The organism is Roseobacter cerasinus (assembly GCF_009811755.1).
GTDB lineage: Bacteria > Pseudomonadota > Alphaproteobacteria > Rhodobacterales > Rhodobacteraceae > Roseobacter > Roseobacter cerasinus.
The window spans coordinates 1-112448 of sequence record NZ_BLIV01000007.1 but is presented as its reverse complement, the minus strand read 5'-3'; the positions used below and the strand labels follow the sequence as shown (position 1 = coordinate 112448).

113 protein-coding genes, 1 tRNA gene and 3 pseudogenes (1 of these 117 running past the window's edge) are annotated in these 112448 nt (G+C 62.2%); 56 read left to right on the top strand and 61 right to left on the bottom strand.

The genetic code is table 11. From position 1 onward, the window contains the following. The 3 genes from So717_RS17375 to pdxH all read right to left on the bottom strand — a co-directional run. On the bottom strand, positions 1 to 329 hold the 5' portion of the coding sequence (locus So717_RS17375) for a DUF192 domain-containing protein (RefSeq protein WP_159979674.1). Its footprint begins 139 nt before the window's first position; 329 of the gene's 468 nt are visible here — the first part of the coding sequence; it begins with the start codon at positions 327 to 329; its stop codon lies beyond the left edge, outside the window. Then, positions 326 to 898 carry a cold-shock protein gene (locus tag So717_RS17370; protein WP_174239064.1) on the bottom strand — a complete coding sequence of 191 codons (573 nt, stop codon included), beginning with the start codon at positions 896 to 898 and terminating at the stop codon, positions 326 to 328. Before So717_RS17370 ends, So717_RS17375 begins: the two co-directional genes overlap by 4 nt. Positions 899 to 1141: 243 nt before the next feature. Next, positions 1142 to 1765 (bottom strand): pyridoxamine 5'-phosphate oxidase, encoded by a 624-nt coding sequence (pdxH, locus tag So717_RS17365; protein ID WP_159979672.1) that lies wholly within the window; start codon positions 1763 to 1765, stop codon positions 1142 to 1144. 138 nt (positions 1766 to 1903) lie between these two features. On the opposite strand from pdxH, the gene fabI reads away from it, so the two are divergent. From fabI to So717_RS17320, 9 genes are all read left to right on the top strand, one after another. After that, positions 1904 to 2710, top strand: a complete 807-nt coding sequence (gene fabI / locus So717_RS17360; RefSeq protein ID WP_159979670.1) for an enoyl-ACP reductase FabI — start codon at positions 1904 to 1906, stop codon at positions 2708 to 2710. Next, a complete protein-coding gene (locus tag So717_RS17355) occupies positions 2707 to 3318 on the top strand; it encodes a LysE family translocator (protein ID WP_159979668.1) in 612 nt (203 codons plus the stop codon). Before fabI ends, So717_RS17355 begins: the two co-directional genes overlap by 4 nt. A gap of 3 nt (positions 3319 to 3321) precedes the next feature. Then, entirely contained in the window at positions 3322 to 3924 is a 603-nt protein-coding gene (locus So717_RS17350) for a LysE family translocator (RefSeq protein WP_159979666.1), read from the top strand. A 4-nt stretch (positions 3925 to 3928) separates the two neighbouring features. After that, positions 3929 to 4441 (top strand): xanthine phosphoribosyltransferase, encoded by a 513-nt coding sequence (gene gpt, locus So717_RS17345; RefSeq protein WP_159979664.1) that lies wholly within the window; start codon positions 3929 to 3931, stop codon positions 4439 to 4441. Positions 4442 to 4567: 126 nt separating this feature from the next. Next, on the top strand, positions 4568 to 5749 hold the full coding sequence (locus So717_RS17340; protein ID WP_159979662.1) for an aminotransferase: 1182 nt from the start codon (positions 4568 to 4570) through the stop codon (positions 5747 to 5749). 76 nt (positions 5750 to 5825) lie between these two features. Further along, a complete protein-coding gene (locus So717_RS17335; RefSeq protein WP_159979660.1) occupies positions 5826 to 7667 on the top strand; it encodes a peptidyl-prolyl cis-trans isomerase in 1842 nt (613 codons plus the stop codon). 2 nt (positions 7668 to 7669) lie between these two features. Then, the gene (gene trpE, locus So717_RS17330) at positions 7670 to 9181 is read left to right on the top strand and encodes an anthranilate synthase component I (RefSeq protein ID WP_159979658.1); all 1512 of its coding nucleotides are present in this window, start codon (positions 7670 to 7672) and stop codon (positions 9179 to 9181) included. 3 nt (positions 9182 to 9184) lie between these two features. Then, positions 9185 to 10222: a succinylglutamate desuccinylase/aspartoacylase family protein gene (locus tag So717_RS17325; protein WP_159979656.1), complete on the top strand. Its 1038-nt coding sequence runs from the start codon at positions 9185 to 9187 to the stop codon at positions 10220 to 10222. A gap of 197 nt (positions 10223 to 10419) precedes the next feature. Further along, positions 10420 to 12486 carry a putative bifunctional diguanylate cyclase/phosphodiesterase gene (locus So717_RS17320; RefSeq protein WP_238841039.1) on the top strand — a complete coding sequence of 689 codons (2067 nt, stop codon included), beginning with the start codon at positions 10420 to 10422 and terminating at the stop codon, positions 12484 to 12486. A gap of 7 nt (positions 12487 to 12493) precedes the next feature. Here So717_RS17320 and So717_RS17315 read toward each other — a convergent pair whose 3' ends face one another. Continuing rightward, positions 12494 to 14149, bottom strand: a complete 1656-nt coding sequence (locus tag So717_RS17315) for a divergent polysaccharide deacetylase family protein (protein WP_159979654.1) — start codon at positions 14147 to 14149, stop codon at positions 12494 to 12496. Between the two features lie 184 nt (positions 14150 to 14333). Between So717_RS17315 and So717_RS17310 the strand changes: the two genes are divergently transcribed. The 7 genes from So717_RS17310 (at position 14334) to lexA (ending at position 19810) form a co-directional block, all read left to right on the top strand. Further along, entirely contained in the window at positions 14334 to 14915 is a 582-nt protein-coding gene (locus So717_RS17310; RefSeq protein WP_159979952.1) for an anthranilate synthase component II, read from the top strand. Continuing rightward, entirely contained in the window at positions 14912 to 15931 is a 1020-nt protein-coding gene (gene trpD / locus So717_RS17305; RefSeq protein ID WP_159979652.1) for an anthranilate phosphoribosyltransferase, read from the top strand. Before So717_RS17310 ends, trpD begins: the two co-directional genes overlap by 4 nt. After that, complete coding sequence (locus So717_RS17300; protein WP_159979650.1) at positions 15928 to 16584, top strand: uracil-DNA glycosylase; 657 nt, start codon at positions 15928 to 15930, stop codon at positions 16582 to 16584. Before trpD ends, So717_RS17300 begins: the two co-directional genes overlap by 4 nt. Further along, a complete protein-coding gene (gene trpC, locus So717_RS17295; RefSeq protein ID WP_159979648.1) occupies positions 16581 to 17393 on the top strand; it encodes an indole-3-glycerol phosphate synthase TrpC in 813 nt (270 codons plus the stop codon). Before So717_RS17300 ends, trpC begins: the two co-directional genes overlap by 4 nt. Further along, positions 17394 to 17873: a cyclic pyranopterin monophosphate synthase MoaC gene (moaC, locus tag So717_RS17290; RefSeq protein ID WP_159979646.1), complete on the top strand. Its 480-nt coding sequence runs from the start codon at positions 17394 to 17396 to the stop codon at positions 17871 to 17873. Then, complete coding sequence (locus tag So717_RS17285; protein WP_159979644.1) at positions 17870 to 19042, top strand: molybdopterin molybdotransferase MoeA; 1173 nt, start codon at positions 17870 to 17872, stop codon at positions 19040 to 19042. The genes moaC and So717_RS17285 overlap by 4 nt, the downstream gene beginning before the upstream one ends. Positions 19043 to 19108: 66 nt before the next feature. Then, positions 19109 to 19810 carry a transcriptional repressor LexA gene (gene lexA / locus So717_RS17280; protein WP_159979642.1) on the top strand — a complete coding sequence of 234 codons (702 nt, stop codon included), beginning with the start codon at positions 19109 to 19111 and terminating at the stop codon, positions 19808 to 19810. Here the strand turns inward: lexA and So717_RS17275 are convergent. Beyond that, positions 19804 to 21849, bottom strand: a complete 2046-nt coding sequence (locus tag So717_RS17275; protein ID WP_238841037.1) for a ComEC/Rec2 family competence protein — start codon at positions 21847 to 21849, stop codon at positions 19804 to 19806. The genes lexA and So717_RS17275 overlap by 7 nt on opposite strands. Before the next feature lie 91 nt (positions 21850 to 21940). Here So717_RS17275 and gltX point away from each other — a divergent pair, with 91 nt between their 5' ends. The 3 genes from gltX (at position 21941) to So717_RS17260 (ending at position 25326) form a co-directional block, all read left to right on the top strand. Further along, a complete protein-coding gene (gene gltX / locus So717_RS17270; protein WP_159979638.1) occupies positions 21941 to 23350 on the top strand; it encodes a glutamate--tRNA ligase in 1410 nt (469 codons plus the stop codon). 87 nt (positions 23351 to 23437) lie between these two features. Further along, positions 23438 to 24733: a citrate synthase gene (gene gltA / locus So717_RS17265; protein ID WP_159979636.1), complete on the top strand. Its 1296-nt coding sequence runs from the start codon at positions 23438 to 23440 to the stop codon at positions 24731 to 24733. Positions 24734 to 25041: 308 nt separating this feature from the next. Further along, a complete protein-coding gene (locus So717_RS17260; protein ID WP_159979634.1) occupies positions 25042 to 25326 on the top strand; it encodes a hypothetical protein in 285 nt (94 codons plus the stop codon). Positions 25327 to 25439: 113 nt separating this feature from the next. Here the strand turns inward: So717_RS17260 and So717_RS17255 are convergent, their stop codons facing one another. The 10 genes from So717_RS17255 to So717_RS17210 form a co-directional block, all read right to left on the bottom strand. Continuing rightward, positions 25440 to 26216, bottom strand: coding sequence for an enoyl-CoA hydratase-related protein (locus So717_RS17255; RefSeq protein WP_159979632.1), 777 nt, complete (start codon positions 26214 to 26216; stop codon positions 25440 to 25442). Positions 26217 to 26285: 69 nt separating this feature from the next. Next, a complete protein-coding gene (locus tag So717_RS17250) occupies positions 26286 to 26738 on the bottom strand; it encodes a cytochrome c-type biogenesis protein (RefSeq protein WP_159979630.1) in 453 nt (150 codons plus the stop codon). Then, positions 26735 to 28699, bottom strand: coding sequence for a heme lyase CcmF/NrfE family subunit (locus tag So717_RS17245; RefSeq protein WP_159979628.1), 1965 nt, complete (start codon positions 28697 to 28699; stop codon positions 26735 to 26737). Before So717_RS17245 ends, So717_RS17250 begins: the two co-directional genes overlap by 4 nt. 59 nt (positions 28700 to 28758) lie before the next feature. Further along, positions 28759 to 29349, bottom strand: coding sequence for a holin family protein (locus So717_RS17240; RefSeq protein WP_159979626.1), 591 nt, complete (start codon positions 29347 to 29349; stop codon positions 28759 to 28761). Next, positions 29340 to 29951 carry a holin-associated N-acetylmuramidase gene (locus tag So717_RS17235; RefSeq protein ID WP_159979624.1) on the bottom strand — a complete coding sequence of 204 codons (612 nt, stop codon included), beginning with the start codon at positions 29949 to 29951 and terminating at the stop codon, positions 29340 to 29342. The genes So717_RS17240 and So717_RS17235 overlap by 10 nt, the downstream gene beginning before the upstream one ends. Before the next feature lie 76 nt (positions 29952 to 30027). After that, positions 30028 to 30471: a cytochrome c maturation protein CcmE gene (ccmE, locus tag So717_RS17230; RefSeq protein ID WP_159979622.1), complete on the bottom strand. Its 444-nt coding sequence runs from the start codon at positions 30469 to 30471 to the stop codon at positions 30028 to 30030. A gap of 6 nt (positions 30472 to 30477) precedes the next feature. Further along, a complete protein-coding gene (gene argC / locus So717_RS17225) occupies positions 30478 to 31506 on the bottom strand; it encodes an N-acetyl-gamma-glutamyl-phosphate reductase (RefSeq protein ID WP_159979620.1) in 1029 nt (342 codons plus the stop codon). A gap of 33 nt (positions 31507 to 31539) precedes the next feature. Continuing rightward, a complete protein-coding gene (locus tag So717_RS17220; protein ID WP_159979618.1) occupies positions 31540 to 32349 on the bottom strand; it encodes a glutamate racemase in 810 nt (269 codons plus the stop codon). Positions 32350 to 32376: 27 nt separating this feature from the next. Next, positions 32377 to 33252: a lysophospholipid acyltransferase family protein gene (locus tag So717_RS17215; RefSeq protein ID WP_159979616.1), complete on the bottom strand. Its 876-nt coding sequence runs from the start codon at positions 33250 to 33252 to the stop codon at positions 32377 to 32379. Between the two features lie 82 nt (positions 33253 to 33334). Then, positions 33335 to 36754: an indolepyruvate ferredoxin oxidoreductase family protein gene (locus tag So717_RS17210; RefSeq protein WP_159979614.1), complete on the bottom strand. Its 3420-nt coding sequence runs from the start codon at positions 36752 to 36754 to the stop codon at positions 33335 to 33337. 170 nt (positions 36755 to 36924) lie between these two features. Here So717_RS17210 and So717_RS17205 point away from each other — a divergent pair, with 170 nt between their 5' ends. Both So717_RS17205 and purL read left to right on the top strand, forming a co-directional pair. Then, on the top strand, positions 36925 to 37830 hold the full coding sequence (locus tag So717_RS17205; protein ID WP_159979612.1) for a LysR family transcriptional regulator: 906 nt from the start codon (positions 36925 to 36927) through the stop codon (positions 37828 to 37830). Between the two features lie 275 nt (positions 37831 to 38105). Next, the gene (gene purL, locus So717_RS17200; protein WP_159979610.1) at positions 38106 to 40265 is read left to right on the top strand and encodes a phosphoribosylformylglycinamidine synthase subunit PurL; all 2160 of its coding nucleotides are present in this window, start codon (positions 38106 to 38108) and stop codon (positions 40263 to 40265) included. Positions 40266 to 40499: 234 nt separating this feature from the next. Here purL and So717_RS17195 read toward each other — a convergent pair whose 3' ends face one another. Together So717_RS17195 and So717_RS17190 are read right to left on the bottom strand one after the other, a co-directional pair. Continuing rightward, positions 40500 to 41762: a vWA domain-containing protein gene (locus So717_RS17195; RefSeq protein WP_159979608.1), complete on the bottom strand. Its 1263-nt coding sequence runs from the start codon at positions 41760 to 41762 to the stop codon at positions 40500 to 40502. A gap of 66 nt (positions 41763 to 41828) precedes the next feature. Beyond that, positions 41829 to 42737, bottom strand: coding sequence for an AAA family ATPase (locus So717_RS17190; protein WP_159979606.1), 909 nt, complete (start codon positions 42735 to 42737; stop codon positions 41829 to 41831). Between the two features lie 171 nt (positions 42738 to 42908). On the opposite strand from So717_RS17190, the gene So717_RS17185 reads away from it, so the two are divergent. The 4 genes from So717_RS17185 (at position 42909) to So717_RS17170 (ending at position 47454) form a co-directional block, all read left to right on the top strand. Beyond that, positions 42909 to 43973 (top strand): glycosyltransferase family 2 protein, encoded by a 1065-nt coding sequence (locus So717_RS17185; RefSeq protein WP_159979604.1) that lies wholly within the window; start codon positions 42909 to 42911, stop codon positions 43971 to 43973. A 59-nt stretch (positions 43974 to 44032) separates the two neighbouring features. After that, positions 44033 to 45067, top strand: a complete 1035-nt coding sequence (pyrC, locus tag So717_RS17180) for a dihydroorotase (protein WP_159979602.1) — start codon at positions 44033 to 44035, stop codon at positions 45065 to 45067. Between the two features lie 63 nt (positions 45068 to 45130). Next, positions 45131 to 45811 (top strand): orotate phosphoribosyltransferase, encoded by a 681-nt coding sequence (locus tag So717_RS17175; protein ID WP_159979600.1) that lies wholly within the window; start codon positions 45131 to 45133, stop codon positions 45809 to 45811. Positions 45812 to 45966: 155 nt separating this feature from the next. Beyond that, positions 45967 to 47454: a replicative DNA helicase gene (locus tag So717_RS17170; protein WP_159979598.1), complete on the top strand. Its 1488-nt coding sequence runs from the start codon at positions 45967 to 45969 to the stop codon at positions 47452 to 47454. 135 nt (positions 47455 to 47589) lie between these two features. Here the strand turns inward: So717_RS17170 and So717_RS17165 are convergent, their stop codons facing one another. Further along, positions 47590 to 48186 carry a TetR/AcrR family transcriptional regulator gene (locus So717_RS17165; protein ID WP_159979596.1) on the bottom strand — a complete coding sequence of 199 codons (597 nt, stop codon included), beginning with the start codon at positions 48184 to 48186 and terminating at the stop codon, positions 47590 to 47592. A gap of 106 nt (positions 48187 to 48292) precedes the next feature. On the opposite strand from So717_RS17165, the gene So717_RS17160 reads away from it, so the two are divergent. The 7 genes from So717_RS17160 to So717_RS17130 all read left to right on the top strand — a co-directional run bounded on the left by So717_RS17160 (position 48293) and on the right by So717_RS17130 (position 52566). After that, on the top strand, positions 48293 to 48610 hold the full coding sequence (locus So717_RS17160) for a YciI family protein (RefSeq protein ID WP_159979594.1): 318 nt from the start codon (positions 48293 to 48295) through the stop codon (positions 48608 to 48610). Between the two features lie 10 nt (positions 48611 to 48620). Beyond that, on the top strand, positions 48621 to 49073 hold the full coding sequence (locus So717_RS17155) for an MAPEG family protein (RefSeq protein ID WP_159979592.1): 453 nt from the start codon (positions 48621 to 48623) through the stop codon (positions 49071 to 49073). A gap of 4 nt (positions 49074 to 49077) precedes the next feature. Then, positions 49078 to 50115 (top strand): SDR family NAD(P)-dependent oxidoreductase, encoded by a 1038-nt coding sequence (locus So717_RS17150; RefSeq protein WP_238841035.1) that lies wholly within the window; start codon positions 49078 to 49080, stop codon positions 50113 to 50115. Positions 50116 to 50216: 101 nt separating this feature from the next. Beyond that, positions 50217 to 50585, top strand: a complete 369-nt coding sequence (locus So717_RS17145) for a MerR family transcriptional regulator (protein WP_159979588.1) — start codon at positions 50217 to 50219, stop codon at positions 50583 to 50585. A gap of 141 nt (positions 50586 to 50726) precedes the next feature. Beyond that, positions 50727 to 51701 (top strand): OmpA family protein, encoded by a 975-nt coding sequence (locus tag So717_RS17140; protein WP_159979586.1) that lies wholly within the window; start codon positions 50727 to 50729, stop codon positions 51699 to 51701. A 147-nt stretch (positions 51702 to 51848) separates the two neighbouring features. Beyond that, a complete protein-coding gene (locus tag So717_RS17135) occupies positions 51849 to 52289 on the top strand; it encodes a hypothetical protein (RefSeq protein WP_159979584.1) in 441 nt (146 codons plus the stop codon). 61 nt (positions 52290 to 52350) lie between these two features. Further along, positions 52351 to 52566 (top strand): hypothetical protein, encoded by a 216-nt coding sequence (locus tag So717_RS17130; protein WP_159979582.1) that lies wholly within the window; start codon positions 52351 to 52353, stop codon positions 52564 to 52566. Positions 52567 to 52573: 7 nt separating this feature from the next. On the opposite strand, the gene So717_RS17125 is transcribed toward So717_RS17130, so the two are convergent. The 4 genes from So717_RS17125 to pufB all read right to left on the bottom strand — a co-directional run bounded on the left by So717_RS17125 (position 52574) and on the right by pufB (position 55314). Further along, positions 52574 to 53266 (bottom strand): hypothetical protein, encoded by a 693-nt coding sequence (locus So717_RS17125; protein WP_159979580.1) that lies wholly within the window; start codon positions 53264 to 53266, stop codon positions 52574 to 52576. Continuing rightward, on the bottom strand, positions 53263 to 54699 hold the full coding sequence (locus So717_RS17120; RefSeq protein ID WP_159979578.1) for a PucC family protein: 1437 nt from the start codon (positions 54697 to 54699) through the stop codon (positions 53263 to 53265). The genes So717_RS17125 and So717_RS17120 overlap by 4 nt, the downstream gene beginning before the upstream one ends. 96 nt (positions 54700 to 54795) lie before the next feature. After that, positions 54796 to 55146, bottom strand: coding sequence for a light-harvesting protein (locus tag So717_RS17115; protein ID WP_159979576.1), 351 nt, complete (start codon positions 55144 to 55146; stop codon positions 54796 to 54798). 12 nt (positions 55147 to 55158) lie between these two features. Beyond that, entirely contained in the window at positions 55159 to 55314 is a 156-nt protein-coding gene (gene pufB, locus So717_RS17110) for a light-harvesting antenna LH1, beta subunit (protein ID WP_159979574.1), read from the bottom strand. A gap of 304 nt (positions 55315 to 55618) precedes the next feature. Here pufB and So717_RS17105 point away from each other — a divergent pair, with 304 nt between their 5' ends. The 4 genes from So717_RS17105 to So717_RS17090 all read left to right on the top strand — a co-directional run bounded on the left by So717_RS17105 (position 55619) and on the right by So717_RS17090 (position 59026). Beyond that, a complete protein-coding gene (locus tag So717_RS17105; protein WP_159979572.1) occupies positions 55619 to 56407 on the top strand; it encodes a DUF1194 domain-containing protein in 789 nt (262 codons plus the stop codon). Between the two features lie 71 nt (positions 56408 to 56478). Beyond that, positions 56479 to 57510 (top strand): alanine racemase, encoded by a 1032-nt coding sequence (gene alr, locus So717_RS17100; protein WP_159979570.1) that lies wholly within the window; start codon positions 56479 to 56481, stop codon positions 57508 to 57510. Beyond that, positions 57510 to 58283 (top strand): MlaE family ABC transporter permease, encoded by a 774-nt coding sequence (locus tag So717_RS17095; RefSeq protein WP_159979568.1) that lies wholly within the window; start codon positions 57510 to 57512, stop codon positions 58281 to 58283. The genes alr and So717_RS17095 overlap by 1 nt, the downstream gene beginning before the upstream one ends. Beyond that, on the top strand, positions 58280 to 59026 hold the full coding sequence (locus tag So717_RS17090) for an ABC transporter ATP-binding protein (RefSeq protein WP_159979566.1): 747 nt from the start codon (positions 58280 to 58282) through the stop codon (positions 59024 to 59026). Before So717_RS17095 ends, So717_RS17090 begins: the two co-directional genes overlap by 4 nt. Positions 59027 to 59041: 15 nt before the next feature. On the opposite strand, the gene So717_RS17085 is transcribed toward So717_RS17090, so the two are convergent. After that, a complete protein-coding gene (locus So717_RS17085) occupies positions 59042 to 59575 on the bottom strand; it encodes a thioredoxin family protein (RefSeq protein ID WP_159979564.1) in 534 nt (177 codons plus the stop codon). A 215-nt stretch (positions 59576 to 59790) separates the two neighbouring features. On the opposite strand from So717_RS17085, the gene So717_RS17080 reads away from it, so the two are divergent. Beyond that, positions 59791 to 60426 carry a PAS domain-containing protein gene (locus tag So717_RS17080; protein ID WP_159979562.1) on the top strand — a complete coding sequence of 212 codons (636 nt, stop codon included), beginning with the start codon at positions 59791 to 59793 and terminating at the stop codon, positions 60424 to 60426. A gap of 57 nt (positions 60427 to 60483) precedes the next feature. Here So717_RS17080 and So717_RS17075 read toward each other — a convergent pair whose 3' ends face one another. The 7 genes and pseudogenes from So717_RS17075 to So717_RS22760 all read right to left on the bottom strand — a co-directional run bounded on the left by So717_RS17075 (position 60484) and on the right by So717_RS22760 (position 67424). Next, positions 60484 to 62379 (bottom strand): acyl-CoA synthetase, encoded by a 1896-nt coding sequence (locus tag So717_RS17075; protein ID WP_159979560.1) that lies wholly within the window; start codon positions 62377 to 62379, stop codon positions 60484 to 60486. Between the two features lie 164 nt (positions 62380 to 62543). Further along, positions 62544 to 64346 carry an ABC transporter transmembrane domain-containing protein gene (locus So717_RS17070; RefSeq protein ID WP_159979558.1) on the bottom strand — a complete coding sequence of 601 codons (1803 nt, stop codon included), beginning with the start codon at positions 64344 to 64346 and terminating at the stop codon, positions 62544 to 62546. Positions 64347 to 64474: 128 nt separating this feature from the next. After that, positions 64475 to 64549: transfer RNA gene (locus tag So717_RS17065), tRNA-Gly, on the bottom strand. Positions 64550 to 64674: 125 nt separating this feature from the next. After that, positions 64675 to 65169 (bottom strand): metal-independent carbonic anhydrase family protein, encoded by a 495-nt coding sequence (locus So717_RS17060; RefSeq protein WP_498049706.1) that lies wholly within the window; start codon positions 65167 to 65169, stop codon positions 64675 to 64677. Positions 65170 to 65544: 375 nt separating this feature from the next. Then, a complete protein-coding gene (locus So717_RS17055) occupies positions 65545 to 66834 on the bottom strand; it encodes a PQQ-dependent sugar dehydrogenase (RefSeq protein WP_159979554.1) in 1290 nt (429 codons plus the stop codon). Positions 66835 to 67078: 244 nt separating this feature from the next. Then, positions 67079 to 67276: pseudogene (locus So717_RS22765) on the bottom strand (IS5/IS1182 family transposase); the annotation flags it as partial. Beyond that, positions 67254 to 67424, bottom strand: coding sequence for a transposase (locus So717_RS22760; RefSeq protein ID WP_438810669.1), 171 nt, complete (start codon positions 67422 to 67424; stop codon positions 67254 to 67256). The gene So717_RS22760 and the pseudogene So717_RS22765, both read right to left, overlap by 23 nt. A 66-nt stretch (positions 67425 to 67490) precedes the next feature. On the opposite strand from So717_RS22760, the pseudogene So717_RS17045 reads away from it, so the two are divergent. Continuing rightward, positions 67491 to 67718: pseudogene (locus So717_RS17045) on the top strand (IS30 family transposase); the annotation flags it as partial. Positions 67719 to 67829: 111 nt separating this feature from the next. On the opposite strand, the gene So717_RS17040 reads toward So717_RS17045, so the two are convergent. From So717_RS17040 to So717_RS16975, 14 genes are read right to left on the bottom strand one after another with little or no spacing between them, the layout of a single operon-like run. Next, positions 67830 to 69464 (bottom strand): phytoene desaturase family protein, encoded by a 1635-nt coding sequence (locus So717_RS17040; protein ID WP_159979552.1) that lies wholly within the window; start codon positions 69462 to 69464, stop codon positions 67830 to 67832. Then, positions 69461 to 70726, bottom strand: coding sequence for an AMP-binding protein (locus So717_RS17035; RefSeq protein ID WP_159979550.1), 1266 nt, complete (start codon positions 70724 to 70726; stop codon positions 69461 to 69463). The genes So717_RS17040 and So717_RS17035 overlap by 4 nt, the downstream gene beginning before the upstream one ends. Further along, complete coding sequence (locus tag So717_RS17030) at positions 70723 to 72063, bottom strand: ATP-grasp domain-containing protein (protein WP_159979548.1); 1341 nt, start codon at positions 72061 to 72063, stop codon at positions 70723 to 70725. Before So717_RS17030 ends, So717_RS17035 begins: the two co-directional genes overlap by 4 nt. Beyond that, the gene (locus tag So717_RS17025) at positions 72063 to 72950 is read right to left on the bottom strand and encodes an arylamine N-acetyltransferase family protein (protein WP_159979546.1); all 888 of its coding nucleotides are present in this window, start codon (positions 72948 to 72950) and stop codon (positions 72063 to 72065) included. Before So717_RS17025 ends, So717_RS17030 begins: the two co-directional genes overlap by 1 nt. A gap of 18 nt (positions 72951 to 72968) precedes the next feature. Next, a complete protein-coding gene (locus So717_RS17020; protein ID WP_159979544.1) occupies positions 72969 to 73688 on the bottom strand; it encodes an SDR family NAD(P)-dependent oxidoreductase in 720 nt (239 codons plus the stop codon). Continuing rightward, on the bottom strand, positions 73681 to 74007 hold the full coding sequence (locus So717_RS17015) for an ApeI family dehydratase (RefSeq protein ID WP_159979542.1): 327 nt from the start codon (positions 74005 to 74007) through the stop codon (positions 73681 to 73683). Before So717_RS17015 ends, So717_RS17020 begins: the two co-directional genes overlap by 8 nt. Positions 74008 to 74011: 4 nt before the next feature. Next, positions 74012 to 74569 (bottom strand): hypothetical protein, encoded by a 558-nt coding sequence (locus tag So717_RS17010; RefSeq protein WP_159979540.1) that lies wholly within the window; start codon positions 74567 to 74569, stop codon positions 74012 to 74014. Beyond that, positions 74569 to 74958 carry a hypothetical protein gene (locus So717_RS17005; protein WP_159979538.1) on the bottom strand — a complete coding sequence of 130 codons (390 nt, stop codon included), beginning with the start codon at positions 74956 to 74958 and terminating at the stop codon, positions 74569 to 74571. The genes So717_RS17010 and So717_RS17005 overlap by 1 nt, the downstream gene beginning before the upstream one ends. A 32-nt stretch (positions 74959 to 74990) precedes the next feature. Beyond that, positions 74991 to 75518: a DUF6622 family protein gene (locus So717_RS17000; RefSeq protein ID WP_159979536.1), complete on the bottom strand. Its 528-nt coding sequence runs from the start codon at positions 75516 to 75518 to the stop codon at positions 74991 to 74993. Continuing rightward, positions 75511 to 76320 (bottom strand): nicotianamine synthase family protein, encoded by an 810-nt coding sequence (locus So717_RS16995; protein WP_159979534.1) that lies wholly within the window; start codon positions 76318 to 76320, stop codon positions 75511 to 75513. The genes So717_RS17000 and So717_RS16995 overlap by 8 nt, the downstream gene beginning before the upstream one ends. Further along, positions 76317 to 77555: an AMP-binding protein gene (locus tag So717_RS16990; RefSeq protein ID WP_159979532.1), complete on the bottom strand. Its 1239-nt coding sequence runs from the start codon at positions 77553 to 77555 to the stop codon at positions 76317 to 76319. The genes So717_RS16995 and So717_RS16990 overlap by 4 nt, the downstream gene beginning before the upstream one ends. A 17-nt stretch (positions 77556 to 77572) precedes the next feature. After that, the gene (locus So717_RS16985; RefSeq protein WP_159979530.1) at positions 77573 to 78838 is read right to left on the bottom strand and encodes a beta-ketoacyl-[acyl-carrier-protein] synthase family protein; all 1266 of its coding nucleotides are present in this window, start codon (positions 78836 to 78838) and stop codon (positions 77573 to 77575) included. Continuing rightward, positions 78835 to 79971 (bottom strand): hypothetical protein, encoded by a 1137-nt coding sequence (locus tag So717_RS16980; RefSeq protein ID WP_159979528.1) that lies wholly within the window; start codon positions 79969 to 79971, stop codon positions 78835 to 78837. The genes So717_RS16985 and So717_RS16980 overlap by 4 nt, the downstream gene beginning before the upstream one ends. After that, a complete protein-coding gene (locus So717_RS16975; protein WP_159979526.1) occupies positions 79964 to 80341 on the bottom strand; it encodes an acyl carrier protein in 378 nt (125 codons plus the stop codon). Before So717_RS16975 ends, So717_RS16980 begins: the two co-directional genes overlap by 8 nt. A gap of 399 nt (positions 80342 to 80740) precedes the next feature. Between So717_RS16975 and So717_RS16970 the strand changes: the two genes are divergently transcribed. Both So717_RS16970 and So717_RS16965 read left to right on the top strand, forming a co-directional pair. Further along, on the top strand, positions 80741 to 81580 hold the full coding sequence (locus So717_RS16970; RefSeq protein WP_159979524.1) for a LytTR family DNA-binding domain-containing protein: 840 nt from the start codon (positions 80741 to 80743) through the stop codon (positions 81578 to 81580). 209 nt (positions 81581 to 81789) lie between these two features. Continuing rightward, a complete protein-coding gene (locus tag So717_RS16965) occupies positions 81790 to 82245 on the top strand; it encodes a 4'-phosphopantetheinyl transferase family protein (RefSeq protein ID WP_238841033.1) in 456 nt (151 codons plus the stop codon). Between the two features lie 22 nt (positions 82246 to 82267). Here So717_RS16965 and So717_RS16960 read toward each other — a convergent pair whose 3' ends face one another. The 11 genes from So717_RS16960 to So717_RS16910 form a co-directional block, all read right to left on the bottom strand. Next, entirely contained in the window at positions 82268 to 83023 is a 756-nt protein-coding gene (locus tag So717_RS16960) for a hydroxymethylpyrimidine/phosphomethylpyrimidine kinase (protein ID WP_159979520.1), read from the bottom strand. Then, positions 83023 to 83988, bottom strand: a complete 966-nt coding sequence (locus So717_RS16955) for a HesA/MoeB/ThiF family protein (RefSeq protein WP_159979518.1) — start codon at positions 83986 to 83988, stop codon at positions 83023 to 83025. Before So717_RS16955 ends, So717_RS16960 begins: the two co-directional genes overlap by 1 nt. Further along, entirely contained in the window at positions 83985 to 84578 is a 594-nt protein-coding gene (locus So717_RS16950; RefSeq protein ID WP_159979516.1) for a thiamine phosphate synthase, read from the bottom strand. Before So717_RS16950 ends, So717_RS16955 begins: the two co-directional genes overlap by 4 nt. Continuing rightward, the gene (locus So717_RS16945) at positions 84578 to 85345 is read right to left on the bottom strand and encodes a thiazole synthase (RefSeq protein WP_159979514.1); all 768 of its coding nucleotides are present in this window, start codon (positions 85343 to 85345) and stop codon (positions 84578 to 84580) included. Before So717_RS16945 ends, So717_RS16950 begins: the two co-directional genes overlap by 1 nt. A 3-nt stretch (positions 85346 to 85348) precedes the next feature. Next, positions 85349 to 85546 carry a sulfur carrier protein ThiS gene (gene thiS, locus So717_RS16940; protein ID WP_159979512.1) on the bottom strand — a complete coding sequence of 66 codons (198 nt, stop codon included), beginning with the start codon at positions 85544 to 85546 and terminating at the stop codon, positions 85349 to 85351. After that, positions 85515 to 86480 carry an FAD-dependent oxidoreductase gene (locus tag So717_RS16935; RefSeq protein ID WP_159979510.1) on the bottom strand — a complete coding sequence of 322 codons (966 nt, stop codon included), beginning with the start codon at positions 86478 to 86480 and terminating at the stop codon, positions 85515 to 85517. Before So717_RS16935 ends, thiS begins: the two co-directional genes overlap by 32 nt. Continuing rightward, complete coding sequence (gene thiC / locus So717_RS16930) at positions 86477 to 88276, bottom strand: phosphomethylpyrimidine synthase ThiC (RefSeq protein ID WP_159979508.1); 1800 nt, start codon at positions 88274 to 88276, stop codon at positions 86477 to 86479. The genes So717_RS16935 and thiC overlap by 4 nt, the downstream gene beginning before the upstream one ends. A 277-nt stretch (positions 88277 to 88553) precedes the next feature. Beyond that, positions 88554 to 89675: an aminodeoxychorismate synthase component I gene (locus So717_RS16925; RefSeq protein WP_238841031.1), complete on the bottom strand. Its 1122-nt coding sequence runs from the start codon at positions 89673 to 89675 to the stop codon at positions 88554 to 88556. 4 nt (positions 89676 to 89679) lie between these two features. Then, complete coding sequence (locus tag So717_RS16920; protein WP_238841029.1) at positions 89680 to 89973, bottom strand: Dabb family protein; 294 nt, start codon at positions 89971 to 89973, stop codon at positions 89680 to 89682. Between the two features lie 140 nt (positions 89974 to 90113). Continuing rightward, positions 90114 to 90278, bottom strand: coding sequence for a hypothetical protein (locus So717_RS16915; RefSeq protein WP_238841027.1), 165 nt, complete (start codon positions 90276 to 90278; stop codon positions 90114 to 90116). A gap of 28 nt (positions 90279 to 90306) precedes the next feature. Further along, positions 90307 to 90795, bottom strand: coding sequence for a fasciclin domain-containing protein (locus tag So717_RS16910; protein ID WP_159979503.1), 489 nt, complete (start codon positions 90793 to 90795; stop codon positions 90307 to 90309). 87 nt (positions 90796 to 90882) lie between these two features. On the opposite strand from So717_RS16910, the gene So717_RS16905 reads away from it, so the two are divergent. The 3 genes from So717_RS16905 (at position 90883) to So717_RS16895 (ending at position 96256) form a co-directional block, all read left to right on the top strand. Then, on the top strand, positions 90883 to 91761 hold the full coding sequence (locus tag So717_RS16905; protein ID WP_159979501.1) for a DUF6502 family protein: 879 nt from the start codon (positions 90883 to 90885) through the stop codon (positions 91759 to 91761). Beyond that, positions 91748 to 92671, top strand: coding sequence for a DUF5666 domain-containing protein (locus So717_RS16900; protein ID WP_159979499.1), 924 nt, complete (start codon positions 91748 to 91750; stop codon positions 92669 to 92671). Before So717_RS16905 ends, So717_RS16900 begins: the two co-directional genes overlap by 14 nt. Positions 92672 to 92923: 252 nt before the next feature. Further along, entirely contained in the window at positions 92924 to 96256 is a 3333-nt protein-coding gene (locus So717_RS16895; RefSeq protein ID WP_159979497.1) for an EAL domain-containing protein, read from the top strand. 101 nt (positions 96257 to 96357) lie between these two features. Here So717_RS16895 and So717_RS16890 read toward each other — a convergent pair whose 3' ends face one another. The 3 genes from So717_RS16890 to So717_RS16880 form a co-directional block, all read right to left on the bottom strand. Then, the gene (locus So717_RS16890; RefSeq protein WP_159979495.1) at positions 96358 to 99153 is read right to left on the bottom strand and encodes a bifunctional diguanylate cyclase/phosphodiesterase; all 2796 of its coding nucleotides are present in this window, start codon (positions 99151 to 99153) and stop codon (positions 96358 to 96360) included. A 278-nt stretch (positions 99154 to 99431) separates the two neighbouring features. Then, positions 99432 to 100055, bottom strand: coding sequence for a CoA transferase subunit B (locus So717_RS16885; RefSeq protein WP_159979493.1), 624 nt, complete (start codon positions 100053 to 100055; stop codon positions 99432 to 99434). Then, positions 100055 to 100759 carry a CoA transferase subunit A gene (locus So717_RS16880; RefSeq protein ID WP_159979491.1) on the bottom strand — a complete coding sequence of 235 codons (705 nt, stop codon included), beginning with the start codon at positions 100757 to 100759 and terminating at the stop codon, positions 100055 to 100057. The genes So717_RS16885 and So717_RS16880 overlap by 1 nt, the downstream gene beginning before the upstream one ends. Before the next feature lie 316 nt (positions 100760 to 101075). On the opposite strand from So717_RS16880, the gene So717_RS16875 reads away from it, so the two are divergent. After that, complete coding sequence (locus So717_RS16875) at positions 101076 to 101885, top strand: aspartate dehydrogenase (RefSeq protein WP_159979489.1); 810 nt, start codon at positions 101076 to 101078, stop codon at positions 101883 to 101885. A 10-nt stretch (positions 101886 to 101895) separates the two neighbouring features. On the opposite strand, the gene So717_RS16870 is transcribed toward So717_RS16875, so the two are convergent. Both So717_RS16870 and So717_RS16865 read right to left on the bottom strand, forming a co-directional pair. Beyond that, positions 101896 to 102924, bottom strand: coding sequence for a Gfo/Idh/MocA family protein (locus So717_RS16870; protein ID WP_159979487.1), 1029 nt, complete (start codon positions 102922 to 102924; stop codon positions 101896 to 101898). Then, a complete protein-coding gene (locus So717_RS16865; RefSeq protein WP_159979485.1) occupies positions 102924 to 104012 on the bottom strand; it encodes an isocitrate/isopropylmalate dehydrogenase family protein in 1089 nt (362 codons plus the stop codon). Before So717_RS16865 ends, So717_RS16870 begins: the two co-directional genes overlap by 1 nt. A 131-nt stretch (positions 104013 to 104143) precedes the next feature. On the opposite strand from So717_RS16865, the gene So717_RS16860 reads away from it, so the two are divergent. The 12 genes from So717_RS16860 (at position 104144) to ureG (ending at position 112189) form a co-directional block, all read left to right on the top strand. Next, positions 104144 to 104434: a putative quinol monooxygenase gene (locus So717_RS16860; RefSeq protein ID WP_159979483.1), complete on the top strand. Its 291-nt coding sequence runs from the start codon at positions 104144 to 104146 to the stop codon at positions 104432 to 104434. Then, a complete protein-coding gene (locus tag So717_RS16855; RefSeq protein WP_159979481.1) occupies positions 104431 to 105234 on the top strand; it encodes an N-acyl homoserine lactonase family protein in 804 nt (267 codons plus the stop codon). Before So717_RS16860 ends, So717_RS16855 begins: the two co-directional genes overlap by 4 nt. 134 nt (positions 105235 to 105368) lie before the next feature. Next, positions 105369 to 106184 carry an urease accessory protein UreD gene (locus So717_RS16850; protein ID WP_159979479.1) on the top strand — a complete coding sequence of 272 codons (816 nt, stop codon included), beginning with the start codon at positions 105369 to 105371 and terminating at the stop codon, positions 106182 to 106184. 3 nt (positions 106185 to 106187) lie between these two features. After that, positions 106188 to 106490, top strand: a complete 303-nt coding sequence (locus So717_RS16845) for an urease subunit gamma (protein WP_159979477.1) — start codon at positions 106188 to 106190, stop codon at positions 106488 to 106490. A gap of 41 nt (positions 106491 to 106531) precedes the next feature. After that, positions 106532 to 106837: an urease subunit beta gene (locus tag So717_RS16840; protein WP_159979475.1), complete on the top strand. Its 306-nt coding sequence runs from the start codon at positions 106532 to 106534 to the stop codon at positions 106835 to 106837. A 27-nt stretch (positions 106838 to 106864) separates the two neighbouring features. Beyond that, positions 106865 to 107686, top strand: a complete 822-nt coding sequence (locus So717_RS16835) for a cyclase family protein (protein WP_159979473.1) — start codon at positions 106865 to 106867, stop codon at positions 107684 to 107686. Next, entirely contained in the window at positions 107686 to 108105 is a 420-nt protein-coding gene (locus tag So717_RS16830) for a lysozyme inhibitor LprI family protein (protein WP_159979471.1), read from the top strand. The genes So717_RS16835 and So717_RS16830 overlap by 1 nt, the downstream gene beginning before the upstream one ends. Before the next feature lie 14 nt (positions 108106 to 108119). Beyond that, a complete protein-coding gene (ureC, locus tag So717_RS16825; protein WP_159979469.1) occupies positions 108120 to 109829 on the top strand; it encodes an urease subunit alpha in 1710 nt (569 codons plus the stop codon). 2 nt (positions 109830 to 109831) lie between these two features. Continuing rightward, entirely contained in the window at positions 109832 to 110356 is a 525-nt protein-coding gene (locus So717_RS16820) for a DUF6680 family protein (protein WP_159979467.1), read from the top strand. 108 nt (positions 110357 to 110464) lie between these two features. Continuing rightward, on the top strand, positions 110465 to 110938 hold the full coding sequence (locus So717_RS16815) for an urease accessory protein UreE (RefSeq protein ID WP_159979464.1): 474 nt from the start codon (positions 110465 to 110467) through the stop codon (positions 110936 to 110938). Beyond that, positions 110928 to 111569 carry an urease accessory protein UreF gene (locus tag So717_RS16810; protein ID WP_159979948.1) on the top strand — a complete coding sequence of 214 codons (642 nt, stop codon included), beginning with the start codon at positions 110928 to 110930 and terminating at the stop codon, positions 111567 to 111569. The genes So717_RS16815 and So717_RS16810 overlap by 11 nt, the downstream gene beginning before the upstream one ends. Beyond that, the gene (gene ureG / locus So717_RS16805) at positions 111566 to 112189 is read left to right on the top strand and encodes an urease accessory protein UreG (protein WP_159979462.1); all 624 of its coding nucleotides are present in this window, start codon (positions 111566 to 111568) and stop codon (positions 112187 to 112189) included. Before So717_RS16810 ends, ureG begins: the two co-directional genes overlap by 4 nt. 56 nt (positions 112190 to 112245) lie before the next feature. Here ureG and So717_RS16800 read toward each other — a convergent pair. Next, positions 112246 to 112448: pseudogene (locus So717_RS16800) on the bottom strand (S-(hydroxymethyl)glutathione dehydrogenase); the annotation flags it as partial.

Sequence of the window (112448 nt, the reverse complement as noted above, 5' to 3'; positions counted from 1 at the left end):
GTTTCATCAAGCGGCTGAGCAGAGTGATGCACCGTCTTCACCACACCCGTCTGATCGATGAAGATCAGGTCCAGCGGGATCAGCGTGTTGCGCATCCAGAACGACAGGCGCTGCGGTGTGTCATAGACAAAAAGCATGCCGGAGGATGAAGGCAGGTGCTCGCGGTGCATTAACCCTTGCGCGCGCTCCGCATCGTCATCAGCAATCTCTATGGCAAAGCGCGCCTCGCCCCAGGCCCCTTTCAGATAGACAGCATCCTCGCGGCAGGCTTGCGCCAGTGCGCCCTGAGCCAGAAAAACAGCCAGCAGCGCCGCCAGCGCGGCCTTCATGCCTGACCGGTATCGAGTGCGGCTTCCCAGGCAAAGACCTCAGCGGCCATCCGCCCGCGCTTGCCATCAATCACGCGCAGGGCCAGGGCCTCACCGGGGGCCAGATCAGACAGGCCCGACCGGCGCAGCACTTCCATGTGCAAAAAAATATCTTCGCGGCGCCCAAACACATTTGCAAAGCCAAAGCCCTTGCCCTTGTCAAACCACTTCACTCGGGCCGGTTCCAGCGGTGCAGCAGCAACCACCGCCGGATCAAGCGCCGAGATGTCTGACAACCCGACGGCCTCGCCGGCCTGCGGCGGCATCAGTGCGATGACCTGCGTGGCCTGCACCCCGCGCTCCGTACGCTGAACCTGCAGTTCCACGCGGGCGCCGTCTGCCACCGAGCTTTGCCCGAAGTTGCGCAGCACATTGACATGCAAAAGGATGTCCGGGCCACCCGCATCTGACACGACGAAGCCAAAGCCTTTGACCGGATCAAACCATTTAACCAGACCCGATACCGGGGAAGATATGTCTTCGCTGTCGTTCACTCGTCCACTTTCAGTCGTCGTACGATCTTCTAACATAGTCTTGCGCGAATTAACTTTCTCGTTTCAAGTTGAAACGAAAAAGTAGGATCGAAATTTTCGTCCAAAAGACGAAATGAACTCTACACAAGACTGGCGCACCCCCATATTTCCTGCGAATTTCTAGCCATAGTTGAATTGCAGCGTATAAACGCCTGAAAACGAATGGCACAGCTGATCTATGCACATATTCCCCTGCGCTGACAAACGGTGAATTATTGAGACTGAGGATTTTTCTGCCCCTCAGGGGTTGAGACGGGTCACGGTCCAGTCCGCATCCAGCGCCGCGCGGCGCCAGACAAAGCGATCGTGAAGACGAAACTCACCATCGGCCCAGAACTCGACCTCAAGCGGGCGAATGCGGAACCCGCCCCAGAACGGCGGGCGCGGCGGATTGGTCCCTTTGGTTGCGGTCACCTTGGCCACCTCCGCCATCAAAGCGCCTCGGCTAGAGAGCGGCTGCGATTGCTTTGAGGCCCAGGCGCCAAGGCGGCTTTTCAGCGAGCGGCTGGCAAAATAGTCATCCGCCTGCGACCCGTCTTCCTTCTCGACCAGACCGCGCACGCGCACCTGGCGGCGCAGGCTTTTCCAATGCATCACGAAGGCGGCTTTGCCCGCGGCCTCGATTTCGGCCGCCTTGGCGCTGCCGTAGTTGGTGTAAAAGACAAACCCGTCCGCCTCGATATCCTTCAACAGAACCATGCGCACATTCGGCAGCCCTTCTGCGTCAACGGTGCTGAGCGCGATGGCATTGGGATCGTTTGGCTCGGTCTGTTCCGCCTCGGAGAGCCAGCGCTGCGCGATCTCAAACGGGCTGTCGCCTGCAAATTTGCCGCTTCTGCTGTCCATGTCGCTTTCCTTTGTCATCAGATGCAGCAAGTGGACGATTGTCGGCAAAGGTCAAGAGGCATCCAGCCACATCCCTGAACCCGCCTTGATGGCGCCTGCGCAATCGCCTAAAGGTCTGCAAGGACAAAACACCACATCACACTCCGAGGGACTTCCATGGGAAACGATCTTCTGGCGGGCAAGCGGGGCCTTATCATGGGGCTCGCGAACGACAAATCCATCGCCTGGGGGATCGCCAAGACCTGCGCCGAAGCAGGGGCTGAACTGGCCTTTTCCTATCAGGGTGATGCCTTGAAAAAACGGGTCGATCCGCTGGCCGCACAGCTGGGCAGCGACATTGTGCTGCCGTGCGACGTGGGCGACGAGGCCTCGATCGACGCGCTGTTTGACGCACTGAAGGAGCGCTGGGGTGGCCTTGACTTCATCGTGCATGCCATCGGGTTCTCCGACAAGACTGAGCTGCGGGGGCGCTATGTCGACACCAGCCGCGCCAATTTCGCCCTGTCGATGGATATCTCCGTCTACTCCTTTACGGCGGTGGTGCAACGGGCCGAGAAGCTGATGACCGATGGTGGTTCCTGCCTCACACTCACCTACTACGGCGCCGAAAAGGTGATGCCACATTACAATGTCATGGGTGTGGCCAAGGCAGCACTAGAGGCCTCGGTACAATATCTGGCCGAGGATCTGGGCAAGGACGGCATCCGCGTGAATGCGATTTCCGCCGGGCCGATCAAGACGCTGGCGGCGTCTGGTATCGGTGATTTCCGCTACATCATGAAGTGGAACGAGTACAATTCTCCCCTGCGGCGCAATGTGACAACCGAGGACGTGGGCAAGGCCGCGCTCTTCCTGCTGTCGGATCTGGGCTCTGGCACCACCGGCGAGAACCTGCATGTGGACGCAGGTTATCACGTGGTCGGCATGAAGGCGGTGGATGCACCGGACATGGCCAAGGAATGACACTCACCGCCCTCGCAGGTCTGGCGCTGTTGCAGCTCATGCTTGCCATGAGCCCTGGCCCTGCTGCGGTGCTCACCATTCGGACCGCCGCAAGCGAAGGGCTGCGCCCCGCTTTGCTGCTGAACCTTGGGCTGACCTGTGGTGTACTTGTCTGGGCCATGGCGGCGCTCGCCGGGCTGTCGCTGGTGTTTGAGCTTGCGCCTTGGGTGCAGACGGGGTTGCGCATCGCAGGCGGTCTGTTCCTGATCTGGATCGGCCTCTCGCTCTGGCGCCACGCAGCAGAGCCGATGCCAGAAGCGGATGATCTGCCCCCGCGGGGCGCGCTCAGGGCCGTCTGGCTGGGTCTCTGGACCAATCTGGCCAACCCCAAGGCGCTCGCCTATTTCGCAGCCGTCTTCACCGGGATCATCCCGCAGGACATGACCTGGATGGATGGGGCGATGATCCTCGCCGTGATCTTTGTGGTCGAAACCGGCTGGTACGCGTTTATGGCGCTTGTCTTTTCCCGCCGCCAACCCCGCCGGGCCTATGCTCGTATCAAGACCCGTGCCGAACGCTGCTTTGGTGCCGTGTTGGGGATTTTTGGAACGCGGATTGCCATAGGATAGACCATGACCATCGACTCTCTGATCGCCTTCAACCTTGTCTTGCTGGCCGCCCTCGCAAGCCCCGGTGCAGCCCTGCTCTATGCCATCAAGACCACCGTGGCCTCTGGTCGCGCGGCTGGTATGGCCACGGGTGTTGGCCTGGGCCTCATGGCCGCCTGCTGGACCCTGGCTGCCTTGCTGGGCCTCGAAGGGGTGTTCCGCCTCTTTCCCTGGACCTACACAGTCCTGAAGATCGGCGGTGCGCTTTATCTCATCTGGATCGCAACCCAGACCTGGCGCCACGCCCGTGACCCGGTGGGCGAAACCGAACGCCCCACGGGCCGCGCCTTCCTCTCTGGCGTGCTGATCAACGCGGGCAACCCCAAATCGATGCTCTTTGCCGCTGCGGTCATCGTTGTTGTCTTTCCACAAGGTCTCGCCGCTCGCGACATCGCGTTGATCGTCGCAAATCACTTTGCGCTAGAGGTCTGTTTCTACAGCACGATTGCGCTGTTCCTCTCCAGTGCACCGGCCCGGCGCGGTTATCTGAGCGCCAAGCCCGTTCTCGACCGAATTGCTGCCACCTTGCTTGGCGCATTGGGCATACGCCTGCTGACTGAAAGGTAAGACTATGAGCAAAGACCCGAGCCGCCTGCCCCATGAGAAGGGCTTTCACATCAGCTGGGATCAGATTCACCGCGACAGCCGCGCGCTGGCCTGGCGGCTCGATGGGCAAGGCCCGGAAGAGGGTGCCTGGCGCGCCGTGGTCGCGATCACCCGCGGCGGCATGGCACCCGCGATGATTGTCGCACGCGAACTCGACATCCGCACGGTCGATACGATCTCGATCAAATCCTACGACCACCAGCAGCAGTCCGAGGCAAAGGTGCTGAAAGCCCCCGATGAGACCCTGATGGGCGATGGCACGGGTATCCTGATCATCGATGATCTGGTGGACAGCGGCAAGACGCTGGAGGTTGTGCGGGCCATGTATCCGAACGCCCATTGCGCCACGGTCTATGCCAAACCCAAGGGGGAGCCGCAGGTGAACACCTTCATCACTGGGGTCAGTCAGGACACGTGGATTTTCTTCCCCTGGGATATGGCCTTGCAATATGTGGAGCCGTATCGCGGGACCGATTGATCCGTCAAAAGAGTTTTCTTGCCTCCGGCGGGGATATTTGCAGCCAGAAGAAGCGGGGCGTCACAGTTTCTCTTGGCCATAAATATCCCCGCCGGAGGCTCCCGCAGTTTCGACAGGAGCTGACCCATGAGCATACCGCGCACCGCCGCCACTTTCGCTCCGCCCGTGATGGAAGCGCGCCGCTGGCTTGATGGCGTGTCCTTTCCCGCTGAGCGCCCGTTGATCAACGTCAGCCAGGCCGCACCGGTGGACCCGCCCCCCGACGCGCTGCGCCAGGCCATGGCCGATGTGGCGCTGACTTGTGATGACGCACATCTTTACGGGCCGGTTATGGGGCTGCCCAACCTGCGCCACAGTCTGGCAGCGGAGACAGCGCGGATTTATGGTGGAGCGATAAGCGGTGCACAAATCGCGATTACGTCGGGTTGCAACCAGGCGTTTGCGGCTGCTATCGCCGCACTCTGCGCGGAAGGTGACGAGGTCATCCTGCCGACGCCCTGGTACTTCAATCACAAGATGTGGCTGGATATGGCCGGGGTGCACAGCGTGCCGCTAAAGACCGATGAGGTGCTGCTGCCGGATCCGGATGCGGCAGAGGCGCTCATCACGCCCCGCACCCGGGCGATCGCCCTTGTCTCGCCCAACAATCCCGCCGGCGTGGAATACCCCACAGCCCTCATCCGTGCCTTCTTTCAACTGGCGCAGCGGCATGGCATCAAACTCATTCTCGATGAGACCTACCGCGACTTTCATGCCCAGGACGGCCCGCCGCATGATCTATTTCAAGATCCGGCCTGGTCTGAAACACTGATCCACCTCTACTCCTTCTCGAAGGCCTACCGCCTGACAGGCCACCGCGTCGGTGCCATAGGCACGCATGAGCACCTGCTGTCCGAAGTCGAGAAGTTTCTCGATACTGTCGCCATTTGCCCGGGCCAGATCGGACAGCACGCAGCGCTTTGGGGCATGCAGAATTTGCGCCAGTGGCTTGCGGGAGAGCGTGACGAGATCCTCGCACGGCGCGCAGCCATCGCCGAAGGATTCGGCCCCTTGGAGAAACGCGGTTGGCGGCTGTTGGGGCTGGGGGCCTATTTCGCCTATGTGCAGCATCCGTTCGAGATGGCCTCGGACGATCTGGCGCGCCACCTTGTGCGGGAGCAAAGCATCCTCTGCCTGCCTGGCACCATGTTTTGCCCCGAGGATGACCCAAGCGGCAGACGCCACTTGCGGATCGCTTTTGCCAACCTCGACCGCACCGGGATCGGCCATCTGTTCCAGCGGCTTTTGTCGTTCGCGCCAAGACCCTGACGCCCCTTGCTCCCCGCGCCTGCTGCGCATAGACAGAACGGCAAACGTGACGGGCGCGACAGCGCAAGGGAGTGACATGGCCAAAGGCTCTTCTAGCATTTCGAAAACCGCGATCTGGATTCTTCTGGGCTTGTTGATCCTTGCCTTGGGGGGCTTCGGGGCCACCAATCTCAGCGGCAATATCCGCACCATCGGAACCGTGGGCGATATGCCCCTGTCGGTCGATGATTACGCGCGTGGGCTACAGCAGGAAATCCAGGCGGTTCAGCAGCAGACCGGCCAGGTGCTGCCCTTTGCGCAGGCGCAGGCCATCGGGCTCGACCGCGCAGTGCTGCAGCGGCTCATCGCGCAACGGGCGTTGGATCACGAGGCGGCACAGATCGGTCTGTCCATCGGCGACGAAAACCTGCGCGACCGTATTCTGGAAATCGGAGCCTTCCGCGGTATCGATGGCGAGTTTGATCGCGACGGGTACCGCTTTGCGCTGGAGCAGAACGGAATCTCGGAATCGCAGTTTGAAACGCAACTGCGCGAGGAGGTGTCGCGCACGCTGGTGCAGGGCGCAATCCTCAGCGGTGTGGTCATGCCGGATGCCTATGTGGACACGCTGGTCAACTATGTCGGTCAACGCCGCAGCTTCACCTGGGCGCGGCTGGAGGAGGCCGATCTGGAGACCGCCATCGACACGCCCGACGACGCCACGTTGCAGGCCTATTATGACGAGAATATCGAGGCCTTCACGCTGCCCGAGACCAAGCAGATCACCTATGCGCTGTTGAGCCCTGAAGCGATGATCGATGAGGTCGAGATTTCCGAAGATGACCTGCGTGAGGCGTACCGGTTGCGCGACGCAGAGTTAAATCAGCCCGAACGGCGGCTGGTCGAGCGGCTGGCGTACCTGGATGACAGCAGCGCCACCGCTGCTATGGCCCAGCTTGAGGAGGGGAGCGATTTCGAGGCGCTGGTGGACGCGCGCGGGCTGGACCTGGCCGACATCGACCTCGGTGACGTGACGCAGGCAGAGCTGGGTGCAGCTGGCGCGGAGGTCTTTGCTGCCAGCGTCGGTGACGTTGTGGGCCCGCTGCCCAGCTCACTGGGCCCTGCCCTCTTCCGCATCAATGCGGTGCTGCCCGCGCAATCGACCTCCTTTGAAGACGCGCAGCCGATCCTGCGCCCGGAGCTGGCCAATGACCGCGCGCGCCGCCTTGTCGAAGCGCAGGCTGAGAACCTCGATGATCTGCTGGCAGGCGGAGCGACGCTCGAAGAGCTGGCCAATGACACTGATATGGTGCTCGGTCAGGTTGATTGGACCAGCGAGAGCACCGAGGATATTTCCGCTTACGAAGCCTTTCGCCGTGCGGCACAAACCGTCACCGCCGAGGATTTCCCGGAGATCGCGCAGTTGGAAGACGGCGGGCTGTTCGCCCTGCGACTAAACGCGGTCCTGCCGCCACGTCCCGCGCCCTTTGAAGATGTGCGCGCCAACGTGCTGGAGGCCTGGCGCAGCGCGGAGGTTGAGGTCCGTCTAGGCGCGCAGGTCGAAACTCAACTGCCGCAGCTGACCGACGGCAGCAGCTTTGCCGAACTTGGGCTGGATGCGGTGACCGAGGAGAACCTGCTGCGCAGCGACTTTGTCGGAGGCACGCCACCCGGCTTCCTGTCGGATGTGTTTGAGATGGCGGTGGGCGATGTGGAGGTTGTACCTGCTGATGGGGCTGTCGTAGTGGTCCGGCTCGATACCGTGCAAGGCCCGGTCGAGGACGACGAAACCGAAGCGTTGCGCAACCAGTTGTCGCAGCAGGCCAATCAGGCCTTGTCTCAGGATATCTTTGAAACCTATGGCGCGGATGTGGCCCTGCGTGCCAATCCGCAGATCAACCCGCAGGCGCTGCAGGCGGTGCATGTGAACTTCCCCTGATCATGGCCCTGACCCCGGATTTCGACAGCTTCGAGGCCGCCTACGCCGAGGGCCGCAACCAGATCGTCTACACGCGGCTGGCGGCAGATCTCGATACGCCCGTCTCGTTGATGCTGAAACTCACGGGCGCCCAAAAGGATGCCTTTGTTCTGGAATCGGTCACAGGCGGTGAGGTGCGCGGGCGCTACTCGATCATCGGGATGAAGCCCGATCTGATCTGGCGGTGCAACGGCACGGAGAGCGAGATCAACCGTGCCACCCGCTATGATGCCGACGCCTTCGAGCGCCAGGAGGGCCACCCGCTGGACACGTTGCGCAACCTGCTGGCCGAAAGCCGGATTGACCTGCCAGATGACCTGCCGCAGGCCGCAGCGGGGCTCTTTGGCTATCTTGGCTATGACATGGTGCGGCTGGTCGAACACCTGCCCAACATCAACCCCGACCCTTTGGGCCTGCCAGATGCGGTGATGCTGCGCCCCTCGGTCATCGCAGTTTTGGACGGCGTCAAAGGCGAGGTCACCGTGGTCTCCCCTGCCTGGGTCAGCGACGGCCAGTCGGCACGCGCAGCTTACGCGCAGGCCGCGGAGCGCGTGATGGATGCGGTGCGCGATCTGGAGCGTGCCATGCCCATGGCCACGCGCGATCTGGGGGATGCGGAGCCACCCGGCGCGCCTATCAGCAACTTCACCCACGAGGGCTACAAGCAGGCCGTGGAGGTGGCAAAAGACTACATCCGCAAGGGTGACATCTTTCAGGTGGTGCCCGCGCAGCGCTGGAGCCAGGATTTCAAGCAAGAGCCCTTCGCGCTCTACCGCTCGCTGCGGCGCACCAACCCCTCGCCCTTCATGTTCTATTTCAATTTCGGCAGCTTTCAGGTCATTGGGGCGAGCCCCGAGATCCTCGTGCGGGTCTTCGGCAATGAGGTCACGATCCGCCCAATTGCAGGCACCCGGCCCCGAGGGGCCACGCCGGAGGAAGACCGCGCGCTGGAGGCCGACCTCTTGGCCGACAAGAAGGAGCTGGCCGAGCACCTGATGCTGCTCGATCTGGGCCGCAACGACGTGGGCCGCGTCGCCAAGATCGGCACCGTCCGCCCCACCGAGGAGTTCATTGTGGAGCGTTACTCCCACGTGATGCACATCGTCTCCAACGTCGTCGGTGAATTGCACGACGACAAGGATGCGCTCGATGCCTTCTTTGCGGGTATGCCCGCGGGCACCGTGTCGGGTGCGCCCAAGGTGCGCGCCATGGAGATCATCGACGAGCTGGAGCCGGAGAAGCGCGGCGTCTATGGCGGCGGTGTCGGCTATTTCAGCGCGGGCGGCGACATGGACATGTGCATCGCCCTGCGCACAGCGGTGGTGCAGGACCAGACGCTCTACATCCAGGCAGGCGGTGGCGTGGTCTATGACAGCGACCCGGAGCTGGAGTATCAGGAGACCGTGCATAAATCCAACGCGATCCGACGCGCGGCGGCTGATGCGGCCCGGTTCTCAGGCCAGGGCAACAGCTGAACCATGGCCCGCGCGCCCTTTGAAATCGCCGGGCGCAGCATTCCCGCAGGGGGAACCGAGACGGTGCATCTGCCGGTTTCCACCCTGCCCGACCACACACCGGTCGACCTCTCGGTCAAGGTGCATCACGGACGCCGCGACGGCCCGGTGATGTTTGTCTCTGCGGCGGCCCATGGCGATGAGGTGATCGGCGTGGAAATTGTGCGCCGCCTGCTGCGTACCCCACAGCTCAAGAGCTTGCGCGGCACACTGCTGGTCATCCCGGTTGTGAACAGTTTCGGCTTTCTCAACCGGTCCCGCTACCTGCCCGACCGGCGCGACCTGAACCGCTGTTTTCCCGGCCATCAATCGGGATCTCTGGGCGCCCGGCTGGCGCATATCTTCCTCAACCAGGTGGTGCTGCGCTGCGATGTGGGCATTGATCTCCACTCCGCCGCGATCCACCGCACCAATCTGCCGCAAATCCGCATCTCTCCCGGCGACCGGACAACGCGCGGCCTGGCACTGGCCTTCGGCGCACCGGTTGTGCTGACCTCTCCTCTGCGCGACGGCTCGCTGCGCGCCGAGGCTGCGGCGCGCGGCACGCCGGTCCTGCTCTATGAAGCAGGCGAAGGTCTGCGATTTGACGAAATGGCGGTCCGGGCAGGCGTGGCCGGGATCCTGAGGGTCATGCGCAGCCTCTCGATGCTGCCTGCCAAGGGCATCGCCCCGGCCAAGGCCACGCCCTACATCTGCGAAAGCTCCACCTGGCTGCGCGCGCCTGCGGGCGGGCTGCTGCGCACCTTCCGCGCGGAAGGAGAGATTGTGGAGGCCGGCGATGTGCTGGCAACGGTCTCGGACCCCTTTGGCGAGCATGAGACCAATCTGGAGGCGCCCACGGCCGGAATGCTCATCGGGCGGGCCATCCTGCCGGTTGTGAACGAGGGTGACGCGGTCTTTCATCTCGCCGCCCTCAGCCCGCGCGCGGCCGAGGATACTGTCGAAGACCTCGCCAGCCAGCTTGAGCGCGACCCGCTCTTTGACGAAGATGAGATCATCTGAGCACAGGCCGCTTCAAGGTCTTCTAAAAACCGCACAAAATTGCTGGCAGAAAGTGCTCCGAAACGCCTCGGGGGCCGGGTGGCCTTGAGGGTTTGGAAACTCTCCTCGCCGATTACTGACGTCGGAGGCGACCGCATCTTTTCAAGGGAATCGGTGAGGTCAGTCCCCATCTGGTGAACGGAAAGGCGGCAACCCACGTGCCTGGGGTTTTGACGAGGTTTCGGCGGGCAATCATCCGCTCGGTCTGCATTGCGAAGCCGCAATCGCTGTGGAAACGCTATGCGCTTGGCCTGTTTCTGGTCTGTCTGACCATCTCGGTGGCACATTACGCCTCCTTTGTCGCCATCGGCAATTCGGACCGGAAGGCCGAAGCCAGCCAAATCAGCAACCGCCAGGTAAAGCTAAGCCAGCGCATACTTTTCCTGACACGCGAGAGTGCTCATACCGGCTCTGCTGAGACCGAATCGCGCTTGCAGTCGGCGGTGCACCTCTTTGAAGCTTCGCACGCGTGGTTGGTTGACCGCGCGGATCTGTCGCCCGAGTTGCGGCACCTCTATTTTCAGCACGAGACCTTCCCACTGGATCACTTCTCCCGCCAGTTTGTCGACGTTGCACGCCAGGCGATTGATGCGGACGGCCAGGCCAAGCTCGACTTGCAAGATCAAATGGTCAGCCTGGGACAGACCGACTTGCTGGCTGCCCTCCGGCAGGCAGCAGCGCTTCACGAGACCCGCGCCGACGAGCAGATAAAGAAGCTGCAGCGTCTTGAAACCATTGCGCTTGCCGTGGCCTTCTTTGTGCTGATGATGGAAGCGCTGTTTATCTTCCTGCCCGCCCAGGTTTCAGTTTCACGCACGATCCGACGGCTGGAGCGGCGCAGCAGGCAGCTGGCCAAGTCCCACGACGCCCTGCGCCAGCGGAACACCGATCTGGTGGCGGCCCGCAACAACCTTGCACATGCGGCCAATCACGACGCCTTGACGGGGCTGCTGAATCGCCGTGCCCTGCATGATTGCCTCTCCGTCATCGGCGAGGAGGCCACCGGCGAGGTGGATGTCAGCGTGCTGAAAGTGGATCTCGACCGGTTCAAGGCCGTCAACGACAGCCTGGGGCACAAGGCAGGAGATGATGTTCTCACCGAAGTTGCGCGGCTCCTGCTGACCGAGGTCCGCAGCGACGACCTGGTCGCGCGCATTGGCGGAGATGAGTTCGCCATTGTCGTGAAAGGCCCCAAATCTGTCGAAGCGCTGGAGAACCTGGGCGACCGGATTGTTCGCGCCATTGGCCAGCCGATGGATATCCGCGGCACGCGCTGCCAGATCGGCGCAAGCGTCGGCTTCACCATGGCCACGTCCGAAGATGCCACGCCGGATCAGCTTTTGATCGAAGCGGATCTGGCGCTCTATCAGGCCAAACGCAATGGGCGCGGCCAGGTCTTTGCCTTCTCCGAACGTCTGAGAACCGATTTCGAGAATCGCCGCGTGCTGTTCGCCCAGATCGACACCGCCCTGTCGCAGGACCAGTTCGAGCCGCACTTCCAGCCGCAGATCTGTTGTGAGACCGGCCAGCTTTACGGCTGTGAGGTTCTGGCGCGCTGGCGCCATCCGGAGCGCGGCATCGTTTCACCCGCGACCTTCATCGCCGCGGCCGAAGAGGCGGGGCTGATCCGGCATATCGACCTGATCATGGTAGAGAAAGGGCTCGACGCTCTGGAGGATCTGCGGGCGCGGGGCTATGCTGTTCCCTCCATCTCGGTGAATGCCGCCCCGGCCACCCTGCGGGATCCGGACCTGCCGGACAGGCTGTTGCAGGAGGTGCTGGTGCGCGGTCTGTCCCCCAGCGATCTCACAGTGGAAATCCTCGAAAATACTCTGGTCTGCGCTCATGACGACACGGTCATCCGAACCGTCGAACAGCTCACGGGCATTGGCTTTTCCGTCGTGCTGGATGACTTCGGAACCGGCTATGCCTCCATGTCGAACCTGTCGCATCTGAAGATCGACGGCATCAAGCTGGATCAGTCTCTGGTGCAACCCATCCCGGACGCCCGAGCCGAAGCCATTGTGCACGCCTTGGTCACGCTCTCGCGCAGCCTGAACATGCGCGTGGTGGCCGAAGGCGTCGAGACGCCAACCCATTTCTCGCGCATGACGGATCTGGGATGCGACGTACTGCAGGGTTTCATCATCGGCCACCCCATGGACGTAGAGGGATTCGCCGCGTGGTACGAAGACTATACCTGCCCACAGGAGCGCAGCGCCTGACGCGCGGTCACGGCTGTGTGGTCAGCACCGCCGAGATGGGCGCAAGTGCCACACGCGTCGCGCGATCCTGCAGCCCCCAGACCAAGAGCGCCGCAATCGTGTCCTCCCGCAGACGTCCCAGCATCACGACATCGCCGTGTTGGGTGGCCCGAAACGCCGCCTGATCCAGAAATCGCCGCATCGCTGCGGGGGATCGGCCTTCCACGTCAAACTCGCGAAAGACCACGGCAGAGGGCACGCCGGACCGGGCGGCGATCTTCTGCACGGTGTTCAGGCCGCGGTTTTGCGTGACAAAGCCGTGCCCTTTCTCCGCCAGGATCTCCGCCACCTGCAGCGCGGCCTGACGAGAGCCTTGCACGCCCTCCCCGACGCCTTCCAGCACGCCAACCGCTTCGGGCAAAGCACGCAAGGCAACCGACAGCGATGTCTCCGCATCCTGCGGCTGCGCGGCCTGCGGCAGATCGACCATAGCCAGCACCTCGAACCCCTCCGCCCGATACGCCGCCATGCGCGCCGCGGCATCCGGTAGCGTGCTGTCCACCGCAAAGCTGATCGGGTAGGGAAAGCTGCGCAAAGCGGGCAGACCAACCTTACCCTTCGACAGATCAACCCCGTCATCCATCAGCACAATCGCCATCGCCGGCTTGCCATCGGGGTTGTCAAAGGTCACGGCAAAGCGGTCCACCGGGCGATCCGATGGGCGCGTCTGCGGCGCAGCCGCCTCACCGGGCGTCAGACGCGCAACCGGGGCCTCCCGCAGGCTGGGCAGGCGGTTGATCTGCACATCCGGCGCAATGTCTCCGGCGCCGCCCGCCGGAATGCGGACCCCCGCCAGAACATCCTCAGACGCGAGATCGGGCGCGGCCACAGTCTCCTGCGGCAAGCTCTCCTTCGAGGGTACGGGTGCCCTGGCCTCCGGCACGGCGCTCTGCGCGTTGCTTCGCGACAGGTCAGTAACCGGCTCGGCTGGCAGCGGAGGCACAGCGTCCTCTTGCGGCAAAGCAGCCACCTCCTCCGAGGCCTGCCCAAACGCTTGTATTTCGGTTGGCACCGTCGGCGCCGGGGGCTGGGTCGGGTCGCGGGAAATCGCATCATCTGACATATCGGGACCGTGCACATCAGGTGCAAGCGCCGCAACGCCCCCCGACAGTCCAGACGCGCGGGGCCGCGACGGTTGCTCTGCCGGTGCCACATCCGGCTGGGCCACGGGTTGCGGAGGTGCCGCAGGCGCCGTCGAGACCGTGGCACTTGTATCTGCATCTGGGGTGGTCAGCCCCTCTGCCCGGGCATTCGGCACAACCGGATTGTCCTTGGCCCCCGCAACAATCGACGCGGCCTCGGCGGCTGGGCCTGGCTCCGCCAGCGCACCGGGCGCGCCGGTCACTGGCTGTGCGGCCGGACGCAGCCCACGGCTGTCCACAGCGGCCAGCGTATCAGGGCTGGGCGCGGGCGCTTTGGGCGCCTGCTGGCCGGTCACGGGCACCCGATCTTCCTTCGGCTGCGTCGTCTGGGCCACCACAGGCTGAGGGGCCGCCCCTTTGGAGGGCGCCGCGATGGTCACATCCGGAGCACGGGGTGGTTCGGACAAAACCGACAACACTGCAACAGCGCCGAGGCTCAGCCCGCCGCCCCAGGAGGCGCCTTTCAGAAATGCTCGTGCCACGCTCTGCTCACCTCTTTCGTGTCTTGCCGCGCCCTGCAGGCAGCGCGCTTTGTCGGTGCTTCACCCTGCCAGAGTTGCGGTTCGTCAGCGCCCCTTGACGCACGCCTGCAAGCCTGAACATGTATGCGCGATGTATACCGCGCCGGAGCCCTCGGCCTCCAGCCCCGAATTCAAAGTTTTGGACATGCTGCTGCTGATCGATAACTACGACAGTTTCACCTACAACCTGCTGCATTATGTGGGCAGTTTGGGCGTTGAGGTGGTTGTGCACCGCAATGATGCGCTGAATGTGCAGGACGCCATGGCCCTGAGACCTGCGGGCATCCTGTTGTCGCCCGGCCCCGGCACGCCGGATCAGGCGGGAATTTGCCTCAGCCTGACCCTTGCAGCGGCGGAAACCGGCACACCGCTGATGGGTGTGTGCCTCGGCCACCAGACGATTGGGCAGGCTTTTGGCGGCAAGGTCGTGCAGGCCAGGGACATCGTGCACGGCAAGCTGGGTCAGATGTCGCATGATCAGAAAGGCGTGTTCGCCGGTCTGCCCGCGCCCTTTGCCGCCACTCGATACCACTCGCTGGTGGTGGATCGCGACACGCTGCCGGACGAGCTGGAGATCACGGCAGAGCTGGAGGATGGCACGATCATGGGCCTGCAACACCGCGAGTTGCCGATCCATGGCGTCCAGTTCCACCCCGAATCCATCCGGTCGGAGCATGGGCACGCATTGTTGCAAAACTTCGTCGACGTCATGAAGGTGCCCGCATGAGTGACGCGCTAAAGCCGCTGATTGGCGCAGCTGCCGAAGGGCCGTTGAGCAAGGCACAGGCCGAACAGGCATTTTCGATCCTCTTCGAGGGGGAAGCCACGCCCAGCCAGATTGGCGGGCTGCTGATGGCCCTGCGCACACGTGGCGAGACGGTGGACGAATATGCCGCAGCCGCCGCCGTCATGCGTGCAAAGTGCAACGCAGTGCGCGCGCCCCAAGGCGCTATGGACATTGTCGGCACGGGCGGCGACGGCAAGGGCACGCTGAACATCTCCACCGCGTCCGCCTTTGTGGTCGCGGGCGCGGGCGTGGTTGTGGCCAAGCACGGCAACCGAAACCTCAGCTCGAAATCTGGGGCGGCGGATGCGCTGACCCAGATGGGCCTGAATGTCATGGTCGGGCCGAAGATCGTCGAACGGGCGCTGGCGGAGGCGGGCATCGGCTTCATGATGGCGCCGATGCACCACCCGGCAATTGCCCATGTGATGCCCACGCGGGCCGAGCTGGGCACGCGCACGATCTTCAATATTCTCGGCCCGCTCACCAACCCCGCAGGCGTGAAGCGCCAGCTCACAGGCGCCTTCTCCCGCGATCTCATTCGACCCATGGCCGAGACGCTGGGCGCGCTGGGGTCCGAGAAAGCCTGGCTGGTGCATGGCTCCGACGGGACGGATGAATTGACCATCACCGGCGTGTCGTGGGTCAGCACTCTGGCCCCTGATGGCCTTGTGGCTGACATCGAGGTCCACCCCGAGGACGCAGGGCTGCCGGTACACCCCTTCGAGTCCATCATCGGCGGGACACCCGAAGAAAACGCGCGCGATTTCAAAGCCCTGCTCGATGGCGCGCCCTCTGCCTACCGTGATGCGGTGCTGCTGAACGCGGCGGCGGCACTGGTCGTGGCGGATGCGGTGAGCGACCTCAAAGAAGGTGTCGCCAAGGCGGCGGAGGCCATCGACAGCGGCGCGGCCCGCGCCAAGATCGAGGCCGTCGCCAAGATCACCCAAGCGGCGTGACCGCGCTTGGCGCCTGGGCGCAGTTGCCGTTCTTTGAGGCAGACTGGCCCGCGCTGCAAACCCGGCTGGCCGCGGACCCGCGCGAGATCCTGCCGCCCGCGCCGCAGATCTTCCGCGCGCTGGAACAGGTCCAGCCCTACGCAGCACGCGTGGTGATCCTGGGCCAGGACCCCTACCCCACGCCCGGCCACGCCCATGGGCTGGCCTTTTCCGCCGACGCCTCCGTCCAGCCTCTGCCCCGGTCACTTGGCAATATCTTCAAAGAGGTGCGGGCCGACATCGGCGCGGCTCCGGCCACTGCCGACCTGAGCTTCTGGGCCGATCAGGGGGTGCTGTTGCTGAACACCGTGTTGACCGTGCCTGCTGGGGAGGCCAAGGGACACGACAAGATCGGCTGGCAGACGCTGACCACCCAGGTGCTCGCCCACCTCAGCAAAGCCCCCCGCGCCTACCTGCTCTGGGGCGCGCATGCCCAGAAAGCTGCCGCCGGGATCGACCCTGCTGCCAATCTCAAGATCGAAACCGCGCACCCCTCGCCCTTATCCGCACGACGCGGGTTTTTCGGCTCGCGCCCCTTCAGCCGCAGCAATGCGTGGTTGCAGGCCCGAGGTCACCGCGCCATAAACTGGGCTGAGCCGGTGGAGACGACATGACCGATACCATTCTCGACAAGATCAAGGCCTATAAGCTGGAGGAGGTGGCCGCCGACAAGGCGGCCAAACCGCTGGCGGATGTCGAGGCCGAAGCGCGCGATGCGCCGCCCGTGCGCCCCTTTGCAGACGCGCTGCATCAGGCGACGATCCAGGGCTATGGGCTGATCGCCGAGATCAAGAAGGCCAGCCCCTCCAAAGGGTTGATCCGGGCGGATTTTGAACCCGCCGCCCTCGCCGAAGCCTATGAAGAGGGCGGGGCCACCTGCCTGTCGGTGCTGACGGACACACCGAGCTTTCAGGGCGACAAATCCTACCTGCGCGCGGCGCGCAACGCTTGCGATCTGCCGGTGCTGCGCAAGGACTTCATGTATGACACCTATCAGGTGGCCGAGGCCCGCGCGATGGGCGCCGATTGCATCCTGATCATCATGGCCTCGGTCAGCGACGATCAGGCGCAGGACCTCGAAGAGGCCGCGATGGCATGGGGCATGGATGCGCTGCTCGAAGTGCATGACGCTGACGAACTCGCCCGCGCCAGCCAGCTCAAGAGCCGCCTTGTGGGCATCAACAACCGCAATCTGAAAACCTTCGAGACCACGCTCGATACCACACGGGAACTTTCTCGCGATGTACCCGAGGACCGGCTGATCGTCGCGGAATCGGGCTTGAGCACACCGGAGGATCTCGCCGACATGGCCCGTTATGGGGCGCGCATTTTCCTCATTGGCGAAAGCCTGATGCGGCAGGAGGATGTGGAAGGCGCCACGCGCAAGTTGCTCGCCAATCCCATGATGCCGGGGGGCATGTAGGTGTCGGGCGGCCTCTCGCATTTTGACGCCAAGGGCGATGCGCATATGGTTGACGTGGGCGCCAAGGCGGTCACTGACCGGATCGCCACGGCGCGTTGCCAGATCAAGATGCAGCCTAAGACCTTTGAGACCATCGCGCAGGGCAGCGCCAAGAAAGGCGATGTTCTGGGCGTTGCGCGTATTGCCGGGATCATGGCGGCGAAACGCACCTCCGATCTGATCCCGCTGTGCCACCCGCTGCCGATCACCAAGGTCTCGGTCGAGTTCGAGGCGGACGAGAGCCTGCCGGGCTATCAAATCGAGGCGACCGTGAAGACCACCGGACAGACTGGCGTCGAGATGGAGGCGCTGACCGCCGCCTCCGTCACGGCACTGACCGTCTACGACATGACCAAGGCCGTCGATAAATCCATGCAGATCAGCGATTTGCGCGTTGTCCTGAAAGACGGTGGCAAATCCGGCAGGTTTGAGGCGCCATGATCTCGGTCGCCGAGGCGCTGGAGCAACTCTTTGCGCTTGTCAGCCCACTGGAGACCGAAACCGTGCCGTTGCGCGCCGCCGCAGGCCGCTTGCTGGCCCGCGATGTGGCCGCAGCGCGAACGCAGCCGCCCTTTGACGCCTCCTCTATGGACGGCTACGCCCTACGCCGCGACGAGGTCGAGCCGGACGCCATGTTCAAGGTTGTGGGCGAAGCGGCCGCGGGCCATGCCTTCACCGGTCACGCCGGTCCCGGCCAATGCGTACGCATCTTCACCGGCGCGCCGGTACCCGACGAACTCGATTTCGTCGTTATCCAGGAGGATGTGACCCGGCGCGGCGATCTGATCACCTTGAACCGCGATATGGATGGCAAGGACAACATCCGCCCCGCGGGTGGCGACTTCAAGGCGGGCGATGTGATGGGGGCGCCGCGCAGGCTCGGCCCGACCGACATTGCCCTGCTGGCCTCGATGAACATCGCCGAGGTGCCGGTGACGCGCCGCCCCGTCGTGGCGATCATGGCGACAGGTGACGAGTTGGTCATGCCGGGAGAGACACCGGGGCCGGATCAGATCATCGCCTCCAACAGCTTTGGTCTTGCCGCCCTGCTGGAGGCCGAGGGCGCCGAAGTCCGGATGATCCCCATTGCGCGCGACACGACTGCCTCCCTGAAAACCGCGTTTGGGTTGGCGCAGGACGCCGATCTGGTCGTCACTATCGGTGGTGCCTCAGTCGGCGATCACGATCTGGTTGCGCCCGTGGCGGCGGAGCTGGGGATGGAGCAATCCTTCTACAAGGTTGCGATGCGCCCCGGAAAACCCCTCATGGCGGGTCGGCTGGGACAGGCCGCGATGATCGGCCTGCCGGGCAACCCGGTCTCGGCCATGGTCTGCGGCACAATCTTCGTCGTCCCGGTCGTGCGCGCGCTGCTGGGCCAGCGGGCTGCGCCCGCACAGCCCAAGCAGGCGACGCTGGCAGCACCCTTGCCGCCCAATGGGCCACGGGAGCACTATATGCGCGCGGTGCTCAGCGAAGACGGTCTGACTGCCTTCGACCGTCAGGATAGTTCCTTGCTCAGCATCCTGTCGCAGGCCAACTCGCTTTTGGTCCGCCCGCCCCATGATGGCGCCCGCGCAATGGGCGAAGAGGTCAGCTACCTTCCGCTCTGAAACCGTTGACACAAAACGGGAACATCACTAGAACAAAGGTCATAACAGGCCTCGGAGGACCACGTGATGCTCACGAAGAAGCAGTTGGACTTGCTTGAATTTATACACAAGCGGATGCAGCGGGACGGTGTTCCGCCCAGTTTTGACGAAATGAAGGAAGCGCTGGATCTGCGCTCCAAGTCCGGCATCCACCGGCTGATCACGGCGCTAGAGGAGCGTGGGTTTATCCGCCGCCTCGCCCACCGCGCCCGCGCGATCGAAATTGTGAAGCTGCCCGCCAGCCTGGGTGGTGAGCCAACGGCGGGCTTCTCTCCGCGCGTGATCGAGGGCGATAAGCCCGACGCACCGATGCCCGCCAACGCGCAGCCGGTCAGCACCGCTTTTGCCACCGAACTGCCTGTGATGGGCCGGATTGCCGCAGGTGTGCCGATTGAGGCGATCAGCCAGAAATCTCACAGCGTTGCGGTGCCGGGGCAGATGCTCTCTGGCACGGGCGAGCACTATGCGCTTGAGGTCAAAGGCGATTCCATGGTCGATGCGGGCATCAACGACGGTGACGTTGTGGTGATCCGCGAGACCAGTGTGGCGGACAACGGCGATATTGTCGTGGCCCTGGTGGAAGACCATGAGGCGACGCTGAAACGCTATATCCGCAAGGGCAGCGCCATCGCTCTGGAAGCCGCGAACCCGGCCTACGAGACCCGGATCTTCAACGAGGATCAGGTGAAGGTGCAGGGCAAGTTGGTGGGCCTCATTCGCACTTACTGACGTTTGCTCTGCCGATACCAGGGCGTCCACATGCGGTCGCCCGTCCGGTCCCGGGTCGTGATCAGATGCACGCGGTCTGCGCGGGTATGAATGGCCACGGCGCCCATGTCACGCAGACGCTCGGGGTCGAGCAGCAGACACTCCGCCGGGCCCTCCGGCAGCGACTGATTGGCCACGATGATCTGATCGCCCGTGCACCCGTCAAAGGACGCAACCGCCTTCTTGCCCGACAGATGGGTGAGTGCCACGCCGCCCGGCAAAACAGCGCTGCGCGTCTCAGGCCAGCGCGCGGCGGCGGTGGGTTGGTCGGTCATATCCCCGTCGTTTTCCAGCCAATTGCGGGCGACAAACCCCGCGCCCCGGGGTTTGGAGAGCGCCCGGCCCTCTGCCATCATGACGCCCACCAGCGCGCCATTCTCGGCAATCAGCCCGACCGGCCGCTCCGCCGTGACCCAGAGCCAGAAGGCCGCCAGAACGGGCAGCACGCCGACCATACGGCTGCGCCCCTGCCAGAGGCAGAGCCAGAGAAACCCCAGCGCAATCATGGGCAGCACCGCAACGCCCGGCCCATGCACGAAGGAGCGCGCACCATCCAGACCGGCCACAAAGCTGCCAACCTCAAGGATCCAGCGCAGGCCCACCCCCATGATCCAGAGGCCAATCCAGTCGAGCCCGATGGGCGCGAGGATCAGCGCGAGCACCGCCGCCGGGATCACCACGGTGCCCATCATCGGCACTGACGTCAGATTGGCCAGCAACCCATAGTGCGAGATCGCATTGAAATGCGCCGCCCCAATCGGTGCCGTCGCCAGCCCCGCAACGCCCGAAGAAATCAGCACGGCCACCACCGGCTTGGCCCAGTTCGGGCCCATCCCGATGCGCCGATCCCGCATGTAGCCAAAAACAGCCACCAGCGCCGTTGTGGCGGCAAAGGACATCTGGAACCCCGGCCCCAGCAAGGCTTCTGGCCGCAAAAGCAGCACGATCACCGCCGCAATCGCCACCGCCCGCAGCGAGATCGCGCGGCGGTTCAGCATCACTGCTGTGAGCGCAACGGCCACCATGATGAAAGCGCGCTCGGTCGCCACATTCCCGCCCGACAGCGCGAGGTAACCACAGGCCACCACCAGCGCGCCGCCCGCTGCCAGTTTCCGCCCCGGCACCCGCAGCGCCAGCGGCGGGATCAGCGCGATGGTCACACGCAAGAGCGCAAAGACAAAGCCCGTCAACAGCCCCATATGCAGCCCGGAGATCGCCAGCAGATGCGCAAGGTTGCTGGCGCGCAGATCGTCCAGCGCCTCCTGGCTGATGGCGGAGCGCGCGCCGGTGGTGACTGCCACGGCAAACCCGCCCACGTCACCCGGCAGGATCTCAAGCATGCGGGCGCCGACGGCCATGCGGATGCGGAAGATGGCCAGCTCCCAGCGGTCTTCCTCGGCGGGGGCGATGGCCAGAAGTGGTACGCGGGAATACCCGACCCCGCCCAGCTTGCCAAACCAGGCGTGGCGCTGGAAGTCGAACCCGCCGGGTTCTACCGGCCCGCCGGGCGGTGAGACATGTGCGGTTGTCATTACGCGCAGCCCCGGGGCGGGTGCCACGCCCAGACCATGATCTCCGTGCAGGGAAATGCGGACCCGTTCAGGCGTGCGGTGCGGCGGCACGCGTTCCAGCACCACCTGATCCAGCGTGACCCGCAACGCGTCCGAACTGCTGCGGTCGAGGTTCACCACGCGGCCCTCCACCGGTCCGTAGTAGCGCCAGCTCAGCACGGGGCTGGCCACATCATGCGCCCGGTGCGCAGCCAGTAGAAAGCCGGAGGCCACGATGACCACACCAATCAGCAGCGGACGAAACGCCTCGTTCAGCCAGCGGGCGGCAATGAGCAAGCCAATGGCAGCCGCCGCCACAGAACCCAACTGCCAGACCGACGGCTCAAACCGCAGCAGAAAGTAAAGCCCGATGCCCACGGCCATGCACACCGGCACCCACTCAAAGAGTGACCCGCGCTGCTCCAGCAAAATGGAGCTCAAGCGTCTCACCTGGCACCTCCTTGCCCCCGTTCTCCGCACTGGATAGACAGGCCTCCTAGATCTAGGCCCTTCATGGTTACTGAAAGGTAAAAATACGCGCATGTCTGCTCCCGTCGTCACCCGCTTTGCCCCCTCGCCCACGGGCTTTCTGCACATCGGGGGCGCGCGCACGGCGCTCTTCAACTGGCTCTACGCGAGGGGGCGCGGTGGCAAGTTCCTGTTGCGCATCGAAGACACCGACCGCGCACGCTCGACCCCGGAGGCGACCGAGGCGATCTTGCAGGGCATGGCGTGGCTCGGCCTCGACCACGACGGTGAGATCGTCAGCCAGTTTGAGAACGCCCCCCGCCATGCCGCCGTTGCCCAAGAGCTGCTGGCCGCAGGTAAGGCCTACAAGTGTTTCGCCACGCAGGAGGAGATCACCGCCTTCCGCGACGCGGCACGCGCGGAGGGCAAAAGCACGCTCTACCGTTCCCCCTGGCGCGACGCGGACCAGAGCACGCACCCCGATGCGCCCTTTGTCATTCGCATCAAGGCACCTCAGGCGGGTGAATCCGTGATCCGCGACCAGGTGCAGGGCGATGTGACGATCCGCAATGACCAACTGGATGACATGGTGCTGTTACGGTCCGATGGCACACCCGTCTATATGTTGGCGGTTGTTGTCGATGACCATGATATGGGCGTGACCCATGTGATCCGGGGGGATGACCACCTCAACAACGCCGCGCGCCAGATGATGATCTATGAGGCCATGGGGTGGGACGTGCCGGTTTGGGCACATATCCCGCTGATCCACGGGCCGGACGGCAAGAAGCTGAGCAAACGGCACGGGGCGCTTGGGGCACAGGAATACCAGGCCATGGGCTACCCGGCGGCGGGCATGCGCAACTATCTGGCCCGGCTGGGGTGGAGCCATGGGGACGATGAATTCTTCACCGATGCGCAGGCGAAAGAGTGGTTTAACCTCGGTGGAATCGGCAAAAGCCCGGCGCGGTTCGATCTGAAGAAGCTCGAAAACCTCTCGGGTCAGCATATCGCGCAAACGGGTGACGCCGCACTGCAGCAGGAAATCGACGCCTATCTGACCGCAGCGGGGCAGCCCCCGCTGTCGGACGCGCAGTCAACTCTTCTCGCGCGGGCACTCTATTGCGTGAAGGAACGGGCCAAAACTTTGCCTGAACTGCTTGAAAAAGCTCACTTTGCGTTAACCTCTCGTCCGATAGAAGCAGATGAGAAAGCAGCCAAGGCCCTTGATTCAGTATCCCGTGGTATACTGCGCGAATTGACGCCGCAGCTGCAAACTGATAGCTGGTGCAGAGAAACTCTGGAGGACATCCTGAACGCGTTCGCGACAAGCAAGGACACCAAATTCGGGAAACTGGCGGGGCCCCTTCGGGCCGCGCTTGCGGGCCGCGCGGTCACGCCTTCGGTATTCGATATGATGCTGGTTCTGGGCCAAGAGGAAACCCTCGCCCGACTAACCGATGCAGCGCAGGACGCGGGGTGATCTCGCGCAGAACTCAACGGCTTGGCGCGCTTTGCGTCACAAGCCGAATAGCGGGTGCGCCCGCAAGCAAGACAGGAAGGACCTCTTATGGCTGAAAGCACAAAATCCGCGACGCTGAGCATTGATGGCAAAGAGTACGACCTGCCTATTTTCTCCCCCACCGCTGGACCTGATGTCATTGATATCCGCAAGCTTTACGCCCAAGCGGGTGTCTTCACCTATGACCCGGGCTTCACCTCCACGGCGAGCTGCGACAGCACCATCACCTTCATCGACGGCGACAAGGGCGAGCTGTTGCACCGTGGCTATCCGATCGATCAGCTGGCGGGCATGTCCCACTATCTCGAAGTCTGCTACCTGCTGCTCTACGGAGAGCTTCCTTCGGCCGCGCAGCTTGAGAAGTTCGAGCTGAACATCACCCATCACACCATGCTGCACGAGCAGATGGTGAACTTCTTCCGGGGCTTCCGCCGCGATGCGCACCCGATGGCCATCATGGTCGGCGTTGTGGGTGCGATGTCCGCCTTCTATCACGACAGCACCGACATCACCGACGAGCGCCAGCGCGAGATTGCGAGCCACCGGCTGATCGCCAAGATGCCGACAATTGCGGCTTGGGCTTACAAGTATTCCATTGGTCAGCCCTTTGTTTATCCGCGCAACGATCTGGATTACGCCTCGAACTTCCTGCGCATGTGCTTCTCCGTCCCAGCCGAGGAGTATGAGGTCAACCCAATCCTCTCCCGCGCGATGGACCGGATCTTTACCCTGCACGCGGATCACGAGCAGAACGCCTCAACCTCGACCGTGCGGCTGGCGTCGTCGTCCGGCGCGAACCCCTTCGCCTGCATCGCGGCGGGCATTGCCTGTCTGTGGGGGCCAGCCCATGGCGGTGCGAACCAAGCCTGTCTGGAGATGCTGAACGAAATTGGCACGCCGGACCGCATCCCCGAATTCATCGCCCGCGCGAAGGACAAGAACGACCCCTTCCGCCTCATGGGCTTTGGCCACCGGGTCTATAAGAACTTCGACCCGCGCGCGACGGTGATGAAGCAATCAGCAGACGAGGTGCTCGACCTTCTGGGCGTGGAAAACAACCCGATCCTGCAAGTGGCAAAAGAGCTGGAAGCCGCGGCGCTGAATGATCCGTATTTCGCGGACAAGAAGCTGTTCCCGAATGTGGATTTCTACTCCGGCATCATTCTTGAGGCGATGGGCTTCCCCACGTCGATGTTCACCCCGATCTTTGCGCTCAGCCGCACGGTGGGCTGGATTTCGCAGTGGAAAGAAATGATCGCCGATCCGCAAAACAAGATCGGGCGTCCGCGCCAGCTCTACCTTGGTGAGACCTCGCGCGACTACGTCGACATCGAGAATCGCTGATCCCAAAGCGCTGCATCCCGCAAACGGGTGCAGCGCGCCTTACAACGAATCGCCAGGGCGGCAGATACGCGGCTTTGCAACAACGCGCATGAGGCTCACTGTCGCGCTGCTATCCCCGAACAAGCCGCTACACCCCATCATTGTTTCGCATAGCGGTATAGTTGGCGCGATTTCTTGACCTCTTCTCGCACTGCTCCTTAGCTGGAGCCCACAGCGCCAGTATCGGCGCTGCGGGCCGCTCCGATGGGGGCCGGACGCGGCCCAACCTCTTACGCAAAGGCATCGGAGGGCTTGAAACAGGAGAGGTTATGCGAAACGCCTCAGACACCGAGTGGCGGACAGGCGACGCCCCACAAGCGGCAGAGCCGACACGCGGCGCCGCCGAAGCGGTCATCGTCCCGCAGCCCTGCGCCGGAGCACTCGGACTTGCAGTCATCTATGATCGGAACAGCCCGCCGCCGCGCATCACGATCACGCAGGTTTCACAGATGATCCAGACCATCCACGCCGACGGGATTGCCGTTGCGGTGATGGCCTGCGCGCAAAGTGCCGGAATGAACGCTGACGACGTGCCACTGATACAGCGTCTCTAAAGCGTCATGCGAAAAACCTGACTCACATAACGCTGCCTGAAATCATAGATTTCAACGCGTTACGTGATATGCGACGTCTCAGGTATTTCGTCAGACGCTCTAGGCGCGCAGCGTCAGCGCCCCTCGAACTGCGCAGCCCGCTTTTCAGTGAAAGCCAGCACGCCTTCCTTGAAGTCACGCGATTTGCCGCACTGCCCCTGCTGCCGGGCTTCCAGCGTCAGCTGCTCGTCCATGGAGTTGTCCCAGCTGCCCCGGATCACCTTCTTGATCGCCGCATAGGCAGCGGTTGGGCCTTGGGCGAGATGCGCCGCGCGCGCGCGCCAATGCGCGTGAAACTCGGCATCCGGCACCGCTTCCCAGATCATGCCCCAGTCGTCCGCCTGGCTCGCGGTGATCTTGTCTGCAAAAAGCGCCGCGCCCATCGCCTTGGCCGTGCCCATGGTGCGCGGCAGCACATAGGTGCCCCCCGCATCCGGGATCAGGCCGATGCGCGCAAAGGCCTGAAGGAAATAGGCGCTCTCAGCCGCAATGACCACATCCGCAGCCAGCGCCAGGTTGGCCCCCGCCCCAGCGGCCGGGCCATTCACCGCCGCAATCGTCGGTACCGGGCAGTCCACAATCGCGCGCAGCATCGGCTGATACTCATCCCGCAGCGTGCGTTCCAGATCAAGGTTGGCCGCGCTCACCCGGTCGCCCAGATCCTGACCGGAGCAGAAGGCCTTGCCCGCCCCGGTGATCACAACCACCCGCGCGGTCTTGCCCGCCTCCGACACGGCATAGGCAATTTCAGCCCGCATCTGCGTGCTCAGCGCGTTCATCTTTTCGGGTCGGTTCAGGATGATCGTCGCCACGCCGTCCTGCAGCGTGTAGATCAGCGTGTGATACTCCATCGAGCGTCCTTTTCATCAGGCTGATCCCGTCATATCAAACTGACCGGTTCAGAAAAGGGCAACGCGGGGTTATTCTTTCAGGATTTCCTGCAGGCGCCTCTGCTCAGCCTCGGTCAAGGCCCCTTCCTGCGACGCGACCGAACGGGAGCGCCCGCGCAGATAGCCATACCCCAGGCCCATCGCGAGCAGCAGCATCGCGGGCCCCGCTGCCCACAGCATCCAGGTCGAGCCGCTGGCGCGCGGCGACATCAACACAAATTCACCGTAGCGCGCCACAAAGAAATCCATCACAGCCTCGTCGCTCGCGCCACCGGCGACCAGCTCACGCACGGTGCGGCGTGCGTCCTGGGCCCAATTGGCGTTGGAGGAGGCCACCGATTCCGACTGGCACACCACACATCGCAAATCATGGTCAAGCGCCCGCGCCCGCGCCTCCAATGCCGGATCCTCCAGCATCTCGGACGGATCCAACGCCCAGAGCGGGCCTGCAATGAGGGTCAGTGCGAGCGCCAGCCGTTTCATTCCGCAGGCACCGCGTTGGGCAGCTTGCGTGCACCTGCAGCCACGCGGAAGCGCCTGTCGGACAGGCTGAGTAATCCACCCAGCGCCATCAGACCGGAGCCGATCCAGATCCAGTTTGTGAGCGGCTTGATATAAGTGCGCACGGCCCAACCGCCAGTGGCCTGACGGTCGCCAATGACCACATAGACGTCACGCGCGAGATCATAGTCAATCGCCGCTTCGGTTGTGGGCATCTGTGCCACCGGGTAGATCCGCTTCTCCGGGCGCAGCTGTGCAATCTCGCGCCCATCCTGCGCCAGTGTGATGTAGCCCATGGTTGACAGGAAATTCGGCCCTTCCTTGTTCACCACACCGTTCAGCGTGATGGTATAGCCGCCCACCTCATAGGGCTCTCCGAACTGCGCCACGCGAATGTCTTCCTGTTGCCAAGCCATCAGCCCGCAGACCCCCATCATAGTGATCCCGAGACCGGAATGCGCGACCATCTTGCCCCAATCCGCGCGCGGCAGACGCATCACCCGAGCCAAACGCCCCGAGCCACGTCCGGTGCGTTGCGCGAAATCGACCAGAGTGCCCATCACAATCCAGGCGGCGAGAAACAGGCCAATCGGCCCCAAAAGGCTGCGCCCACTTTGCATGGCATAGGCCAGTCCGCCGACGGCCAGCGCCAGGATAAATACATAGCGCAAGGGCCGCATGGCACGCAGCACCCGCGCCCGCTTCCACGGCATGGCCGAGCCAATGGGCAGGATCAGCCCCAGCACCAGCATGAAGGGCGAAAAGGCCATGTTGAAAAATGGCGGGCCGACGCTGAGGCGCCGGTCAAAGAACATCTCAGCCACCAGAGGCCACATGGTGCCGACGAAGACGACAAAACAGCTGACAGCCAGCAGCAGGTTATTCGCCACCAGCGCGCTTTCGCGACTTACTACGCCGAAGACCCCCTTAGCCTCCATGGCGCTAGCCCGCAAGGCAAAGAGGATCAGCGCGCCGCCCATGAAAAAGCCCATAATCATCAAGATGAACACACCGCGCTCCGGATCATTCGCAAATGCATGCACCGAGGTGAGCAGCCCCGAGCGAACGATAAATGTGCCGATCAAAGAGAAGCCAAAGGCAAGGATCGCAAGCAGAATGGTCCAGCTTTTCAGCGCTTCGCGTTTCTCCACCACGATGGCGGAATGCAGCAGCGCGGCAGCCAACAACCACGGCATGAAAGAGGCGTTCTCAACCGGGTCCCAAAACCAGAAGCCGCCCCAGCCAAGCTCGTAATAGGCCCACCAGGATCCGAGCGCGATGCCGATGGTCAGAAACACCCAGGCCGCCAATGTCCACGGGCGCACCCAACGCCCCCAGGCCGCGTCAACGCGGCCTTCGATAAGTGCCGCGACTGCAAAGCTGAACGCCATGCTGAGCCCAACATAGCCGAGATAGAGAAACGGCGGGTGGAAGGCGAGCCCCGGGTCCTGCAGCAACGGGTTCAAATCCTGCCCGTCGAACGGTGGGACTACCAACCTTAAGAACGGGTTGGACGTAAATATGATAAAAGCGAAAAACGCCACACCAATGGCTGCCTGAACCGCGAGAACACGGGCCCGCAAAGTGGGAGGAAGATTGCCCCCAAACCAGGCCGCCATGGCGCCGAAAAGCGTCACAATCAGAACCCAGAGCAGCATGGAGCCTTCGTGGTTCCCCCAGGTCCCGCTGATCTTGTAGATCATCGGTTTGGCGGAATGGCTGTTCAGCGTGACCAGTCGCAGACTGAAATCCGAAATCACGAAAGCATACATCAGCGCCGCGAATGAAAAGGCCGTGAGCAGAAACTGGGCCGAGGCCGCAGGCTCCGCCACGGCCATCCAGGCCGGCCAGCGCTTGTGCGCCCCGATCAAAGGCACAACGGTCTGCACAATCGCCACCAGAAAGGCGAGGATCAGCGCGAAATGTCCGAACTCAGTGATCATGCTGCGCAGTATAAGCCGCGGCAAGGCTGGGTCCAATGACAAACGCGCCAGTCAGCGGTTCACTTTGTCGCGGCCTGGCGCTTTTGGGCCTGCCATTCGCTCAGGGCGCTGTTCTCATCAGGTGCGACCGACAGCGTCGAGAGTTGCGCGTCATGGCCCGCATCCGCCACGCCGGGTGACGTCGCCGTCAGCGCCCCAAGCGTTGCGATGTTGTCCGCCACCTTCGGGGCCAACGACATGGTCTGCGCAATCGACTTCTGAAATTGCTGGCTTTTCACCTGATGCCGCGCGCCGAAGTAGAAGGACACAACAACGCCCAGCAGCCACCACAGAGGCTCCGGCACCAGGGCGATGCCCTGCATGCGCGCAGCGAACCAGATCGGATCAATCATCGCAGCCAGAAACAGCCCCAGTGTCCCCAGCGCCAGCGCCGGACGCGGCAAGCGGTTCACACCGTCCATCAGGCGGTCAAACCAGCCTTGCCGCGTCTGCTCGAACTCCGTCGCGAATTGTGCCATGGCGCCCAACCGCAGCTGCTGTGCGCGTGCTGCACCTTCTTCGGTGTTTTCGCGGAAGACCTCAGCTGTTTGCGCGATCACATTGCGATCATTGCCAAAAATGATGTTAAGAAGCCCCGTTATCAGACCCATGTTGCAACCCTCTGCTGAAATTGCGCGCGCGTGAGATGATGGCGTGGAGAGATGAATTCCTCCGCGCGTTTGATCCAGCCGCCCTTGCCGCCCGCGCGCGTGCGCGCGTATTTGCGGCTCGCCCTACGGCGGTCGGCAATGCGGAAATAGTAGTTGCGCCGCGCAATGCCGTAGGCATCCGCCAGGAAATCGGGGGCCTCAAGGTAGGCCGCCTGCGCCGCCGCAATGCTTTGCGGGCCGAGGATTCCGTCAACCGTAATCTTGTGCCCCATCTCACGCAGCAACCGCTGCAGGATCTTCACCGCATTGCTGCCCGCGTTCACATACATGTCAAAAACCGTCGCATGCAGCACCTGCGGCAACAGCGCGATCAGTGGTTTCTCGAAGTAGTGTTTCTCAAATATTTCAATGGCATGCTCTTTTGTCAAAGCGCGCACATCCGAAATGGTCACCGCGCCGTCGCGGTCCAAATCGATGCCCAGTGCCCGCATGGTATGAATGGTCACGCCATATTTTGTTGCCCCGCCGGGATCATCCGGGTCGTTCACGAAGCCGCCTTCGCGGCCCACAATTTCAGTGGCGATCTCTCTGACCGTCTGCATCCTTGTCCCCTTTTCAGCCGTCGCGCTGAAAAATGAACAAAGATCGGTTAATTTGCGCTGATAGGAGCGTGCGCTGCTAGCTGTCGGTCGGCTTGTAGACACCCTGCTCTTTCAGAGCGTCCACAACTTCCGCCGGCATATAAGTTTCGTCATGTTTCGCAAGTATTTCATGGGCTTCAAAGACGCCATTAATGTAACGCCCCGTGCCCACCATACCTTGGTTTTCCTCAAACAAATCAGGCAGCACGCCCGTGTAGGTGACCGGCACCACCGCCCCGCCATCGGTCACGCTGAAGCGGATGGTCTCGCCCTGACCACGGACGATGGAGCCTTCTTCCACCAGCCCGCCGATGCGAAACACCTCCGTTGGCTCGGGCGGTTCCGCCAGAATTTGGCTCGGCGCGCGGAAGAAATTGATACCATCGCGCATGGCATAACCAATCAGCACAGTCGACAGCACCAAGGCCACCGCCGCCACGGCGATGACCTGAATTCGGCGCTGTTTTTTAAGACTTTTCATGCATCCTCACGGGAAAAGCGGCGGCATCATCAGCCCCGTCGTTTCCTCAATATTTAGCATCAGGTTGGCGTTTTGCAAAGCTTGCCCGCTGCTACCTTTTGTCAAGTTGTCCAACGCGCCAACCACAAGAGTGCGCCCTGGCAGCCGGTCTGCGACCACCCCGATGTGGCAAAAGTTCGAGCCGCGCACATGGCGGGTGCTGGGCGTCTCGCCGAAGGGCAGAACGTCAACGAAGGGCTCAGCCGCATAAGCCGCTGCAAGCGTTTCGTGAACCGCGTCCGACGGGCCTTTCAGGTAGCCTGTCGCCAGGATACCCCGATTGGCAGGGATCAGATGCGGCGTAAACTGGATCTTCACATCACGGCCCGCCAAAGCGCTGAACTCTTGATCGAACTCACCAAGGTGGCGGTGCGTGCTGCCCGTTGCATAGGCGTGGTAGCCTTCGGACAACTCTGCATGCAGCAGGTTTTCCTTCAGGCTCCGGCCCGCGCCGGAAACCGCGCATTTCAGATCCAGAATGATCTCATCGAGATCGATCACCTGCGCCGAGATCAGCGGGCGCAGCATGTACTGGCCCGTGGCCGCATTGCAGCCGGTGCCCGCCACCAACCGTGCCTGTGCAATCTTATCGCGGTAGAACTCTGTCAGACCGTAGACAGCCTCTTTCTGCTGAGCAACTGCTGCATGCGGGTTGCCGTACCACTGCTCATAGGCCTCAGGGTCGCGCAGCCGGAAATCCGCGCTCAGATCGACGATCTTCAGATCAGCAGGCAAGCGCGCGATGACCTCCTGGCTTGTCTTATGCGGCAAGGCACAGAAGCACAGATCAATGTTTGCAAAGTCGATCTCATCAATTTGCAAAAGTGTCGGCAACTGCAAATGGCGCAAATGCGGGAAGACCTGCGCGATGCTCTGACCCGCTTTGGAGTTGGCACCAAGTGCGGTTATGGTCAGATCGGGATGTCCGGCAATCAGCCGGATCAGTTCGGCGCCAGTATAGCCGGAAGCGCCAAGAATGGCGATGGAATAGGTCATGACGTGTCCGTCTCGAAGAAGTTGGGAAAAGGCTCAGGCAGAGAGAAAGGTGATCTGTCGTCGCAAGAACTGGGTTGCGCGGTCACTTACGCGCCGAGGGTCCCCAGTGGTCAGGAACCCCGCCGTGCCCGTGCCCGCCATATCCGGGTGCCGGTCCAGATAGTCGGCAAGGCTGTCCGCAACAAGAGCCGCCTGGCTGAACACGCGCACATCGGCGCCCAACGCATCCTGAAAGGTCGACTGCATCAGCGGATAATGCGTACAGCCCAAAATGGCCGCATCAGGCGCAGGCATCTTGCGGCGCAGCGCATCCACGTGGCTGCGCACAAGGGCCTCCGCGAGGATCATGTCACCATCCTCAATGGCATCGACAACACCGCCGCAGGCCTGCGCTTCTACGTCGACTCCGATTGCGCGAAAGGCCAACTCCCTCTGGAAGGCCCGGCTGGCCACTGTGGCAGGCGTGGCAAAGAGCGCCACGTGCTTGACCGCAACTTCGCGCGGTGGGGAATTGTCGCCCCAGCGCCGCTCCGTCATGGCTTCGATCAGCGGCACAAAGACGCCCAGGACCCGCTTGTCGGCGGGCACCCAGGCCTCCTGCATCCGCCGCAACGCAGCCGCCGACGCCGTGTTACAGGCCAGGATCACAAGATCGCAACCCGCTTCAAACAAACGCGAAACAGCCGCGCAGGTTAGATCAAAGATATCGTCCGCCGTGCGCACGCCGTAAGGCGCATGCGCGCTGTCGGCCAGATAGACAAAGGGCACGTCCGGCAGCCGCTTTTGGGCCGCCTGCAATACAGTCAACCCGCCCAAACCGCTATCAAAAATCCCAACAGCCATGCACCCGGTGCCCTTCGTGGCACCTGCTCAGGATCGGTGCCGGTCTTCAAACTCATAGCCCAGATCAAAACACTTTTCCGGGCCTGTTGACAGCTCATACGTGGCTTTTCGCAGGAAATCCATCATCGCTTTGCCGTCTTTGGCCAAAGGGTCCAGCACCGCACGCCCGATCGGCTTGCCAACCGCGATACGCACGGGCGTATCGACGCGTTTTTTGAACTCCTTGATCAGCAATCCCATGCGCAGGGTTGAATGCATATGGCTTGCGATCTGAAACAGACGGCTTGTGTGCCCCTCGAAATAAAGCGGCAGCACCGTGGCATGCGACTTCGCGATCATCCGGGCGGTGAAGCTGCGCCAGCCCGGGTCCATCGGGTGCGAAAAGGGGCGCGCGGCAGTGCTGACCGTCCCACCGGGAAAGACGCCAATTGCGCCGCCGCCGGTCAGATACGCCAGCGCCGACTTGCGCGTTGCAATGTTGAGCGCGCGCGCCTCTCTGCTCTCGTCAAAGCTGATGGGAAGGATGAAGCGGTTCAGATCTTCGGCCTTGCGAAAGACCGAGTTGGCCATCAGGCGAAAATCGCCCCGGGTCGTGCTCAGAATATGCCCCATCATCAGACCATCCAGAATGCCGTAGGGGTGATTGGCAATCAGGATCAGCGGGCCGTTCCGCGGGATGTCGTCCAGGGATCCGGCCACCACATCCAATGATAGCCCATAGCGCGCAGCCATGACGTCAAAAAACCCACGCCCCGCCGCGACTTCATTTTCATACCCACGCGCGCGTTTGATCAGCCGCAGACGGCCTGTGCTGTTCTCCATCACACGGATCAGCGCTCGCCCGCCGCGCGTCTGTGCTGAATAGGAATAGCTTATATCTCGCGTGATATTGGCGCGTCCCATCCCGGGTGTCCTCATGCCGCTGCGGCGCAATCTTAGCTTTGGCGGTCCAGTATGCCCAGAAGATATGTCAGATCCGTGAACGCTATTCAGCGGCGCGTGCGGTCTCGGCGCCACCCGCGCGGATCACGGCGAGCAGTTCCTCGCGGCGTTTGGCTGCCTTGGCCTCGTTCTGCTGCTTCACCGGACCAAAGCCCCGAATATCCAGCGGCAGCGCGGCGAGCGCGACAATCGCTGGCCGCGTGGCGTCATCGAGCAGGCCAAGCGCTTCCTGCATATCGCGCTCGTATTGCTTGATCAGCCCCCGCTCCATGCGCCGTTCCGCAGTGTAGCCAAAGGGGTCAAAAGGCGTGCCGCGCAGGAATTTCAGCCGGGCCAGCACCCGCAGCGGACGTTCCAACCATGGCCCGAAGCTGCGCTTCATCGGGCGACCGTCCGGTCCGGTTTTGGACAGCATCGGGGGCGCCAGATGGAAAGACATTTTGAAGTCGCCGTCAAACTCGGCTGCGGCCTTTTCGCGGGAGCTTAGAAGCAGTCGCGCAACCTCATATTCATCCTTATATGACAATAGTTTATGATAGCCTTTTAACGCAGATTCATGCACATCTTTGTCCATGATCCGCTCCAGAAATTTGCGGTATCGCCTGGCCAGCCGCCTTCCCTGATAGGCAGTCAGATGCTCCGCCCGGAAGGCGATCTGCTCGTCCGTCGTCTTTGGCAGTTGAATGACCTTGGGCTGCAGGATTGCTGCGGCGTCCTGCGGGTACAACACGGCCCAGCGCCCGATCTCGAAGGCGCGCAGGTTACGCTCGACCGCCGCGCCATTCAGCCTGATCGCTTCGGAGATTGCCTTCAGTGATAGGGGCACCAGCCCCCGCTGCCAGGCCGCGCCAAAGATCATCATGTTGGAGAAGATCGAGTCGCCAAGCGTCGCTTTAGCAAGCTCAGACGCATCAAACAGATCGACCCGGTCCTGCAACCGCGCCTGAAGCGCCAGCGCCAACCGATCACTTGGCAGCTGAAATTCGGTGTTGCGGGTGAAGTCACCGGTGATGATCTCGTGGCTGTTCACAATCGCGCCGGTGCGCCCCGTGCGTGTCAGCCCCAGCGTCTTCGCCCCGGCAGAGACAACCAGATCGCCGCCAATCAGCGCATCCGCCTCACCGGTTGCCACGCGAATGGCACTGATGTCCCCGGGATGCTCTGCAAGGCGGCAGTGGATGTGGACCGCCCCGCCTTTCTGGGCGAGTCCCGCCATCTCCATCATGCCCGCGCCTTTGCCGTCAATATGGGCCGCTTGCGCCATCAAAGCGCCAATCGTCACCACGCCGGTGCCGCCCACCCCGGTGATCACCACGTTCCACGTGCCGTTGATCGTTGGCAACTCAGGCTCTGGAAGGTCAGGCAAGGACAGCTCGGTTGTTGCCTCTTTGCGCACATGCGCACCTTCGAGCGTGACGAAAGACGGGCAGAAGCCTTTCACACAGCTGAAGTCCTTGTTGCAGGAAGATTGGTCAATCGCCCGCTTGCGGCCCAGTTCGGTCTCTTTCGGCACAATCGACACGCAGTTCGACTGCACACCGCAGTCACCGCAGCCCTCGCAGACATCCGTGTTGATGAACACCCGCTTGTCCGGGTCCGGGAACAGCCCGCGCTTGCGCCGTCGCCGCTTTTCCGCCGCGCAGGTCTGAATATAGACAATGGCAGAGACACCAGACAACTTTGCAAACTTCTCCTGAACAGTTTGCAAATCGGCACGTTCATACAGTTCGACGCCGGAAAACGCTTTCAGGTCAACGTCTTCCTTCTCATCATAGACAACAGCGATATGCGGCACGCCCATCGCCTGCAGCTCTTTCACGATGCGTGGCGCGTCCAGATCACCGTCGTTGCTCTGCCCCCCTGTCATGGCCACCGCATCGTTGTAGAGGATCTTGTAGGTCATGGTTGTGCCCGCAGTCAGCGCTGCGCGAATGGCCTGCACGCCGGAATGATTGTAGGTGCCGTCCCCGAGGTTCTGAAACACATGCGACCGGGTCGAAAACGGCGCCTCGCCGATCCAGTTTGCGCCCTCGCCCCCCATATGGGTGAAGCCCGTGGTCTCGCGATCCATCCACTGCACCATGTAGTGACAGCCAATCCCCGCATAGGCGCGCGACCCGTCCGGCAGTTTGGTGGAGGAGTTATGCGGGCAACCCGAACAGAAATACGGCAGCCGTGCCGCGATATCCTCGGCGTTGTCATTGCGCCGCGCCTCATCCAGCAGCTGAAGACCGGCACGGATGCCATCCGTATCGCGCCCCTCCTCGATCAGAATGCCGCCCAGTTTCTCTGCAATCATGATTGGATCAAGCGCGCCCCGGGTCGGAAACAGCTCTTCGCCGTGCATCGAGCCTGCACCACCGCCCTTGTGCCAGCCGTAAACGCGCCGCCCGCGTCGGTCGTCAAAGATCGCTTCTTTGATCTGCACTTCAATCAGCTTGCGCTTCTCTTCCACCACCACAATCAGGTCCAGCCCCTCAGCCCAATCGTGAAAGCCCTTCATGTCCAGCGGGAAGGTCTGCGCAACCTTGTAGGTCGTGACCCCCAGCCGTTCGGCTTCGCCCGCGTCCATGTTCAAAAGCGTCAGCGCATGCTCCAAATCCAGCCAATTCTTACCTGCCGCCACAAAGCCGATCTTGGCGCCCGGTTTGCCCCAGACGCGCTTGTCCATCTTGTTGGCGTGAGAAAACGCCTCCGCCGCAAAGCGCTTGTGGTCGATCATCCGCGCTTCCTGGGCATGCGGCGTGTCGATCAGGCGGATGTTTAGCCCCCCCTCCGGCATCTCGAAGGCGGGTTGCACAAATTGCGCACGTAGCGGTGATGCATCAACGACCGAGGTCACCTCAACCGTGTCCTTCATAGTCTTGAGCCCCACCCAAAGCCCGGAAAACCGCGATAGAGCAAACCCATAAAGGCCGTAGTCGAGGATTTCCTGCACACCGGCCGGGCTGACCACCGGCATATAGGCGTCGACCATCGCCCATTCGGACTGATGCAGCACAGTCGAGCTTTCGCCCGTGTGGTCGTCCCCCATGGCCATGAGCACGCCGCCATGGGCTGCGGAGCCCGCCATATTCGCATGTCGCATGACATCGCCCGACCGGTCGACCCCCGGTCCTTTGCCATACCAGAGCCCAAAGACCCCGTCGAACTTGCCCTCACCGCGCAATTCCGCCTGCTGGCTGCCCCAAAGCGCCGTGGCGGCCAGATCTTCGTTGAGACCGGCTTGAAAGGTGATGTCATGTTCGGTCAGCGGTTTCTCCGCCCGCTGCATCTGCATGTCCACCGCGCCCAGGGGCGAGCCGCGATAGCCTGTGACGAGCCCGGCGGTGTTCAGCCCCGCCGCCCGGTCCCGCGCCTTCTGCATCAGCATCAGCCGCACCAGCGCCTGCGTGCCGTTCAGCAGCACGGGGCTTTTCTCCAGATCGTAACGGTCGTTCAACGAAATCTTCTGAGTGCTCATTGGTCGCCTCCCCAGCTTCCTAGATTTGCACAGATTTGACTCAATAATAGGTCACAAAAGCTGACCTGCATAGGGAATTTTTGCTGTTTCGGCCAGAATGCGCACAGCTCGACTGTATTTCGAAACAATATGTCGGTAGGACACCCGCAGGGTTTGGTACAAGGTGTTTCATGGATTGGGATAAGCTCAGAATATTTCACGCGGTGGCCGATGCAGGCTCGCTGACACATGCCGGAGACAAGCTCAATTTGTCGCAATCCGCCGTGAGCCGCCAGGTGCGCGGGTTGGAAGAGATGTTGAACACAACGCTCTTTCACCGCCATGCGCGCGGGCTGATCTTGACCGAACAAGGGGAGCTTCTATTCGACGCCACCTCCGCCATGACCAAACGGCTCGACACTGCCTCCGCCCGCATCCGCGACAGCGAGGAAGAGGTGTTTGGCGAGCTGCGTGTGACCACGACCACCGGCTTTGGCACGCTCTGGCTCGCGCCGCGTCTGCCCAAGCTCTACGAGCAATACCCCGACCTCAAGGTCGATCTGATGCTGGAGGAACGCGTGCTCGACCTGCCCATGCGCGAGGCTGACGTGGCCATCCGCATGAAGGAACCAAGTCAGGCCGATCTTATCCGCAAGAAACTGATGATGATCCGCATGTGCCTCTTTGCCACGCCCGACTATCTGGCGGAAAACGGAACCCCGGTCGAGATCGAGGAGATCGAAAACCACCGCCTGATCTGCCAGAACACCAACAGCGATCAGGTCGGCGCGGGCCGCAACCTGGTGCAGCATCTGATGACCTATGACATCAGATCAACGCTGACCGTGAACAACTATTTCGGCGTGCTGCAGGGTGTTTTGAACAACCTTGGCATCGGGGTGCTGCCCGACTATGTGACCGAGGACTTTCCCGACCTCGTGCGCGTGATCCAGGATGTTGAGTCGGCTGATGTGCCCGTCTTCCTGGCCTACCCCGAAGAGCTGCGGCACTCTCAGCGGGTTGCCGCCTTCAAGGACTTTGTTCAGGACGAGATCATCGCCTACCGCAAGCAACTGAGGGAAAAGCAGAAAATCTGACCTCTGGCATGAGCCATGCGCCACATGCATATCGGGCATGTCCAGAGTTTCTCGAAACAGCCTTGATCGTGTGCAAGCCGCCTCTTATTTGATCTCTTGAAGGAGCGGATGCGCTGCATCTGCCTTCATACCTCCCTGTTGGACTTGGCCGAGCTTTTCGCTCGGCCTTTTTTTTGATCGGGCAAGAGTGATGGCGTGGTCGCCTTTGCTCTTTTCCCTGCGCAGCCCTTCCTCTAAAGACACCCGCAACATCTGCCACGGGGGCCATTTGCGCGATGACTGAACCTGCTATCACACCGGATCTGGTCGCAAGCCATGGGCTGAGCCCGGATGAATATGCGCGCATTCTTGAGATCGTTGGCCGGGAGCCGAGCTTTACGGAACTGGGCATTTTCTCAGCGATGTGGAACGAGCATTGCTCCTACAAATCCTCGAAGAAATGGCTGCGCACCCTGCCGACAGAGGGGCCACAAGTGATCTGCGGCCCAGGTGAGAACGCAGGCGTGGTGGATATCGGCGACGGGCAGGCCGTGGTCTTCAAGATGGAGAGCCACAACCACCCCAGCTATATCGAGCCCTATCAGGGTGCCGCGACCGGTGTAGGCGGCATCCTGCGTGACGTCTTCACCATGGGCGCGCGCCCCATCGCGGCTATGAACAGCCTCAGCTTCGGCGCGCCTGCGCACCCCAAGACCCGGCAGCTGGTCAACGGCGTCGTCGAAGGCATCGGCGGCTACGGCAACGCCTTCGGCGTGCCCACGGTGGGCGGTGAGGTTCGGTTTGACCCTGCCTACAATGGCAACTGCCTGGTGAACGCGTTTGCTGCTGGCCTCGCGGATGCCGACAAGATCTTCTACTCCGCCGCCTCGGGCGTCGGCATGCCGGTGGTCTATCTCGGCGCCAAAACGGGCCGCGACGGCGTGGGCGGCGCCACCATGGCGTCGGCGGAGTTTGACGACAGCATCGAAGAAAAGCGCCCCACCGTGCAGGTCGGCGACCCCTTCACCGAAAAGCGCCTGATGGAAGCCACGCTGGAGCTCATGGCCACAGGTGCCGTGATCTCGATCCAAGACATGGGCGCTGCGGGCCTCACCTGCTCGGCCGTCGAGATGGGCGATAAGGGCGGCCTCGGCGTCCGCCTTGATCTCGGAAACGTGCCCGTCCGTGAAGAGGCCATGACCGCCTATGAGATGATGCTGTCTGAGAGCCAGGAACGCATGCTCATGGTCCTGCGCCCCGAATTGGAATCGCAAGCCAAAGCCGTCTTCGACAAATGGGACCTCGATTTCGCCATCGTGGGTGAGACCATCGCCGAAGACCGCTTCCTCATCATGCTGAACGGTGAGGTCAAAGCCGACCTGCCGCTGTCCAAGCTGGCCTCCACCGCCCCCGAATACGACCGCCCGTGGGAGGAAACGCCGAGCCCGACCCCGCTCACCGAGGTGCCACAAGTCGACCCCATCGCGGGCCTGAAATCCCTGCTCGCCAGCCCGAATTACGCCGCCAAGACTTGGGTCTACGAGCAATACGACACGATGGTCATGGCCGACACGGTCCGCACACCGGGCCTCGGCGCGGGCATCGTCCGCGTGCACGGCACCGACAAGGCCCTCGCCTTCACCTCCGACGTGACCCCCCGCTACGTGCAGGCCAATCCGGTCGAAGGCGGCAAGCAGGCCGTGGCTGAAGCCTATCGCAACCTGACGGCGGTGGGCGCCACACCGCTTGCCACCACGGACAACATGAACTTCGGCAACCCCGAAAAACCCCGCATCATGGGCCAGTTCGTAGGCGCCATCAAAGGCATCGGCGAAGCCGTCGCTGCCCTCGACATGCCCATCGTCTCGGGCAATGTCTCACTCTACAACGAAACCGATGGTGCTGCGATCCTGCCTACACCCACGATCGGCGCCGTAGGTCTGATCGCCCACACCAACGACATCATCGGCATGGACATCCGCGCAGGCCACGTGGCGCTACTGTTGGGAGAGACGACCGGCCACCTCGGCCAATCCGCCCTGCTCGCCGAACACCTGGGGCGCAGCGATGGCGACGCCCCTCCCGTTGATCTGGAGCACGAAAAAGCTCACGGCGATTTCATCCGCGCCCACCGCGCAGACATCGCCGCCTGCACTGACCTCTCCGACGGCGGCCTCGCGCTCGCCGCCTTCGAGCTGGCCGAAGCCGCAGGCCTCGGCCTCACGCTTGACGCGGGCGACACCGCCCAGCTCTTCGCCGAAGACCAGGCCCGCTATCTGATCGTCGCGAAGCCCGATCACGCTGCGGCGCTGAAAGACGCTGCCACCTCAGCCAACCTGCCGCTAACCCAAATCGGCACCTTCGGCGGCGAAAACCTCACCTTCGGTACGCAAAGCGCCCCTCTCGCCGACCTCACAGCGCTCTACCGCACCACCTTCGCCACCGCTGTCGCCTGACCTCTGGTCCGGAGCCGCCCTCGCATGGGGCCGGTCGGACGCGGGTAAGGCGGGGCGGTCAAGTGGAATTGCGGAGGCTCCGCGCAGCGGAAACCGCCATTCCACTTGACAGGCACGGCGCGCCCGTCAGGCAAGGACCAAATGCGCGGGTGGCTCCGGACCTTCTGGGACGGTGAGCCCGAAGCGCCAAACAAAACATGGAATGCGCGCGCCAGCGCGCTCCGCTGACCAATCCTACCCAGACAAGGCCCGCATCAGCCGCGCCTTCTCACCCACATCATCTGGACGTGACAAGGACACCGCCAGATCCTCCAGCGAGGCAATCGAATGCCCCGCGCGAAAGCTGTCCACATGCGGCAGCATCGCCGCGATCCCACGGGCTTTCGGCGCAAACCCCTCCCAGCGTAGCAGCGGATTCAACCAGATCAGCCGCCGTGCCGAAAGATGCAGCCGCTCCATCTGCCGTTCCAGCGCCTCCGGATCGTCGCGGTCCAACCCATCGGTGATCAGCAGCACAACCGCGCCCTGCCCCATCACCCGCCGCGACCAGTCGCGGTTAAAGGCGGTGAGACACGCGCCAATCCGCGTCCCACCCTCCCAATCCTGCGCTTCAGCCCCCGCCGCCGCCAGGGCCGCATCCACGTCGCGATGCTTGAGATGCCGCGTGATGTTGGTCAGCCGCGTGCCAAAGGTAAACGCGTGCACCTTCGCCCATCCGGCACCCTTCGCATTCGCCACCGCATGTAAAAACTGCAGCACAACCCGGGAGTACTGGCTCATCGAGCCCGAGATATCGCAAAGCACCACAAGGTTGGGCCAGCGTGGCCGTGGCTCCCGGCGGGCAATCCGGTAGAGTTCCCCGCCCTGCCGCATCGCGCCGCGCAGTGTACGGGCGGTATCAATCCCGCGTCCGCGCCTGCTCGCTTGCGCCCGACGCGACAGGATCGGCGGCACCGGCAGGGTGAGCTTCGCCAGCACCCGCTTTGCCGCCGCCATCTCCGCCATGCTCATCTGCTCGAAATCGAGGCTGCGCAGCCGCTCTTCGGAAGACATCGTGAGGCTCGCGTCGATCTCGATCTCCGTCTCGCCCGGCTCGTCCTCATCGCCGTTCCCGTAATCCGGCATCTCCGCCCCGTCGAGCAGCGCCTCCGCGGCCCGCTTCTCCGCTGATTGAGCCTTGCGCTCTTCCTGCACGCCCCGCACCGCCGGAATCATGTAGGACATCATGTGCTCCAGATAGCGCGGGTCGCGCCAGTAGAGCCGGAAGATCTGTGCGAACACCGTCCGGTGCTCTGGCCGGTTCACGAAACAGGCGTGCAGCGTCCAGTAGAAGTCGCGTTTCTCCGTGAACCCCGCCGCCTCCACCGCGCGGATCGCATCGATCACCCGGCCCGGCCCAATCGGCAGCCCCGCGCGCCGCAGCGCGCGCGCAAAATGGGTGATATTGCCTGCGAGCTTCGGGTGCTCGGGCAGATCAAGCGGCGCGTATTCAGGCATGGGCTTTTTGGGGGCTCCGCCCCGGCGCTGCGCGCCTCCCCGGGATATTTATGGCCAGAAGAAACATCAGGCCGGCTCGAGAGAGGATTTGACCCGATCGAGGATGCGTTTGGCCTCAGAGCCTTGCAGCTTCCGGATGTCGTCCTGATACTTCAGGATCGCGCCCAGCGTATCGGCGATGACCTCCGGGCTGAGGGTGATCACGTCGAGCGCCAGCAGACATTTCGCCCAGTCGATGGTTTCCGCCACGCCCGGTTTCTTGAAGAGATCTTCGGTGCGCAGCTGCTGCACGAAGGCCACCACTTCGCGGCTCAGGGCTTCTGCCGCTTCGGGAGCACGGGCAGCGAGGATCTCCATCTCGCGGTCGAACTCCGGGTAGTCGACCCAGTGATAGAGGCAGCGGCGTTTGAGAGCGTCATGCACCTCGCGCGTGCGGTTCGACGTCAGGATCACCACCGGCGGCTCGGGCGCCTTGATTGTTCCGAGCTCGGGGATCGTCACCTGAAAATCGCTCAGGGCTTCCAAAAGGAAAGCCTCGAAGGGCTCGTCCGTCCGGTCCAACTCGTCGATCAAGAGCACCGGCGCGCCGTGTTCATCGGGCCGCATCGCCTCCAGCAAGGGCCGCTCGATCAGATAGGCGTCACTGAAAAGCTCTGCCTGCAACTCCGCGCGTTCAGCGCCGCCTGCGGCCTCAGCCGTCCGAATGGCCACCATCTGCGCCGGGAAATTCCACTCATAGACTGCGGTCGCGGCATCCAAGCCTTCGTAGCATTGCAGCCGGATCAGCCGCCGGTTCAGCCCCGCCGCCAGCGCCTTGGCGATCTCGGTCTTGCCAACGCCAGCTTCGCCTTCAAGGAACAGCGGCCGCCCCAGCCGCAGCGCGAGAAACACCACCGTGCCGAGTGCCCGGTCACAGACATAGCCCTCGGCCGCCAGCATCTCCTGCACGGCATCAATCGTCTCAACTCCGGCCATGTGCCCTCCTCTTTGGGGGATGATACCTGCATTCAAACCCCGGCAGGTCAAGCGCTGATGGGGGGCCTTTTGGTCTACATTGACCGGGCCAAATGTACCTGCGATGGTGTCCCGTGTGTCGCCAACCAAAGGTCGGGTTGCCCATGAAATCGCCGCAAACCCGCCCCGCCCATGGCTGATCAGGCCTCGAACATTACGGCCGTTCTCACCGTGCGCAACGAGGCAGCCTTCCTGCTGGAATGGCTGGCGCATCACCGGGCAGCGGGCATTACCCATTTTGTTGTCTGCTCGAATGACTGCGATGATGGCACCGATGTGATGCTGGACCGCTTGGCCGAGAGAGGCTGGTTGGCGCATCTGCGCAACGACGGGCCTTACCGAAATCGCGGCATCCAGTTCAGCGCTTTGCGGCTGGCTGATGCGCATCCGCTGGTGCAACAGGCTGAGTGGCTGTTGGCCCTCGATATTGATGAGTTTGTGAACGTCAAGACCGACGACAACACCCTGCCCGCGCTGATTTCTGCGCTGCCTCAGGCCACCGCAATCACACTCACCTGGCGGCTCTTTGGCAACGCTGGCGTGGCGCGTTACGAGGATCATCCCATAACGGAGCTCTTTACCCGCTGTGCCCCCGAGGTGATGCTGTGGCCCTGGCGCGCAGCGCTGTTCAAGACGCTCTATCGCAACAATGGCACATATGGAAAACTTGGGGTCCATCGCCCCAAGGCACCCAATCGGGATCGGCTCGACCAAGCCCGCTGGTTTGACGGAACAGGCCGGTCGCTGGGCGAGCCCTTCAAGACACGCCGGGTGTTTTCCGACTACGGCCAACCGAACTATGGTCTGGTGCAACTCAATCACTACCCTCTGGGCGCCATGGAAAGCTTCGTGTTGAAGGCGGCGCGCGGGCGACCGGGGCATGCGGATGCGGCTATTGCGCTGGACTACTGGGTCGAACGCAATCTCAACACCGACGAGGACCGCTCTATCGATAGCCTGCGCACCCGCCGCATGGCCTTGCAGACAGAGCTCATGGCGGATCCGGTTCTTGCCGACCTGCATCACAAGGCAGTCCAGTGGCGCAAGGCCCGCTTTGACACGCTGATGCTGGACGAAGCGACCCGCGCGCTCTTTGGCAGGCTGCTGATGACCCCGCCCTCCCAGCCTCTTACCGCAGACGCCGCCCGGCTGCTGACCAGTTACGCGCTGAAGGATCGCGACAATCCCAACAGATGACACCGAAGGGCGCGGCACCAACACTGGCCCTGCTCCACAAGCTGTGCTAGCGCATCCTCATGAGCCAGAGCCTGACCCTCCGCCGCCCCGATGATTGGCACCTGCACCTGCGCGATGGCGCGATGCTGCGTGCGGTGCTGCCCGAAACCACCCGCCATTTCGCCCGTGCGATCATCATGCCGAACCTCGTGCCGCCGGTGGTCACCGCCGCCGACGCCCGCGCTTATCACGACCGCATCCGCGCGGCCCTGCCCGAGGGCGCCGCCTTCACCCCGCTCATGACGCTCTACCTCACCGAAGAGACTGACCTTGAGGATGTGGCCGCCGCCAAAGCCTCAGGCCTCGTGAATGCGGTCAAGCTCTACCCCGCCGGGGCCACCACGAACTCCGCCAGCGGTGTGCGCACCTTCGAGAAGGTCCGCCCGGTGCTGGAGAAGATGGCCGAGATCAGCCTGCCCCTCTGCGTGCACGGCGAGGTTACGGATGCGGAGATCGACATCTTCGATCGCGAGGCCGTGTTTATCGACCGCGTGCTCGACCCCATTCGCCGCGCCACACCGGGCCTGCGCGTGGTGATGGAACATATCACCACCTCCAACGCGGTGGACTACGCCCGCGCCCAGGACGAGACCCTCGGCGCCACGATCACGACGCATCATCTCGTGATCAACCGCAACCACATCCTCGCAGGCGGCATCAAACCGTACTACTACTGCCTGCCCGTGGCCAAACGCGAAACCCACCGCCTCGCCCTGCGCCAAGCCGCCACCTCCGCTGAGGCCCGCTTCTTCCTCGGCACAGACTCCGCCCCGCACACGGATGCAAACAAGCTCCTGCCCTGCGGCTGCGCGGGCTGCTTCACGGCACCCAACACCCTCTCGATCCTCGCCCAGGTCTTCGAAGAAGAAAACGCCCTCGACAACCTCGAAGCCTTCACCTCTCTCAACGGCCCCGCCTTCTACGGCCTGCCCCCGAACGAGGACACACTCACCCTCACCAAAACCGGCGCCACCTACCCCGCGCAGATCGCCACCGACGACGGCCCCGTCACCGTCTTCGACCCGGGCTTCCCACTCGACTGGGCGGTGACCTGAGCTTCATTCTTCCCAAAATACTCCCGCCGGAGGCATCCGACCTCTGCCACAAAGGACCAAGCGATGATCCCCAGCAGCTACCCCGACCCAAGCGAAATCGCCCGCCTCACCGCGCGCATGCTGCTGGAGATCAAGGCGGTGCATTTCAACGCATCGGACCCCTTCATCCTCGCCTCCGGCCTGCCCAGCCCCACCTACATCGATTGCCGCAAACTCATCAGCTACCCGCGCATCCGATCCACACTGATGGACTTCCTGACCGTGACCGTCATGCGCAACGCAGGCTTCGAGGCCTTTGACAATATCGCGGGCGGCGAGACCGCAGGCATCCCCTTTGCCGCCATGGTGGCCGAGCGCATGGGCCTGCCGATGACCTATGTGCGGAAGAAACCCAAAGGCTACGGCAAAGGTGCGCGGATTGAGGGCGACATGCACGACGGCCAGCGCGTTCTTCTGGTTGAAGACCTCACCACCGACGGCGGCTCCAAGCTCAGCTTTGTCGACGCGATTCGCGAAACAGGCGCCACCTGCGGGCACACGGCGGTCATCTTCTACTACGGGATTTTCCCGGAAACGGAAAAGACCCTTGGCGATCATGGGGTTGCCCTTCACAGCCTCTGTACGTGGTGGGATGTGCTGGCCGAAGCCAAGGCGCAAGGCGCGTTTGACGCCACCACACTTACAGATGTTGAGGTGTTCCTGAATGATCCCCGCGCTTGGCAGGCCGCGCGAAAAAGCGACTAGGGCGCCACAGGACTTAGTATTTCGCGTGCAATGCACCACCAGATCGTGTATGTTTCTGACATAAAAACATATCCACACGTTATACCGTCTTATCCCGATTGCATGTCACAGAGCGGCGCGGGTAAGACCAATGACGGGACAAGGTGGGCACGGGCATGAACGAAATCACAAGCTTCAATCCAACGGGCGTGGACGTACAGGCGCCCGAGACAATGCCGCATTCCATAGAGGCGGAACAGCAACTGCTGGGCGCGATCCTGACCAACAATGATATCTACGATCGCGTGGCCTCCATCATCACCGCCAAGCATTTCTATGACCCGGTGCACGCGCGTATCTTTGAGATTGCCGCCGCCCGCATCGCAAAGAACGCGCTGGCTTCACCGGTCACGCTCAAAGCCTTTATGGAGGATGACGGCGGGCTGAAAGAGCTCGGCGGCCCCGCCTATCTGGTCCGGCTTGCGGGTGCTGCGATCTCGGCCTTCGCCGTGCGCGACTATGCGCAGATGCTCTATGACCTTTCCGTACGCCGTGATCTCATCCAGCTGGGCCGCGAGATCTCCGACAAGGCGGCCAAGGTGGACGTGGCCTCCGAGCCGAAAGAGCAGATCGTCGAGGCCGAACAGGCGCTCTACAATCTGGCCGAACAAGGCAATACCGAAGGCGGTTTCCAGAGCTTCCTCAAGGCCGTCACCGACGCGGTCAATGTGGCCAACGCTGCCTATCAGCGGGAGGGCGGGCTTGCAGGCGTCTCCACCGGTCTTATTGATATGGACAAGAAGCTTGGCGGGCTGCACCGCTCTGACCTCTTGATCCTCGCCGGTCGCCCGTCCATGGGCAAGACATCACTGGCCACCAACATCGCCTTCAACATTGCCAAAGCCTACAAAAAAGGCGTGCGCCCCGATGGCAGTGAAGGGGCGGTCGACGGCGGGGTTGTGGGTTTCTTTTCTTTGGAGATGAGTGCCGAGCAGCTCGCCGCGCGGATCCTGTCAGAGGCAGCAGAAGTGCCCAGCGAACAGATCCGTCGCGGCGATATGACAGAAGGCGAATTTCGCCGCTTTGTCGATGCCGCCAAGGCGCTTGAGGCCTGCCCGCTTTACATCGACGATACGCCCTCGATCCCCATTGCGCAGCTTGCCGCCCGCGCCCGCAGGCTCAAGCGGACCCACGGGCTCGATCTGATCATCGTGGACTACATTCAGCTGGCGCGCGGCACAGCCGACAACCGGGTGCAGGAAATTGGCGAGATTTCCATGGGTCTGAAAGCCATCGCCAAGGAGCTGGACATCCCGGTCATTGGACTGTCACAGCTCTCCCGCCAGGTGGAAAACCGCGAAGACAAACGCCCGCAGCTCAGTGACTTGCGCGAATCCGGCTCCATCGAGCAGGACGCGGATGTGGTCATGTTTGTCTTCCGCGAGGAATACTACAAAGAGCGGGAAAAGCCGGGGGATCACGACCTCGAAGCCATGGCCAAATGGCAGGAAGAGATGGAGCGCCTGCACGGGCGGGCCGAGGTGATCATCGGCAAGCAGCGGCACGGCCCCATCGGCACGGTGGACCTCAGCTTCGAGGGCCGCTTCACCCGCTTTGGCAACCTCGTGCAGCCTTGGCAACAAGGCAGCGAGCGCGAGTTCTGAGACATCGCGCCACCCATTCAGGGCAGCAGTTGATCTAAACGTCTGAAAAGCTGACAATTGACCGCCCTGCTGATCGCGGCGAGGCGTCAGAGCGCCCATCGTGACGGACGCTCAAAGACGGCAAACCCACCGCTCTCACGCGTTTTGCGCAGAAACCATCTGCGTTGCCGCGTTATGAGCGGCTGATTTGACCTGCTCCGCAAGTTCGGAATTCGGCAGCGTGCGAGCAAGAACCATGCCACCGACACAGAGCGCTGCAGAGGCCAAAGCCTTTTGGCGTCTGTCAGTCTGGCTGTCCGGCAATGCAGTTTCCAGCAACCAGACCATGGCCGTGAGCAACTGTTGGAAGGCGTCCTGCGTTTTCAGGTCAGCGCGGGCCACATCCGACGGAAGGGCGATCATGGGGCACTGCCCCTCGATATCGCCAAGATGCTTGTCCGACAGATAGGCATCTATCATCTGTTGCGCCATCTCTGGCTTGAGGTTGCTTGGATCAATGCCCGCGTCGCGGCGCCACTCCGCGCCGCGCCCCATCAGGAAGCTGGACACAGCCTCACTGAACAGTGCCTCCTTGCTCTTGAAATGGTTATAGAACCCACCCCGTGTCAGGCCTGCCGCCTGCATCACCTGATCAATGGTTACATTCTGAAAGCCATGCCGGTTGAACAGCACGCGGGCGGCCTCGACTATTTTCGCACGCGTCGCATCGCGGTGACTGGCACTATAGGGCATGAGGACTCCTTTTGGGGTCGATCATATCACCTCTTAAAATATGTTCTTTAACATAAATTGATTGCTGTCATGAAAGAGCCCTGACCCCATCAAGAGGAGCATGATCATGCCCAAGTTTCTGCTGATTTATCACGGGAAACCCGACATTCAGAGCGCGGAGGACGGAGCCAGGCATATGGCGGCATGGAACGCCTGGAAGTCCGGGATGGGGTCGGCTGTTGTCGATCCTGGCCTGCCGGTCGGACCGTCCAAAACGATCACACCAACGGGTGTTGAAGACCATGGCGGGGCCAATCCGGCGTCCGGCATGACCGTTCTTCAGGCTGACACACTGGACGACGCGATTACGCTGGCGCAGGCGTGTCCTCACCTGAGCGGCACGGGCACCATCGAGATCGCCGAGGCGATGGATCTGGACATGTAGGACGGCAAAGATGGACACAATATTTGATGCGGTGCCCTACTTTGCCGCTTATCGCGTCTCATTCCTCACCTTGGCGGGCCTCGCACTGATCACACTGATCCAGAGTTTTGCAACCGCACCGCTGGCCTTCGTGAATGAAGAGCAAGTTCCCGGAATGCCAGTGCGGTTTGATCATGGGAAGCTGAGTTTCCGCGCCTTGCGGACCTACTCCAATTCCGCAGAGACATTTCCGGCGTTCGGATGGGCCTTGCTGATGGCGATCATGTCCGGTGCGTCGCCAATGTTGGTCAACTGGTTGGCGGGTGGTTATTTCGCCAGCCGGATTGCATTTTGGGTGATCTACTACGCCGGCATCGGCAAGCCGGCCGGTGGCCCCAGAACGATGGCCTTTGTTGCCGGGTTGCTCTGCAACATCGGGTTGGCGGCGACGGCGATATGGTCTCTTTTGCCGGGGCTTTACTGAGACCTTGTCGATTGAGCGCGCATTGAACGGCCAGGCTCACTGCGCGCTGCGGCCTCCCCTTATCCGTGACAGCCTATGCTGCTCGATTTGGATGTGCTGCCAGGCCCGAAGGCCGCAAAGGACCTATATGCCTCACATTACACTCTGCTCGGATGGCGGAACGGCCGGAAAATTCTCAACCCAGGTCGAAAAAACCTTTGACCCTGACATTAGTGTCAGGGCGTTAGCCGTGGCCCTCAGCAACGTCGAAAGATTCGAAGACAGGAGAGCAAACGACATGACAGGCAACGATGTGTGGCGCGGCAAGGTGACCATCGTCACCGGGGGCAGTTCGGGGATCGGCCGGGCCACAGCAGCCGAACTTGCGACGAGAGGTGCGCATGTCCTGATCACAGGACGCAGTGCGGACAAGTTGATGGCAATTGCAGAGACCAGCGAAAAGATCGAGCTGCTGCAGATAGACAGCGCAGACCGGAGCAGCGGAGCTCAGATCGTTGACGCAGCACTCTCTCGCTGGGGGCGCATTGATCTGATCGTGAACAACTCGGGGGCGGGACACCCTCTGCCTGTCGACGCGTATGACACTGATATCATTTCAAATATGTCAGCCGTAAATATCATTGCACCTTCGCAATTGGTGCAGGCAGGCAAGGTGGCGTTGACACAGAGCAAAGGGGCAATCGTCAACATCGGAACGGCAGTCTCAAGGGGTGCAGCGCCGATGTTGGCCCACTACGCAGCAACAAAGGCGGCCTTGGAGCACTTGACCACATCATGGGCGGTTGAGCTGGCAGGCGATGGCATTCGCGTAAATGCGATTGCACCCGGTCCGGTCAAAACCGGCGCCTTGACCGGAATGATGGGCTTGACAAAAGAGATGGCGCAACAGATCGAGGACCAGGAAGCGGCACAGGTGCCGTTGGGACGTCGCGGCGTAACCGCTGACATTGTCCCCTGGATTTTGCGTCTCGGAAGCTCTGAAAACGAATGGCTGACAGGACAAATCCTGACCGTTGATGGCGGTTGGTCGCTGCGGTCATGATCTGTTAAGAGCCGGGTGGTGCGACGTCGACCACCCGACTCACCCTCGACGATCATCAGCGCCATTTGCATCTGAAGCAGGCTGAGCGGAGGATTTTCGATATGCGGGCCAAGGAAGCTGCAGAACGTCTGGGAATCACGCAACGCATGCTGCGTCACTACGAGAAAGAAGGCCTTCTGAACGTCGGGCGAACGCTCAATGGATACCGCAGCTATAGCGACGCCGATCTGCGAAGAGCTGGCCGCATCCGCGACTTCATAGTAACGGGCTTCTCCACCCGCGAAATCCGCGCCATGAGTGGCTGCCTCTCAGATGAGGGAGCTGGCCCATGCGAAGGCGGCATCGCGAAACTGACGGAGAAGCTGGAGCACATCGACCGACTGCGCGCGGAGCTTGATGAAAAGCGAAGCGCTGTCATTGACAGGCTGGCTGTGTTGCGAACACGGCTTGATACGCTCAGCAGGCACTGAACCGGGGGTCGGAAAAACTGCATTTACGCCGGCGTCTCGGGTGAGATATGTGCTTGAAAACGACGCGGAAAGCGCCAGGCGTCTGGCCTTTTTCCGTCGTGACAGATGACCATTTCCATGAAGCATGACAGGACCATAGCGATGAATTTTCGAAAGGGTGTTGCCGTCTGCGCGGTATGCGCCGCAACACTGTGCGCTGCTCAGGCAGAAGACCTTGCAAACAGTTCCGATCATCCCGACGTTGGTCGCTTTCCCCAGTCCGAAATCCGAGGGTTTGAGACCACAAGCTACAGCGAAGGGGTCATTCCGACATCGATCAACAGCTATGACGCACCGGCCGCATTTGAGGCCTGGCATCCAAAAGGCCAACGCACCACAATTGTCTATGATATCCCCGCGTCCATGCCAGTCACAACGCTTGAGATTGTAAGGTCAGTCAAGAGCAGCCTTCAGAAGGCCGGGTTCTCGGTCGAGTTGGTCTGCCACGCCTCCGCGCAGAACGCCGAATGCGGCGCGTTCTTGCAGCGACAGGTGGTGTCTGAGGCGGAGGCAAAGGGGCGGTTTGCAGCATTCAAGGATCTCTATAATTTGAACAAAGCGGACTTCGGTATGATCTCCGCGCAAAAGGGCGACCTGCGTCTTTGGAGCATTGTCGCCAAATCGACCTATTCCCCGAATATTCAATACGCCTTTGATATCTATGAAGAAGATGAGGCTGCCTCGCTGGTGCTGGAGATCACGCCGGAGCAGCTGCGGTCCGATATTGGAGCATCCGGCAGTGCCCGCTTGCAAGGCGTCACCTTCGAGACCAACAGCGCCAAACTGACGAAAGAGTCCGCCCAGGCTCTGGCGGCCATCTCGGCCTACATCCAAAGCTCTGATGACACGCGTTTTGTGGTTGTGGGTCACACGGACAACCAGGGGGCTTATGATCACAACAAGCGTCTCTCTGAGGCACGCGCGCAAAGCGTCCGGACTTACCTCGTCGAGAGTACAGGGATCTCTGCGGATCGGCTGCGCGCCGTCGGTGTGGCCTACGCGGCCCCGATTGCGAACAATGACACGGCAGAAGGGCGCGCCTTGAACCGTCGCGTCGAACTGGTGAAAGGTGACTAGCCTTGTGCAACAGGCACCGACGAAACGGTGGCGGCCAGTCCGTGAGAAGCTGGTGACACTGGCAGGTGTTTCTCTGCTTTTGATCAGCCGTTGCACGTCAGCGTGCTACAGCCCTTGGTCTCTGAGCACCGGCATGTGGTACGCGACATGAAGATCACCTTCAGGGCTTCTCCTGTCGTCACGAATATGCGTTCCGAGATTGCGCCCTGGTTCAGCCTTGTTGATGCGTCGCTTCGGGCTGACCTCATTGAGGCCATAAGCTATCATCAGCGTTTCTTGAACCGGACCCCGACCTCAGAGATACAGCGCGGCTTCCTGGCCGACGTGACGCATCTTTTGCAGCAAGTTGAAGCCAGCGACGGTCAAACCGCGACATTCAAGGGCGGCTCCTCTTATCTCTCGCGCCGCTACTCCGGCCAGATCGCAAAGGGTGACTTTCTGACGGTTCAGTGCGGGGACTGTGGCGCAATGCTGACGGCCAGTGACGTCATATATGACAGTTGGAAAGACGCTCACGCAGCCGGGCAGACCCTGTTCTGCACCTGCGGCGCAAGGCTGTGGCTGCATTTCGATGTCACCCCAAAATGATATCGGCGGGCCGCGTGCAACTCGCGCCATGCGCAGGTTTTGCAACTAAGGTAAGCACTCTATGAAACTGGCTCTTTTCATCGTCTCCGGCGCACTTCTTATTGGTCCATGTCTCGCCTGGACTTACGTCATCGTTCTTGGGTGCAGCTACAGAGTACACAACACGGCCTGCGGGATTGGCGTCCGTGATTATCTGGACGCCGACTTCCTCACGTTGGCGGCGTTCCCGTGGGGGCTGGGTCTGGTTTTCCTGATCGGAGCCTTCGGAACGAAGTAGCCTGTCGTCAGCTCACCGGTGGCCAACCCAACGCGCGCGACAAGGGCAGATCGCCCCCTCGGATCACCGAATTCTTACGCGGTTTGCGCGAAATCAGCGGCATCGGCCAGAAGGATTTCGACATATGTCTTCCACCTTCGATCACCGACGTCTTGCGGGGCTTGTCTGACACCAGCGGCATTGGCCAGAACGACCGCGACATGAACTTGCCGCCTTTCATCACCGAATTACTGGGTTTGCGTGCACGCAGCATCGGCCAGCCGAGGCCAGCGGTCACCGGGCCGCCTTCATAGCCTGTGCGGTGCATCGGAACGGTCAGGAAATGCGGATGCTCGGTGAGGATGCTGGACGCCTTCTGCGGCCCGTCGGGCACAAAGCGGTCCTCAACCACATTGCCAGCCTCCAGAGGGTCGTGCTTGGCCAGCAACTCGCGCATCTTGGTCGCCGCCATCAACGGTTTGTAGGTCGCGCGGACCGCAAAGACCGCCTGACCCTCTTTGACATGCGCCAGATAGGTCCCAAGCGCACTGTCATCGACCCCCGCCGCCTGCATCTTGGCGGTGAGGCCTGCGTCATCCTCCGCGCTTCCTTTAGTGATCACCGACATATCGCGGCTTGGAACGCCCATGAACACCGCGCGCTCCTTCACGTAGCGGGCCTTCTCCTGGTCTTCGAACAAGCGTGTGATGAGTGTTGTCATGATACCTCCACCGGGCGTCCGTCACCTGTCGACGGGTTGTTGACAAGACGCCTGCGCGTGGAGCGTCTCAGGATTGGCCAGGCCACCGCGATGGCCAGGGCCAGAAACAGCATTTCTATCGCGAATACTGAATTATAGGGCGTCTGCGGTGCATTTCCAGCGGGCGACAGCCCCACGATCAGATCGCGCACAATGCCGGCCAGTGCGATGCCAAGCCCCGCCGCCGTGGCTTGCACGGCGCCCCAGGCCCCCAGGGACAGGCCAACGCGGTCGCTTGGCGCTGCGCGAATTGTGGCCGTTAGCGTCGCGTGGCCAAAGAGCCCCGCGCCAAGGCCTGTGGCAAAGACACCTGCGAAGAACGCGGGGACGCCAAAGCCAAACGACGACAAGATGATCGCTGCGAACCCGGGCAGGCCAATCGCCGCGCCCATCACGGAATATCGTGCAGGTGCGCCACCCTGACCCAGCCCGCGAGCGGCTATGCCAAACCCTGCAAGGGTTCCTGCCGCCAGCAAGGCCGTCAGTTTCGTCGTGCTCGCCACCGAAAGACCAAGCACTTGGCCGCCGTAAGGCTCCATCAGCACGTCGGCCATGCCAAAGCCAAAGGTGCCCAGACCGATCACCACCAAAAGCCGCAGCATGCCCGGACGCGCCATCAGCATGGCCCAGGCCTTAGCAAAACGGACCCGGGGCGCGGCTTTCATGGCCTGCGCGCGGGCGCGGCTGCGCGCCTCCTGCTGCCAGAGCGCTGCGAGGTTCAGCGCGACGGTCACCACCGCAGCGCCCTGGATCACCTGAATCAGTCGCCCCGGGGTGTAAGTTTCGAGCAGCGCGCCGAAGACCAGCGCGCTGATCACCATGCCGACCAGCAGCATGACATACATCAGCCCCACAACCTTGGGCTGGTCTTCCTCGGCCACAAGGTCGGTCGCCAGCGCCAGCCCCACGGTCTGCACCATATGCACCCCCGCGCCCACCAGCAGGAACGACAGCGCAGCAGAACTGTACCCGATCCAGCGCGGCGCATCGATGGCCTCGCCATAACCCGACAGGACAAGCAGCGAGAACGGCATGATCGCGAAGCCACCAAATTGATAGAGTGTACCCTTCCAGATGTAGGGCGCGCGGCGCAAGCCAAGCGCCGAGACATGTACGTCGGATTTGAACCCAATGAGGGTGCGCAACGGCGCAAAGATCAGCGGCAAGGCCAACATGACCGCGACCAGTGTGGCGGGCACGGCCAACTCCACAATCATCACACGATTGAGCGTGCCCACGATGAGCACAAGCGCCATGCCGACAGTCACCTGAAACAGCGACAGCCGCAGCAAGCGCCGCAGCGGCACCGCCTCGGTCGCCACATCGGCAAAGGGCAGATACCTAGGCCCGAGAGCTGCCAGCCGGCGCATTGCAAAGGCACGATAGTCAAACATTTCTTTTGTCCGCCCCCCTCGCGCAGCGCTAGGACCACGCGCAATTCCAACGGCGAAAAATCAGGCCCGCTGCATCAGATCAGCGGGCCCAAAGCGCTATTGCCTGAGAACGGTAGCGTTCCCTGTGCTGGAGGCGGCATGCACCTCCGGCGGCTGCAGGATCGCCTTGACCGGCGTGCCGTCCGACAGGATTATGGTCACCGTTTGACTGCCATCCGCTGCAGGCGCGGCATAAGATACTTTCGCCGTATCGCCTGGCTCCAGCATCGTCGCCGATGCAGTTTCAGCACCCGACCCCAGCTCATTGCCAGACAGGAAATCTGCCACCCAGGTGGTGTTGCTCAGCACGGCCACATGCACAGCAAACGATCCGATTGCCACAGCACTGAGAAAGAGCGGAACACCGACGGTCGGCTTTACGACCAGCCACATTTTTGCATTGTTCATGGTGTGTCTCCCTTATCCAAGCCAGGGGGTTGCCACTGCAACCAGGATGTGGGCCAAAAGCGCGATCAGACCAAAGACGCGCGTTCCATCAATGAGGTAGCTGTGGACTTCCTCAGCTTCCTCCAGGGTCAGCCCCGTGGGCCAAACCTTGTCTTCACCGTCCGCCATATTGGGTCCTCCGATTTGCGTACGTGGTTATGGCCAGACCCAAGCCCTGTCTGACCCACTTCAAAACGCGCACCGTAAGGTCAACTGTGTCACATGATGTAGACGCTCACAAGTGTAAATCCTGAATTACAATTCGCGGGCGCAGGTCTGAGCGGCGCCTCATCTTCCGACGCCGGCGGAGTCGATGCCAAAAAATACGGCGCGCACCCGCACTTAACCGCCGTCGCGCGCGAAAGATGGCACGCCGCACCGCCCACAAAATTTGTGATTGGACAGGGCACGGCATCTCTGGCGCAATGGGATCATGCGGGTCTTGCTTGTTCTCTTGCTCTTTTTGCCCACGCTGCTGCGGGCGGACGACATGGAAGTCGACGTCGAGCTGTTTCTTGCGGTGGATGTGTCGCGCTCCATGTCTCCGGCGGAACTGGAGATTCAGCGGCGCGGCTATGCGGAAGCCATCACCAGCGCGGATGTGCTCGACGCGATCCACAACGGGCTCTTGGGTCGTATCGCAGTCACCTATGTGGAATGGGCGGGCGAGCATTCACAACGGGTGATCGTCCCCTGGACCCAGCTGAGCACGCCGGAACACGCCAGATCGGTCGCGCATCAGATCACCGCGCGCTTTGACACCGGGCTGCGGCGCACCTCGATCTCGGGGGCGCTGTACTACGCGGCAGCAGATTTCGCGGGCAACGGGTTTCACGGGCTGCGACGGGTGATCGACGTCTCGGGCGACGGGCCGAACAATCAGGGCCGCCCGGTCGAGGGCGCACGCGATGCGGCGCTGGAGGCGGGGTTCATCATCAACGGGCTGCCACTGATGACCACGGATGCGCTGAGCGAGATATGGGGCATCCCCGATCTCGACATCTATTATCAGAACTGTGTGATCGGCGGCCCCGGCGCCTTTGTCATCCCCGTGCTCGACTGGGACCAGTTCGCAGGCGCCGTCAAGCGCAAGCTGGTGCTGGAGATCGCAGGGCTTCCTGCGCGCATTCAGCCTGTACAATATACGCTTGGGGCGGAGTATGACTGCCTGATCGGTGAAAAGATGTGGGAGCAGAACCGCGCCTACTTCGACATCCCCTGACCATTGCGCACCGCTTCGCTGGATGCGGAATTTCCACTTGACGCTCCGCTCATCCCTGTCAAAACGCGAGGATGGCAACTGCGGTTCTTTCCATCGACACCTCTGCGCTGGCTGAAAACTGGCACAGTCTCAACGCCATGGCCCAATGCGAAACGGCAGCGGTGGTCAAAGCCGATGCTTATGGCTTGGGACTGTCACAGATCGCGCGCACGCTTTCCCGCGCTGGCGCGCGTTCCTTTTTCGTGGCCGTCGCCGAGGAAGGTGTGGCCCTGCGCGAGATCCTCGGCAAAGGCCCGCAGATCAACGTCTTTTCCGGTCACATGAAAGGGGACACGTCCCTCATCCGCGATGCGCAGCTGACACCGATGCTGAACTCGGTGGATCAGATGCTGCTGCATGTGGAGGCGCTGCCGGGCCACCCCTTTGGCATCCAGCTTGATACAGGCATGAATCGCCTTGGGCTGGAGGCCGTCGAATGGGCCGCCCTGCGCGATATCGCGCTGCCTCAGAACCCCAAGCTGATCATGTCCCATCTGGCCTGCGCAGACGAGCCGGATCATGCGATGAACGCCGCCCAGCTCAAGGCGTTTCACGAGATGACCGAGGATGTTGCGGTGCCACGCTCACTGGCGGCGACCGGGGGCACCTTGCTTGGGCCCGACTATCATTTCGACATGGTCCGCCCCGGCATCGGGCTTTATGGCGGGCTCCCTTTCGTCGACGCGCGTCCTGTGGTCGAGCTGCATATCCCCGTGATCCAGATCCGCGATGTCGCCGTGGGAGAGAGCGTGGGCTACGGCAACACCTGGATAGCGCGCAGCCCCTCACGCATCGCCACCATCTCCGCTGGCTACGCTGATGGCATCCTCCGTGGCATGGGGCCAAACGCCCATTTGCATGCAGGGTCGTCGGCTGTGCCGGTTGTGGGGCGTATCTCCATGGATATGATTGGCGTCGATGTCACCGGCCTGGCGGAGGAGCCGGAAACGCTCGAACTGATCGGGCCGCATCAATCGGTCGACACGGTAGCCGGGTTCGCAGACAGCATCGGCTACGAAATTCTCACCTCGCTGGGTGGGCGCTACAAACGGATCTACCTGTGATGAGACCGCTTGCCCTCCTCGGCCGGGCCGTACTGGCCGCGCTTGCGATGATCGGCCGGATCGCGCTGTTTGCGGTCGAGGCCATCAGCCACATCCTGCGCCCGCCATTTTACGGGCGCGAATTCCTGTCGGCGCTGATGAACATCGGCTGGCTGTCATTGCCCGTTGTAGGGCTGACCGCCGTTTTCACAGGCGGCGCACTTGCGCTGCAGATCTACGCGGGCGGCTCCCGCTTCAACGCCGAGGCCGTAGTGCCACAGATCGTCGCCGTCGGCATGGTGCGCGAGCTTGGACCGGTGCTTGTCGGCCTGATGATCGCAGCCCGCGTGACCTCTTCGATCGCAGCAGAGATTGCGACCATGAAAGTGACGGAGCAGATCGATGCGCTCGTCACCCTCTCCACCCACCCGATGAAGTATCTCACCGTGCCGCGTGTTCTGGCCGCCGTGCTAGTGGTGCCGCTGCTTGTGGGTGTGGGCGACATCATCGGCATCTTCGGCGGCTATGCGGTGGCCACCGGCACGCTGGGCTTCAATCCCGCAGGCTACATCCGCAACACGGTGAATTTTCTTGAGCCGCTCGATGTGATCTCCTCGCTCACCAAGGGCGCGGTTTTCGGATTTGCCGCAGCGTTGATGGGCTGCTACCACGGCATGAATTCCGGCCGGGGCGCCATGGGCGTGGGTCGCGCGACAAAAACCGCCGTGGAAGGCGCCGCCATCCTGATCCTTGCGGCCAATTTCGTGCTCACAGGAGTGTTCTTCACCCTATGATCGAGATGACGGATATCCGCAAATCCTTCGGGTCGAACCACGTGTTGCGGGGGTTGAACCTCTCTGTACCCAAAGGCACGTCGATGGTGATCATCGGCGGTTCGGGCACCGGCAAATCCATCGCACTGAAATGCGTCCTCGGGCTGGTCAAACAGGACAGCGGCACAGTCATGGTCGATGGCAAGGACGCCAGCAAAGGCGACCGCGACGCCTTCCTCGCCCGCTTTGGTATGCTGTTTCAGGGCGGTGCGCTCTTTGACAGCCTGCCGGTCTGGCAGAATGTCGCTTTCCGCCTGCTGCGCGGCTCCCTGAAACGCCCGCATGACGAGGCGCGCGCGATTGCGATCGAGAAGCTGCGCCGCGTGGGGCTGAAAGCGGATGTGGCGGATCGCTTCCCGGCGGAACTGTCCGGCGGCATGCAGAAGCGCGTGGGCCTCGCCCGCGCCATCGCGGCTGAGCCCGAGATCATCTTCTTCGACGAGCCGACAACGGGTCTTGATCCGATTATGTCGGGCGTGATCAACGAGCTGATCCGGGAGATTGTGGTGGAGATGGGGGCGACGGCCATGACCATCACGCATGACATGACATCCGTGCGCGCCATCGCGGACAATATCGCCATGCTGCATGAGGGTGTGATCCAGTGGACCGGCCCGGTTGCCGAGATGGACCAGAGCGGCAACCCCTATCTGGAGCAATTCATTCAGGGCAAGGCAGACGGCCCCATCGAGGCGGTGCGCTAGGATAAGGCCTGCCCCTTAACTGGCTTGACCCGCGTGATGCGCCGTCAGGATCGGCATCAGCTGGTCCTTGGTCTGCAGGCCCTGCACCCTGCGCTGTAGCCCACCTGTGTCATCAAAGAGCAGCAGCGTGACATTGCCCACCCCATGGCGTAGCGCAAAAGCCTGCCCCTCGGGCGTGGTGATATCCGCAATCAGATACAGCAGATCGCATTCACCAAATTCCTTCAAGGCCTGGCGCGTCTGTTTTTGAAGCGCGGTGCAGGTCGGGCACTGCGGATCATGCACCTGCACAACCGTCGGCTTGCCCTGCCCTACGCGGCTCAGATCATGCTCCGCCGCATAAGCGCGAAATGACCCAAGGGCCGCATAGCCACCACCGCCCAGCAGTGCTGCGCCAATCGCGCCGTTGCGCAGCAGCTTCAGGACATCGCGCCGCCCGGGTTCGGCGGGTGCCGCCGCCGCTGTCTGCTTTTGCTTTCGTGATTTGCGCGACTTTCCCATGGTGGCCCCATTTGCAACTGTTGTCGCAGGATAACCGGATCCAGCCATCCCCCGAAAAGCTTTTGTCAGGTGCAGTGCTCACAATGTTGTGCGCTCGTTTTGGCGCCGGTTCTAGGCTCGACGCACAGCTTTCTTTTGGAACGTCAACTTTTTTGATGCTGAGACCGCAATAAAAGAGTACGATGCCGTCGTGCGCAATCAAAGATCAGACAATCCGCAGATATCGACCTGCGGACGAAACACGCAGCACAGGCTAACCAACAATGCTAGACGATCTAACGCGCGCTGCGCATATTCCACCTGAGATCGAGAGCATTTGCGACGATCTCTCCATCTCCATTTGTGTCGCGGATCCGGACGGGAACGATACCCCGCTGATCTACGTCAATCCGGCGTTTGAGACGTTGACGCTCTACGCAGCCGAAGACGTTCTTGGCAAAAACTGCCGGTTCTTGCAGGGTGCACTCACCGATCGCACGGTTACGGACGAGATCGCCGAGGTGGTCCGCCAGCGCGTGTCAGAGACCTGTTGCCTGATCAACTACCGCAAAGACGGGTCTTTGTTTTTCAACCTGCTGGCCATCCGCCCGATTGCGCTTGCCGATGATCGTACTGTGCTCATGGCCTGTCAATATGCCTTCAAGCCTACGCAGACCGCTGGAAGCCTGCGCCGCACATGCTCGGCCCTCGATGATGCACAGCGCAAAATCCGCTTTGGCCTGCGGTCCGGGCCGAACCCGGTGAACATGCATGACACCTACCGGCTCGACACCGTGGCCATGCGGTTTGAAGCGGCCTTTGTGCGCGTCAAGAATTGCCTGATCAGAATGGGCAATGCACAGATGATCCACACCTATCCGACCTACCGTCACAGATCGCAATACGAAGTGCTGCTCTGACCACTGAGGTCTAGGCAACGCGCCGACAGGGCGCGCCAGCTTCCCGTTCTGCGTGGACTATTCCGCCGCAACCGCTGTATTGGCCAGTTCCCAAGGCCGGACAAAGGCGCTAAGCGCATGGGCAATGGCATCCTCGCCCGCCCCGTTTGGCTCGATCTGCGCAACCAGCCCCCGCTTTTTGTCATCGACCACAGCGATGACCCGCGCCGCCACGCCCGCCTCTTCCAGAGCCTGATTATAGATCCGCGTGATTGCGTGCTTGCGCAGATCCGGTTTGAAGATCTTGCCAACGGCGGTCTTGGGCAATTCATCCATGATGGTCATGTGCTTGGGATGTGCCGCGCGTTCGTGCACGTGTTCCCGGCAGAGCGCCAAAAGCTCGTCTTCCGTCACACTTGCCCCTTCAACCAGTTCGACAAAAGCGCACGGCACCTCGCCTGAATGAGCGTCCGGCTGACCAATCGCGCCCGCAAAGGCGACGGCCTCATGATGCAGCAGCGCCTCTTCGATCTCCGCAGGGTCGATATTGTGACCACCGCGAATGATCAGATCCTTGGCGCGCCCGGTGATCCAAAGATACCCATCCGGGTCGACCCGGCCCAGATCGCCCGTGCGCAGATGGTTGCCGAAATAGAGGTCGGCGTTTTTCTCACCTTCGGTGTAGGTGTGGCCGACGTAGACCCCGGGGTTGGAGACGCAGATCTCGCCGATTTCATCCACATCTGCCTCGATGGGGCCGTTTTCCGTGGCCTTGAAGATCTTCACATTGCAATAGGGGAACGGGATGCCGATGCTGCCCACCTTCTTTTCGCCGTCAACCGGATTGCACGACACAAGGCAGGTTGCCTCGGTCAACCCGTAGCCTTCCACAAGCGTGACCCCGGTGGCTTTCTCGAACCGGCGAAACAGCTCCAGCGGCAGCGGGGCTGAGCCTGAAAACGCCGTCTTCACCGTGCTGACATCTGCGTTGATCGGGCGCTGCATCTTGGCCGAAATCGCTGTGGGCACAGTGATGATGAAGGTGATCTTCCAGCGCTCCACCAGCTTCCAGAAATTGTCCATCACGCCGTCGCCACGATAACCCTGCGGCGTCGGAAAGATCACATGGGCGCCGGACGTGACCGCCGCCATCAGGATCACATGGCAGGCAAAGACATGGAAGAGCGGCAATGGGCAGATGATGTTGTCCTCTTCGGAGAACAGCAGTTCCGTCCCGATCCAGCCGTTGTAGATCAGCCCCGAATAGCGGTGCTGCGCCACCTTGGGCATGCCGGTGGTACCACCGGTGTGGAAGTAACAGGCGACACGGTCGCCGTCACTGTCCGCAAAACTCAGGGTTTTCGGCTGCTTGGCCACTTCAGCCATGAAGTTCAGGTATTTGGCCTGGTTCTGCACGCTGCGTTTCGGTCGGATCAGCGGCACAATCCAGGACTTGGGCGGCGTGAGGTAGCGCAGCAGATCCACCTCCAGCACCGTTTTCACGTTGGGCGCCAGCGCCACGGCCTCCGCCGTCTTATCCGCCACATCCGTTTTCGGGAAGGGGCGCAGCGTGACCACCACCTTGGCGTTGGTCTCCCGCAGGATGGAGCCGATCTGCTCGGCATCGAGCAGCGGGTTGATCGGATTCACGATCCCTGCAACCGCAGCCCCCAACAGCGCCAGCACCGTCTCATTCGCATTGGGCAGCACATAGGCCACAACGTCATTTTCGCCGATCCCAAGCGACCGGAAGAGGTTCGCGGCCTGCGTCACCTGATCCTTCAGCGCAGACCATGTGAGCGTCTCGGCCTTGTCGCTGGGTCCCGAAAAGATCTGATAGCTCACCGCGTTGTGGTTGGGGAACCGGTCAGCTGTCTGGCTCAGCATCCCGTAAAGCGTGGCCGGCAGGGGCCGGTCGGCCCACGGCATGGCCGCCTCAATTGCATTGCGGTCGTCAATCCCGGCAAACGTCATCTATGTCCTCCCAAACCGCCCGGCTTTGGGCGTTTTCTCCTTGGCAGGAAGGATGAAGTCTTGTGCGCTTTAGTGCAAGCGCCGTGACAGGCGGTACGTGATCGGGGACGCTGCGTCAGACCACCCTGACGTCAGGGCATTCCGGCGCGGCCACAAGCTGCTGCCTATTCAGCGGCCATGCCGTCCGTGAATTGCAGCCGTGCAAGGCGCGCATAAAGACCACCCTCCGCGACCAACTGATCATGTGGTCCGCTGGCGACAATCCGCCCGTCCTCCAGCACGATGATCCGGTCCGCCTTCTTCACGGTGGCCAGCCGGTGCGCGACAATCAGCGTCGTGCGCCCGGTACTCAACGTATCGACCGCCGATTGCACCGCCCGCTCACTTTCCGCATCCAGCGCGCTTGTGGCCTCGTCCAACAGCAGCACAGGCGCGTCGCGCAGGATGGCCCGGGCGATGGCGATGCGCTGCTTTTGCCCGCCGGACAGCATGACACCGCGCTCGCCCAGGTAGGCATCATACCCATCCGGCAATGCCGCGATGAAATCATGCGCTGCCGCCGCCTTGGCCGCCGCCTCAATCTCGGCATCCGTCGCATCCGGGCGACCAAATCGGATGTTGTCGCGCGCGGAGGCGGCAAAGATGACCGGATCCTGCGGCACCAGCGCCACCGCCTTGCGGAAGGCGTCGCGCCGCAGATGTGCCAGATCAACGCCATCCAGCGTGATACGGCCCGAGGCCGGATCATAGAACCGCAGGATCATCTGAATGATTGTGGTCTTGCCCGCACCCGACGGCCCCACGAAGGCAACCGTTTCCCCCGGCTCGATGCTCAGGCTGACGTTGTCCAGCGCGTGAGTTCCGGGGCGTGAGGGGTAGTCGAACGTGACATTTTCAAAGGTGATCCGCCCGGCCACTGGCTCGGGCAGCAGCAGCCCGGTATCCGGGTCCTGAACGCTGTCTTCCGCGGTGAGCAGTTCCACCAGACGTTCGGTGGCGCCAGCCGCACGCTGCAACTCGCCCCAGATCTCTGACAGCGCAGCGACGCCCCCCGCCACCATCACAGCATAGATCACGAATTGCACCAACGCGCCCTGGGTCATGTCGCCTGCGCGCACGTCGCGCGCACCAATCCAAAGCACGCCGACAATGCCCGCAAAGACCAGGAAGATCACGATCACGGTCATCAGCGCGCGGGTCGAGATGCGCCGCCGCGCCGCGTCATAAGAGCGTTCGGTGACATCGGAGAACTGAACGCGGCTTGCGGCTTCATGCGTATAAGCCTGAACCGTCTGCACCGCAGAAAGCGTCTCGGAGGCATTGCCGGAAGAGGCCGCGATCCAGTCCTGGTTCTCGCGGCTCAGCACCCGCAGCCGCCGCCCCAGCACCAGAATGGGCACGATGACCGCAGGCACGATCAGCAAAACAAGCCCCGTGAGTTTGGGAGATGTGGCCAGCATCAGCACCAGCCCGCCCACAAAGATCAGAATATTGCGCAGAGCAATCGACGCGGAGGAGCCGATGACAGACAGGATCAGCGTGGTATCGGTGGTGATCCGGCTCAACACCTCGCCGGTCATGAGTTTTTCGAAGAAGGCCGGGCTCATGGCGATCACACGGTCAAAGACGGCCTTGCGAATGTCCGCCACCACGCGCTCGCCGAGCCGGGTCACCAGCATATAGCGCAGGCCAGTCCCAATCGCCAAAAGCCCGGCGATGCCCAGAGCGGCTGCAAAATACTGATCAAGAATATAGGCATTTTCGGTGTCGAAGTTATCAACCACGCGGCGCACGGCCAGCGGCAGGGTCAGCGAAATAACAGCGGTGATCACCAAAGCCGCCAGCGCGGCATACAAGAGACTGCGGTATGGCCAGACAAAGGGCAGCAGAGCTTTCAGCGCACCGATTTTTTTGGATTTCGCGCGCTCTTCGTTTTGCCCAGGTGCCTGTGGTGCACTGTCAGCCATGTCTACCCCTTCTCCGTCCGGGTTCTGTCATGGCGGGGCAAACCAGGCGGGTCAAGAGAGCACAAGCCCAAGATGCCGCCGAAGGGCGCATATGCCGCGATCAGCCTTCGGGTCTATTCTAAAAGAGGTGGAGCGGGCGGCGGGAATCGAACCCGCTTCATCAGCTTGGAAGGCTGAGGTAATAGCCAGTATACGACGCCCGCTCAGCGCCTGAGGTCATATGATAGGCTCATTGCAAGGTCAAGCGGCCAAGCCGAAAGATCCTGATGAGGCGAAGACCATGGCAAACAGCCGCGCAGACCTTTGCCCTCCATGCATCAACGTCGCCTCAAGCCTCAACCGGAGGAAACCAGGTCAAGGACGAGTGGTGGAGCGAGATGAGCACATGTCCGTCAAGTTTGTGGTAGGCAAAGGTATAGTCAGCCCGGGTCGCATTGCCGTCGCCATCGACAAAGGTGTAGTGCCCCATGTCTTTGTAGCCAAGCCCGCCTGCTTTCAGGATGGGTCCAACGGCGCTCTGAAATTCAACTTTTTTCCATCCTCGATTGAGGAAGCCCACGTCCTGGGGATAGTCTGGATCACCGCCGACAAAATAGGCCCGCGCGCCGGTACGGTCGAGCCGAATGATATCCGCCAAGGTCGGTTTGAACAGCAGTGGTTCGTCTGGATCGCCAAAGTCATAAAGGTCAAGAAGACCATCGACATCCCGTTCGGTCACGCATTTTGCCCAAGCACGTTGTGCTGCAACGACTTCGGCCTTCGTCATCGGTTGGAAATTGCGTTCCGAAATCGCCTCTCTCCCAGTCTTGCAAAGCGCCGTCACCAAGCTTCGGACAAAAAGCTCTCAGGACAACGTCTGCTCCTCTCCATCTGGGCCGTGGTGAGTAAAGCAATGGAGAGGTCGAGGCAAGTGCCGCTCGCAGGCCGACGAAGGGTTTGGTCGAGGTCGCTCGTTCATCTCGTCGGGCAGCGATTGGTGACGTCCCGAATGAGCTTCATTGCCACCTCAGATCTCGGGACGACGCGTTTCTCTGCGACAAACCCACACGGCCTGGCGTCAATACCGATATCGCGTCGCGGCGGGCACCTGGTTTTTATGATTTCAGAACTGATCACCAGCGCTTGGATATACCCCAAGCGCTGGTGCACGGCGACCAACGGTGTCGCCACTGCGGGCCTTTTGCCCCGCGCTGATGGATCAGCCGCCTGGCGTCAACTTGCTGATCGTACCTTCGTCAATCGCCGTGTAGAGACTTCCATCCGGGCCAGAAACGACTGAGCGGAACCGCCCGGTTTCCATCGGCAAGGTCATTTCGGTCACGTCTTCAACATCCGTGTTGTCATCGTTGAAGTGAATGACGTCGATGCGCTGACCAATTGGGGTGCCGCCAAAGCCGATGCCCATGATGCCGACAACCATTGCGCCGTCCCAGTCGCCCCACTGCTCACCCTCCAGGAAGGCTGCTGACGACAGGCCTTGCGACCAGCCATTGTTGTTCCAGATCGGCGGCATGGCATCGGGATAGGTGTCAAAGTCGGTCATCGGCATGAAGGCCGCGCGCTCATAGCGGTTCATGCCGTCTTCCTGGTTCGGGCTGTAGCCGCAGTAGTCGTCCGGGCATTCGCCGCGGCCCGCCATGTTTGGCCGTGGATCCCATCCGCCGTTTCCGCCATTGGTGAGGATGGTGATTTCATCCGAGTGCCAGGGGCCGTGCTCAGCAGTGATCGCCGCCCCTGTTTCGGGGTGGAATGTGATCCCCTGCACGTTGCGATGGCCGTAGGTGTAGATCCGTTTGTCGAAACCCTCTGGCGGATTATTCTCTGGGTGCGCATTGCCGTCGGTGTCAATCCGCAGAACCTTGGAGCCCATCATAGTTGGACTTTGAGGCACTTCCCCATTGTGCGTATCACCGGTGGTCAGCCACAAGGCGCCGTCAGGCCCAAAGCGCAAGCGCCCGCCGTTGTGGGCGCCGGGGCCACCGAACGGATGGTTTGAAGCAGCCATCTTGTAGGGCACGTCATCCACAATATCGGTCCGGTCCGCAACCGAGGTGAAATCCTCGCTCAGGGTAAAGCGCATCAGGCGGTTGGTATGCGGATCCGCCAGCTTCGATGTCGAATAGACGTAGATGCGGCGATTGTCCGCGAAGTCCGGATCAAAGGCCACGCCCATCATCCCGGCCTGGCCTTCGCAGAACAGATCCAACCCATTGGAACTGTAACCCTCCGTCTCGCTGACCCCGTAAAGCGCGTTTACGGTGCCATCCGGCAGGCGCACTGAGAGACCTTTGCACTTCTCGGTGAACAGCATCGTCCCATCATCGAGGAACGCCATGTCCCACGGGTTTTCGAGATCATCGAGAACGACCTCATGTTGCAAGTTGGTTGTGTTCATCCCGCTTTGCGCCAGCACCGGCGACGACAGGGCCGTTGCGGTGAGTAGAGCCGCGGCAAACGGCAATGCAGAGTGTGTTGAAAAGTGAGCCATACGTTCCTCCCATAGGCAAATGATCTCGTCCGCCAACGGGTCAGTGTGCTCCTCCAAGCGACCTCGCGGTCGAGAGTTTCAACCTAGGGATATGCGGCTTGTCCGGTCAACGGTTTTCTCGGGACGCGGATATGGGCGCCGATCTGACACCCCAAGCACAGGTCGCTCAGACGCTGCCGCGACACGGGCCGATGGGTGTACGATTTCTTCGTCAGAGCGCTGCTTTTCGTGTTGGGCTCAAGGCTCATGGCCAGTAGATTACAAGAGCTGCGAGAGCGATTGTGGACAGGAAGACCTTCGGGCAGCTGTCGTAGCTGCTTGCCACGCGCCGCCGGTCTTCCAGCCTGCCAGACATGATCTCAACCCGGTTACGCCATTTATATCTGCGTTTGTCGTGGCGAACGGTTGTTTTCCGCTGTTTACGGCCAGGACTGCAGCGGCGCATCGTGCCATCGTAAGCCATTGCGATTGATGGACATAATCCCGCTCAGCTCACGCCGGTCCTCGACGCGGCGCTTGCCATCGGACTTTGGGAAGACGGGCTCAAGACGCGCCATCTGCGTATCCGACAGCCGGAAAAGATCAGACATGTTCACCGCTTCTTGGCGCGCGCGGTGAAGCACGCCACCACCCGGAAATCAATTGATCCTGATGCGTGGGTCTGCGACCCGCAAGCGCCATACCGGAAAGGCACCGTCGAGAATGCGAACAACAGGCTCAGAAAGTACCTGCCGCGCTCAACCGAACCGACCGCGCTGGCAAATCGATATTTGAGGTCGATTTCCCAGCGCCTCAATTCTACGCCGGGCAAATGCCTTGGCTATGACACCGCAGCAGAGGTCTTCGAAACCAAGCTGATGGAGATCCAGAACCAACCGGAATAAAACAACATATCAGATTTCTCACTGCACCGTGAGTTCGCAGGGTCACCAAACAGGGCTAAGCATCAGGAAAGACCTTTCAAGACAGCGCTGGAACGGCGGGCATATCGGCGCTCACCCCGCGCCAAGCACATCCGGCACAAGCGCTTGCGCGGCCCGCGCCCCCGAAATCATCGCGGCCTCGACACCCGGACCGTGGGTTGCGGACCCCGCCAGCACAAGGCCCCGGACGGGCAACATCGTCGGCAGCACACTGCCTGCAAGGCTGCCCCCGTAGATGGCGCCGCCCGGCGTGGCAGCGTATCGATGGTAGGTCAGCGGCGAAGAACTGCAGTGAAAGACGATGCGGTCATCAAGATCGGGTATGACATCGCGGGCGATATCCAGAAGATGCCTGGCCTGCGCCGCCTTGGTATCCCTGTAGGCATCGGATTTGCGATACTCGGCAAACCTCTGATCCTCGCGACCAGTCGGAAACCAGCCTGCGGCCTGGGCCGCGCTGACCAAAGTCATCAGCTCAAGCGTCGCATAGCCGGGCGGCGCTGCACTTGAATCCAGGACCGACGGGGCCACCAGATGCAGGCTGCCCTGCGCGCTCTGATGCGTGAGGATTGGCGGGATATCCAGCGCCCCGCGCAGCCCTAGGCAAAGGCCAAAGGCCGAACAGCTGGGCTGCAACACGGCGGCGCGTCGCAACGGCGCCCAGTCCCGTGTCGGGTCGTTAATGAGCTGCGTCAGAAGCGGCCCGATGTCCGAATTGGCGATGACGGCGCGCGCCGTGATCCCCTGAACCTGTCCCTGCCCGGATCGAATGCTCACCTCTGCGGGCGCGTCCTCCCGCACAGCGACGCCTGTGACGGTGTTTTTGAGCAGCACCTCCCCGCCCGCGTGCTGCAGCGCATCGCGCAGCGCTGCTGACACTGCACCCGAACCTCCGCGGGGGTAGGCTCCGCCGTGCATATAGTAGCCAAAGAGCGGGATCATGCGCGCCACGCTCTGCGTCTCGGCCTGATCGGTGACATATCCGGCAAGCTCGTTGACCCAGTGAGAGGCGGCCTCCGACAGCCCATGCCGCGTCAGAAATTCCAGCCAAGGGCGCCGCAGCCACTGCGCAGCCAGCGGATGATCTGCGGCGAACTGCGCCATTTCGGTCGCCGAGCGCGGTTGTCCGGGGATTGCTCCGCTTTGATCCCCGGTCTGATACATGGCCGCATGGAGTGTGCGAACTGCCGCGCAGAACCCGGTGATGGCGACATGTTCACCTGGGAAGAGCTGCTGCAGCATCGCCACATAGTCCGGCCAGCGCCGCGGCATATCGAGGGTGCGGCCCGCGATGGTGCAACGTCTGCGGGTGGGGATCCAGTGCAAACGATCTGCAACACCCAGCCGGGCCAGCACCTCAGCAACCGGGCCACCGGGCTGGGTGCCGGAGATATCGTGCACGCCGGAATCGAAGCGGAACAGCAGCCGCTGCCCGGTTTGCGGGTCGCGGGCGCGTCGCAGCCAGGTGTGCGCAAACCCGCCCACAACCGAATGCTGCTCAACCACCCGCACCGACAGGCCTGCGCGGGCACAAAACGCAGCGGCAGTCAGCCCGCCAAGCCCCGCGCCGATGACCAGAACATCACAGGCGGTGTCGGATTTTTGGCCCGTAAACTCCGGCGGATCCCAGCGCAGATGAGGATCCCCGGCGGCCAGCCGCCGGATCTGCCGCAACACGGGCGCCTTGGTGATCGCCTGCGGCGTCATGACGCCACCCTGACGCGATCCGGCCCCGTTGCGGCGACGTTGCGCGCGTCGACCAGATCCGGCAGCTTCCCGCGCCCGTTGGTGTGTTGGGTTTCTTGCCCACCGACTGTGATATCAAGCACCCGCCGACGCAGCCCCTCCTGCACCTGCGGGATCTGGGCAATTGCTTGATGGATCGCGTGCTTTTGTGCCGCCTGCATGGCGCGTCGGCCCATATCGACCGCCAGATGGAGACGCTCCCGCCCGTTCTCCGCATAGCTCAGCTGTATTTGCAGATGCGTCAACTGCGGCACGCAAGAACGGACGGCCTCGCGAAACAGATCTGGGTGCAGCAAGTTGCCAACCAGGTTGAAGCAGCGATCCATCCGGTCCAACAGACGAAGCCGGGTGACCCCCCCGCCCGGTTTGGCGGATGTGGGCGCGACAAAATCGCCAACCCTGTAACGCAGCAACGGCACCAGAGGAGCGCTCAAATCGGTCAACAAAAGCGCGCCATCCTCGTCCCGCTCCAGAAAAGCCCAGCGAGAGAGTACCGCATATTCGTCCGGCGGCGCGCCCGGCGGGGCCACACCGATGAGCCCCGCCTCGGTGGTCCCATAGAGCCCGGATATGCGACACCCGGGCCAGACCGAGCCAAGGAATGCGCGCCGCGCAGATGTCAGGCGCTCTCCGATGAACACGAGCTTTTCGACCGTTAGTTGGCAACCCGCGTCAAGACTGGCGCGCGCCAACTCGATCAGCCCGGCGGGTGTTGCAACCAGCGTGTTGGCCCGCACGGCGCGCAGAAGATCAAGCGCCTGCTTGTGATCGGGCATCGCGTCAAAGCGGCCCATGGGCACGATGGTCACCCCAAGCGGTTCCAGAACCCGGTTCATCCCGTCGTAAAGAGAGCCGAACCCACCTGCGGCCAGTAGATTTGCCACCACATCGCCGCGCGCAAAAAGGTGTTTGCCGATGAAGCGCCGCAGATCAAGCGCATGCGCCGAAGCGCGGTCAGTCTGTGACGCAGACCAGAGCGAGACGGTGGGCGCTGCACTTGTGCCGGATGTCGCAACCACATAGCCGGCAGGCAGCGCACCGGCCTCGCACATGCGCGCGACACTAGCCCGCAGATCAGCCTTGGTTGTGACAGGGTAAGCCGTCTTGAACGCTCCGTAGCTGTCAACGCGCGGCCCATGTCCCGGCATGAGGCCGGAGAGGGCATAGCCACGGATCATCTGGTTGAACCGGGCCACCGGAAACTCGGACAACTGCGTGCTCATAAGGACACGGCCTGTGGCGACCGGGCATCCTGCGCGTGGATCAGGCCGTGATGCAGGGACGCGATCTCTGCCAAGGTCGCGTCAGGCGTGGGATCTTCATGAAAGAGCGCATGCGTCAGGTGCTGGTGCGCGGCGATATCACGCCAGATCTGCGCCAGATCATTCCCCACAAAGTAGCTTTGCATCGGCACGGTAAAGAGATCTTCGGTGCGGGCAAAGGCGGCTCCCTCCGGCAGGTTTGGGACAAAGGCAACCAGTGTTGCGAGGCGCTCAAGCTGATCCGCAACGGGCTTCGGAATACCGTCAAACTGCCCCGGACGCGCGGAAAGGGTATAGCGCTGCACCGTGGGCAGGATAAAAACGGCATCCGGCGGTGCGTCCTCCCGGCGAAAACTGGCCTCGAAGATCTGATCGAGCAAGGCGTGACGATAGGTCTGCTGAAAGATCAAGGGCATCTGAGTGCCATGCAGCCGCGCGCCCACTTCCAGCATGACCGGACCCTGAGGCGTCAGGATCGCTTCGAGGTGCAGCGGCCCCTCCTGCACAGCAAGCGCGCGGGCACAGGCCTTGGCGTAGCGAACCAGGTCTTGCACCGCTTGCGTGGTCACCGGGCAAGGTATCCGGTAGGCCTTGACGAAGGGGCGGCTCCAGTTGCCCAGATCACTGCACCGCACATAGCGCGAGACGGCGGCCACCCGGTACTGGCCCGCCTGCGCCACCAGATCGACGCAATATTCCGGCCCCTCCAGATAGCGCTGCAACACGCAGGCCAGGGTGTCATTCCACGTGGTCGTGAAAGCCCCCCAGGGTGCAGCCGCCCAAGCCCGGCGCAAGTCCGCCTCGGTGTGGCACAACATCACGTCTTGTGATCCAGCGGCGGCAGCTGGTTTCAAGACGACGGGAAAGCCACCCACACGGTCAACCGCAGCCAAGGCATCATCGGTGCGGGCAACACGCGTGGTCGACGCTGCGCGCAGCCCGGCGGCGCTCAGGGCGCGTTGCATATGGCCTTTGTCGATCCGGTTGCGCGAGGTGTCAGGGTCATTGCCGGGCAGGCCCATGCGCGCGGCCAGAACGTCCGCCATGCCAACCCCGTTTTCCGAACCGGCCAGCACCGCGTCATATCCCGCGTCTGGTGACAACGGGACCTCATCCGCCGAAGTATAGATCCGCTGATAAAGCGTGGCATCGAATTCGGATCGCCGGGCTTCCGACACACCCGACATGCGCGCGACCTTGTCGACCTCGATCAACGCATCGCAGGCCACGCCGCGTGCAATGAGGTGCCGCGCAAGCAGGCTCCCGTTGGAGACAGGGTTGACCAAAAGGCACCTCATCACGCCAGCACCTCGCGAGCGAGGGCACACTCCGCCGCAGACAAGCCAAGCCGCTGACCCAGCAGATGCAGCGTCGATGCATCCAGCGCGATCCCGAAAGACGCCTGCAAGACCGCGGCAAGATCTCGGACTGTCCGCAAGCGTCTGCGACACGCGCCCTGCGCATCACGGTGACGCAGCACCTTGTCCAGCAGCAGATGCCCGCCATCGGGTGTCGGCCTGGCACAGACCAGGCTGGAGGTGAATGGCGACCTCGGTGAAGTGCAATTGAAGTGATGCGGCGCCATGAAATCGATGTAGGGATAGCTCTGCGTGCGCAGACTGTAGAGCGTGCTCCAGCCGCCAGCCTGCTCAAACCGGTCGATCTGCCACATCTCGTCATCCACCTGCACCGCGCGGAAACGGCCACCCCCCTGATCTGAGACAGCGCCATTGATCAGCGGGATCGGCTGGATCGGCCCCGCAAGGCCGTAACCCACGTCGCAAAGATGCATGACACCACCCTCGGCGATGAGCAGAACCATGTGGGTCGCGGCACCGCTGGCTTTCTTGCCGTTGACCCGCGACAGGCAGCGCCGCACGGCGAAGCCCAGCTGTTCAGCCATGTTGGCAAAGAGCCCATTCATCTGTGTGCATCCGCCCCCGCGCGGCTCAAAGATCAGGCGCTGTGCCACCGCGTCGAGATCGAAAAGGGGCTGCAACCCGCAAAAGGCGTCGATCATCTCGAAGGGAATATGGCGCACATGGCCCTCGTGCAGGCGGCTGAGCAGGGCGTCATCCGCGTGCTGCTGTGGGTTGACCCGGATCTTGCGCAGGTAGGCGGCAAGCCCCGACACCGGGGGCGTCTCATGTTCGGCACCTGGGGTGATCTCGGAAATGGGCCGCATGCTTCTGCCTCCAAGTCTTCAAATATTCTCGCCATTGCCGACCCGCAGGATGGTGCCCGTGGTGCTGATCTGCCGCGTGGCAAGGGCCAGCACCATCTGGGCAATCTCATCGGGTTGCAGGATGCGCCGCCCCGGAATGGCGCGTTTGATGGCGTTCGTGTTGTCACCTGCGAAAGCGCGGAACATCTCGGTCTCGACAAAGCCTGGCGCGACGGCATTCACCCGCACACCAAAACGCGCCGTCTCATTGGCCAGCCCCAGCGTCAGGCGATCGATGGCCGCCTTGGCGCAGCCATAGGCGATGTTGCCATCCTTGACCTTCGTCGCCGCAACCGAGCTGATGTTGATGATGTCTCCGCGCCGTGCGGCGGTCATCGCCGGGGCAAAAGCGGCGCAATAGCCCAGAACACTGCCGAAGTTGATCTGCATGATGTCCGCGATCTGCTGCGCATCGCTGTTAAGAAACAAGCCATCGCCGGTCACCCCCGCGTTGTTGACCAGGACCGCAGGTGTGGCGCGCTCCAAAACTGTCTGCGCAAAGGCCGTGATCGCCTTTGGATCAGCCCCGTCAACGGCGGTGGCCGAGATTTGCCCTCCTCCATCCGCCACCAGCGCTTGGGCGGCGTTCTCGTTTGAGCGGTAGGTGGCAATCACTTCAAAGCCAGCCTCGGCCAGCGTGATCGCAACCTGACGCCCGATGCCGCGTGTTCCGCCGGTGACAATCGCAAGATCAGCCATGGCCGTTGCCCGCATCCGTGCATACGGCACCCCGGCAGACCGTGTGCGCACCCTGCATGAGGCGGAACCGCAGCCCGCCAGCGCTGGCACTTGTCTTGAGCGTCACTGGCTCACCGTTCGGTCGGACCGGTGCCAGAAAGCTGGCGGAGACGAGATGAACGCGCGCGCCGACCATCTGCCCGATGCGCTGCAGGACCATGGCGACGGTCATCGAACCGGGCACCACAGGAAAGCCGGGGAAATGCATCTCGAACACCGGGTGATCCTCCCGGATGCGCATGGCGGAGCCGCTGTTTTCGGTGCCAGCTGACTGAAACATGGGCTCATGCATCGGCTTTGGCCTCCAGACGAGCGATGTAAAAATCGGGAAACAGGCGCGACAAAACCATCGCCGAGAGGATCAGAAGGTACTTCGCGATGAGGAAAATCGGCCAGAGCGGATGAAAGGCGGCGGCCAGCAGGCTGGCAACCAATGCAAGGCCGAAACACGTGCCCCAGATCGCACTGATCCACATGTTGATCTGCAGAAAGATCGGGCTGTCCCAATGGTCGGATGGTGTCTCGGCCTTTGCGTAGGGAATGGTGAAAGGGCGGCGCAGGGCGATGGACGTCCAGCACATACAGGTGAGCCCAAAGGGCATGATCAATGGCCAATGGGCGCGCACAACGTCCTGCGCGGACGAGAGGCTGAGTGTCGCAATCAGCGCCATACTGCCCACCACCGTCCAATCCGCCGCATAACCCTGCAAAAGCCGTCGCCCCGACAGGCACAAGCTGACCACCAGTGCCACCAAGGCCGCTTTAAACACGTTCTGATCCGTCCAGTCGAGCAGCGGCGGGAACATCAGCCACGGCAGCATGGAGATGACGATCCCCGGCATCAGGTTGCACCGACCGGAACAGGCGCCACACGCACCATCGCGAGGGGCTGCCAGGGGCCCTCCGCAAAGCGGCCACCAATCACCACCGACACCACCCTGCCTTCTGGAAAGACCCGTGCGCGCAGCGTGACAGGCCCTGTCAGCGGCATCAGCCGCAGCCGGGCTATAGACACCGGCAGCAACCGCGCGCGCCCTTCTGGCAACACATGGCGCGCGCAGCGGACGGCAAACTGGTGCAACATCTCGATGAACAATACATCAGCTGGGTAGTCTTCCATCAGTGCGGTAATGACTTGGGCATCAACCTGCACCATTCCCCGGTGGCCAGTGGGCGGCGGCACATCCCCGCAGAGATCCAGAAAATCAGGCTTGCTCTTCTGCATGGGCATGGGAACGGTCTTTTGGATCGCAAGGCCCATGGCTAGACCAACCTCAGCGGGTCGACCCGCGGCCCGGTCCAGCGCCCGCCCAACGACAGGGCATAGAGATAGGCCGCCCGCCCGACAAAGAGGCCAATGCAGCTTGCCGTGGCCAAGGTCCGGGTCAGTTGGAAGCCGAGGTCAGCGGCGACATCCGGTGCGGTGGCCGCAGTATAGCCGAACCAGTAGCTGCAGCCGAAAAACAGCAGTGAGATCACAAGCGGCGTCTTTGACCCGGGGATATCCAATACGCCATCGTCGGCGTGAAACGACGCACCTGCGCGCCGTCCCAGCCACAGTCCAATCAGGCTTGCACCGCAAACACTGCCGCCCCAGACGCTCAGGCTGATCCAAGGCGCCTGGGCTGCCGCGAAGGTGGCGTAGGCCGACCAGCCGAGGAAAATCAGCGGCATCGTCAACAGTCTGCGGGGTTTGATGCGAGCAGAGAAACACTGCATCACCCCGTAGTGAAGCACCAGAAAGAACACCAGATAGACCCAGTTCGGCGTATGTCTGAGCGCTTCAAGCATGCAGCCCCCCTGCCCCGGACCGGTGGTAGCCGGTGCTGGTGATCGGCTGCGCGGTGACGGCCCAGTCGGGTGTGATCGCATCCGTCGCGGGCAGCGGATTGGGGCGGTAGATCAATGCATTCCAGCCGCCGGTGTCCCGGTTCACGATACACAGATCCGGATTGGAGTTGGTGGCCAGAATACGCGACAAGATCGCCTCTTTCGGCGCGGCTGTCGCCGCGATCAGGACCACATCGTAGGGCGCATAGTCAAACACGCTGCCATCCGCGAGCTGGACATCAGCGCCGGAGATCCCCAGTCGGGCAAAGAAGGTTTGCGCCTGCGCCACGGCCGTGGGGGCGATATCGATGCCCGCAATCTCGGCCCCTGTCACGCGGTGATACTGCGCAAGGCTGAGCGGCATCGGCCCCGCCCCAACCTGGCACACGCGGCTCTTTGGTGACAGGGCAAGCTGGCGCAGCTCCTCCCGCGCGACCTTGCGGTAGATCTTGCGAAAAAACCCCGTCATCTCACCCAAGGGCCCCTGCTCCGCCGCAGAGAACGCATCGGGGGCGTTGGCGTACTCCTGCATCAGGCGCTCAAACATCCACTCCAGATCAAGCATCATCGACTGCGTGCGCGCTGACAGATCGCTCACATGCGGATCAGACAGCGTTAGAGGCAGGTTTTGGCGCGTGGCTTGCTCGATCTGCTGAAAGACGGCGCGATAGTGCCTGTAGAGCTGCGTGGCATAGGCCCGTTCCTTCGGCACCTGCATCAGCGGCAGCAGATCGGGAATTCTGTCCTGGACAGAGGCTATCATGCGTCTGTTCCGGTGGATTGCAGGGCCATTTCACGGTGCGTCTCGCGTCGGTCGTGCAGCAGCGGCGTCTTCCCGCGCGCCGTGTGATGACGCTCCGCTGCGCCGGTCAGGTGCAGACTGCAGACGCCCCGCCCCACTGCGGCGGCAATCGCCGGAATGCCCAGCACCGCACTTTCACAGCGTGCGGCAAAGGGCGCGTCAAGGCCGGTGCAGGCCAGCTGCAGGACGTCACGGCCAAGAGCATCGGTGGAGAGGGTGATCTGCAGATCGTCAACCAAGCAGCCCTGCGTTTCCAGACGACGGCGGATCTGCCCGACACCGACGCGCGCGCCGCCAAGGCTGAAATTGCTGTCGCAGCGCCCGTCAAGCCGCAGACGCGGACCAGCCTCATGCGCCACCAGCTGGGCACGGTCACCGATCCTGTAGCGCAGAATGGGCAGCATGGGCGACTTCAGGTCCGTGACCAGCAGCGCGCCATCTGCGTCCACCTCGAAAAAGAACCATTGGCTCAGGATTATATGCTCCCGCTCTGCCTGGGTAGGCGTGTTCACGCCCACGAAGCCCAGTTCGGAGGCGCCATAGACGCTGTAAATGTCGCAGCCGGGCCAGACCTCACGCAGGTAGCTGCGTTTGGAAGCGTGGAAGGCTTCGCCCATGAAGACAACCTTGCGCACGGGCAAGGCAACGCCACGGGTTTCGGCCAGATGTGCCAGCTGAATGATCCCGGTCGGAGAGCCAACAAGTGTGTTCACGCCAAAGGTCGACAAAAGCTCCAGCAGAGTTGCCGGATCATCCATGGTCTCCATCCGGCCTACGGGCAGGATGGTGGCGCCCACGGCCTCCAGCACGCGCGACATCCCTTCGTAGTTTTGCCCGAAACAGCCCGGCGTCAGCAGGTTGGCGGCGATGTCGCCGGACCCGAAGATATGCTCTTCCAGCAACTGGCGCGCCTGGTAGGGATAGCTGTCCTCCGTCGCGCCATGCAGGATGCGGCTGCCCATGATCACCGGTGGCTCGGTCGAGCCAGAGGTGGCAACCACATAGCACCCCGTCAAATGGCCACCGGCGACCAGCGCATCGCTCATCTTGCGCAGATCGGCCTTGGTCGAGGGCGCATAGGTGGCGGTGAAGTCCTCGTAGCTCTGCACAGGAGCCAGATCAAAGGGATAACCCGCTGCTTGATAGGCACCAATCATGGCGTTGAATTTCTGTGCATCAAAGCCGGAGTGCTGCATATTCTGTCTCCCTTGGGTCATGCGCAGCGGCTCAGCACGACAGAGGCGGCCAAGCCGCCCATCCCAAAGGAATTCTTCAGGCAGTGATCGACCTGCGCATCGCGTGTCTCCGGCACCGCATCGACGTCGCAGGCGGCATCCCGGTCGTCCAGATTGCGGGTGCCGGGGATGATACCCGCTTGAAACGACAGCAGCGTATTCAGCGTCTCCATCGCACCGGCCGCCGCGATCAGATGGCCGTGCAAGGACTTGTTGGCCGTGACCGGCACGCGGTGCGGCAATACCCGGTTGATCGCGTCCGCCTCGTGCTTGTCGTTCAACTGGGTGGAGGTGCCATGCGCGTTAACCAGCCCGATATGCTCAGGCGCGATGTCGGCGTCCTTGAGCGCCCTGCACATGGCGGCAACCATCTCCTCGGACGTGGGGTGCGGCTTGACCACGTGATTGGCATTGAGCGCCGAGCCATAGCCCGAGACTTCCATCAACGGGTCTGCCTGGCGCGCCCTGGCGGCCTCTGCACTTTCGAGCAGAAAGAGGATCGCCCCCTCAGCCGGAACATAGCCGGAGCGGCGGCTGTCAAAGGGGCGCGACAGGCAGTCCGGCTGCAACCGGTCGTCGGTTGCGATCACATCCACGGCTTCCAGACCGATGTAGTGCTCGGGCGTCACCTTTGCAGACACCCCGCCGACGATGGCGCGGTCAATCCGTCCGCTGCGAATGCTCTGGAACGCAGCGCCCAGGCTTTGCAGCGACGCAGAGCACAGCCCCGTGTGGATCATCCCCGGCCCGCGAAACGGCAAGACGCGGTGAATGCGGCGCAGCGCATTGGACGGGTCAAACGTCAGAAAGTCAGTCAGGCGGAAATGCGTCTCGATGGCCTCATCAAGATTTTCATATCCGGGACCCACCGGGTCAGGCCGAAGGGAGGTGGCAAAATCGAGCGTCTGGCAGATATCCAGAACCGGCTCGTCCACCCCCAGAAACACACCGACCCGCTCCATATCGTCAACAGACCCAGCGTCGGACATCGACGCGATGAGGCGCTGCATGGCGAGATCGGTGTAAAACAGATCACCGCATCTGCGCGCATCAGAGGGCCAGCGGATCGCGGCGTTGCCCTCTTCCGGCACACCGGCATATTTGCTGCGAAAGGAGGCGGTGTCATACTTCTCGATCGCGCGGATACCGGAGCAACCGTCGCGCAGGGCTGTGGTGATCTCATCGCCCGTCGCACCCAACGGCGTTGAGGCGCCATAGGCGGTGACAAAAACCCGGCTGCTCATGCCGCCACCTGCGCGGCTTTGGCCAGGCAGGCCGTTTTGCGCAGCGCGATCACGCCGCAGCCCGTCCCTGCGCCGGTGCCCTGCACCACAACGCTGCGTCCGCAGGCAATGGTGCCATCATGCAGCGCTGCAATGACGTCCGCCAGCGCGCTTGCGCCCGCCGAATAACCGATCTGCCGTTTGTAGCTACGGGTCTCAGCCTCAGGCATACCCTGCTGCAAGGCGGCAATCTCCGCCTCGCGCAGACGGCCCGCCCCATTGTCATAGAGCGCCACAACCGGCGTATCCGACCCATCCTGCGCGGCCCGTAACCCGCGATGCAACGCGGCCCAGTCCTCAGCCCCGGTGAACATATCGGTGCTGAATCGCGTCCGCACAAAGGTGATCTCGGCCAGAGCGCGATGACCAGTGCGCGCCAGCGTCGCCTCGGTCTCAAGCACAAGGCTTGCGGTGCCATTGACCGGATAAACCCCCTCGCCGCCCTGCTCGGGATCAGCCAAAAGGCCCATCTTGCGGAAGGCGTCGTAGTTCTCGGCGCTCAGCATATCGCCGGAGGCACACAGCAGCGCGGCACCGGCGTCAGCGGCTTCCAGGCGGTAAAACGCCTCTTCAACGAGGGTCAGCCCCCCCAGCGACATCCGGCGCAGCGGATAGCCGCCGCCCGTCAGCCCGAACAGCTTTGACAGATGGTACAACGTGTTGGTGGGCAGCTTGCGGAACAACCGCAACGGATGCGTTGTCTCGGCCACCTCGCCAAGCCGGTGGTAAAGCGCGGCACTGTCGATGCCCGGCGCGCGGGCTTTGCGGAAGGCATCGAGCACTTCATGAAAGTCGCGCACGGTTTCCGTGTTGGTGAACACCGTGAAGACCTGTTTGATCTCATCCGGGAAAGGCGAGGAGCCCTCGGCCATCTCCATCGCGTGGGATGCTGCCATCAGGCCCCGGATGGTGATATCCGTCAGAATCGCACGGTCTTCCCGGGCCACGCGGGCCGCCAGTGCTTTGGGCAACCGCACCTTACGCGCATCCTGCCGCCCGTCGGGGGTCGCTGGCGCGGCCTGCCCGTCAAAGGCCGCGTGCGCCCGCGCCCAGGCATCATCGATGCCGACACCTGTGACAAAAACCCTAGCCACCGATCACAGCCTCGACCTGTTTGGCGCAGAAGGCAGGCGTCCAGTACCGGGTCAACTGCTGCGGTGGCAGCGGGTCATCTGCCTCAATGTCCAGCGCCGTCTGAACCCGAGACCAGCCCGTTTTTGTCCATTTGCCATCGGCAAAGAGCGTGGGATCGGTCGAGAAGTGATTGACCGGCCACAACTCCTCTGGCTTGATGCGCGGGTCGATCTGCTGCTGCAATTCATAACACAGATCGATGAAGTCGATGGATGTGAACCCGATATCTTCGAAGGGCTTGGCATCCTCAATCTCGGCCGGGTCGTCGAGAAAGAGGATATCCGCGGTAATTGATTTGATCTTCTGAATGCACATGACTGCGATCTCCATCTGTCTGGCCGCACCGGGTCCGGTGGTCCGAGGCACGGCCTTGCCAAAAAATCCGAGCGTCGAATGACTGGGAGTTTGCTATCAGGGTGTCGCCGTTGCCCAGAAGGCCGCCTGCGCCAGCGCGCAAAGAACTTCGCGAATGCCATTCGCGAAGGGTTTGCCTGAAGAATCGGCACGCGAGCGCGCCAGTGGCGAAAGTCTGCGACCCGGCGGCGACAGGCTGGACAGGCTATGGCAACATCTTAAACTGCTCTGCACGACGTGAGACGACACCAGGATTTGACCCCCACGGTTGCAGTGCGACCGCGCCAAAGGATCAGCTGACGCACCCGATCTATTCCGCTGTGACATCCCTTTGGTTGGCGCACCTCGACCGACAGGACGAAAAGGGTACCCATCATGATCGAACGCCGGATGGCTGCGCGCGCCACCCTGTCTGTTGCCAGCTACTTTCTAGCCCCGATGGGTCTTGTGATCCTTCTTGCATTTCTGGGTGTGCCCGGATTGGAACCGGCCCTGCCCTTCGGGAGCAATCTGCTGTTCTGGGCTCTGGTGATTTGCACAAACTGGGTGCTGTGCGATCTGGCAATCCAGAAAATCGACGCAACGCTGCGCCCCGATCTCTTCGCGCGCAGCTATGCCGTGCCCCTTGTGGGCAGTTTGGTGGTGCTGGTCCCGCAGATCGGTGTGGTCCTCTTCTGTCTGGAGCTGTTTTCGCAGGGGCGCTATACATTCGATCCCGTCATGCTGACCCTGCGCGTCGCCGGTGTCTCTGCTGTTTTGTCTGTGCTCTTGTTCAACCTAGGCCAACAGACCCCCCCCGGGGGCACCTACACGCCTTCTGATTTGGGCACGCGCTTTCCGGCAAGCCGGGACAGCACCCCCGCGACATCAAAGCTGCGCCGGAAGCTCAGCAGTGAAGTTGGCGGCAACATCCTCTGGGTCCGCTCCGAGGATCATTATCTGCGCGTCACCTCTGCGCAGGGACAGAGCGCGCTGGTTCTGGGAAAACTGTCAGATGTGGCGCGCGAGTTCTCGCGCGAGGGGGTGCAGGTGCATCGGTCCTGGTGGGTGGCGCACCGCGCAGTGATGGGGGTGACCTACGGCAGCTCCTCCGAGCTGGCCCTCTCGGACGGGACCACCGTCCCAGTCGGGCGCAGCTTTCTCGCTCAGGTCCGGGCCTGTGGCTTCCAAGAGACGAATGACGTCAATTGCGGACGGCAGGCTGAACAGACTTGATGTCACGCGACGGTGGTCGCCTCGACCTTTGGCTTTTTGCACTGGATGTTTCACCGCAGCGCCTTGGGAGGCTCCAAGAAACCCTGTCAGGGGATCAGATCATCCGCATGCGACAGCTCAGCACAGAGCGTGAGCGCGCGCGCTACGTTGCGATGCATGGGCGGGTCAGGCAGGTGCTGGGTCAACGGTTGGGCAGGTCGCCCCAAGACGTGCGACTGAACACAACCCCGTCCGGCAAACCCTGCCTGCCCGATGCACCGCAGCTTGGCTACAGTATCTCACACTGTCACGGCTGGGGGCTTTTGGGGTTGGCGGTCGAAACCGAGATCGGCGTCGATCTGGAGCGGGTCACCAGCCGCCGGGTCCGACTGGCGGAGCTGATCCTGTCAGAGGAAGAACGATTGGCCTGGGCCACTTGCCCTGAGAATACCCGCGCGGAGTGGATCACACGCGCCTGGGTCCGCAAAGAGGCATTGCTCAAAGCCACCGGTACCGGCTTGGGGACGAGACTGACGGATATAAACGTCATGAGCGCGGCTGGGATGCAGGAGCGCATGGTCGATCTGACCGGGCCGCCGACCTATGTTGGCGCGGCACATCTCCTCCGCAGCGCGCGCGCTGCGGAGCTGCACATACACACGCCCCAGCTGTCCATGGCAGCGTAAAAGATGCGCTATTGCCGAAGGGTCACCGCCCTCTTGTCGCGCGGCTGCAGGCTTGGTCAGATGAGTGCACCAACCAGTCCTGCACAAATAGCTTTGCCTTGCCGCAGGCGTCATCCAGCGCTGCACCCTGAATCAAGTGGCACGCAATCGCCGTTGCCAAAGTGCAGCCTGTGCCGCGCCGTGTCACCCGCAGCCTCGGCGCCTCGAACGCCCGGCGCTGCCCGCGGTGATAGAGATGATCCACCGACTGTGCGCCAAGGCCATGCCCGCCCTTGATCAGGACCGCACCGATACCCATCGATTGCATCTGCCCCGCCTGACGGGCCATCGCATCCGTATCCGCAGCAAGCGCTTGCCCTGTCAGCGCTGCCGCCTCTGGCAGGTTCGGGGTGAGCAGATCGACCTGGGCCAAGAGGTCACCCGGAAGACCGCCCCGGATCAGCGCTCCACCCGAACTGGATTTGAGAACCGGATCCATCACCGTCGGGATCGACCGCTCTGCCAGCCACTCCGCCACCGCTTGCGCAGTTTCGGTGGTCCCCAAGGCACCGATCTTGACGGCATCAAGGGCCCCAGATTGCGCTGCCGCGTCCAGTTGACGGAGAACCACGGGCGCAGCGACGGCCTGTTGATCGACAAATTGCGCGTTGGTCTGGGCTGTCACCACCGTGACAACCGGCGCAACCTCAACGCCAAAGGCGCTGGCTACAGTGGTGTCCCGCGTCAGCCCCGCACCTCCGCTGCAGTCAGTCCCGGCAATGACCAGAAGACGCGGCATCAGCAGGCCGTGGCCGCCATCAGGGCCAGCCGGTCGTGCCCCTGATCCTGAAGACTGGCCGCAAGCCGCCAGGCACGCAGGCCGGTCGCGCAGCCCAGCACAAGGCGCCGCCCCGGTTGCTGCGGCAGTGATCGCACCTCGGCTGCGCTGAGGCGGAGCGCGGTGGGGATCATATCCTGTGGCGCTTCATTGCGGTCGCGCAGATCGACCACCATATCGCTGCCGGTCAGCATGCGTCGGGAGAGGTAACTCAAAGGTTGCGCAGGCTCGGTAGCATCCAGAAAGCTAAAGCCACCGAATTGCAGGTTTGCCAGATCCAGTGTGACCATCTGCCCAAGTGCAGGCGAGGCTGCATCCAGCAGCAGCTTCAGCGCCAATTGCGCCTGCAACGCCCCAACAACCCCAACAACCGGGCCAAGCACGCCAGCCGTGGCACAGGTCGCCCCATTGACCGGAGGGTCGGGAAACACGGCCCGCAGAGACGGCGCGCCTGCGCAAAATGCACCGACATACCCGGATTGCCCCAGCGCGCTGGCTGAGATCAGCGGTGTGCCCGCATCCCGGCACGCGTCGGACAGGATGTAGGAGACCGCAAAGCTGTCAGCCGCATCTATGACCACATCCGCTGACTGCGCCAGATCCGGCGCGTTATCTGGCGTCAGCGCGGTGCAATGTCCCTGCACCAGACACTCCGGATTGAGCGCGCGCAGGGCGTCCGAGGCGGCTTCTGCCTTGGCGCGCCCCAGATCCGTCATACGGTAGAGCGGCTGACGGTGCAGATTGCTTTCCTCGATTGTGTCGGGGTCCAAAATGGTGATCCGGCCCACGCCAGCTCCCGCGAGATACTGCAGCGCCGGGCAGCCGAGCCCCCCCGCACCGACCACCACCACATGCACCGCGCGCAGCCGTGCCTGCCCGGTTTCACCGACCTCCGGCAGCATCATCTGGCGCGCATAGCGGGTCATGGCGCGCAGGCTTCAATCCAGGCGCGGGTGCGCGCCTCGAGGTCAGGCGCCTGCTGGATGTCCGTCACCACGGCAACACTGTCCGCACCGGCGGCAAACACGCCCGGAAGGCGATCAATGGTCAGGCCACCAATCGCCACAAGCGGCACATCGCCCACGCGGCGCTTCCAATCGCGCACCCGGTCCAGCCCCTGCGGGGCCCATTTCATCTGTTTCAACAGGGTTTCATAGACCGGGCCGAGGGCCACATAGGCCGGATCAAGGGACAACGCGCGCTCAAGCTCATCCTCATCATGGGTCGAGAGGCCAAAGCGCACGCCCGCATGGCGCAGGGCGGCGAAATCAGCCTGATCCATGTCTTCCTGCCCGAGGTGCACGAAGTTGCAATTCAGATCCAGCGCCGCCTGCCAGTGATCATTGACCACCAGTTGCGCCCCATGCACCGCGCAGTGATCCCGCGCGCGGGCAATCTGGCGGCGGGTCTCAGCCTCGGAGGCGTCCTTGAGGCGCAGCTGCACCAGCTTCACGCCCTGCGGCACCAAAAGTTCAAGCCGCCCGACGTGGCCCACGATGAGGTAAAACCGCTCCATCAGGCCAACTCCGCCAGTCCGAGGACGGGCGTGGAGGGCACGGCCATATCGCGCGGCTCCATCGGGTCGGCGGCATGGGCAAGACGCCCTGCGTCGATGGCCTGCGCCATCGCTTGCGCCATCTGCGCCGGATCACCCGCCTTGGCGACCGCCGTGTTCAGGAGCACCGCATCCATGCCAAGCTCCATCGCCTGCGCCGCATCCGAGGGGCGCCCGATGCCCGCATCCACGATCAGCGGCGTATCAGGGAAATGCGCGCGCATCGCGCGCAGCGCATCGGGGTTGCGCAGCCCCTGCCCCGAGCCAATGGGCGCGCCCCAAGGCATCAACACCTGACATCCTGCCTCCAACAGTTTCTCCCCCACCACAAGATCATCGGTGGTGTAGGGAAAGACGTCGAACCCTTCGGCCACAAGCACCCGCGCCGCCTCAACCAGACCAAAGACATCCGGTTGCAACGTGTCGGAATGACCAATCACCTCCAGCTTGATCCAGGTCGTGCCAAAAAGCTCCCGCGCCATCTGGGCGGTCGTGATAGCCTCCGCCGCTGAGTGGCATCCGGCCGTGTTGGGCAGGATGCGGCACCCGCTGTGTTGCAGGAGCGACCAGAAGGCCTGCCCCGCCCCATCCGCCGCTTCGCGCCGCAGCGACACGGTGATGATCTCCGTTCCGCTGCTGCGAATGGCCTCGGCCAGAACCGCCGGGCTGGGGTATTGCGCGGTGCCGAGGAGCAGTCGCGACGTGATATCGACGCCGTAAAGGAGCATGACCTACCCTCCCTGCATCGGAGAGAGCACTTCCAGCCGGTCGCCAGCGGCCAGCTGCGTGCTCTCCCGGCTGTTGCGCGGAACAAAGGTGCCGTTCAGCGCCGTGGCGATAGCGGGGCTGAGAAAGCCCAGCTCGGTCAGCGCATCGCTCAACGCGCGGCTTTGAACCTCATGCGGTTGTGAGTTCACGATGATCTTCATGGGATATCTCCGATATCAGACGGTCGGCGGCCTGTGCCGCCATGGCCGGTGCCAGCAGGAAGCCGTGGCGGTAAAGGCCGTTGAGATGAAGGCTGCCGTCGTGGTGCAAAATGCGCGGCAGGTTGTCGGGAAAGGCCGGGCGCAGGCCGACGCCGGTCTCAACCACCGACGCCTCGGCAAAGGCCGGGTGCAGCGTGTAGGCTGCGCCCAACAGATCCGACAGAGAGCGCAGCGTGATCGGGCGGGTCGAGCCGCTTTCGATCATGGTCGCGCCGATCATGTAGACGCCTTCGCCCCGTGGTACGAGGTAGAGCGGCACGCGCGGATGCAGCAGGCGGACGGTGCGGGTAATATCAACATCCGGAGCCTGCAGAATGGCCATCTCACCGCGCACCGGTCGCAGCTCCGGCAGTTGAGCGGCGCCACCGGTACAGATCAAATCCACCTCCGCTGGCGCCGGGGTGTTGTACTGGATTTCGACACCCTTTTTCTGCAACAGAGCCGCCAGATCTCGCATGGCGCGGCGCGGGTCCAGATGCGCCTCTTCAGCAAAGAACAGCCCTTGGGAAAACCGCCCCGCAAGTGCCGGTTCCAAATCCGCGATCTCCGCCGAACTGACATGTCGATGCTCCGTCGTGCGTCGAGCAAAGCGGGTCAGCTCCGACCGGTCGCGCGGGGATGCGACCACCAGCGTTCCACGCCGGGTGACGGGCGTTACCTCCGCCCACCAAGCCGCCGCCTGACGCCCGAGGCGCACCACGTCTTCCTCGGCGCTTTCGCCCTCGCAGAAGGGCGCTAGCATCCCGCCCGCATAGCGCGAGACGCTGCCTGCGCCGGGCGCGCCCGCGTCATAGACAGTGACCTCGTGCCCCCGCTGCACCAGCTCCCAGGCGGTGGCGAGGCCCGCGAGCCCCGCCCCCGCGATACGGATCATTCCTCCGCCTCTTCGACCGGCATGTAGAGGTCGCCGCCTTCGCGGAACTTCGCCGCCATCGCATCCATGCCTTCCTTCTGCGCTTCGGCGCGGATGTCGTGGCTAATCCGCATGGAGCAGAATTTCGGCCCGCACATGGAGCAGAAATGCGCCACCTTGTGTGCTTCTTTCGGCAGGGTCTGGTCGTGGAAGTCGCGCGCTGTGTCCGGGTCAAGCGACAGGTTGAACTGATCCTCCCAGCGGAACTCGAACCGTGCGCGAGAGAGCGCATCATCGCGCCGCTGCGCGCCCGGCAGCCCCTTGGCCAGATCAGCGGCATGCGCGGCGATCTTATAAGTGATCACCCCGGTTTTCACGTCATCCCGGTCGGGCAGGCCCAGATGTTCCTTGGGCGTCACATAGCAGAGCATGGCACAGCCAAACCAGCCGATCATCGCAGCCCCAATGCCGGAGGTGATGTGGTCGTACCCCGGCGCTATGTCCGTTGTGAGCGGCCCAAGCGTGTAGAACGGCGCCTCGTGGCAGCATTCCAGCTGCTTTTCCATGTTTTCCTTGATCTTGTGCATGGCCACATGGCCCGGCCCTTCGATCATCACCTGACAATCCTTGGCCCAGGCGATCTTGGTCAGCTCACCCAGCGTCTCCAGCTCAGCGAATTGCGCTTCATCATTGGCATCGGCGATGGAACCGGGGCGCAGACCATCCCCGAGAGAGAACGACACATCATAGGCGCGGCAGATTTCGCAGATCTCTTCGAAATGCTCGTAGAGGAAGCTTTCCTTGTGGTGATGCAGGCACCATTTGGCCATGATCGATCCGCCGCGCGACACGATGCCCGTCACACGCTCCACCGTCATCGGGACCATGTGCAGCCGCACACCGGCGTGGATGGTGAAGTAATCCACCCCTTGCTCAGCCTGTTCGATCAGCGTGTCGCGGAAGACCTCCCATGTGAGGTCTTCGGCGATGCCGTTCACCTTTTCCAGCGCCTGATAGATCGGCACGGTGCCGATGGGCACCGGAGAATTGCGGATGATCCATTCGCGAGTGTTGTGGATGTTGCGCCCGGTTGAGAGGTCCATGACCGTATCGGCCCCCCAGCGGATCGCCCAGACCAGTTTTTCCACCTCTTCCTCCATCGAGGAGGTCACCGCAGAGGTGCCCATATTGGCATTGATCTTCACCAGAAAGTTGCGCCCGATGATCATCGGCTCGGTCTCGGGGTGGTTGATGTTCGCGGGGATGATGGCGCGCCCCGCCGCGACCTCGTCCCGCACGAACTCCGGCGTGACATAGTCGGGGATGTTCGCGCCAAAGTCCTCGCCATCCCGCGCCTCAGCCACAGCCTCGCGCAGTTGGTTCTCGCGGATCGCAATGAACTCCATTTCGGGCGTCACGATGCCCGCGCGGGCATAGGCGAGCTGCGTCACGGCCTTGCCATCCTTGGCCCGCAGGGGCCGCGGGCGGATCGGGAATTCCGGGGTGAGCCGGTCGCCGGAGACAAAGCCGTTGTCTTCAGGTTTCACGTCGCGCCCCTCATAGCTCTCTACATCACCACGCGCCTCGATCCAGGCGCGGCGCAGGGGCGCGAGGCCCTGGTTGATATCCGTGAGAACATTGGGGTCGGTGTAGGGCCCGGAGGTGTCATAGACCGGCAGCGGCGGCTCCCCCGCCGTTGGGTGCACCGAAATCTCGCGCATCGGCACGCGGATGTCGGGATGCTGGCTGCCGTTCACGTAGATCTTGCGCGACGCGGGCAGTTCGTCGGTGGTGATCTGCGGGGTTGCGATGTTCATTTTGGCGCTCCTCAAGCTCAGGTCTCAAAAAGACACCAGATGAGTTTGGAGAGGAGGCGAAGGCAGGATTTGCCTTACTATCGGGAGGTACGAAGTCGTTTCGTGCCACCCTATGCTTCCTACGCCAGTGTCAACTGGGTCAGGTTCAAAGGGTCGCATCACCGGGCAAATGCCCTGTCAGCCTCTCAGTCCCCTCAGGCGGGACTCCCCTGCGTGCCTCTTGTGTAGGACAGCGGATTTCATTGCGCAACCCGTCTTGCGCAGAACGCGACCAGCCTCAGCACAGATCGGCAAACCGGGATTTCAGCAGCGCCTCGCGATACTCCGCCTCGGCCGTGCTGTCATAGACCACACCGCCGCCGACGTTGAGCCGGACTGTGCCGTCCGGTTTGCAATGCAGCGTGCGGATGGCGACGTTGAACTCCATCGCGCCACCCGGGGCAATCCAGCCGATCGATCCGCAATACGCCGCGCGCGGACCCGCCTCCACATCATGAATGATCTGCATGGCCCGGATCTTGGGCGCGCCAGTGACGGACCCGCAGGGAAACAGCGCCTCAAAGATATCGCGGATCTTAACACCCGCCCGCAGCTGCGACGTGATGCGCGAGGTCATCTGGTGCACCGTGGCAAAACGCTCGACCGTGAAGAGCTCCGGCACCTTGACCGAGCCAATCTCGGACACCCGGCTCATGTCATTGCGCAACAGATCCACAATCATCAGGTTTTCCGCGCGGTCCTTTTCCGATTGCATGAGGCCTGAGCGCAGGGCCGCATTCTCTGCTTCCGTACCCCCGACCGGGGCGGTCCCTTTCATTGGGCGGGCCGTCAGCGTTCCTTCGGCGGACAGCGAAAAGAACAGCTCGGGCGAGCGGGACAAAAGAACCGTGTCCTCCAGAGCAACAAAAGCGCCATGCGGGACCGCCTGACGCCACTGCAGGCGCTGATAGAGTGCTGCGGGGGACCCCTGCAGCTGCGCGGAGATCGGGAAGGTCAGATTGGCTTGATAGATATCGCCAGCCACAATATGGGCGTGCACGATCTCAAACGCCTGAGCATAGCGTGTAGCTGCCCACAAAGGTTTGATATCGTGAAGCTTTGCAGCTTCATCTGAGGCGAAAGGCGATGCAGGCTCAGGCGCGTCGAACACCCCAAAGTGCAGCAGCGGCAGATCCCGGTTCTGGGGCAACAACGGCTCAAGCTTGGTCGAGAGCAGATACCCCAGCTCGTAGCTGGCGTAGCCTGCCAGCCAATAGCCATCCGCCTGCGCCTGTTGAAGGGCATCAAAGGCATGCGTGACCTCCGCCGCGGTCTCCGCCCGAATGACGCGCAGCGGCTTTGCAAACCGCGTGCCTGCCCCCAGCGGTCCGCGATCAAAGATCAGCTCGGATGTGTTCAATCGCCTAGAAGTCCGCCGCTATCCGCAGCTCGCGCAGCGGTCTGACCACGTCAATCGCCTGTTGGTAGATCGGGTGCGCCTTGTAGGCGCTCAGCGCGGCGTCATCTGCAAACTCCGCATAGACCACGACGTCAACTTCGCCAGAGATGGCGTCAACCCGCTTGTTGCGCACCACCTCGAAATGATTGGAGTGAGGGATCTCACGCAGCAGGTTCAGGCCGTCAACGATACGGTCGATGTCATCAGGGTTTGCAGCGCTGAAGAAAACCACATGTCGAATGAACTCTCTGTCTGCCACGCACCAAGCCCCCGATCTCTGAGTCGATCTCTGCCGGGAGATGTCGCGCGCAGGCGCAGGAGTTGCAAGGGGCATTAGATGCAATTTGGAGCGGGCACCTCATGCGGCGGACCAGACGCCGCAAGGCGCCCGGTCCAGCCCTATTGGAAAAGGAAATCCTCCTCCGTCAGATCGAGACATGCGCCATCGTCATCCGTGACACCGAACTCCAACGGCGCGACCTCTGGTCTGATGAAGCTCGCCGGTCGTGCGATGTGCCCGTCGGCAAAGAGGTTTGCCGATGAGCAACCTGTGAATGTGAGCATGTTCACTTCCGTCTCCTCCCTGGGCGGGTCAAGGCAGCAGCACTTTGTCGATCACGTGAATGACGCCATTGGAGGCGGCGATATCAGCACCGATCACGGTGGCATCATTGGCCTTGACGCCGTTGCGCCCGTCCACATGCACGGCTTTGCCATTGACCGTCGCCGGGCTCAGCCGTTTGCCCGCCACATCAGCGGCCATGACCTTCCCGGGCAGCACGTGATAGGTCAGGATCGCGGTCAGCTGGTCCTTGTTTTCTGGTTTCAGCAACGTCTCGACCGTGCCTTCAGGCAGCGCGGCAAAGGCTGCGTCGGTGGGAGCAAAGACGGTGAAGGGCCCATCGCTTTTCAAGGTCTCGACCAGATCCGCCGCGTCCACAGCGGCGACCAGCGTGTTGAACGTGCCTGCGGACTGGGCAACCTCAACAATGTCGGGGGTGCGCGGCGTTGTGGTTGCGCAGCCCGCAATGGCCAACATGGCGACAAGGGCTGCAGCTTTGATACCGGAAAACAGGGTCATGGGATGGTCTCCTTGGTTGAGCGTGTGCTTTTTACACACGAGTATGAGCAGATACTTGGGACACTCCGACGCATTGGCAAGTTTTTTGTGGAATTTTTTCACACCCTCGCCCATCTTCACGTCATGACCGGGCGTGACCCCTTCTCGCAATCGGGCCTGTTTGAACGGGCCGTGCGGCGCATTCTGCGCCCGCTTGTGCGTGCGCTGATCGCGCAAGGGGTTACAGCACCCGCGCTCTACAGGATCGTGAAACAGACCTATGTGGAGGTGGCAGCCGAAGATCTTGGCGCCGAGGCCACAGACAGCCGCATCAATGTGATGACCGGTGTGCATCGACGCGACGTCAAGGACTTCCGCGCCCGCGACGCCAGCGAGAACACGGAAACCCAACGCAAGGTGTCGATCCTGCTGACAGTTGTGGGGCGCTGGATGTCGGATCCGGCCTATATGGACGCTGGCGCCCCGCAGGCCCTGCCCCGCTTTGCCACAGACGGGACCAGCTTCGAGGCGCTGGTGCAATCCATCAGCCGCGACATTCGCCCCCGGACCGTGCTGGATGAATTGACCCGGCAGGGCATCGCCGTGCTGGAGGATGATCACGTGCGGCTGCTGCTTGAGGGTCTGGTCGGATCTGCAGACACCGATCAGAAGCTGCATTTGTTTGCGCAGAATCTGGGCGATCATATGCAGGCGGCGGTGGACAACCTGCTCTCTGCTGATCCGCAGTTTCTGGAACGCGCGGTGTTCTACAACCACCTCGATCCGACATCGGTTGATGATATCGAGGCGGAGACGCGGCGCATCGGCCAGGACGCCCTGCGCGCGATCAACACCCGTGCGGCCCAGCATCAGGCGCGGGATCACGACACACCCGCTGCCACCCAGCGTTTCAGATTTGGCGTCTTCTTTTACAGGGAAGACGATGGCCCTGGCGCAAAAGGACGTTCAGAAGATGAAGACCGGTAAATTCTCCCGCCGCTCCGCCCTGGCCGCCGGGCTGTCAGGGCTTCTTCTGCCGCAGATCGCCTGGCCACAGCCCACCGAACGGGAGCTTGAAGGCGGGATTGGGGGCACCGGCATTGTCGGGGTGCTCACCGAGTTCGGCAGCCTGATTGTCAGCGGCAACCGGGTTCAGACAGACGGCCAGACCCGGTTCAGCGACGGGTTTGGAGTGATGGCACAAAGCGATCTTCGGGTTGGCGACAGCCTCACCGTTGAGGCCGCAGGCCCCAAAGAGGCGCTTGTGGCGCGGCGCGTGCATGTCACCTATCCGCTGGTCGGCACGATTTCGGGCCTGTCGCAGACCGGCGGCCTGACGGTCAACGGGGTCAGCGTGCGTGCCCCCGGCGGATGGGCTGGGCTGAGTGTTGGTGACAGGGTCGCAGTGTCCGGTCTCTGGCGCGGTCAAGAGGTGATCGCAAGCCGGATCGCGCCCACCGAGAGAACAGACGATCTGATATCTGGGGACGTGGCACAGGCCTTTACCAGCATTCGTGTAGGGCCGGTGCGGTTGCGCGGTCGCGGCATTGCCGGCCTGCCAGACGGATCATTTGCCAGCGCGACGGGGCAGTTCGACCCCGAAAGTGGCCGTTTCCGTGTCACCGATCTGACAAACACCCGGTTTGTCGGCGCGGCGGGAGCTTTAACGCGGCTGTCGATTGAGGGGTTCCTTGCCCCGACACGCGCGGCACCTGGATACCGCATATCCGGCCTTGGTCACAGCTTTGAACGCAGGCTCGATCTGAGCCCATATGCACAAGGCCGCGTTCTGTTCAACGGCGGCTATACCGGGCGGTTTGCAGCCGAGACAGCCCTTGTCCTGCCGGCAGGCAGATCCGAGCGCCGCCGGGTTCTGCGCAATCTGGCAGCCGGATAAAAGCGACGACTTCGAATCGGCTGTCGCTCAGTCTTGACCAAGACCCACGCCCCACGGGCCCTCACAGAAAGCCGACGCAAAAACACCAGTTTAAACGTTGCAAGCATCTGTTTGGGCCGGGAGTATTCACCTGCCCCACGCGCATGGCCGCACACCAGACCGCCACCTCACCCAATATCCGTAAAAGTTTAGACTTACGCTTAGAGTAACCAATCGGTCGTATGACCCGGGTGTTGTTTCCGGGGCCGGTCCATGAAGCTGTCACAAGTGCTTAATGATTTTTTGTCGCTGACGCCGGATGCCGTCGGCGTCGGCTATCGCGGGCCGGATGATGACACTGGGCGACTTGTCTATGTCAATCCGTCGTACTGCGAACTTTTTGGGTACAAACCAGAGGAGCTTCTAGGTCAACCTGTCGATATTGTGCACGATCCGGACAGCTGGGATGACTATGTCGCCAAGGTTGCGCCGTTCTTCGTCGGGAAAAAGCGTAACTTTCAGATCGAGACCAAATGCGTCCGCTCTGACGGGCACAAGTTCTGGACAGGTATCTCTTTCTTCACCTTCCAGGACGAGGAGAGTGGCGGGCGATACAGCTGTGCCACTTTCCGTGACATATCAGATCTGAGATCCCGCGAGAACGCGGCCGCCTCCGCTCTGCAGGAACGTGACGCGCTAGTGGCAAAGCAGGACGGCATGTACACGGAGCTGCTGGCCACCCAGACCCGGTTGTTGTCAGCCATCAACGCCTACCCTGATCCTTTTGTTATCTATGACAAGGACATGCGGCTGGTGGTCTGCAACACGGCCTACAAGGCGTCCATGTCGACCAATCCGGACGCCATTCAACCCGGCATGCATGTCCGGGATGTGATGGAACACGCGTTTCACTGCGGTCTGATCGACGTGCCCCCAGAGGAACGCGAAGCCTACTTTGATCGTATCAAACAGCCCGATCAATTGCCGCGCGGCGCCGAAAACATAGAATTGGCAGGTGACGTGCATCATCGCATCTTGCGCAGTGTTGCGGAAAACGGCGATTGGGTGGTCATCCGCCTGGACATCACCGAACTCATCCGGCAACGCCGCCAAGCGTCGGAAATACACTATCGAACGGTTGCTGCGCTGAATGCCTATCCCGATCCCTTTGCGATCTATGACGCCAATGAATGCCTGGTGATGTGGAACGACGCTTTTACGCAATCGGTCACGGATCACCCTGCGGAGCTGCAGGTGGGTCTGACAAGCGCCGAGGTGCGCGCAATCGGTCTGCGAAATGGTCGTTTTATCCAGGAAGACGCTGGCTTGGTCAGCCAGTTGACGCAGGATGCGACCAGCTCCGGGTCGATGGCATCACACACCGATATCGAGTTGGTGGACGGGGCGCATCAACGGGTGCTTCGCAGCCAGGCCCCGAACGGTGACTTTGTGGTCATTCACATGGACACAACCGAACTCGTCAAGCAAACCCGCGCGGCCGAAGCCAACAAAGAAAGGATGCTTGCCGCGATCAGTGCCTACCCCGCGCCCTTTAGCATCTACGACAGCGCATCGCGCCTGGCGGTCTGGAACGACAGCTATGCCGCTGCTCTGACCGACAGGCCAGGCGATCTCTACACCGGCATGCCTTTGCGTGACGCGATGCGTCTGGGCGTCCGCAACGGGCGCTTCCCGGCCGCGAAAGGTCGCGAGGAGGAGTGGATTGAAGAAACCATGACATCTGCGACGTCCATCAGACGGGTCGAAGACATCGAACTGAATGGTGACACCCATCACCGCGTGCTCAGATCAAGATCGCGCAATGGCGATCTTGTGGTTGTGCGGCTGGACACAACCGAACTTGTACGTCAGCGGCGCACCTTGCAGGAGACGCAGGACCGCCTGATATCAGCCATCAACGCCTTCCCGGACCCATTCTCGATCTATGACAAGGATCTTGACCTGGCGTTGTGGAACCCCGCCTTTGCGGCCTCATTGACCGACGATCCAAGTGAGATCAAGGTCGGCATGAATGTCCGTGACGTGCTGCAAATGGCGATCCAGAACGGGCATATTCCCAAAGCAGAGGGGCGCGAGCAGCAATGGCTCGACAACTACGTGTCTCCGAACATGGTGGATGTCGAGGAGGAGGATTTCGAGTTCTCCGACGACAGATACTACCGGATCAAGCGCTCGCGCTCTGAACGCGGCGAAACTCTGGTTCTGCGGCTCGACATGACCGAAACGGTGCGGCAACGCCGGGCGTTGGAGGCGTATGCCGGTCAACTGGAAGAGGCGAACCAGCAGATCACCTTCAAGGCCCTGCACGATCAGCTCACAGGTCTTGGCAACCGGCGGCATCTGTCCGAGAAATTCGAGGAGTTGTCGCAGCAACGACGCCTGCAAGGGGGTGAGCTTGCGGCGCTGCACATCGACCTTGATCGCTTCAAGCAGATCAATGACACCATCGGCCATGCCGCTGGTGACCATGTGCTGGTCGAGGTTGCGGCACGGATCAAGGCGAACATACGCGGCGATGACGTGGTGGCGCGCATTGGCGGGGACGAGTTCGTCATCCTTCTCGATGTGCCGGAACACAGCACCCGCCCCGAAGAGCTGGCCCAGGCGCTTTTGGCGGATCTGGCCAGGCCCGTGCTGTTTCAAGGGCGGGAGTGCCGATTCGGGGCCTCCATCGGCATTGCGCGCACGCCTCTCGCCGATGAAGCCGATCTGCTGACAAATTCAGATGTCGCACTTTACAAGGCCAAACGTGCCGGGCGCGGTCAGGTGGCCATCTTCGACCGCAGTGATATCGAAGAGATGCGCGCAACCAAGCAGATGGCGGACGAGATCATACGCGGGCTGGAAAACAGGGAATTCGAGCCGTACTACCAGCCCCAGATCGACGCACAGACCGGGGCTGTGGTTGGCCTTGAAGCGCTCGCACGGTGGCGTCACCCGGATCGCGGTGTCCTTGCACCGGATCAGTTTCTTGGCGTTGCGACAGACCTCAATGTCGTTGCAGATATTGATCGCATGATCTTTGAACGCGCCATCGACGCCTGTCGCGCGGCGTTTGGTGACGGCGCAGATCTGCCAAACCTGTCCTTCAATGTCAGTGCGAACCGGCTCAACTTCGATGAAATCCACGACATCGGCCAGCGCGCGCGGACCTACGCCGGTGGTATCGCTTTTGAGCTGCTTGAAACCATCTTCCTTGAAGAGCAGAGCGAAGCCTTCATGCTGCAGCTCGACCATCTGCGCGATATGGGGATCTCTATCGAAGTGGATGATTTTGGCAGCGGACGTGCTTCTATCGTCGCACTGCAGCGGATTGCGCCCGACAGGCTCAAGATTGACAGGCGCCTGGTCTCGCCCATGAAGCCTGGCAACAACGCAACACGGCTGGTGAAATCGATCATCGATATTGGCCGGGCTCTGGATATCGCTGTGATTGCCGAAGGTGTGGAGACCGCCGATCAGGCCCAGATTCTCAGCGAACTTGGCGCAGGTCGTCTGCAGGGCTACTATTTTTCCCGCCCGCTTTGCCTTGCTGATTTGATGCCTTACCTGCGCAGCCGGACAGAGGGTCGCAGCTCTTCCTAGGCGCGCCCGATACGCCTCTTCATCACTCAGACACTATGGTTGATCACCCCACAGGGCCAATACGCTCCTGCCATCCGATCGATTGCACACCTCCGGAACGGCTACGCCAGCCGGAGACGCCCTTGCGTCTGCGCGAGTTCCTCAAGAAGCTTGGCCGTGCTTGCGGCGTCTGTGGGCTGCGCCAAGCCATATCCCTGCAGGTAACAGCACCCCATGTTCTGGAGAATGGGCACATGCGCCGCAGTCTCAACCCCCTCAGCCACGACGCGAATGTCCAGCATTCGGCCGATGTCCACAATTGTGCTCACCAGCGCGCGTTGGGTTTTCGAGGCGACAATGGGCTGGATCAGCGTCCGGTCGATCTTGAGCCGTTTGGGTGCGACCTGGAGCAGACTGGCAATAGAGGCGTGCCCGCTCCCAAAATCGTCGATCTCGATGTCGATGCCCATCTCGGCAATCATCTTGAGGTTGGCGTCGATCACATCATTGCGGGCATCCAGAAAGGCCGATTCAAGCAGTTCGAACGACAGCATGCCCCGTGGCAGATCAAGTTGCCGCAGCCGGTCACCCAGGCTTGGATCGTTCAGACGATTTGAGGACACATTCACCGAGATCGGCGGCACTGGCAGACCCGCCTCCAGCCATATGTTCATGTCGTAAAGCGCGCGCCGCAGCACAATCTCGTCGAACTGAGCCAGAAGCCCCATGTCCTGTGCCGTCTGCAGGAACTCATCCGGCATAATCAGGCCGAATTTGGCGTTGTCCCAGCGGACAAGCGCTTCAAGCCCCGTAATCTCCAGCGTCTTTGCGTCAAATTGGGGCTGATAGTGGCAGGTGATCTCGCCTTGATCGAAACCGGCCAGAAGTGCGTCAAATGAGTTTTTGCGACGACGCGCCTCCTCTTTCATGCGGGCGTTGTAGAAACGATAGCGCCCGCGACCGGCTTTCTTGGCCTCGTAGAGCGCAAGATCCGCATCAATGAAAAGATTTGTATCCGGCGCGTCCGCCGTGCTGGCAATCGCAATACCGATGCTGGTGCCGATGTTGCATTCCTGCGAGCCGTAAAAGAAAGGGCGCGCCATCTCATCAATGATCTGCTGTGCGATGAGTTCCAGCGTGACGTCCTCAGGCGCGTCGAAGAGCAGGGCTACAAATTCATCCCCCCCCACGCGCGATACCAAGGCACCGTCTGGCGTGTTGCGCCGAAGGATATCTGCGGCGTGCTTGAGTGTTGCATCCCCGGCATCATGGCCAAGCGTGTCATTGATCTGTTTGAAGTGATCAATATCGAAATGCAGCACGGCGAGGCGCCCGGGCCGATCATCGGCGGCGGTGAGATGCGATGTGTAGACGTCATCGAGGCGCCGACGATTTGCCAAGCCGGTCAGCGCGTCGTGGCGGCTTTCATACTCCAACCCGGCGCGGGCCTCTTCCAGTTCCTGAGCGCGCAGCTTGTCTTGCGTGATGTCAAAGTTCACACCGTAGTAGCGCGGGCCAGTTTCCGCATCATCGACAAACTTGCCTCGCGTCCGAATATGGCGGATCTCGCCATCGCCACGCACAAGCCGATAATCGTGATCGACGTCCCGCCCTTCATGCAGGCACTGCTCGGTGTAGGCGAGTGTCGCCTCCTTGTCCTCGGGGTGTATAAATGTGGCCCACTCGTCGGCGGCCCGGATATTTTGCCCGTCGGTGATCCCGAACATATTGAGCAGCCGGTCGTCCCAGAACGCCCGGTTCTGGGTCACATTGTATTCCCAACGCGCCATGCCAGCGGCCTCCATGGCGACATCGAGACGCTCTGCCATGCGCTGACTTTCGATCTCAACCGTTTTGATATCGGTGATGTCGATGTCTGTCCCGATGATACGCGCTGGCAGGCCTTGCGCGTCGCGCCGCACAACGCGCCCACGACTCAAAAACCAGACCCACTCCCCATTTGTGTGACGCTGGCGAAACTTGTAGTTGATAACGTCGGTTTCGCCCGCATTAAGACGGCTCAACTGCTCGCAGATATGCGCCAGATCCTGCGGATGAATGGTTGCGAGCCAGTCGTCGGTGGCTTCGGGGACGGGATCTTTCTCAGCCAGACCGCGCAACTCGCGCCAGGTTCTGGACAGGAAATGCCGATCCCGTTCAAAGTCGTGGTCCCAGACGCCCTGATTTGCACTGAGAACGGCGGTCTTCCAGCGCCGCTCACTCTCCGCCAGGCTGATGACATCGGTCGAGGTTTCGGCATAGCTTTTGATATCCACCTCGGTCATCGTCAGCTGCAGCGGAACGCCCGCATCTGACCGTGCGGTCACCCGGCCAGTGCCAAAAAACGTGACATGATCCCCATCGGATCTGCGCACCCGATAGGTCAGGCTGAGCTCCTGATCGACAGCTGTGAGCAGGGCTGCCAAGGCGTTTTCGAGGCTGTTGCGATCCTTTGGATGCACCAGATCGAGGTAATCGGACAGTACCCCCTGCACCGGATCAACGTCACCCGTTGCATTCAGCGTCTCAAGAGAATGTGCGTCATCTGTTGTGTCACAGATCCAGCGCCGCTGCGGCAGATCCTCTGGCAGGGATTGCCACAGGCGAAGGTCGTCACAGCGGTGCACCGAATCCGCGCATTGGCACAGAAATCCTGACATCTCGCCGTTGTCATCCTTGACCGCGCGCGCCGAAAACACATGCAAGGCCCCGGCGCCGCGCAGCGGCATGATTGCGACATCAAGCGGAGAGCGACCCTCGCGGATCCGTTCGATCTGCGCCATGACGGCCGTGTACCAATCAGGCGCGATCAGTGACCGAAGAGGGGTGCCGCGCAGATCGGGTGTGTCAAACGTGGCGCAGACCGCTGCATTCGCGCAGAGTACAGTCTGATTAGGGGCCACAAAAAAACCTGGCACCGCCAGTGCTTCAACCAGCGATATTATCAAAGATCTGCCGTTTGAAGACCCTTCACCCTGCATCACAACCCTTTAAGGCACACGCGCGACAAAAATAGGGGATTCGGCTTTAAGGTCCGGTTATCACATAAAAATCATATCGAATTGACTATACTATCCGCAGCCAGTCCGGCAGCTGTGCCCCGGATCACCTAAAAAAGCCCGGGAGCATAGATCCCCCGGGCCATGTCAGGTCTTGGTCCGCAAAAGCGCGTCTTCAGCGCACTAGCTTGAGGCCGTCAGACAATCGTCGCCTCGGTGGCGGCGCGCAGCTCATCTTCGCTCACGCCATCGGCGGTTTCGACAATGCGCAAACCGCCGTCCACCACATCCAAAACGCCCAGGTTGGTGATGATCCGGTCCACCACGCCCTGCCCCGTCAGGGGGAGCGTGCAGGCCTTCAGCAGTTTGCTCTCGCCATGTTTGTTGGTGTGGTCCATCACCACGATCACGCGGCCCACGCCCGCGACCAGGTCCATCGCGCCGCCCATGCCTTTGACCAGCTTGCCGGGGATCATCCAGTTGGCCAGATCGCCGTTCTCGGCCACCTCCATCGCACCCAGAATGGCCGCCGCGATCTTGCCACCGCGGATCATGCCAAAGCTGGTTGCGCTGTCAAAATAGGAGGTGCGACGCAGCTCGGTGATCGTCTGTTTGCCTGCATTGATGAGGTCGGCGTCTTCCTCCCCCTCAAAGGGGAACGGCCCCATGCCCAGCATGCCGTTTTCGGACTGCAGCGTGATGTCCTTGTCGCCCACGTAGTTCGCCACCAGCGTTGGGATGCCGATGCCGAGGTTGACATACATGCCATCGTCCAGCTCTTGCGCAGCGCGCGCCGCCATTTGATTGCGATCCCAGGGCATCAGACGTTCTCCTTCTGGCGGACTGTCCGCTGTTCGATGCGTTTTTCGTGCGTGCCCTGGATGATGCGGTGCACATAGATGCCTGGCAGGTGGATCATATCCGGGTCCAGCGACCCCAGCGGCACGATCTCCTCCACCTCAGCCACGCAGACGCGCCCGCACATCGCCGCCGGCGGGTTGAAGTTCCGCGCTGTCTTGCGGAACACCAAGTTCCCCGACGGATCCGCCTTCCACGCCTTCACGATGCTCAGATCCGCGAAGATCCCACGCTCCAGAATATAGGTTTCGCCGTCAAACTCCTTGTGCTCCTTGCCCTCGGCAATCACCGTGCCGACGCCGGTTTTCGTGTAGAACCCGGGAATGCCACAGCCGCCCGCGCGCATGCGTTCCGCCAGCGTGCCCTGCGGGTTGAACTCCAGCTCCAGCTCGCCGGAGAGGTACTGGCGCATGAATTCGGCGTTCTCGCCCACGTAAGAGGAGATCATCTTCTTCACCTGCCGCGTCTGCAGCAGGATACCGATGCCAAAGTCATCGACGCCCGCATTGTTGGAGGCGAAGGTAAGGTCTTTCGTGCCGGCGTCCTTGATCGCCTGCAACAGCAGCTCGGGGATCCCGCAGAGTCCGAAACCGCCTGCGGCGATCAGCATGCCGTCCTGCAGCACACCTTCCAGCGCCGAGGATGCCGTCTCGTGGATTTTGTTCATAGTGTTCCTCGTGTGACATATGGAAGGAGAGGCACGCGCAGGCATCCGCCGCTCCCGAATCTCATGCAGAAGTGTTTCGCGCTGCGCCCCGCTCTGCAACCACATTCCCGGGGCATCGGTCGCAAAAGCTTTGAAAGACCCGCGCACCGCACGCATGGGTGCAGCGCGTTCGAGGGTGTGCGGGATGGGCCCCAGATTTGGTGCGGCATCACAGTTGATCACCATTCAGACCGCCGCGACCTATACGACGGTGGATATCTCGCTATAATCAAACACCTTTCACCACATGCCCCCAAACGGCAGAACGGGAGACGATATGCACCTGGCGCTCATTGGATATGGCAGCATCGGCAAACGCATCGTCGCCTGGCTGGCGGATCACCCTGTTCAACAACTGACCATTATGGTGCGTTCGGGCGCGATTGGCCAAACACTGGGAGACCCAGCCTTGGCGCAGGCGGCAAAGGCGGCGCAGGTGACGGACGACATCGGCACTCTCATGGAGGGCAAGCCCGATCTGGTTGTGGAATGCGCGGGCCAGGCCGTTGTGGCGGCCCATGGGCCTGTTATTCTGACCGCAGGGCTTGATCTGGTCGTGGTCTCTGTCGGAGCGCTGGCGGACAATGATCTGCGACAGCGCCTCGCCGCGGCGTCAGAGGCGGGTCGGGCAGAGCTGATCCTGCCGCCGGGGGCGATCGGCGGCCTGGATCTGCTGTCGACACTCGCGCTGGCAGGAGACGTGCAGGTGACCTATCGCGGGACCAAACCGCCGCAAGCCTGGCGCGGCACCCCGGCCGAAGATCTTTGTGATCTCAGTTACTTGCGCCAGCCCACCACCTTCTTCGATGACAGCGCGAGGGACGCGGCGCGGCTCTACCCCAAGAACGCCAATGTCGCCGCAACGCTGGCGCTGGCTGCTGGCAGTTTTGACCGGACCCGGGTGCAACTGATCGCCGACCCCGACGCCACCGGCAATGCGCACAGCTTTGATGTGCGCTCTCCGGCGGGCAGCTTTTCCATGCAGATCGAGAGCTCGCCGTCCGCTGACAACGCCAAGACATCCGTCACAACGGCCTTCAGCGTCATTAGCGAGATCATCCGCAAGCGGGCCGCGCTCGCGGAGTGATTGCGAACGCTCAGACCGAGGGCAGGTCAACCTTACAACCGGCCTGATGTGACGCATAGATGGCATCCTTGATCCGGATCACCTCCAGATACTCGCGGGCGGTGTTCTCGAAGGGCGCGCCAGTCAGCACGCCGCGCACCACGTGATCTTGCAGATGATACACGCAGTCTCCGCCAAAACTGGGTGACGCATCTGGCGGCAGGACCACCTCGCGTTGCATCTGCCCGTGGGCGCGGAACGTCACGCTGCCGTCGCCCCGCAACTCGAACGCGCCCGCCGTGCCTTCGAATTCGGCCTCGCCCATCGTCTTGCGGTGATTTTCCGCAGCATGATCGCAGAGCCGGTTGCCATCCAGCAAGCTGCGCACGCCTTCAGCGTGCTCAAAGATCACAAAGCCCGCATCCTCCCCGCTGATCACCGGGTTGATCTGTCGCAGGTCAGCGTAGACAGCGCGCGGGCTGCCAAAGATAAAGCGGAACGTGTCGACCCAATGCACGCCGGTTTCGTGGATCAGGAACCTCGGCATCTGCTGGAAATAGGGTTGCCGATCCAGATAGGCGTCTGGCCCCTGCCCGTCGCCGGGCCGGAGCCGGAATGTGGCCTGCAACGGTGTGCCAATGCGGCCCGCTTCGATCTGCGCCTGGATCACCCGATACCAGGGCATGAAGCGAAAGTTCTCATGCACGATCAGCGTGGCACCCGCGTGCTCGGCCAGATGGGTAATGCCCTCTGCCTCAGCCAGATCCATGCAAAAGGGCTTCTGACAAATGATTGTTTTCACGCCGAAATCCAGCGCTGTCAGGATCGCTTTGCGATGCGCGGGGGGCGGCAGGATGATGTCGAGAATATCGGGGCAGGCATCGTTCAGCATCGCATCGAGGCCGTCGAAGGCTGGCAGACCCGTGGCCTCAGCGCGCGCAATGTCATGATCTGCAGCACCAACACAAATGGCCTGTGGCAGACGCGCCCAAGCGTCATAGTGGAACTGGCTGAAATATCCCGCGCCAAGGCAGGCGACGCTGACGACACCGTCCTTCATCAGTGCGCCTCAAGTGCCGCGATCACAGCATCCGCCGCCTCTTCGGTTGTGGCTCGACCACCCAGATCACCTGTCAAGACATCCCCCTGTCCAATCACAGCTTCGGTCGCCGCGCGCAGGCGGGCACCGTCTGCTGCCACGGTCGGATTGTCAGCGCGCAGCCCCATCCATTCCAGCATCATGGCAGCAGAGAGGATCATCGCAAAGGGGTTCGCAATGCCCTGCCCTGCAATATCGGGGGCTGAGCCGTGACAGGGCTGGAACACTGCGTGATCCACACCGATGTCCGCCGAGGGGGCAACACCCAGCCCCCCCATCAGCCCAGCCCCCAGATCAGAGAGGATGTCGCCAAACATGTTTTCGGTCACCAGCACGTCAAAATCCCAGGGCTTTTGCACAAACCACAGCGCGGTGGCATCCACATAAGCGTGGTCGCTGGTCAGATCAGCGTGCTTGGCGGCCTCTGCGTCGAAGAGCGACCGGAAGAAGGCGAAAGCCCGGAACACATTGGCTTTATCCACGCAGGTCACATGGCCCCGGCCCCGGCCCGCAGCCTTGCGCTCATGTGCGAGGCGGAACGCGAAGTCAAAGAGCAGCTCCGAGGTTTCCCGCGTGATCAGCAAGGTTTCACGCGCCTCGTTTTCCGTCACCTCGCCGCAGCCCTGCGTGTAAAACAGCCCTTCAGTGCTTTCGCGGATGAGAACGAAATCCACCTCCTTGCCCTCAGGCATCGCAAGCGGGGTCTTTTGACCCGGGAAGATGCGCACCGGGCGCACGCCCGCGAAGAGCCTGAGCGCCTTGCGTAGATCAATCTGCGGCGAGATTTCGGTGCCATCCGGGTAGCGGACGGACGGCAGACCCATGGCCGACAGCAAAATTGCATCCGCCCCGCGCGCCACCTGCATGGAGATCTCCGGCAGCGACTCGCCCGTCTGGGCATAGTGGGCCGCACCCGCTGCGCAGTCTTGCAGGTTGAGACGGTATCCGGCGTTCTCGGCCAGCCCCTTCAGGATGCGCGTGGCGGGCGCCATGATCTCCGGCCCGATGCCATCGCCGGGAAACACCGCGATGTCGAATGTCTCTTTCATAGGTCTACGCCTCTTTGTGCTTGCTCGGAGACGGTGCGCGACCCATAAATCAGGGCGTGACAGTGCCTGCGAAGCTAATGTATACGCTAACGCATACGTAAATCACGTCGCCCACAGTTGCAAGGATGGACATGTTCGCAGTTGTCGTCACATTGAAAATCAAGCCGGATCATCTGGAGCGCTTCATGCCGCTCATGCAGCAGAACGCGGCAACCTCGCTGCGCGACGAGCCGGGGTGCCATCAGTTCGATATCGCCACTGACAACGCCCGGCCAGGCGATATCTTTCTTTATGAGCTTTACAGCGATGCGGCGGCGTTTGACGCGCATCTGGCCAGCGATCATTTCAAGGCGTTCGACGCGGCCACCGCTGACAGCCTGCTTGATAAATCCGTCAGAACATATGCGCAGGTGATCCAGTGAGCGCGTGGGAGGTTTTTGCGGTCAAATACGCGGACCGGAACGCCCGCACGCGGGCGGACAGTTTCATCTTTGACGACGATCACGATGCACCCCACGCCATGGATTACTTCATGTGGGTGTTGCGGCATGGGTCTGACGTGATCCTGGTCGACACCGGCTATGACGCCGAGGAAGCCGCCGCCCGTGATCGCCCGATCCGGCAAGACCCGGCGGCATCACTTGCGCCGCTCGGGCTGGTGCCGGAGGACATCACCTCGGTGATCGTAACGCATCTGCACTACGATCATGCGGGCGGGTTGCATCTCTTTCCCAACGCGACGCTGCATATGCAAACCGCCGAGATGGCCTTTGCCACCGGTCCGTGCATGTGCCACGACACGTTGCGCATGCCGTTCACAGCCGGACATGTTTGCGAGGCGGTGCGGCGGCTCTATTCCGGCCAGGTGGTGTTTCACGATGGGGATGCGCAGGTGGCTGACGGCGTGACCGTGCATTGCATCGGCGGGCACAGTCGGGGGTTGCAGGCCGTGCGGGTGCGGACGGCGGCGGGCTGGATGGTGCTGGCCTCGGACGCGGCGCATTACTACGAAAATGTCTTTGCGCAGAAACCTTTCCCCATCGTGGTGGACTTGCAGAATATGCTGGATGGCTTTGCCCGGCTGACTGCTCTGGCCTCGAAAAAAAAGCTAATTGTGCCGGGCCATGACCCCCTGGTCACGCAGGCCTATCCGCAGGCCATGGCGGATCACATCTGGCGGTTGGATCACGGGCCGGAGCGGCCGGACCTGTTCCTGGGCTGAGCGGAGGTGATGCCCAATTATCAGGCGCATCTGCGCAGGCTGCGGGCGCCTCTCCCCTGCCCTCTGGCCAAACCGGGGAACTCATGTGACAGTGCACCGGGAGTGAGACGGGTCGGGAACACGAACTGGTGTTGATGCAAACGGCGACATTGCTGGACCAACCGCGCGCGGTGGGCGCGGCGACTGTGTCGAGCAAGTGGTTGGACGGGCGGTCCCGGCTGGAGACAGTCTATCAATCCGGCGCCCTCAAGGTCGTTTTCCCACGCAGCACCGCGCAGATCGAAGGCGTGCTCGTGAACACCGCGGGCGGGATCACCGGCGGCGACCGTTTTGACGTGCAGGCGACTGCAGGCACCGGAAGCCATCTGACCCTGACCACCCAAGCCGCCGAGCGCGCCTATCGCGCGCAGCCGGGCCAGACCGGGCGCGTGAGCACGCAGTTGCAGGTGGACGCGGACGCGCGGCTCGACTGGCTGCCGCAGGAAACCATTCTGTTCGAAGGCTCTGCGCTGTCGCGGCGATTGGACGTGGAGATTGCGTCCTCTGGCCGGTTTTTGATGATTGAGCCGGTGATTTTCGGGCGCGGCGCCATGGGCGAAGAGCTCCGCGCGGCGCGGTTCCGCGACCGGGTGACCCTGCGGCGCGCGGGTGAGACAATTTACCAGGACGGCGTGCTGCTCGACGGTGACATTGCCGCCCAGCTGGACCGCCCCGCCATCGGTGGCGGCGCGCGCGCCATGGCCAATCTGGTTCTGGTTGGGCCGGACGCCGAGGGTGCCCTGCCCCGCGTGCGAGAGAGGATTGGCCCGCAGAGCGGCGCCAGCCTGTTGCGCCCCGATGTCCTGGTGGCGCGCCTGTTGGCGGAGGACAGCTATGCGCTGCGGACGCGGCTGGTGCCTCTGCTCGATGATCTGACGAATGACACACTGCCAAGAAGCTGGAGACTATAGCCCATGCAGCTGACCCCTCGCGAAAAAGACAAACTGCTGGTGGCGCTGGCCGCTGAGGTGGCTCGCAAACGGCTGGCGCGCGGTGTGAAACTGAACCACCCCGAGGCGATTGCGCTGATCACCGATGCGGTGGTGGAAGGCGCGCGCGATGGCCGCTCGGTCGCCGAGATGATGCAGGCGGGGGCTGAGGTGATCACGCGTGAGCAATGTATGGAGGGCGTGCCGGAGATGATCCACGATGTGCAGGTGGAGGCGACGTTTCCGGATGGGACAAAACTGGTGACGGTGCACAATCCGATCCGATAGGGTTTGAGTATTTTTGGAAGAATGAAGCAGAGGACGCGCCTATGATCCCCGGGGAAGTGATGACAGCCGATGGTGAGATTGTTCTGAATGAGGGCGCCGAGGCGCTCACGCTGATGGTGGCCAACACCGGTGACCGGCCCGTGCAAGTGGGCAGCCACTATCATTTTGCCGAGAGCAACCCGGCGCTGGAGTTTGACAGGGACGCCGCGCGCGGTTGTCGGTTGGACATTGCCGCTGGGACGGCTGTGCGGTTTGAGCCTGGGCAGCGACGCGAGGTACAACTGATCCCGCTCAGCGGTGCACGGCGGGTCTTTGGATTCAATCAGCAGGTTATGGGCGATCTGTGATCATCTGGCTTTGGGAGGAGAAAAACCATGTGTGATATCTGTGTGATCAATGCGGTGAAGGATCGGATGCTGTCGCGGCGCGAGTTCTTCAAGACCTCCGCCGCTGTGGGGGCTGCGGCGACAGTAGGGACGATGGCCTCTGCGCCCCCAGCGCTGGCCGCAGGCCACGGCGGGGTGATCGACATGACCCACAAGCTCAGCCCGGGGTTTCCCACCTTCTTTGGCGTGCCCGGCATTTCGATGGAGCAGCCGTTCAACTTTGCGGACCACGGCTTCAACCTGATGAACCTGAGCATCAATGAGCACACGGCCACGCATATCGACGCGCCGCTGCATTTCTCGGCGGATGGGGCTTCGGTCGATGAGATCCCGGTGGGCAATCTGGTGGTGCCGCTCTGCGTGATCGATATTGCCGAGCGGGCCGCCGAGAACCCGGATGCGCAGGTGACACCGGATGATCTTACAGCCTGGATTTCCGAACATGGAGACATCCCCGACCGCGCCTGTGTGGCGATGCACTCCGGCTGGGCGGCGAAGACCGATGGGCCGGGATACGTAGGCAATGACGCCGATGGGGTGAAGCATTTCCCCGGGTTCCATGTGGAGGCCACACAGATGCTGTTGGAACAGACGACGGCGGCGGCCATGGCGGTGGACACGCTGTCGCTCGATCACGGGCCATCGGCGGATTTTGCGACGCATTACGAATGGCTTCCCGCGGGCCGCTACGGGATCGAGAACCTGGCAGGCTTGGGGGATGTACCGGCGGCGGGCGCCACGCTTGTGGTTGGTGCGCCGAACCACGTGGGCGGCACCGGTGGCCCGGCTCGTATCTTCGCGATGGTTTGATGGACGACCGCGCCCGCCTCTCCTCTCGGATCGGAGCGTACTGCGCCCTGATACTGGCGCTGTGTAGTCCCACGTCGGCACAGGATCTCGATTGTGAGGATCCGGTCACGCAGGTGGAGATGACTGGGTGCGCCGGGCTCGCGGCAGAGGCAGCGGACGCGGACTTGAACGCGGTCTGGAAAGACGCCATTGCTGTCGCGCGGGCTCGGGACGCCACCGACCAAAGCACAGCACCAGCCAGCGAAGACATCCTGCGCGGGGCACAGCGCAGCTGGATTGCCTTTCGTGATCAAGCCTGTAGCGCGGAGGCCACCATCGCGCGTGGTGGCACCATGGCCAACCAGCTGTTCCTCACCTGCCTCGAACGGCTCACCCTGCGCCGCACCGAAGACCTCCGCCTTTTTGCTATGACCAACTAACCAGGACGACCCCCATGCCAGCCACAATTTCCCGCTCCTCTTACGCCGCGATGTTTGGCCCGACCACGGGCGATAAGGTGCGGCTGGCCGACACCGACCTGATCATCGAGGTGGAACGTGACCACACGATCTATGGCGAGGAGGTCAAATTCGGCGGTGGCAAAGTGATCCGCGATGGCATGGGGCAGAGCCAGGTCACGCGCGCGGGCGGTGCCGTCGATACCGTGATCACCAATGCGTTGATCGTGGATCACACCGGCATCTACAAGGCGGATGTGGGGCTGAAGGACGGGCGCATCCACAAGATCGGCAAAGCGGGCAACCCGGACACGCAGCCGGGTGTCGATATCATCGTGGGCCCCGGCACCGAAGCCATTGCGGGGGAAGGGAAAATCCTGACGGCGGGCGGGTTTGACAGCCACATCCACTTCATCTGCCCGCAGCAGATCGACGACGCTCTGCACTCCGGCGTGACGACGATGCTGGGCGGCGGCACCGGGCCTGCACATGGCACGCTCGCCACCACCTGCACGCCCGGGCCCTGGCACATTGGGCGCATGCTGCAGAGCGTCGATCACTTCGCCATGAACATCGGTGTGTCAGGCAAGGGCAACGCGAGCCAGCCCGAGGCGCTTGTCGAGATGGTCGAAGGCGGCGCCTGTGCGCTGAAACTGCATGAGGATTGGGGCACGACCCCCGGGGCCATTGATTGTTGCCTCAGCGTGGCGGACGACATGGACGTACAGGTGATGATCCATACCGATACGCTGAACGAGAGCGGGTTTGTGGAGAACACCGTCGCGGCGATCAAAGGCCGGACGATCCACGCCTTTCACACCGAAGGCGCGGGCGGGGGGCATGCGCCGGACATCATCAAGATCTGTGGCGATGCCAATGTGATCCCCTCCTCCACCAACCCGACGCGGCCCTTCACGGTGAACACGCTGGAAGAGCATCTGGACATGCTCATGGTCTGCCACCACCTCGACAAGTCGATCCCCGAGGATGTGGCCTTTGCCGAAAGCCGCATCCGGCGCGAGACCATTGCTGCCGAGGACATCCTGCATGACATGGGCGCGTTTTCGATCATCGCTAGCGATAGCCAGGCAATGGGGCGCGTGGGCGAGGTGCTGATCCGTACCTGGCAGACGGCAGATAAGATGAAGAAACAACGCGGGCGGCTGGCGGAAGAAACCGGCGAGAACGACAACATGCGTGTGCGCCGCTACATCGCGAAATATACGATCAACCCGGCGATTGCCCATGGGATCAGCCACGAAATCGGCTCCATCGAGGAAGGCAAACGCGCGGACCTGTGTCTTTGGAACACCGCGTTTTTTGGCGTGAAGCCGGAGATGGTGCTGATGAGGGGCACGATTGTCTGCGCGCAGATGGGCGACCCGAATGCCTCGATCCCCACGCCGCAGCCGGTCTACACAAGGCCGATGTTCGGCAGCTTTGGCCGCTCGGTCGAGCACTCTGCGGTGACCTTCGTGAGCGGCGCCGCACAGGCGGCGGGGCTGCGCGATCAGTTGGGGCTGCGGAAGGAGACGGTTGCGGTGCAGAAGACCCGAGGCATCGGGAAGAAAGATCTGGTCCTGAACGACGCGCTGCCGCAGATTGAGGTGAACCCGGAGACCTATGAAGTGCGCGCGGATGGGCAATTGCTGACCTGCCAGCCAGCGGACGTTTTGCCGATGGCGCAGCGGTATTTTATGTTTTGAATATGGCTCTTGAATCCTACTTTACGATCGCCGCTGTTCTGCTTAGCCCGCTTCTGGCGGTGCAGGCCACCAAGTTTCTTGAGAAAAGTGCGGAAAAACGTTCGCGCAGAATAGCGGTGTACCGAACGCTTATGGCCACGCGAGCCCAACGTCTATCTCCGGCTCACGTTGAAGCTTTGAATTCAATTGATCTAGAATTCACCGACCATGGCGACAAAGCAATTCGTGAAGCCTGGAAGGCGCTTCTGGCGCATTTTTCGGATCGAAGTTATCCCGAAAACCAGAAAGAACAATGGGTTATCCGACATATTGATCTGCTTGTCGAACTACTCTTCGAGATGGGTAAGCGGATGGGCTTTGAGTTTGACAAAACTCATATAAGAACAGGGATTTATTCACCGCAGGCTTTCGGTGATATGGAGGAGGAACAAGCCATCGTTCGCAGAGGCGTCGTCGAAGTCTTGCTGGGCAAGCGAGCCGTTCCTATTCGCATAATGCAAGAAACCCATGATGACCAAAACTTATAACTTTGCGTCTGTCCGCCCAGCAGCACGCCGGGCAGCCCCCGACCGCCCCCCATGGGCGGGGGCTTTGCCCCCACCCGCGGCCGGGGACCGCCCTTGGGACACACGCCGATGCTGACTGCTCAACACCTCGTTCATGCACATGACACCGATGACCACATCACGCTCGACTATGACGCGCGGTTTCTGCGGCGCAAGGTGCTGATCACGGACAGCGGTACGCCACTGCTGGTTGATCTGCCGAAGACCACATCGCTGAACATCGGCGATGCGCTCAAGGCAACCGATGGCACGCTGATCGGCATCCGGGCCGCCGCTGAACCGCTGCTGGAGATCACCGGGGAGGCCCTGCACCGGATCGCCTGGCATATCGGCAACCGCCACACCCCCTGCCAGATCGAGCCCACCCGCCTGCTGATCCAGCAGAACCACGTCATGGCGCAGATGCTGGCGCAGCTGGGCGCCGAGGTGCAGGAGGTCGTGGAACCCTTCACGCCCGAAGGCGGCGCCTATGGCCACGGGCGCACCCATGGGCACGATCACTCCGCCCAGCACGGGCCGGAGCATCACCACCATGAGCACTGACCCGATCCTGACCCTGACACAGTGGCTCTCGCCCGGGTTTCCGGTGGGGGCCTTTGCCTATTCCCACGGGCTGGAAACGGCGATTGCAGCAGAGGGCATTCGCAATATCAAACAGCTCGATGAATGGCTTCGAGACCTGATCGTCTTCGGCAGTGGACGAGCTGACACGATTCTTCTGGCCGCAGCCTACCGCGCCGACCCGGCAGAATTGGCCGAGATTGACGAGACCGCGCGCGCCTTTGCAGCCAGCGCCGAACGCCTGTTGGAAACGACGCAACAGGGGGCCGCGTTTGCGCAGACTGTGAATGCGGTCTGGGGCACGGAGTTGGACGAGTTGACCTACCCGGTCGCCGTCGGGGCGGCGGCCCGCGCCCGGACGATCCCGCTGGATCTGACCGCGCGGCTCTACCTGCAGGCTTTCACAGCCAATTTGATCTCCGCCGCCGTCCGCCTTGTGCCGCTTGGCCAGACCGAGGGCCAAGCCCTTCTGGCAGAGCTTGCGCCACTGATCGAGGACACCGCAGCAGAGGCCATCGACACGCCCCTGCATGGGCTCTCCTCGACCTGTTTCGCAGCAGATATCGCAGCGATGCATCATGAAACCCTCTATTCAAAGGTCTTTCGCACATGACACTGAACGGCCCTCTTCGTATTGGCATCGGCGGCCCGGTGGGCGCCGGCAAAACCACCCTGACGGCCTGCCTCGCGCGCGCGCTGAGCCCGCAGCATTCCATCGGTGTGATCACCAACGATATCTACACGCAGGAGGATGCAGATGCGCTGATGCGCCTGCAGATCCTGCCGCAAGACCGCATCATCGGCGTGGAAACCGGCGGCTGCCCCCATACCGCGATCCGCGAGGACGCCTCTATCAACCTCGCCGCCGTGGCCGAGATGCAAAAGCGCCACCTCGATGTGGAAGCGATCCTGATCGAAAGCGGCGGCGACAACCTGAGCGCCACCTTCTCGCCGGAACTGGCGGATGTGACGCTTTATGTGATCGACGTGGCCGCGGGGGAAGAGATCCCGCGCAAAGGCGGGCCTGCAATCACACGCTCGGACATTCTGATCATCAACAAAACCGACCTTGCCCCCCATGTAGGGGCCTCGCTGGAGGTGATGCAACAGGATGCAGAACGAATGCGCGCCGGGCGCCCCTTCCTTTTTACAGCCCTGAAGCACGGTGATGGTGTGGAGGACATCGTGAAGGCGTTGCGCGCCATCTCAGGGCTGGGCCTACTAGAGGCGTGAACAAGAGCGGATGAATGGCCTGCAAACGCAGCCGCCACTCACCTATTTCCATACCCTCAGAACTCCACGACTGCTCTGATGGATTCGCCTTTGTGCATGAGGTCAAAGCCGTGGTTGATCTCATCCAGGGTGAGCTTGTGGGTGATCATCGGGTCGATCTCGATCTTGCCGTCCATGTACCAGTCCACAATCTTCGGCACATCCGTGCGCCCCTTGGCCCCGCCAAAGGCCGTGCCGCGCCAGACGCGCCCCGTGACCA

Excerpts from the sequence above, each read along its gene's own strand:
- So717_RS17370 (WP_174239064.1), bottom strand. The coding sequence starts at position 898 with ATGTTAGAAGATCGTACGACGACTGAAAGTGGACGAGTGAACGACAGC.
- pdxH (WP_159979672.1), bottom strand. The coding sequence starts at position 1,765 with ATGACAAAGGAAAGCGACATGGACAGCAGAAGCGGCAAATTTGCAGGC.
- fabI (WP_159979670.1), top strand. The coding sequence starts at position 1,904 with ATGGGAAACGATCTTCTGGCGGGCAAGCGGGGCCTTATCATGGGGCTC.
- So717_RS17355 (WP_159979668.1), top strand. The coding sequence starts at position 2,707 with ATGACACTCACCGCCCTCGCAGGTCTGGCGCTGTTGCAGCTCATGCTT.
- So717_RS17350 (WP_159979666.1), top strand. The coding sequence starts at position 3,322 with ATGACCATCGACTCTCTGATCGCCTTCAACCTTGTCTTGCTGGCCGCC.
- gpt (WP_159979664.1), top strand. The coding sequence starts at position 3,929 with ATGAGCAAAGACCCGAGCCGCCTGCCCCATGAGAAGGGCTTTCACATC.
- So717_RS17340 (WP_159979662.1), top strand. The coding sequence starts at position 4,568 with ATGAGCATACCGCGCACCGCCGCCACTTTCGCTCCGCCCGTGATGGAA.
- So717_RS17335 (WP_159979660.1), top strand. The coding sequence starts at position 5,826 with ATGGCCAAAGGCTCTTCTAGCATTTCGAAAACCGCGATCTGGATTCTT.
- trpE (WP_159979658.1), top strand. The coding sequence starts at position 7,670 with ATGGCCCTGACCCCGGATTTCGACAGCTTCGAGGCCGCCTACGCCGAG.
- So717_RS17325 (WP_159979656.1), top strand. The coding sequence starts at position 9,185 with ATGGCCCGCGCGCCCTTTGAAATCGCCGGGCGCAGCATTCCCGCAGGG.
- So717_RS17310 (WP_159979952.1), top strand. The coding sequence starts at position 14,334 with ATGCTGCTGCTGATCGATAACTACGACAGTTTCACCTACAACCTGCTG.
- trpD (WP_159979652.1), top strand. The coding sequence starts at position 14,912 with ATGAGTGACGCGCTAAAGCCGCTGATTGGCGCAGCTGCCGAAGGGCCG.
- trpC (WP_159979648.1), top strand. The coding sequence starts at position 16,581 with ATGACCGATACCATTCTCGACAAGATCAAGGCCTATAAGCTGGAGGAG.
- So717_RS17285 (WP_159979644.1), top strand. The coding sequence starts at position 17,870 with ATGATCTCGGTCGCCGAGGCGCTGGAGCAACTCTTTGCGCTTGTCAGC.
- lexA (WP_159979642.1), top strand. The coding sequence starts at position 19,109 with ATGCTCACGAAGAAGCAGTTGGACTTGCTTGAATTTATACACAAGCGG.
- gltX (WP_159979638.1), top strand. The coding sequence starts at position 21,941 with ATGTCTGCTCCCGTCGTCACCCGCTTTGCCCCCTCGCCCACGGGCTTT.
- gltA (WP_159979636.1), top strand. The coding sequence starts at position 23,438 with ATGGCTGAAAGCACAAAATCCGCGACGCTGAGCATTGATGGCAAAGAG.
- So717_RS17260 (WP_159979634.1), top strand. The coding sequence starts at position 25,042 with ATGCGAAACGCCTCAGACACCGAGTGGCGGACAGGCGACGCCCCACAA.
- So717_RS17255 (WP_159979632.1), bottom strand. The coding sequence starts at position 26,216 with ATGGAGTATCACACGCTGATCTACACGCTGCAGGACGGCGTGGCGACG.
- So717_RS17250 (WP_159979630.1), bottom strand. The coding sequence starts at position 26,738 with ATGAAACGGCTGGCGCTCGCACTGACCCTCATTGCAGGCCCGCTCTGG.
- So717_RS17245 (WP_159979628.1), bottom strand. The coding sequence starts at position 28,699 with ATGATCACTGAGTTCGGACATTTCGCGCTGATCCTCGCCTTTCTGGTG.
- So717_RS17240 (WP_159979626.1), bottom strand. The coding sequence starts at position 29,349 with ATGGGTCTGATAACGGGGCTTCTTAACATCATTTTTGGCAATGATCGC.
- So717_RS17235 (WP_159979624.1), bottom strand. The coding sequence starts at position 29,951 with ATGCAGACGGTCAGAGAGATCGCCACTGAAATTGTGGGCCGCGAAGGC.
- ccmE (WP_159979622.1), bottom strand. The coding sequence starts at position 30,471 with ATGAAAAGTCTTAAAAAACAGCGCCGAATTCAGGTCATCGCCGTGGCG.
- argC (WP_159979620.1), bottom strand. The coding sequence starts at position 31,506 with ATGACCTATTCCATCGCCATTCTTGGCGCTTCCGGCTATACTGGCGCC.
- So717_RS17220 (WP_159979618.1), bottom strand. The coding sequence starts at position 32,349 with ATGGCTGTTGGGATTTTTGATAGCGGTTTGGGCGGGTTGACTGTATTG.
- So717_RS17215 (WP_159979616.1), bottom strand. The coding sequence starts at position 33,252 with ATGGGACGCGCCAATATCACGCGAGATATAAGCTATTCCTATTCAGCA.
- So717_RS17210 (WP_159979614.1), bottom strand. The coding sequence starts at position 36,754 with ATGAGCACTCAGAAGATTTCGTTGAACGACCGTTACGATCTGGAGAAA.
- So717_RS17205 (WP_159979612.1), top strand. The coding sequence starts at position 36,925 with ATGGATTGGGATAAGCTCAGAATATTTCACGCGGTGGCCGATGCAGGC.
- purL (WP_159979610.1), top strand. The coding sequence starts at position 38,106 with ATGACTGAACCTGCTATCACACCGGATCTGGTCGCAAGCCATGGGCTG.
- So717_RS17195 (WP_159979608.1), bottom strand. The coding sequence starts at position 41,762 with ATGCCTGAATACGCGCCGCTTGATCTGCCCGAGCACCCGAAGCTCGCA.
- So717_RS17190 (WP_159979606.1), bottom strand. The coding sequence starts at position 42,737 with ATGGCCGGAGTTGAGACGATTGATGCCGTGCAGGAGATGCTGGCGGCC.
- So717_RS17185 (WP_159979604.1), top strand. The coding sequence starts at position 42,909 with ATGGCTGATCAGGCCTCGAACATTACGGCCGTTCTCACCGTGCGCAAC.
- pyrC (WP_159979602.1), top strand. The coding sequence starts at position 44,033 with ATGAGCCAGAGCCTGACCCTCCGCCGCCCCGATGATTGGCACCTGCAC.
- So717_RS17175 (WP_159979600.1), top strand. The coding sequence starts at position 45,131 with ATGATCCCCAGCAGCTACCCCGACCCAAGCGAAATCGCCCGCCTCACC.
- So717_RS17170 (WP_159979598.1), top strand. The coding sequence starts at position 45,967 with ATGAACGAAATCACAAGCTTCAATCCAACGGGCGTGGACGTACAGGCG.
- So717_RS17165 (WP_159979596.1), bottom strand. The coding sequence starts at position 48,186 with ATGCCCTATAGTGCCAGTCACCGCGATGCGACGCGTGCGAAAATAGTC.
- So717_RS17160 (WP_159979594.1), top strand. The coding sequence starts at position 48,293 with ATGCCCAAGTTTCTGCTGATTTATCACGGGAAACCCGACATTCAGAGC.
- So717_RS17155 (WP_159979592.1), top strand. The coding sequence starts at position 48,621 with ATGGACACAATATTTGATGCGGTGCCCTACTTTGCCGCTTATCGCGTC.
- So717_RS17145 (WP_159979588.1), top strand. The coding sequence starts at position 50,217 with ATGCGGGCCAAGGAAGCTGCAGAACGTCTGGGAATCACGCAACGCATG.
- So717_RS17140 (WP_159979586.1), top strand. The coding sequence starts at position 50,727 with ATGAATTTTCGAAAGGGTGTTGCCGTCTGCGCGGTATGCGCCGCAACA.
- So717_RS17135 (WP_159979584.1), top strand. The coding sequence starts at position 51,849 with ATGAAGATCACCTTCAGGGCTTCTCCTGTCGTCACGAATATGCGTTCC.
- So717_RS17130 (WP_159979582.1), top strand. The coding sequence starts at position 52,351 with ATGAAACTGGCTCTTTTCATCGTCTCCGGCGCACTTCTTATTGGTCCA.
- So717_RS17125 (WP_159979580.1), bottom strand. The coding sequence starts at position 53,266 with ATGACAACACTCATCACACGCTTGTTCGAAGACCAGGAGAAGGCCCGC.
- So717_RS17120 (WP_159979578.1), bottom strand. The coding sequence starts at position 54,699 with ATGTTTGACTATCGTGCCTTTGCAATGCGCCGGCTGGCAGCTCTCGGG.
- So717_RS17115 (WP_159979576.1), bottom strand. The coding sequence starts at position 55,146 with ATGAACAATGCAAAAATGTGGCTGGTCGTAAAGCCGACCGTCGGTGTT.
- pufB (WP_159979574.1), bottom strand. The coding sequence starts at position 55,314 with ATGGCGGACGGTGAAGACAAGGTTTGGCCCACGGGGCTGACCCTGGAG.
- So717_RS17105 (WP_159979572.1), top strand. The coding sequence starts at position 55,619 with ATGCGGGTCTTGCTTGTTCTCTTGCTCTTTTTGCCCACGCTGCTGCGG.
- alr (WP_159979570.1), top strand. The coding sequence starts at position 56,479 with ATGGCAACTGCGGTTCTTTCCATCGACACCTCTGCGCTGGCTGAAAAC.
- So717_RS17095 (WP_159979568.1), top strand. The coding sequence starts at position 57,510 with ATGAGACCGCTTGCCCTCCTCGGCCGGGCCGTACTGGCCGCGCTTGCG.
- So717_RS17090 (WP_159979566.1), top strand. The coding sequence starts at position 58,280 with ATGATCGAGATGACGGATATCCGCAAATCCTTCGGGTCGAACCACGTG.
- So717_RS17085 (WP_159979564.1), bottom strand. The coding sequence starts at position 59,575 with ATGGCTGGATCCGGTTATCCTGCGACAACAGTTGCAAATGGGGCCACC.
- So717_RS17080 (WP_159979562.1), top strand. The coding sequence starts at position 59,791 with ATGCTAGACGATCTAACGCGCGCTGCGCATATTCCACCTGAGATCGAG.
- So717_RS17075 (WP_159979560.1), bottom strand. The coding sequence starts at position 62,379 with ATGACGTTTGCCGGGATTGACGACCGCAATGCAATTGAGGCGGCCATG.
- So717_RS17070 (WP_159979558.1), bottom strand. The coding sequence starts at position 64,346 with ATGGCTGACAGTGCACCACAGGCACCTGGGCAAAACGAAGAGCGCGCG.
- So717_RS17055 (WP_159979554.1), bottom strand. The coding sequence starts at position 66,834 with ATGGCTCACTTTTCAACACACTCTGCATTGCCGTTTGCCGCGGCTCTA.
- So717_RS22760 (WP_438810669.1), bottom strand. The coding sequence starts at position 67,424 with ATGTCTGATCTTTTCCGGCTGTCGGATACGCAGATGGCGCGTCTTGAG.
- So717_RS17040 (WP_159979552.1), bottom strand. The coding sequence starts at position 69,464 with ATGACGCCGCAGGCGATCACCAAGGCGCCCGTGTTGCGGCAGATCCGG.
- So717_RS17035 (WP_159979550.1), bottom strand. The coding sequence starts at position 70,726 with ATGAGCACGCAGTTGTCCGAGTTTCCGGTGGCCCGGTTCAACCAGATG.
- So717_RS17030 (WP_159979548.1), bottom strand. The coding sequence starts at position 72,063 with ATGAGGTGCCTTTTGGTCAACCCTGTCTCCAACGGGAGCCTGCTTGCG.
- So717_RS17025 (WP_159979546.1), bottom strand. The coding sequence starts at position 72,950 with ATGCGGCCCATTTCCGAGATCACCCCAGGTGCCGAACATGAGACGCCC.
- So717_RS17020 (WP_159979544.1), bottom strand. The coding sequence starts at position 73,688 with ATGGCTGATCTTGCGATTGTCACCGGCGGAACACGCGGCATCGGGCGT.
- So717_RS17015 (WP_159979542.1), bottom strand. The coding sequence starts at position 74,007 with ATGTTTCAGTCAGCTGGCACCGAAAACAGCGGCTCCGCCATGCGCATC.
- So717_RS17010 (WP_159979540.1), bottom strand. The coding sequence starts at position 74,569 with ATGCCGGGGATCGTCATCTCCATGCTGCCGTGGCTGATGTTCCCGCCG.
- So717_RS17005 (WP_159979538.1), bottom strand. The coding sequence starts at position 74,958 with ATGCCCATGCAGAAGAGCAAGCCTGATTTTCTGGATCTCTGCGGGGAT.
- So717_RS17000 (WP_159979536.1), bottom strand. The coding sequence starts at position 75,518 with ATGCTTGAAGCGCTCAGACATACGCCGAACTGGGTCTATCTGGTGTTC.
- So717_RS16995 (WP_159979534.1), bottom strand. The coding sequence starts at position 76,320 with ATGATAGCCTCTGTCCAGGACAGAATTCCCGATCTGCTGCCGCTGATG.
- So717_RS16990 (WP_159979532.1), bottom strand. The coding sequence starts at position 77,555 with ATGCAGCACTCCGGCTTTGATGCACAGAAATTCAACGCCATGATTGGT.
- So717_RS16985 (WP_159979530.1), bottom strand. The coding sequence starts at position 78,838 with ATGAGCAGCCGGGTTTTTGTCACCGCCTATGGCGCCTCAACGCCGTTG.
- So717_RS16975 (WP_159979526.1), bottom strand. The coding sequence starts at position 80,341 with ATGGAGATCGCAGTCATGTGCATTCAGAAGATCAAATCAATTACCGCG.
- So717_RS16970 (WP_159979524.1), top strand. The coding sequence starts at position 80,741 with ATGATCGAACGCCGGATGGCTGCGCGCGCCACCCTGTCTGTTGCCAGC.
- So717_RS16960 (WP_159979520.1), bottom strand. The coding sequence starts at position 83,023 with ATGCCGCGTCTTCTGGTCATTGCCGGGACTGACTGCAGCGGAGGTGCG.
- So717_RS16955 (WP_159979518.1), bottom strand. The coding sequence starts at position 83,988 with ATGACCCGCTATGCGCGCCAGATGATGCTGCCGGAGGTCGGTGAAACC.
- So717_RS16950 (WP_159979516.1), bottom strand. The coding sequence starts at position 84,578 with ATGGAGCGGTTTTACCTCATCGTGGGCCACGTCGGGCGGCTTGAACTT.
- So717_RS16945 (WP_159979514.1), bottom strand. The coding sequence starts at position 85,345 with ATGCTCCTTTACGGCGTCGATATCACGTCGCGACTGCTCCTCGGCACC.
- thiS (WP_159979512.1), bottom strand. The coding sequence starts at position 85,546 with ATGAAGATCATCGTGAACTCACAACCGCATGAGGTTCAAAGCCGCGCG.
- So717_RS16935 (WP_159979510.1), bottom strand. The coding sequence starts at position 86,480 with ATGATCCGTATCGCGGGGGCGGGGCTCGCGGGCCTCGCCACCGCCTGG.
- thiC (WP_159979508.1), bottom strand. The coding sequence starts at position 88,276 with ATGAACATCGCAACCCCGCAGATCACCACCGACGAACTGCCCGCGTCG.
- So717_RS16915 (WP_238841027.1), bottom strand. The coding sequence starts at position 90,278 with ATGCTCACATTCACAGGTTGCTCATCGGCAAACCTCTTTGCCGACGGG.
- So717_RS16910 (WP_159979503.1), bottom strand. The coding sequence starts at position 90,795 with ATGACCCTGTTTTCCGGTATCAAAGCTGCAGCCCTTGTCGCCATGTTG.
- So717_RS16900 (WP_159979499.1), top strand. The coding sequence starts at position 91,748 with ATGAAGACCGGTAAATTCTCCCGCCGCTCCGCCCTGGCCGCCGGGCTG.
- So717_RS16895 (WP_159979497.1), top strand. The coding sequence starts at position 92,924 with ATGAAGCTGTCACAAGTGCTTAATGATTTTTTGTCGCTGACGCCGGAT.
- So717_RS16885 (WP_159979493.1), bottom strand. The coding sequence starts at position 100,055 with ATGCCCTGGGATCGCAATCAAATGGCGGCGCGCGCTGCGCAAGAGCTG.
- So717_RS16880 (WP_159979491.1), bottom strand. The coding sequence starts at position 100,759 with ATGAACAAAATCCACGAGACGGCATCCTCGGCGCTGGAAGGTGTGCTG.
- So717_RS16875 (WP_159979489.1), top strand. The coding sequence starts at position 101,076 with ATGCACCTGGCGCTCATTGGATATGGCAGCATCGGCAAACGCATCGTC.
- So717_RS16870 (WP_159979487.1), bottom strand. The coding sequence starts at position 102,924 with ATGAAGGACGGTGTCGTCAGCGTCGCCTGCCTTGGCGCGGGATATTTC.
- So717_RS16865 (WP_159979485.1), bottom strand. The coding sequence starts at position 104,012 with ATGAAAGAGACATTCGACATCGCGGTGTTTCCCGGCGATGGCATCGGG.
- So717_RS16860 (WP_159979483.1), top strand. The coding sequence starts at position 104,144 with ATGTTCGCAGTTGTCGTCACATTGAAAATCAAGCCGGATCATCTGGAG.
- So717_RS16850 (WP_159979479.1), top strand. The coding sequence starts at position 105,369 with ATGCAAACGGCGACATTGCTGGACCAACCGCGCGCGGTGGGCGCGGCG.
- So717_RS16845 (WP_159979477.1), top strand. The coding sequence starts at position 106,188 with ATGCAGCTGACCCCTCGCGAAAAAGACAAACTGCTGGTGGCGCTGGCC.
- So717_RS16840 (WP_159979475.1), top strand. The coding sequence starts at position 106,532 with ATGATCCCCGGGGAAGTGATGACAGCCGATGGTGAGATTGTTCTGAAT.
- So717_RS16835 (WP_159979473.1), top strand. The coding sequence starts at position 106,865 with ATGTGTGATATCTGTGTGATCAATGCGGTGAAGGATCGGATGCTGTCG.
- So717_RS16830 (WP_159979471.1), top strand. The coding sequence starts at position 107,686 with ATGGACGACCGCGCCCGCCTCTCCTCTCGGATCGGAGCGTACTGCGCC.
- ureC (WP_159979469.1), top strand. The coding sequence starts at position 108,120 with ATGCCAGCCACAATTTCCCGCTCCTCTTACGCCGCGATGTTTGGCCCG.
- So717_RS16820 (WP_159979467.1), top strand. The coding sequence starts at position 109,832 with ATGGCTCTTGAATCCTACTTTACGATCGCCGCTGTTCTGCTTAGCCCG.
- So717_RS16815 (WP_159979464.1), top strand. The coding sequence starts at position 110,465 with ATGCTGACTGCTCAACACCTCGTTCATGCACATGACACCGATGACCAC.
- So717_RS16810 (WP_159979948.1), top strand. The coding sequence starts at position 110,928 with ATGAGCACTGACCCGATCCTGACCCTGACACAGTGGCTCTCGCCCGGG.
- ureG (WP_159979462.1), top strand. The coding sequence starts at position 111,566 with ATGACACTGAACGGCCCTCTTCGTATTGGCATCGGCGGCCCGGTGGGC.